Annotated in this window: 100 protein-coding genes and 1 tRNA gene (1 of these 101 only partly in view); 53 read left to right on the top strand and 48 right to left on the bottom strand. The window is 68.4% G+C overall.

Features of this window, described 5'->3' with window-relative positions; all coding sequences use genetic code 11:
• Positions 1–530 precede the first annotated feature (530 nt).
• Genes ACFQEV_RS05495 through pyrG form a run of 3 tightly spaced genes read right to left on the bottom strand, consistent with a single transcriptional unit; the run spans position 531 to position 3,429 of the window.
• Positions 531–854, bottom strand: a complete 324-nt coding sequence (locus ACFQEV_RS05495) for a DUF7126 family protein (RefSeq protein WP_379693404.1) — start codon at positions 852–854, stop codon at positions 531–533.
• A complete protein-coding gene (gene guaA / locus ACFQEV_RS05490) occupies positions 851–1,768 on the bottom strand; it encodes a glutamine-hydrolyzing GMP synthase (protein ID WP_379693402.1) in 918 nt (305 codons plus the stop codon). Before guaA ends, ACFQEV_RS05495 begins: the two co-directional genes overlap by 4 nt.
• The gene (pyrG, locus tag ACFQEV_RS05485; protein WP_379693396.1) at positions 1,768–3,429 is read right to left on the bottom strand and encodes a glutamine hydrolyzing CTP synthase; all 1,662 of its coding nucleotides are present in this window, start codon (positions 3,427–3,429) and stop codon (positions 1,768–1,770) included. Before pyrG ends, guaA begins: the two co-directional genes overlap by 1 nt.
• A gap of 150 nt (positions 3,430–3,579) precedes the next feature.
• Here pyrG and ACFQEV_RS05480 point away from each other — a divergent pair, with 150 nt between their 5' ends.
• A complete protein-coding gene (locus tag ACFQEV_RS05480) occupies positions 3,580–4,350 on the top strand; it encodes a PHP domain-containing protein (RefSeq protein ID WP_379693393.1) in 771 nt (256 codons plus the stop codon).
• A gap of 88 nt (positions 4,351–4,438) precedes the next feature.
• On the opposite strand, the gene ACFQEV_RS05475 is transcribed toward ACFQEV_RS05480, so the two are convergent.
• The gene (locus ACFQEV_RS05475; protein ID WP_379693390.1) at positions 4,439–5,566 is read right to left on the bottom strand and encodes a saccharopine dehydrogenase family protein; all 1,128 of its coding nucleotides are present in this window, start codon (positions 5,564–5,566) and stop codon (positions 4,439–4,441) included.
• Between the two features lie 121 nt (positions 5,567–5,687).
• Here ACFQEV_RS05475 and ACFQEV_RS05470 point away from each other — a divergent pair, with 121 nt between their 5' ends.
• Positions 5,688–6,488 (top strand): aldo/keto reductase, encoded by an 801-nt coding sequence (locus ACFQEV_RS05470; RefSeq protein ID WP_379693387.1) that lies wholly within the window; start codon positions 5,688–5,690, stop codon positions 6,486–6,488.
• A gap of 333 nt (positions 6,489–6,821) precedes the next feature.
• Here the strand turns inward: ACFQEV_RS05470 and ppc are convergent, their stop codons facing one another.
• The gene (gene ppc, locus ACFQEV_RS05465; RefSeq protein WP_379693386.1) at positions 6,822–9,518 is read right to left on the bottom strand and encodes a phosphoenolpyruvate carboxylase; all 2,697 of its coding nucleotides are present in this window, start codon (positions 9,516–9,518) and stop codon (positions 6,822–6,824) included.
• 251 nt (positions 9,519–9,769) lie between these two features.
• Between ppc and ACFQEV_RS05460 the strand changes: the two genes are divergently transcribed.
• Both ACFQEV_RS05460 and ACFQEV_RS05455 read left to right on the top strand, forming a co-directional pair.
• Entirely contained in the window at positions 9,770–10,612 is an 843-nt protein-coding gene (locus ACFQEV_RS05460) for a ubiquinol-cytochrome c reductase iron-sulfur subunit (protein ID WP_379693384.1), read from the top strand.
• A 117-nt stretch (positions 10,613–10,729) separates the two neighbouring features.
• A complete protein-coding gene (locus ACFQEV_RS05455) occupies positions 10,730–12,301 on the top strand; it encodes a succinic semialdehyde dehydrogenase (protein WP_379693381.1) in 1,572 nt (523 codons plus the stop codon).
• Here the strand turns inward: ACFQEV_RS05455 and ACFQEV_RS05450 are convergent.
• From ACFQEV_RS05450 to ACFQEV_RS05440, 3 genes are all read right to left on the bottom strand, one after another.
• The gene (locus ACFQEV_RS05450; RefSeq protein ID WP_379694545.1) at positions 12,288–12,551 is read right to left on the bottom strand and encodes a ubiquitin-like small modifier protein 1; all 264 of its coding nucleotides are present in this window, start codon (positions 12,549–12,551) and stop codon (positions 12,288–12,290) included. The genes ACFQEV_RS05455 and ACFQEV_RS05450 overlap by 14 nt on opposite strands.
• A gap of 93 nt (positions 12,552–12,644) precedes the next feature.
• Positions 12,645–13,865 carry a DUF8167 domain-containing protein gene (locus ACFQEV_RS05445; protein WP_379693379.1) on the bottom strand — a complete coding sequence of 407 codons (1,221 nt, stop codon included), beginning with the start codon at positions 13,863–13,865 and terminating at the stop codon, positions 12,645–12,647.
• Positions 13,862–15,211, bottom strand: a complete 1,350-nt coding sequence (locus ACFQEV_RS05440) for a potassium channel family protein (protein ID WP_379693377.1) — start codon at positions 15,209–15,211, stop codon at positions 13,862–13,864. The genes ACFQEV_RS05445 and ACFQEV_RS05440 overlap by 4 nt, the downstream gene beginning before the upstream one ends.
• Positions 15,212–15,313: 102 nt before the next feature.
• On the opposite strand from ACFQEV_RS05440, the gene ACFQEV_RS05435 reads away from it, so the two are divergent.
• Positions 15,314–16,525, top strand: coding sequence for an NAD-binding protein (locus tag ACFQEV_RS05435; RefSeq protein WP_379693374.1), 1,212 nt, complete (start codon positions 15,314–15,316; stop codon positions 16,523–16,525).
• A 25-nt stretch (positions 16,526–16,550) separates the two neighbouring features.
• On the opposite strand, the gene ACFQEV_RS05430 is transcribed toward ACFQEV_RS05435, so the two are convergent.
• The 5 genes from ACFQEV_RS05430 to ACFQEV_RS05410 form a co-directional block, all read right to left on the bottom strand.
• Positions 16,551–18,011, bottom strand: a complete 1,461-nt coding sequence (locus ACFQEV_RS05430) for a universal stress protein (RefSeq protein ID WP_379693372.1) — start codon at positions 18,009–18,011, stop codon at positions 16,551–16,553.
• A gap of 1 nt (position 18,012) precedes the next feature.
• Positions 18,013–18,741 carry a nucleoside phosphorylase gene (locus ACFQEV_RS05425; RefSeq protein WP_379693369.1) on the bottom strand — a complete coding sequence of 243 codons (729 nt, stop codon included), beginning with the start codon at positions 18,739–18,741 and terminating at the stop codon, positions 18,013–18,015.
• Between the two features lie 606 nt (positions 18,742–19,347).
• Entirely contained in the window at positions 19,348–19,860 is a 513-nt protein-coding gene (locus ACFQEV_RS05420; RefSeq protein ID WP_379693366.1) for a hypothetical protein, read from the bottom strand.
• Between the two features lie 61 nt (positions 19,861–19,921).
• A complete protein-coding gene (locus tag ACFQEV_RS05415; RefSeq protein ID WP_379693364.1) occupies positions 19,922–20,785 on the bottom strand; it encodes an ATP-dependent ribose-1-phosphate kinase in 864 nt (287 codons plus the stop codon).
• Between the two features lie 113 nt (positions 20,786–20,898).
• A complete protein-coding gene (locus ACFQEV_RS05410; protein ID WP_379693361.1) occupies positions 20,899–21,732 on the bottom strand; it encodes a DUF63 family protein in 834 nt (277 codons plus the stop codon).
• Between the two features lie 138 nt (positions 21,733–21,870).
• Here ACFQEV_RS05410 and ACFQEV_RS05405 point away from each other — a divergent pair, with 138 nt between their 5' ends.
• Together ACFQEV_RS05405 and deoC are read left to right on the top strand one after the other, a co-directional pair.
• On the top strand, positions 21,871–22,023 hold the full coding sequence (locus ACFQEV_RS05405) for a hypothetical protein (protein WP_379693358.1): 153 nt from the start codon (positions 21,871–21,873) through the stop codon (positions 22,021–22,023).
• 57 nt (positions 22,024–22,080) lie between these two features.
• Complete coding sequence (gene deoC, locus ACFQEV_RS05400; RefSeq protein WP_379693355.1) at positions 22,081–22,719, top strand: deoxyribose-phosphate aldolase; 639 nt, start codon at positions 22,081–22,083, stop codon at positions 22,717–22,719.
• A 16-nt stretch (positions 22,720–22,735) separates the two neighbouring features.
• On the opposite strand, the gene ACFQEV_RS19885 is transcribed toward deoC, so the two are convergent.
• Entirely contained in the window at positions 22,736–23,053 is a 318-nt protein-coding gene (locus ACFQEV_RS19885; RefSeq protein WP_464391800.1) for a hypothetical protein, read from the bottom strand.
• A 114-nt stretch (positions 23,054–23,167) separates the two neighbouring features.
• Here ACFQEV_RS19885 and ACFQEV_RS05390 point away from each other — a divergent pair, with 114 nt between their 5' ends.
• Entirely contained in the window at positions 23,168–24,421 is a 1,254-nt protein-coding gene (locus ACFQEV_RS05390) for a tRNA (N(6)-L-threonylcarbamoyladenosine(37)-C(2))-methylthiotransferase (RefSeq protein WP_379693350.1), read from the top strand.
• An 18-nt stretch (positions 24,422–24,439) separates the two neighbouring features.
• On the opposite strand, the gene ACFQEV_RS05385 is transcribed toward ACFQEV_RS05390, so the two are convergent.
• The 4 genes from ACFQEV_RS05385 to ACFQEV_RS05370 form a co-directional block, all read right to left on the bottom strand.
• Positions 24,440–25,204, bottom strand: coding sequence for a ZIP family metal transporter (locus ACFQEV_RS05385; protein WP_379693347.1), 765 nt, complete (start codon positions 25,202–25,204; stop codon positions 24,440–24,442).
• Between the two features lie 105 nt (positions 25,205–25,309).
• On the bottom strand, positions 25,310–26,257 hold the full coding sequence (locus tag ACFQEV_RS05380) for a zinc-binding dehydrogenase (protein WP_379693344.1): 948 nt from the start codon (positions 26,255–26,257) through the stop codon (positions 25,310–25,312).
• A gap of 81 nt (positions 26,258–26,338) precedes the next feature.
• Positions 26,339–26,476, bottom strand: coding sequence for a hypothetical protein (locus ACFQEV_RS05375; RefSeq protein ID WP_379693341.1), 138 nt, complete (start codon positions 26,474–26,476; stop codon positions 26,339–26,341).
• Between the two features lie 2 nt (positions 26,477–26,478).
• Complete coding sequence (locus ACFQEV_RS05370) at positions 26,479–26,886, bottom strand: GNAT family N-acetyltransferase (RefSeq protein ID WP_379694542.1); 408 nt, start codon at positions 26,884–26,886, stop codon at positions 26,479–26,481.
• A 96-nt stretch (positions 26,887–26,982) separates the two neighbouring features.
• Between ACFQEV_RS05370 and ACFQEV_RS05365 the strand changes: the two genes are divergently transcribed.
• Positions 26,983–27,585: a S26 family signal peptidase gene (locus ACFQEV_RS05365; protein ID WP_379693339.1), complete on the top strand. Its 603-nt coding sequence runs from the start codon at positions 26,983–26,985 to the stop codon at positions 27,583–27,585.
• A 31-nt stretch (positions 27,586–27,616) separates the two neighbouring features.
• Here the strand turns inward: ACFQEV_RS05365 and ACFQEV_RS05360 are convergent, their stop codons facing one another.
• From ACFQEV_RS05360 to ACFQEV_RS05350, 3 genes are all read right to left on the bottom strand, one after another.
• Entirely contained in the window at positions 27,617–28,522 is a 906-nt protein-coding gene (locus ACFQEV_RS05360) for a hypothetical protein (protein WP_379693336.1), read from the bottom strand.
• 64 nt (positions 28,523–28,586) lie between these two features.
• Entirely contained in the window at positions 28,587–29,567 is a 981-nt protein-coding gene (locus ACFQEV_RS05355) for a cation diffusion facilitator family transporter (RefSeq protein ID WP_379693333.1), read from the bottom strand.
• Positions 29,568–29,632: 65 nt separating this feature from the next.
• Positions 29,633–30,235 (bottom strand): HIT family protein, encoded by a 603-nt coding sequence (locus ACFQEV_RS05350; protein ID WP_379693330.1) that lies wholly within the window; start codon positions 30,233–30,235, stop codon positions 29,633–29,635.
• 104 nt (positions 30,236–30,339) lie between these two features.
• On the opposite strand from ACFQEV_RS05350, the gene ACFQEV_RS05345 reads away from it, so the two are divergent.
• On the top strand, positions 30,340–30,537 hold the full coding sequence (locus ACFQEV_RS05345) for a DUF7835 family putative zinc beta-ribbon protein (RefSeq protein WP_379693327.1): 198 nt from the start codon (positions 30,340–30,342) through the stop codon (positions 30,535–30,537).
• Positions 30,538–30,612: 75 nt separating this feature from the next.
• Positions 30,613–30,774, top strand: coding sequence for a hypothetical protein (locus ACFQEV_RS05340; RefSeq protein WP_379693324.1), 162 nt, complete (start codon positions 30,613–30,615; stop codon positions 30,772–30,774).
• 38 nt (positions 30,775–30,812) lie between these two features.
• On the opposite strand, the gene map is transcribed toward ACFQEV_RS05340, so the two are convergent.
• On the bottom strand, positions 30,813–31,703 hold the full coding sequence (gene map / locus ACFQEV_RS05335) for a type II methionyl aminopeptidase (RefSeq protein ID WP_379693321.1): 891 nt from the start codon (positions 31,701–31,703) through the stop codon (positions 30,813–30,815).
• Between the two features lie 188 nt (positions 31,704–31,891).
• Between map and ACFQEV_RS05330 the strand changes: the two genes are divergently transcribed.
• The 4 genes from ACFQEV_RS05330 to ACFQEV_RS05315 all read left to right on the top strand — a co-directional run bounded on the left by ACFQEV_RS05330 (position 31,892) and on the right by ACFQEV_RS05315 (position 36,228).
• Entirely contained in the window at positions 31,892–32,590 is a 699-nt protein-coding gene (locus tag ACFQEV_RS05330) for a metallophosphoesterase family protein (RefSeq protein WP_379693318.1), read from the top strand.
• A 61-nt stretch (positions 32,591–32,651) separates the two neighbouring features.
• On the top strand, positions 32,652–33,803 hold the full coding sequence (gene trpB, locus ACFQEV_RS05325; RefSeq protein WP_379693315.1) for a tryptophan synthase subunit beta: 1,152 nt from the start codon (positions 32,652–32,654) through the stop codon (positions 33,801–33,803).
• 76 nt (positions 33,804–33,879) lie between these two features.
• Positions 33,880–35,016: a glycosyltransferase family 4 protein gene (locus ACFQEV_RS05320; RefSeq protein WP_379693312.1), complete on the top strand. Its 1,137-nt coding sequence runs from the start codon at positions 33,880–33,882 to the stop codon at positions 35,014–35,016.
• A gap of 129 nt (positions 35,017–35,145) precedes the next feature.
• Positions 35,146–36,228: a Gfo/Idh/MocA family protein gene (locus ACFQEV_RS05315; protein ID WP_379693309.1), complete on the top strand. Its 1,083-nt coding sequence runs from the start codon at positions 35,146–35,148 to the stop codon at positions 36,226–36,228.
• A gap of 84 nt (positions 36,229–36,312) precedes the next feature.
• Here ACFQEV_RS05315 and ACFQEV_RS05310 read toward each other — a convergent pair whose 3' ends face one another.
• The 10 genes from ACFQEV_RS05310 to ACFQEV_RS05265 form a co-directional block, all read right to left on the bottom strand.
• The gene (locus ACFQEV_RS05310) at positions 36,313–37,527 is read right to left on the bottom strand and encodes a glycosyltransferase family 4 protein (protein ID WP_379693306.1); all 1,215 of its coding nucleotides are present in this window, start codon (positions 37,525–37,527) and stop codon (positions 36,313–36,315) included.
• Entirely contained in the window at positions 37,524–38,870 is a 1,347-nt protein-coding gene (locus tag ACFQEV_RS05305; protein WP_379693303.1) for a glycosyltransferase family 4 protein, read from the bottom strand. The genes ACFQEV_RS05310 and ACFQEV_RS05305 overlap by 4 nt, the downstream gene beginning before the upstream one ends.
• Positions 38,871–38,873: 3 nt before the next feature.
• Complete coding sequence (locus tag ACFQEV_RS05300; protein ID WP_379693300.1) at positions 38,874–40,115, bottom strand: inositol-3-phosphate synthase; 1,242 nt, start codon at positions 40,113–40,115, stop codon at positions 38,874–38,876.
• 398 nt (positions 40,116–40,513) lie between these two features.
• Positions 40,514–41,800 carry a glycosyltransferase family 4 protein gene (locus tag ACFQEV_RS05295; RefSeq protein WP_379693297.1) on the bottom strand — a complete coding sequence of 429 codons (1,287 nt, stop codon included), beginning with the start codon at positions 41,798–41,800 and terminating at the stop codon, positions 40,514–40,516.
• The gene (locus tag ACFQEV_RS05290) at positions 41,797–43,308 is read right to left on the bottom strand and encodes a sulfatase (RefSeq protein WP_379693294.1); all 1,512 of its coding nucleotides are present in this window, start codon (positions 43,306–43,308) and stop codon (positions 41,797–41,799) included. Before ACFQEV_RS05290 ends, ACFQEV_RS05295 begins: the two co-directional genes overlap by 4 nt.
• Before the next feature lie 76 nt (positions 43,309–43,384).
• Positions 43,385–44,047 (bottom strand): metallophosphoesterase family protein, encoded by a 663-nt coding sequence (locus tag ACFQEV_RS05285; RefSeq protein ID WP_379693291.1) that lies wholly within the window; start codon positions 44,045–44,047, stop codon positions 43,385–43,387.
• 65 nt (positions 44,048–44,112) lie between these two features.
• Positions 44,113–44,928 (bottom strand): hypothetical protein, encoded by an 816-nt coding sequence (locus tag ACFQEV_RS05280; protein WP_379693288.1) that lies wholly within the window; start codon positions 44,926–44,928, stop codon positions 44,113–44,115.
• Between the two features lie 76 nt (positions 44,929–45,004).
• A complete protein-coding gene (locus ACFQEV_RS05275; RefSeq protein WP_379693285.1) occupies positions 45,005–46,468 on the bottom strand; it encodes a sulfatase-like hydrolase/transferase in 1,464 nt (487 codons plus the stop codon).
• A 76-nt stretch (positions 46,469–46,544) separates the two neighbouring features.
• Positions 46,545–47,471: a glycosyltransferase family 2 protein gene (locus ACFQEV_RS05270; RefSeq protein ID WP_379693282.1), complete on the bottom strand. Its 927-nt coding sequence runs from the start codon at positions 47,469–47,471 to the stop codon at positions 46,545–46,547.
• Positions 47,472–47,529: 58 nt separating this feature from the next.
• Positions 47,530–48,441 carry a glycosyltransferase family 2 protein gene (locus ACFQEV_RS05265; protein WP_379693279.1) on the bottom strand — a complete coding sequence of 304 codons (912 nt, stop codon included), beginning with the start codon at positions 48,439–48,441 and terminating at the stop codon, positions 47,530–47,532.
• Between ACFQEV_RS05265 and ACFQEV_RS05260 the strand changes: the two genes are divergently transcribed.
• Positions 48,440–48,748: a hypothetical protein gene (locus tag ACFQEV_RS05260; RefSeq protein ID WP_379693277.1), complete on the top strand. Its 309-nt coding sequence runs from the start codon at positions 48,440–48,442 to the stop codon at positions 48,746–48,748. The genes ACFQEV_RS05265 and ACFQEV_RS05260 overlap by 2 nt on opposite strands.
• Before the next feature lie 366 nt (positions 48,749–49,114).
• Here ACFQEV_RS05260 and ACFQEV_RS05255 read toward each other — a convergent pair whose 3' ends face one another.
• The 3 genes from ACFQEV_RS05255 to ACFQEV_RS05245 form a co-directional block, all read right to left on the bottom strand.
• Positions 49,115–50,125 carry a lysylphosphatidylglycerol synthase transmembrane domain-containing protein gene (locus ACFQEV_RS05255; RefSeq protein ID WP_379693274.1) on the bottom strand — a complete coding sequence of 337 codons (1,011 nt, stop codon included), beginning with the start codon at positions 50,123–50,125 and terminating at the stop codon, positions 49,115–49,117.
• 97 nt (positions 50,126–50,222) lie between these two features.
• The gene (locus tag ACFQEV_RS05250) at positions 50,223–50,891 is read right to left on the bottom strand and encodes an alpha/beta hydrolase (protein WP_379693271.1); all 669 of its coding nucleotides are present in this window, start codon (positions 50,889–50,891) and stop codon (positions 50,223–50,225) included.
• Complete coding sequence (locus tag ACFQEV_RS05245) at positions 50,891–51,829, bottom strand: ring-cleaving dioxygenase (protein WP_379693268.1); 939 nt, start codon at positions 51,827–51,829, stop codon at positions 50,891–50,893. Before ACFQEV_RS05245 ends, ACFQEV_RS05250 begins: the two co-directional genes overlap by 1 nt.
• A gap of 102 nt (positions 51,830–51,931) precedes the next feature.
• Here ACFQEV_RS05245 and ACFQEV_RS05240 point away from each other — a divergent pair, with 102 nt between their 5' ends.
• A complete protein-coding gene (locus tag ACFQEV_RS05240) occupies positions 51,932–52,342 on the top strand; it encodes a winged helix-turn-helix transcriptional regulator (protein WP_379694539.1) in 411 nt (136 codons plus the stop codon).
• 7 nt (positions 52,343–52,349) lie between these two features.
• Here the strand turns inward: ACFQEV_RS05240 and ACFQEV_RS05235 are convergent, their stop codons facing one another.
• The 3 genes from ACFQEV_RS05235 to ACFQEV_RS05225 all read right to left on the bottom strand — a co-directional run bounded on the left by ACFQEV_RS05235 (position 52,350) and on the right by ACFQEV_RS05225 (position 54,986).
• Complete coding sequence (locus tag ACFQEV_RS05235; protein WP_379693265.1) at positions 52,350–52,982, bottom strand: DsbA family oxidoreductase; 633 nt, start codon at positions 52,980–52,982, stop codon at positions 52,350–52,352.
• 136 nt (positions 52,983–53,118) lie between these two features.
• On the bottom strand, positions 53,119–54,054 hold the full coding sequence (locus tag ACFQEV_RS05230) for an oxidoreductase (protein ID WP_379693262.1): 936 nt from the start codon (positions 54,052–54,054) through the stop codon (positions 53,119–53,121).
• A 44-nt stretch (positions 54,055–54,098) separates the two neighbouring features.
• Positions 54,099–54,986 (bottom strand): isoaspartyl peptidase/L-asparaginase, encoded by an 888-nt coding sequence (locus ACFQEV_RS05225; protein ID WP_379693259.1) that lies wholly within the window; start codon positions 54,984–54,986, stop codon positions 54,099–54,101.
• A gap of 135 nt (positions 54,987–55,121) precedes the next feature.
• On the opposite strand from ACFQEV_RS05225, the gene ACFQEV_RS05220 reads away from it, so the two are divergent.
• Positions 55,122–55,829: an MBL fold metallo-hydrolase gene (locus ACFQEV_RS05220; RefSeq protein ID WP_379693256.1), complete on the top strand. Its 708-nt coding sequence runs from the start codon at positions 55,122–55,124 to the stop codon at positions 55,827–55,829.
• Positions 55,830–55,979: 150 nt separating this feature from the next.
• Here ACFQEV_RS05220 and ACFQEV_RS05215 read toward each other — a convergent pair whose 3' ends face one another.
• Positions 55,980–56,657, bottom strand: coding sequence for a hypothetical protein (locus ACFQEV_RS05215; protein ID WP_379693254.1), 678 nt, complete (start codon positions 56,655–56,657; stop codon positions 55,980–55,982).
• Positions 56,658–57,240: 583 nt separating this feature from the next.
• On the opposite strand from ACFQEV_RS05215, the gene icd reads away from it, so the two are divergent.
• Positions 57,241–58,503 carry an isocitrate dehydrogenase (NADP(+)) gene (gene icd / locus ACFQEV_RS05210; protein ID WP_379693251.1) on the top strand — a complete coding sequence of 421 codons (1,263 nt, stop codon included), beginning with the start codon at positions 57,241–57,243 and terminating at the stop codon, positions 58,501–58,503.
• A 131-nt stretch (positions 58,504–58,634) separates the two neighbouring features.
• On the opposite strand, the gene ACFQEV_RS05205 is transcribed toward icd, so the two are convergent.
• Positions 58,635–58,997 carry a cupin domain-containing protein gene (locus tag ACFQEV_RS05205; protein ID WP_379693248.1) on the bottom strand — a complete coding sequence of 121 codons (363 nt, stop codon included), beginning with the start codon at positions 58,995–58,997 and terminating at the stop codon, positions 58,635–58,637.
• Between the two features lie 94 nt (positions 58,998–59,091).
• Between ACFQEV_RS05205 and ACFQEV_RS05200 the strand changes: the two genes are divergently transcribed.
• Complete coding sequence (locus ACFQEV_RS05200; RefSeq protein ID WP_379693246.1) at positions 59,092–59,625, top strand: DUF5817 domain-containing protein; 534 nt, start codon at positions 59,092–59,094, stop codon at positions 59,623–59,625.
• Between the two features lie 12 nt (positions 59,626–59,637).
• On the opposite strand, the gene ACFQEV_RS05195 is transcribed toward ACFQEV_RS05200, so the two are convergent.
• Positions 59,638–59,823 (bottom strand): hypothetical protein, encoded by a 186-nt coding sequence (locus tag ACFQEV_RS05195; RefSeq protein WP_379693243.1) that lies wholly within the window; start codon positions 59,821–59,823, stop codon positions 59,638–59,640.
• Between the two features lie 157 nt (positions 59,824–59,980).
• Between ACFQEV_RS05195 and ACFQEV_RS05190 the strand changes: the two genes are divergently transcribed.
• On the top strand, positions 59,981–60,340 hold the full coding sequence (locus ACFQEV_RS05190; protein ID WP_379693240.1) for a hypothetical protein: 360 nt from the start codon (positions 59,981–59,983) through the stop codon (positions 60,338–60,340).
• A gap of 54 nt (positions 60,341–60,394) precedes the next feature.
• Here the strand turns inward: ACFQEV_RS05190 and hmgA are convergent, their stop codons facing one another.
• Positions 60,395–61,636, bottom strand: a complete 1,242-nt coding sequence (hmgA, locus tag ACFQEV_RS05185) for a hydroxymethylglutaryl-CoA reductase (NADPH) (RefSeq protein ID WP_379693237.1) — start codon at positions 61,634–61,636, stop codon at positions 60,395–60,397.
• 189 nt (positions 61,637–61,825) lie between these two features.
• Here hmgA and ACFQEV_RS05180 point away from each other — a divergent pair, with 189 nt between their 5' ends.
• From ACFQEV_RS05180 to pyrF, 3 genes are read left to right on the top strand one after another with little or no spacing between them, the layout of a single operon-like run.
• Positions 61,826–62,227: a hypothetical protein gene (locus tag ACFQEV_RS05180; RefSeq protein WP_379693235.1), complete on the top strand. Its 402-nt coding sequence runs from the start codon at positions 61,826–61,828 to the stop codon at positions 62,225–62,227.
• 51 nt (positions 62,228–62,278) lie between these two features.
• Positions 62,279–63,841 carry an amidohydrolase gene (locus ACFQEV_RS05175; RefSeq protein ID WP_379693233.1) on the top strand — a complete coding sequence of 521 codons (1,563 nt, stop codon included), beginning with the start codon at positions 62,279–62,281 and terminating at the stop codon, positions 63,839–63,841.
• A gap of 32 nt (positions 63,842–63,873) precedes the next feature.
• Positions 63,874–64,689, top strand: a complete 816-nt coding sequence (gene pyrF / locus ACFQEV_RS05170; protein ID WP_379693230.1) for an orotidine-5'-phosphate decarboxylase — start codon at positions 63,874–63,876, stop codon at positions 64,687–64,689.
• Positions 64,690–64,759: 70 nt separating this feature from the next.
• Here the strand turns inward: pyrF and ACFQEV_RS05165 are convergent, their stop codons facing one another.
• Complete coding sequence (locus tag ACFQEV_RS05165) at positions 64,760–64,960, bottom strand: hypothetical protein (RefSeq protein ID WP_379693227.1); 201 nt, start codon at positions 64,958–64,960, stop codon at positions 64,760–64,762.
• 81 nt (positions 64,961–65,041) lie between these two features.
• Between ACFQEV_RS05165 and ACFQEV_RS05160 the strand changes: the two genes are divergently transcribed.
• Positions 65,042–65,587, top strand: coding sequence for a J domain-containing protein (locus tag ACFQEV_RS05160; protein ID WP_379693225.1), 546 nt, complete (start codon positions 65,042–65,044; stop codon positions 65,585–65,587).
• 9 nt (positions 65,588–65,596) lie between these two features.
• Here the strand turns inward: ACFQEV_RS05160 and ACFQEV_RS05155 are convergent, their stop codons facing one another.
• Complete coding sequence (locus ACFQEV_RS05155; RefSeq protein WP_379693223.1) at positions 65,597–66,280, bottom strand: HAD family hydrolase; 684 nt, start codon at positions 66,278–66,280, stop codon at positions 65,597–65,599.
• Between the two features lie 267 nt (positions 66,281–66,547).
• Here ACFQEV_RS05155 and ACFQEV_RS05150 point away from each other — a divergent pair, with 267 nt between their 5' ends.
• The 3 genes from ACFQEV_RS05150 (at position 66,548) to ACFQEV_RS05140 (ending at position 70,634) form a co-directional block, all read left to right on the top strand.
• A complete protein-coding gene (locus ACFQEV_RS05150) occupies positions 66,548–68,161 on the top strand; it encodes a GTPBP1 family GTP-binding protein (protein ID WP_379693221.1) in 1,614 nt (537 codons plus the stop codon).
• An 80-nt stretch (positions 68,162–68,241) separates the two neighbouring features.
• Positions 68,242–69,234 carry a DUF7662 domain-containing protein gene (locus ACFQEV_RS05145; protein ID WP_379693219.1) on the top strand — a complete coding sequence of 331 codons (993 nt, stop codon included), beginning with the start codon at positions 68,242–68,244 and terminating at the stop codon, positions 69,232–69,234.
• Positions 69,235–69,338: 104 nt separating this feature from the next.
• Positions 69,339–70,634 (top strand): M48 family metallopeptidase, encoded by a 1,296-nt coding sequence (locus tag ACFQEV_RS05140; protein WP_379693217.1) that lies wholly within the window; start codon positions 69,339–69,341, stop codon positions 70,632–70,634.
• Between the two features lie 26 nt (positions 70,635–70,660).
• Here ACFQEV_RS05140 and ACFQEV_RS05135 read toward each other — a convergent pair whose 3' ends face one another.
• The 3 genes from ACFQEV_RS05135 to ACFQEV_RS05125 form a co-directional block, all read right to left on the bottom strand.
• On the bottom strand, positions 70,661–71,149 hold the full coding sequence (locus tag ACFQEV_RS05135) for a hypothetical protein (protein WP_379693214.1): 489 nt from the start codon (positions 71,147–71,149) through the stop codon (positions 70,661–70,663).
• A complete protein-coding gene (gene mch, locus ACFQEV_RS05130; protein ID WP_379693212.1) occupies positions 71,146–72,093 on the bottom strand; it encodes a methenyltetrahydromethanopterin cyclohydrolase in 948 nt (315 codons plus the stop codon). The genes ACFQEV_RS05135 and mch overlap by 4 nt, the downstream gene beginning before the upstream one ends.
• Before the next feature lie 69 nt (positions 72,094–72,162).
• A complete protein-coding gene (locus ACFQEV_RS05125) occupies positions 72,163–72,480 on the bottom strand; it encodes an MTH1187 family thiamine-binding protein (protein WP_379693210.1) in 318 nt (105 codons plus the stop codon).
• A 122-nt stretch (positions 72,481–72,602) separates the two neighbouring features.
• Here ACFQEV_RS05125 and ACFQEV_RS05120 point away from each other — a divergent pair, with 122 nt between their 5' ends.
• The 5 genes from ACFQEV_RS05120 to ACFQEV_RS05100 all read left to right on the top strand — a co-directional run bounded on the left by ACFQEV_RS05120 (position 72,603) and on the right by ACFQEV_RS05100 (position 77,047).
• Positions 72,603–73,694, top strand: a complete 1,092-nt coding sequence (locus ACFQEV_RS05120; protein ID WP_379693208.1) for a YhjD/YihY/BrkB family envelope integrity protein — start codon at positions 72,603–72,605, stop codon at positions 73,692–73,694.
• A gap of 101 nt (positions 73,695–73,795) precedes the next feature.
• Positions 73,796–74,107 (top strand): hypothetical protein, encoded by a 312-nt coding sequence (locus ACFQEV_RS05115; protein ID WP_379693206.1) that lies wholly within the window; start codon positions 73,796–73,798, stop codon positions 74,105–74,107.
• 50 nt (positions 74,108–74,157) lie between these two features.
• Positions 74,158–74,433, top strand: a complete 276-nt coding sequence (locus ACFQEV_RS05110; protein WP_379693204.1) for a hypothetical protein — start codon at positions 74,158–74,160, stop codon at positions 74,431–74,433.
• Positions 74,434–74,677: 244 nt separating this feature from the next.
• Positions 74,678–75,703 (top strand): sensor histidine kinase, encoded by a 1,026-nt coding sequence (locus tag ACFQEV_RS05105; RefSeq protein ID WP_379693202.1) that lies wholly within the window; start codon positions 74,678–74,680, stop codon positions 75,701–75,703.
• Positions 75,704–75,760: 57 nt separating this feature from the next.
• Complete coding sequence (locus ACFQEV_RS05100; protein ID WP_379693200.1) at positions 75,761–77,047, top strand: L-lactate MFS transporter; 1,287 nt, start codon at positions 75,761–75,763, stop codon at positions 77,045–77,047.
• Between the two features lie 304 nt (positions 77,048–77,351).
• Here the strand turns inward: ACFQEV_RS05100 and ACFQEV_RS05095 are convergent.
• Positions 77,352–77,422 (bottom strand) — tRNA-Gly (locus ACFQEV_RS05095).
• 221 nt (positions 77,423–77,643) lie between these two features.
• On the opposite strand from ACFQEV_RS05095, the gene ACFQEV_RS05090 reads away from it, so the two are divergent.
• The 20 genes in view from ACFQEV_RS05090 to ACFQEV_RS04995 are tightly spaced (at most 7 nt apart) and all read left to right on the top strand, a layout consistent with a single transcriptional unit that may run on beyond the window.
• Positions 77,644–78,480, top strand: a complete 837-nt coding sequence (locus tag ACFQEV_RS05090) for a putative RNA uridine N3 methyltransferase (RefSeq protein ID WP_379693198.1) — start codon at positions 77,644–77,646, stop codon at positions 78,478–78,480.
• A gap of 4 nt (positions 78,481–78,484) precedes the next feature.
• On the top strand, positions 78,485–79,501 hold the full coding sequence (locus ACFQEV_RS05085; RefSeq protein ID WP_379693196.1) for a 50S ribosomal protein L3: 1,017 nt from the start codon (positions 78,485–78,487) through the stop codon (positions 79,499–79,501).
• A 3-nt stretch (positions 79,502–79,504) separates the two neighbouring features.
• Entirely contained in the window at positions 79,505–80,251 is a 747-nt protein-coding gene (gene rpl4p / locus ACFQEV_RS05080) for a 50S ribosomal protein L4 (RefSeq protein WP_379693194.1), read from the top strand.
• A complete protein-coding gene (locus ACFQEV_RS05075) occupies positions 80,248–80,499 on the top strand; it encodes a 50S ribosomal protein L23 (protein ID WP_379693191.1) in 252 nt (83 codons plus the stop codon). Before rpl4p ends, ACFQEV_RS05075 begins: the two co-directional genes overlap by 4 nt.
• A 2-nt stretch (positions 80,500–80,501) precedes the next feature.
• A complete protein-coding gene (locus ACFQEV_RS05070; RefSeq protein WP_379693189.1) occupies positions 80,502–81,230 on the top strand; it encodes a 50S ribosomal protein L2 in 729 nt (242 codons plus the stop codon).
• A 3-nt stretch (positions 81,231–81,233) separates the two neighbouring features.
• On the top strand, positions 81,234–81,659 hold the full coding sequence (locus ACFQEV_RS05065) for a 30S ribosomal protein S19 (protein ID WP_379693187.1): 426 nt from the start codon (positions 81,234–81,236) through the stop codon (positions 81,657–81,659).
• 3 nt (positions 81,660–81,662) lie between these two features.
• A complete protein-coding gene (locus ACFQEV_RS05060) occupies positions 81,663–82,124 on the top strand; it encodes a 50S ribosomal protein L22 (protein ID WP_092532673.1) in 462 nt (153 codons plus the stop codon).
• A complete protein-coding gene (locus ACFQEV_RS05055) occupies positions 82,124–83,077 on the top strand; it encodes a 30S ribosomal protein S3 (RefSeq protein WP_379693183.1) in 954 nt (317 codons plus the stop codon). The genes ACFQEV_RS05060 and ACFQEV_RS05055 overlap by 1 nt, the downstream gene beginning before the upstream one ends.
• Before the next feature lie 3 nt (positions 83,078–83,080).
• On the top strand, positions 83,081–83,299 hold the full coding sequence (rpmC, locus tag ACFQEV_RS05050) for a 50S ribosomal protein L29 (RefSeq protein WP_379693180.1): 219 nt from the start codon (positions 83,081–83,083) through the stop codon (positions 83,297–83,299).
• 7 nt (positions 83,300–83,306) lie between these two features.
• Entirely contained in the window at positions 83,307–83,726 is a 420-nt protein-coding gene (locus ACFQEV_RS05045) for a ribonuclease P protein component 1 (protein WP_379693178.1), read from the top strand.
• The gene (locus ACFQEV_RS05040; RefSeq protein ID WP_379693176.1) at positions 83,717–84,043 is read left to right on the top strand and encodes a 30S ribosomal protein S17; all 327 of its coding nucleotides are present in this window, start codon (positions 83,717–83,719) and stop codon (positions 84,041–84,043) included. Before ACFQEV_RS05045 ends, ACFQEV_RS05040 begins: the two co-directional genes overlap by 10 nt.
• Entirely contained in the window at positions 84,043–84,441 is a 399-nt protein-coding gene (locus tag ACFQEV_RS05035; protein WP_092532658.1) for a 50S ribosomal protein L14, read from the top strand. The genes ACFQEV_RS05040 and ACFQEV_RS05035 overlap by 1 nt, the downstream gene beginning before the upstream one ends.
• A gap of 3 nt (positions 84,442–84,444) precedes the next feature.
• Complete coding sequence (rplX, locus tag ACFQEV_RS05030) at positions 84,445–84,804, top strand: 50S ribosomal protein L24 (RefSeq protein ID WP_379693174.1); 360 nt, start codon at positions 84,445–84,447, stop codon at positions 84,802–84,804.
• Positions 84,801–85,517, top strand: coding sequence for a 30S ribosomal protein S4e (locus tag ACFQEV_RS05025; RefSeq protein WP_379693172.1), 717 nt, complete (start codon positions 84,801–84,803; stop codon positions 85,515–85,517). Before rplX ends, ACFQEV_RS05025 begins: the two co-directional genes overlap by 4 nt.
• Entirely contained in the window at positions 85,514–86,035 is a 522-nt protein-coding gene (locus tag ACFQEV_RS05020; RefSeq protein WP_379693169.1) for a 50S ribosomal protein L5, read from the top strand. The genes ACFQEV_RS05025 and ACFQEV_RS05020 overlap by 4 nt, the downstream gene beginning before the upstream one ends.
• Positions 86,032–86,208, top strand: a complete 177-nt coding sequence (locus ACFQEV_RS05015) for a 30S ribosomal protein S14 (protein WP_092532646.1) — start codon at positions 86,032–86,034, stop codon at positions 86,206–86,208. The genes ACFQEV_RS05020 and ACFQEV_RS05015 overlap by 4 nt, the downstream gene beginning before the upstream one ends.
• A 3-nt stretch (positions 86,209–86,211) precedes the next feature.
• Entirely contained in the window at positions 86,212–86,604 is a 393-nt protein-coding gene (locus ACFQEV_RS05010) for a 30S ribosomal protein S8 (RefSeq protein ID WP_092532643.1), read from the top strand.
• Between the two features lie 4 nt (positions 86,605–86,608).
• Entirely contained in the window at positions 86,609–87,145 is a 537-nt protein-coding gene (locus tag ACFQEV_RS05005) for a 50S ribosomal protein L6 (protein WP_379693167.1), read from the top strand.
• Entirely contained in the window at positions 87,146–87,853 is a 708-nt protein-coding gene (locus tag ACFQEV_RS05000) for a 50S ribosomal protein L32e (RefSeq protein ID WP_379693165.1), read from the top strand. It abuts the gene before it with no gap.
• A protein-coding gene (locus ACFQEV_RS04995) for a 50S ribosomal protein L19e (RefSeq protein WP_379693163.1) crosses the window boundary here: on the top strand, positions 87,850–87,980 show its beginning. The gene runs 322 nt beyond the window's last position; 131 of the gene's 453 nt are visible here — the first part of the coding sequence; the start codon lies at positions 87,850–87,852; the stop codon falls past the right edge of the window. Before ACFQEV_RS05000 ends, ACFQEV_RS04995 begins: the two co-directional genes overlap by 4 nt.

Below are 87,980 nucleotides of genomic sequence, written 5' to 3'. Positions count from 1 at the left end.
CGCCGCGACCGAGCCGGAACCCGGACGGGAGTTGGGGGTGGGGGTGGGTGAGCCCGGGTTCCGTCGTCGCGGCGCGGCGTCGGTGCACGACGGACGCGTCGTCGCGTCCGCCGCGGGTGATGGGGCTAGTGGGTCTGACGCGGGGCGTCGGTGGAACGCCCCGACGGCACGGGTAGACGCCACGGCCTGCGATGAGCGTCTGACACCTCATCGCGTTCTCGCCTACGGGAGGACACCACTTCAACCGTGACGACCGTGAAGTCGGTTTCAGCCGTTTCAGGGGCGCAACAGCGGCTAAATTCGGATTAATTCGGCTAAACTGTCGGTCGAACCCGGAGAACGGAGGGGGAGAGCGCACCCCGCGGGTCGGCTCTCGGTCGTCGGCCTCAACCGTCACTTACTGGTCGTCGGCGTCGGCCGTCGGTCACCGGCCGTCGGTGCCAACCGTCGCTCACCGGTCGCTAGTCGGTCGAGGGTCGGGTCGGTCGAGAAAAGTCGGTCGGGTCGGTGCGTCGGAACCGGTCGGTCGCTTACGCGCCGACCAACTCCTCGGCGACGATTTCGGCCGAGAGGAGGTCGGGGTCGATGGCGAGGTCGGTCTGTCCGCGGACGAACTCCGGGAGGGAGTCCCGGGAGTACGTGACGACCCGGACGTTCGGGTTCTCCTCTTTCGCGACCGGAATCGCGGAGGCGTCGTCCATGTCCGTGAGGACGAGGACGTCCGCCGTGTCGATTCCCGCCGCGACGAGCGATTCTCGGGTCGCCACCCCGTCGATACGAGTGAGGTCGGCACCGAGGTCCACGAGGGCGTCGCCGAGTCTGTCTGCGTCTTCACCTGCGATGAGCACGGTCATTCGTACTCGATGGTGGCCGGAGGCTTGTGCGTTACGTCGTAGACGACGCGCGCGACGTTCTCGTTCTCGCCCGTGATGCGCGATTGGATGCGCTGGAGCGTCTCCCACGGGAGTTCCTGCGCGCGCGCGGTCATGCCGTCGCGCGATTCGACGGAGCGAACCGACACGATCCAGCCGTGGACGCGGTTGTCGCCCTTCACGCCGGTACCCTTCCCGATGACGGCGGCGAACGCCTGCCACGGGTCGTGTTCTTCGACCTCCTCCTCGACGACGTGGCACGCCGCCCGCGCCACCTCGACTTTCTCCTTGGTCACCTCGCCGATGACGCGGACGGCGAGTCCGGGGCCGGGGAACGGCATCCGCTCGGAGATTATCTCTTCGAGGCCGAGTTCGCGGGCCACCTCGCGCACCTCGTCTTTGTACAGGTCGCGGACGGGTTCGACGATGCCCTCGAAGTCCACCACGTCCGGCAGGCCGCCGACGTTGTGGTGGGACTTGATGTTCCCCTCGCTCTCGATTCGGTCGGGGTAGATGGTCCCCTGCACGAGGTACTCCGCGTCGGACTCCTTGGCCTCGCGTTCGAACTCGCGGATGAACTGCTCGCCGATGACCTTCCGCTTCTCCTCGGGGTCGGTGACGCCTTCGAGCGCGCCGAGGAACCGGTCTTCGGCCGCCACCACTCGGAGGCTGTCCATGTAGCTGAAGGTGTCGCGAATCTGCTCCGTCTCGCCCTCGCGCATCAGGCCGGTGTCGACGTAGACGGGGGTGAGCTGGTCGCCGATGGCCTCGTATGCGAGTGCCGCGGCGACGGAGGAGTCCACGCCGCCCGAGAGGGCGATGACGGCGTGCTCCTCGCCGACGGCCTCGCGAATCTCCTCGACGGCGTCGTCGATGAAGGATTCGGCGTCGACCATTACGCTTCCACCTCCTCGTCGCGGGCGACGTCACGCGCGTCCAACTGCCCCAGAACGGCGTCGAGGAAGCCGACGAACGGCGGACTGGCGCGGTCGGGGCGCGACCGGAACTCGGGGTGGAACTGCGTCCCGAGGAAGTACGGGTGGTCGTCGCGTTCGAGGATCTCCATGCGGTTGGCCGCGCGCCCGGAGAACGAGAGCGCCCCGGATTCGAGTCGGTCGATGTACTCGGGGTTGACCTCGTAGCGGTGGCGGTGCCGTTCGGTGCAGGAGGTGTCGCCGTAGACGCGTTCGGCCAGGGAGCCGGGTTCGATGTCCGTCTCGTGCGCGCCGAGGCGCATCGTCCCGCCCATCTCGTCGAGTTCGTACTGTTCGGGCAGGAGGTCGATGACGGGGTGGTCCGTGTCGGGGTCCAGTTCCGCCGAGTGCGCGCCTTCGAGGCCGAGGACGTTGCGGGCGTGTTCGATGACGGCCATCTGGAAGCCGAGACAGAGGCCGAGGAACGGCACGTCGTTCTCGCGGCAGTAGCGGATGGCCTCTATCTTGCCCGCGGTGCCGCGGGTGCCGAACCCGCCGGGGACGACGACGCCGTCGGCCCCCTTCAGGCGGTCGGCGTGCTTGTCGAGCATCTCGTCGGAGTCGACCCACAGCACGTTCACGTCGGTGCGGCGTTCGATGCCGGCGTGCTTGAGCGCCTCGTGGACCGACATGTAGGCGTCTTCGAGGTCGTACTTCCCGACGAGTGCGATGTCGACGGACTCGGTGCGTTCCCGCGTGACGAGTTCGCGCCACCGGTTGTCGCGTTCGCCCTTCGGGAGGGCCTCCTCGGCGAGGTTCAGACGCTCCATGACGTACTCGTCTAAGCCCTCCTCTTCGACCATCAGGGGGACGTGGTAGATGTCCTTGACGTCCGGATTCGAGAACACCGCGTCCGTCGGCACGTCGCAGAACAGCGCTATCTTCTCCTTCGTGCCGGGGTCAAGTTTGTCCGACGACCGACCGACGAGGATGTCGGGTTGCAGGCCGGTGCTGCGGAGCTCCTTCACGGAGTGCTGCGTCGGTTTCGTCTTCTGCTCGCCGTTCTTCGAGTAGGGGACGAGGGTGACGTGCGTAAAGAGGATGTCCCCCTCGTCTTCCTCGTGGGCGAACTGGCGGAGGGCCTCCAGGTAGGGCATGCCCTCGATGTCGCCGACGGTGCCGCCGACTTCGACGATGCAGACGTCCGTCCCCTCGGCCGCCTCGCGGATGCGGCGCTTGATATCGTCGGTGATGTGCGGGATGATCTGGACCGTCTTGCCCAGATAGTCCCCGGAGCGCTCCTTCTGGATGACGTGCTGGTACGTCTTCCCCGTGGTGACGTTGTGGTCGGAGGTCATGTCCGTCCCGAGGAACCGTTCGTAGTTCCCCAGGTCCAAGTCCACCTCGCCGCCGTCTTTCAGCACGTACACTTCGCCGTGCTGGTAGGGGTTCATCGTCCCCGCGTCCACGTTCAGGTACGGGTCCACCTTGACGGCGGTCACGTCGAACCCCGCGTTCGAGAGCAACCGGCCCGTACTCGCGGCGGTGATACCCTTTCCGAGTCCGGACATCACACCTCCCGTTACGAAAATGAACTTCCGACCCAGCGACGGGTCGTACCCGGTTTCGGGTTCCTTCGGCATACCGAGTGTGTGCCAGCGCGACTCAAAACCGTTTCGGACGGACGACTGCGTGCCACTGAGGTGCACGTCCGTCCGGACCGAACGTGCCGCGCGAAACGTTCGCACGGCGGCGGACGCTACTATCCGGACGGCCCCCTACGTCGAGGTAACGTGTACGACTACCACGTCCACTCGAACTACTCCGACGGCGACTTTCTCCCGTCGATGCTCCGGGCCGCGGAGGCGGCCGGACTGGCGGGCGTCGGCATCGCGGACCACTGCACCGTCGTCCCGGACGAGGAGATGCGACGGTTCCGGGACGTGTACGGGTTCACCCTCGACCAGACGTACCCCCGGCGGCGACGCGCCATCGAGACCCTGCGCGACCGGTACGAGATCGAGGTGTACGACGCCGCCGAGATGGACTACGAACCGAGCGCGGAGGGCGAGATTCGGGCGTTCCTCGACGAGGCCGAGTTCGACTACACGGTCGGCAGCGTCCACGCCCTCGACGGGACGAACGTCCACCACGAGGAGCACTTCGCCGAGATGCCGGAGGCGGACCGCCGCGACGCCGTCGAGCGATACTTCGAGAAGGTGGTCGCCCTCGCGGAGTCGGAACTGTTCGAGGTGGCCGCCCACGTCGATCTGGTGGAACGGAACGCCGCGCTTCGCGGCCTCGCCACGGAGGAACAGTACGAACGCGTCGCGCGGGCGTTCGCCGGCTCTCGGACGGTGCCCGAGATAAACGCCGGGCGCGTCCTCGACGACTACGGCGAGTTCCACCCGACGCCCGCCCTCTTCTCCGCCCTCCGGCGGGAGGGCGTCGAGTTCGTCGTCGGAACCGACGCGCACGCGCCCGACGAACTGGTCGCCCGTGCCGACGTACTCCGGGAGTTCGTCGCGTCCGAGGGCGTCTCGCCCGTCGAACTCGACCTGTAGTCGGCGCTATCAGAGTCGGTGTCGCCCGAGTCGGCGTCGCTTTCGTCGCCGTCACCTCAGTCGCCGCCTCGCAGTCCAGCCTCCGTCGCTACGTCGTCCGCGCCTCCGCCGCCTCGCCGTCCGCGTCGGGTCCGCTAACGCGTTCGACCACCTCGTCGCCGTCGAGGTCGACGCGTTCCGTGCCCGGGATCTCCAGGATCAGGTCCGGGCCGAACGCCGACGAGGGAGTCTGATACCCCGTCGGGGCCTCGCCCGCGAGGACCTTCTCCGTGCAGAGCAGCGACGCCTCGACGGTCAGGCGGTACGTCTCCGGCGTTCGGAGGCGGGAGACGAGGCGGTTCCCCGGCGACCGAGCCTCGCCCCAGACGAGCGCGTACCCCTCCTCACGGGTCCGTTCGTCCGGTCCCTCGACGTACCGGTCCACGAGGCGGCGGAGGAGGTACTGGACCGGCGCGGCGTCGAGGACGCCGCCGAGGTACTTCGTCGCGGCGAGGAGGCGGCGGCCCTCCGAGGGCACCGCGGCGTACACCTCCACGTTCGGGATGCCGGTGGAGGCGTGGGCCGTCGAAACGTCGCCCCACGGGATGGTGACCGCGCGCTTGAGGCCCTCGCCGAAGTCGATGGCGCGGGTCTTGTGCCCGACCGGCACCCAGCGCAGGACGCCGTCCTCGCGGACCGCGCCGCCGTCGCCGATGCCGGAGAGGACCGTCTTCATCGTTCCGCGCGAGACGGTGCCCGAGGGATCGAGGCCGAGTGCGAGGTGCGTCGCCTCCGGGAGTCGCCGCTTCAGGTGGGCGGCAAGACAGTCCGTCGGCACCACGTCGAACCCGACGCCCGGCAGGAGGGTGACGCCCGCCGCCTCGGCCTCGTCGCTCCGTCGCTTGATTCGCTCGAAGACGGAGAGTTCGCCGGTGATATCGAGGTAGTGCGTCCCCTCGTCGATGCAGGCGTCCACCATCGGGTCCGCCGTCTTCTCGAACGGCCCCGCGCAGTTGAGAACGGCGTCCACGTCGTCTACGAACGCCGACGCCTCGCGCACGTCGAACGTTCGGTGCGGGAGGCCGAACTCCGACGCTACCGACTCGACTCGCTCCGGGTCGCGCCCGGCGAGAATCGGTTCGAAGCCGCGTTCGACCGCCGCCTCGGCGACGAGACGACCGGTGTAGCCGTATGCGCCGTACAGAAGAAAGGAAGCGTCCGTCTCGGGGTCTGACATCGTCCCCCCGTTGGCCCGTGACGCGATTAGTTGTGTCGGTCCCGTAACAGGTGTGTCGCCGGTTCCCCCACCGCTCTGCCGGGACCGCAGTAGTTGAACTGCTGGTGTCCGACGTGCCGCCATGGAGATTCCAGACCTCGGTCTCGGAACGTACAAGATGAAGGAAACCGACGAGTGCGCGACCGCCGTGGAGACGGCGATAGACGTCGGCTACCGCCACATCGACACCGCGCAGATGTACGGGAACGAGGCGGCCGTCGGCGACGGCATCATGCGCGCGGACGTGGACCGAGGGGACCTGTTCGTCGCCTCGAAGATAGAACCGGAAGCGCTCGGATACGACGACGTCCTCGAATCGACGCGCGCGAGCGCGCAGAAACTCGGTGCGGACAGCATCGACCTGATGTACATCCACTGGCCGACCGACGCATACGACCCCGAGGAGACGCTTCCGGCCCTCGACGAACTCGTAGACGAGGGCCTCGTCGAACGCATCGGCCTGAGCAACTTCCGGCCCGACCAACTGGAGGACGCCATCGACCGACTCGACGCGCCCGTCTACGCCCACCAAGTGGAGATGCACCCGATGCTCCCGCAGGAGGAGCTCCACGAGCTCGCCGTCGAACACGACCACCGGCTCGTGGCGTACTGCCCCATCGCCCGGAATCAGGTGACCGAGGTGGAGGAGATTCGACGGGTCGCGGAGAAACACGACGCCAGCCCCGCGCAGGTGTCGCTGGCGTGGTTGACCCGGAAGGAGAACGTCACCGCCATCCCGAAGGCCGCCTCGGAGGACCACATCCGAGACAACTACGCCGCGCTCGACGTCGAACTCGACGAGGAGGACGTGGCGGCGATAGACGGAATCGACGAACGCCGCCGCATCGTCGACTTCGAGGAGGCTCCGTGGAACCACAACTGAACCGGGTCTGAGCTCAGCGAAGACGACATTTTCCGCCGGAAGTTCCCGGAAACCGGTAGGACGGGCTGACGTTCCGGCCTCCTTTTAAAAAGATATAGTATCCGTCACGTTCGAACAACGGGTATGGCAGTGGCGGCAGTGGCATGCCCGCACTGCGGACAGGTGATTCAAGCGGAGTTCCCCCCCGAAGGTGACGTCGGGGGCGTCCGTCGAAGGCTGAAGTCGAGATTTCGTCTAACCCGGAACACCTGCCCGAAGTGCGAGCGCCAGTACGACATCAGACAGCGTTGAATCGACTCCGACCCAACGCCCGGGAACCGGGCGACTCTCTTTTCACCCGGTGTTCTTCATTCCGGCGGCGATACCTTTGACCGTCAGTCGGAGGGTCTGTTCCTCCACCTCGGTGCGGTGCGCCTGCGCCATCAGGTGCGTCTGCAGCAGGTTCAGCGGGTCGACGTAGGGGTTCCGCCGGCTGAGGCTCTCCTCTAACCACTGGCGCTTCAGGAGCGAGTCGCGCCCACTCACGTCGAGGACGATGTCGCGCGCGCGGTCGTACTCGCTCTCGAGGCGCGGGAAGAACGACTCGCGAAGCGACGGTTCCGCGAGGTCGGCGTACTCGCGGGCGATGTCGAAGTCGGTCCGCGCGAGCGCTTGGGAGGCGTTGTCGAGCGTCGTCCGGAAGAACGGCCACTCGTCGTACATCTCCCGGAGCGTCGCCACGTCGCCGCCCTCGTCGAGGTACGCCTGCATGCCCGTCCCGAGGGCGTACCATCCGGGGAGGATGCACCGCGACTGCGTCCACGAGAACACCCACGGGATGGCGCGGAGGTCCTCGACGGTGCGTTCGGCGTCGGAGCGAGAGGCGGGACGGGAGCCGAGGTTCAACTCCTCGATGACCGTGATCGGCGTCGCCTGCTCGAAGTAGGAGACGAAGCCGTCGGATTCGAGCAGGTCGTAGTACTCCCGTCTCGCCGCCGCGGCCATCGTGTCCATCGCGTCTATCCACTCGTCGGGCACGTCCTCCTCGGGTTCGCGGATGGCCTCGAACCGCGAGCGAACCTGCGCGTTCAGCATCTGTTCGAGGTTTCGCTCGGCGATGCGGGGGTTGGCGTACTTCTCGGCGATGGCCTCGCCCTGTTCGGTGAACTTGATCTGCCCCGTTACCGTCTCGTTCGGGAGGGCGAGCATCGCCTCGTTCATCGGGCCGCCGCCGCGGGAGATAGAGCCGCCGCGGCCGTGGAACAGGCGCATCTTCACGTCGAAGTCCTCGCAGATGTCGGCGAGGCGACGCTGGTTCTTGTAGAGGTCCCAGTTGGCCGCGAGGAAGCCGTTCTCCTTATTCGAGTCGGAGTAGCCCAGCATTATCTCCTGGACGTTGTTCCGCGCGGCGAGAACCTGCTCGTAGGCGGGGTTCTCGAACAGGGTGCCCATGATGCGGCGCGCGCCGTTCAGCGCCGACTCGGTTTCGAGGAGGGGGACGATGTCGAGTCCGCAGTGGTCGGGGAGCGAGATGACGCCCGCCTGGTCCGCGAGGAACAGCACTTCGAGGACGTGGCTCGGCTCCTCGGTCATCGAGATGGCGTAGGTGTCTATCGCGCCGACGCCGAACTCTCGCTGCCACTCGCCGAGTTTCTGAAAGCGCCTGAGGACGCGACGTGCGGTGTCGGAGACGTCGCCGGGTTCGTCCAAGTCGATGGTGTTCTCCGACTGGAGGATGGCGTCCGTGAGGATCTCGACGCGCCCCTCCTCGTCGCGGCCGCGGTAGTCGAGTCCCTCGCTCGCGAGGGCCTCGTGGACCGCCTCCGTGTGGTTCTCTTGGTGGTCGCGCAGGTCCAGACTCGCCAGCGTGAAGCCGAACGTGTCCACCTGCCGCATGAGCGGTCGGAGGTACTCGTCGGCGACTACCTCCGCGCCGTTGTTACGGAGGCTCTGGTCGATGACCTCCAGGTCTTCGAGGAGTTCGTGGTGGTCGGCGTAGCCGTTCGGGCGAACGTCCTCGATGCGGCGGAGGCGTTCGCGCATGAGCTTCAGCTTCTGGCGGTACGGCTCGTCGGGGTAGCGCTCCTCCGTCTCGACGGCGACGCCGGGCAGACGCTCCCGGTCGGCGGCCAGCGACCGCTGGAACTCGACGCCGGTGTCGATTCGGTCGCCGTCCTGACTGAGGACGCCCGAGAGGCGCTTCAGCGCGGTCTGGTACTTCTCCAAGACGACGGCGCGTTGGCGTTCGAGCGTGTCCGTCGTCACCTCGGGCGTCACGAACGGGTTGCCGTCGCGGTCCGACCCCGCCCACGAGCGGAACTCGAACAGCTTCGGCACCTCAACGTCGGGGTACTCGTCGGCGATGACGTCCTCGAACTCGGCGTACACCTCGCCCACCACGTCGAAGAGGATGTTCTCGAGGTACCACTGGACGTTCCGGGCCTCGTCCTGCGGTTCCGGCCGGCGCTGACGGACCTGCGACGTCTGCCAGAGGCTCGTCACCTCGGCGTCGACGCGCCGCCACTCCTGTTCGCGTTCCTGATCGGTGAGGCGGCGTTCGTCAAGCTCTTCGAGGTCGTGCGCGATAGAGCGGAGCTTCGCCTTCACCGTCTTCCGACGCGCCTCCGTCGGGTGCGCGGTGAACGTCGGTTCGATGAGAACGTCGTTGAGGACGCGTTGCACCGTCTCGGAGTCGGCGTCGCCCTCGGCGAGGGCTTCGACGGTGGCGAGGAGTCCGTCGTTGAGCGACCCCTCCTGCGAGCTCTCGCGAATCGCGCGGACGCGTTCGCGTTCCTCCGCGAGGTTGATGAGCTCGAAGTAGGTGGTGAACGCCCGGGCGACGACGCTCTCGCCCTCCGGGTCGAGGGTCTCGAGCGTGCGCTGTAGCGACTCCCGCGAGTCCAGTTCGCCCTTTCGGTAGTCGATAGCCGCCGTTCGAAGGTCCTCTACGGTCTCGAACGACGCCGTCGAAGTCTGCTCCTCCAAGACGTCCCCGAGGAGGGCCCCCAACTCTCGGACGTCCTGCCGAACGTCTCTGGTGTGCAGTTCCATGACTCTGTGTATTAATGCCGCATGGTAAAAGCCCCCGAATCGTGTCGAAAATTTGCCCGCTCGTCCGGAAAATAATGAAGGATGGGACGTTTTGAACTGTTTTTCGGGAAAGACGGGGGCGGAAACCGACGACCGGTCGTTCGAGCGAGAGGCCCGGGTCTTCGGACGCTGGTACGCCCCTCGAACGACGTCGCTGTCGCCTCGAACGGGGGTTTCGTCACCCTTTTTACCGGCGGCACGAAGTGTCCGATATGAGCGAGAGCGACAAGTATCCCGAGGAATCGGGACGCCGTCGGTTCGTGAAAGGGGTCGTCGGAGGGGCGGCCCTCGCGGGCGTCGGCGCGACAGGGGCTACCGCCATCAACACCGCGACGTCCTCCACCGGTGCCGGTGGTGGGACCACGGAGGCGATGGCCATCGAGAACATCGCGGGTCCCGCCCCGCGCGGGATGCCGCAGATACCCATCGAAATCGACGACGAGGGGTACATCAAGGGCGTCTGGCCGGAGGTCAAGACCGTCGAGGAGGGCGGCGTCTCCGTCCAAATCGCCGAGACGGAGAACTACAAGGGGACCGACGTCACCTACTCCTCGGAGTGGTTCCAGTACTGCGGCGTCGAGTCCTACGCGGGCCTCAGCCCCGACTACGACAGCGACAACTACTTCGTCGTCGGTTCGAACCCCGGCTACGAGTGGATGTCGGACCTCTCGCAGGGCGACCGCCTCAACATCAGCATGTTCGAGGACTACCAGTCGTGGGGCAACGGCATCGGCCAGTCCGGCCTCGGGAAACCCGCGACGGGAACGTGGCGCTCTCAGGACGCCGAGGACACCATCCCGATTCAGGTCATCCGCTCGGAGAAGATAAAGCAGATGGCGCAGAACAACCCGTGGCTCGAAGCGTCCACCCAAGAGGGGTTCATCGCGTGGCTGAACAAGTGCACGCACTTCTGCTGCGTCCCCGGCTACAAGCAGAGCGAAGACGCCGCCAAGTTCGACGCCGCGGACGACGTGTACTGTCAGTGCCACCAGTCGGTTTACGACCCCTACAGCATCGTTCAGACGCTGTTCGTCGCCCGTCCGCGTCCGGAGTAAGCGCCTCGCCCGCGCCGAACCGGACCGGGCTTCGCACGACGTAGACAGCCCGCGGTCTCTCGTTCTCGCTTCGTTCGTTCCACGTTCGTTATATGACGCGCCGGCGAACGTCGGCCCATGGCTCCGTCCGTTCCCCCGTCGGCCCGTCGTTCGCGCCTCGACGCACTCGCTTCGCGCGTCGAGACGACCGGCGACCGACCGACGCTCGCGGTCGAGTCGCCGTACGACGCGCGGACGCTCGGGTCCGTTCCCGCCTGCGCGCCCGACGACGTCGAGTCGGCGTTCGCCCGCGCCCGCGAGGCCAAAGCGGAGTGGGCAGACCGACCCCTCGGCGACCGAATCGCGGTGTTCGACCGGTTCCACGACCGCCTCCTCGACGAGAAGGCCGACGTGTTGGACCTCGCGCAGGCCGAGACGGGGAAGTCCCGACTCGACGCCCACGAGGAACTCGTGGACGTCGCCGACACGGCCCGGTACTACGCGAACCACGCCGCCGAGTACCTCGCCAGTCGGCGGCGGAGCGGCGCGGTACTCCTCCTCACGCGGACCGTCGAACACCGCCACCCCGTCGGCGTCGTCGGCGTGATATCGCCGTGGAACTACCCCATCACGCTCGCCGTCTCCGACGCGATCCCCGCCCTGTTGGCGGGGAACGCCGCAGTGCTGAAACCCGACGAGGCGACGCCCTTCACCGCCCTCCGCCTCGCGGAACTCCTCGTCGAGTCCGGACTGCCCGCCGACCTCCTCCCCGTCGTGACGGGCCGCGGCCCCGAACTCGGCGAGACGGTGGTCGCTGAGTCCGACCACGTCTGCTTCACCGGCAGCACCGAGGTGGGTCGCACCGTCGCCGAGAACGCCGGGCGGCACCTCACGGGCTGTTCGCTCGAACTCGGCGGGAAGAACCCCCTCTTGGTCCTCGCCGACGCCGACGTGGACGCCGCCGCCCGCGGTGCCGCCCGCGGGTGCTTCGCGAACGCGGGGCAGCTCTGCATCTCCGCCGAACGGGTGTACGTCGATTCCTCGGTCCGCGAGGCGTTCCTCGACGCGTTCGTCCGCGAGGCGCGGCGGTTGTCGCTCGGCGCGAGTTACGACTACGACGCGGATATTGGCTCTCTCGCCTCCGAGGCGCAACTGGAGAAGGTGCAGTCGCACGTCGAGGACGCCAGAGAGAAGGGCGCGACGGTCCTGACGGGCGGTCGCCGCCGCCCCGACGTGGGACCGTACGCCTACGAGCCGACCGTGCTGACCGGCGTGACGCCGGAGATGACGCTCTCCGGCGAGGAGACGTTCGGCCCCGTCGCCGCCGTCTACGAGGCGTCGGGCATCGCCGACGCCGTCGAACGCGCGAACGAGGGACCGTACGGCCTGACGGCGAGCGTCTGGTCGGCGGACACGGCGCGGGCCGAACAGGCCGCCGCCCGAATCGAGGCGGGGTCGGTGAGCATCAACGACGCCTACGCGGCGGCGTGGGCGTCGCTCGACGCGCCGATGGGCGGGACGGGCGACTCCGGCCTCGGCCGCAGGCACGGCGAGGAAGGGATGGTTCGGTTCACCGAGGCCCAGACCGTCGCCACCCAGCGCGGGGGGCCCATCGTCCGCCCCGAGGGCGTGCCGAGACGCCTCTGGGCCGGGCTGATGGAGGCGAACGCCCGCGTCTTGAAGTGGCTCACCTCGCTCACCCGCCGCTGACCGGCGGGAACAGCGCCAACTCGTCGCCGTCGGCGACGGGGTCGGAGAACTCCGCGGCGCTCCCGTTCCGCAGGAGGTTCACGTGCTCTTTCAGCTGCCCGTCCTCGTCGAGAACTCGGTCGCCGAGGCCGTCCCGGTCGTCGAGGAGTGCGTCGAGCGCGTCGCGCACCGTGGCGTCCGAGGAGACGCGAACGTCCGTCGTTCGGTCGCCCGCCGCCTCCGCGAGGTCCGCGAACATCTTCCAGCGCACCGTAGTCATGGTAGTACCTCTCCCGGGCGGGAAAATGAGGGTTGCGCCCGCGGCCGAACGGTCGGGGGTCCGCCGGCGCGGGAGCGGAGTCGGTCAGTCGTCCGCCGCGGGGGCGTCCGCCGCCGACCCCGCCGTTGCCGCGGCCCGGCGGGAGACGCGTCGAATCGCCTCCGGTCTGGCGACGACGTAGAGCACGTCCCCCGGGCCGAGCGACCGGGAGCGCGACGGAATCGCCTCGACCGTCCCCTCTGCGGGCTTGACGGCGACGACGGTGGCGTCGGTGTCCCTGAGCGTCAGTCCGTCGAGTTCGCTCCCCGCCTCGACGGCGACGGACTCCATCGTCTCGTCGGCGGCGCGGAGGAGCGACCCGAACTCGCGTTCCGCGCCGGGTTCGTTCGGGAGCGTGAGGATGCGGTATGACTCCTCGGGGTCCAACTCGGCGGCGTCCCGTTCGTCTAAGACGACGGTGGCCACGTCGCCCGCGGCGGCGCGGAGTTCCGCCGTCGCCGCCCGTTCGGGCGTCCCGTCGTCCCCGACGCGCCACAGTTGGACGGCGTCGCCCGCACTCGCCCCGGCACCGGGGTCCGCGCGGACCGCAACCGCCGCCGTCCCCGGTGCCAGCGTCGGCCCGATGCCCGCGGCGCGGCGGCCGACGGCGAGGTAGGCGACGGTGCCGCCCTTCGCCAGTTCCACGTCCACGTGCCCGACGCCGTAGTCCGTCTTCAGACGCTCCGTGAACCGTTCGATCAGTTCGCCGTCGCGGAGGCGGCGGGGGAAGAGCAGCGTCTTGCCCGTCAGCGCCTCCTTGCGGTCCTCGGTGACGGGTTCGTACCCGTCGATATCGCCGATGTCGGCGGCCGACTCGGGGAGTTGGATGCCGCGGACGCGGCCGACCGTGCGGACGAGTCGGCTCACCTCCGCGTCGATTTCGCGCGCGCCGGCGACGGCGAATACGTCGGTGGCGATGCGGTCGCCTATCGCGAGTCCCGTCGGCGCGACGAGGACGGCCAGCCCGAGTGCGGCCACGTTCATCGCCATCGTCGTCGGTTCGAACACCGCGGCCGCGGAGGCGGCCGGGTCCGTCGCGGCCCTGAACAGGCCGACCGCCTGCCGCGGGACGGCGACGGCGGACCCCGCGAACATCGCGGTTATCCACGCGGGGATGCGCTCTTTGGTGTACCAGCGATAGACCACCGCTATCGCGGCGGAGACGACCATGGCGAGCAGACCGAGGCCGAGTATCTCGCCGACGAGGAGCCCCAGTTCCGCGTCGATGCCGAAGTCTTCGAGGCCGAGTTGCGGGAGGGCGCTCACGCGACCACCTCGGCGAACGCGTTGAGGTCGGTGGCGCTTCCGACCGCGATCAGGTCGTCGCCCGCCTCGACCCGTTGCTCGCCGCGGGGGGCCAGCGACCACTTCCCGTCGCTCCGGACGGCCAGCACCGCCACGGAGAACTGGTCGCGGACGGTCGCCTCCCCGAGCGTCGAACCGTCCAGCGCGCCGCCCTCGCGCACGGTGAGTCGGCGGAAGCGCTTGCCCGCGCGGCGGAGCAGGTTGACGAGTTCGAACTCCCTGCGGACGCCGCGGGAGCGAACGACGAACCGGTCCACGTCGGCGGAGACGAGGCGGGTCGCGGCCTGCCGGTCGACGGCCAGCGTCGCGCGGCACTCCCCGCCCGCGGCGGTCGAAACCGTCTCCAGGGCGGGAACGCCGGCGTCGGCGTCGGCTCCGCCGTCGGAACGCAGTCCCGACGAGGTCTGCTCACGGGCGCTTTGCGCCCGTTCGCACGGTCCGCGGGACCCTTGGTCCCGCGCTACTCGCGACCCGCCGGGTCGCTCACCGCCGTCGGTGACGGCCGCGTCGTCGCTCGGTTTCGGGTCGGATTCCCTCGCCTCGTCGTCCGCGACGCCGAGCACCGTCGCGTCGAACTCGTCGCCGTCCGCGACCACCGTCACCTCGTCGCCGCGGGCGACCCCCGTCGGGACGAGTGCGGTCACCGACACCGCCCGCTTCCCGGTGGCGAGTCGCTTCGAGAGTCCGCTCATCGGCGGCGCGGCGGCGACCGTCGCCCGCGCCCGTTCGTCGAGCGTCACCGACACGTCCGCGAGGTCGAACTCCGTCCGGAGGCGGTCCGCGAACCGCGTCTCCAGTTCGTCGAGGGGGAGGTCGGCGGGGAACGGCCACTCGCCGGTCGAAATATCCTCCCGGAGGTCCGAAGAGAGCGGGGGGTACCCCTCCACGTCGGACACCTCGCCGACGACGGTGACGCGGACCTGCCCGTGGTTCCCGACCAACTCCACGACGTCGGCCGAGAGCGTTCGCGCGCTGAACCGGCCGAAGGAGAGTCGGCGCGGAATGTTCGCTCCCATCTTGTCCCCCTGCGCGTGCGCGTACAGCGTCGCCATCAACACGACGAGGAGGGCGACGGTGAGTCGCGCCTGGTTCTCGGACGCGGTGAGGGAGGGGTCCGCGAGGGCCAACAGGCCGCCGTTGAGGCCGGCGATGGCGACGCCGAGGCCCACGACCGCAAGACCGGGGATGGTGATGCCCGTGAAGTACCTGAAACCGAACCCCAGCGCCCACGCGATGAGGGCCGGAACGAACCCCGTGAGCGCCCCGAGATAGAGTCCGTAGAGCAGTTCGATGGGGAGTGACGCCATACGACGTACGAATTCCCCGGACTGATTACTGTTTCCGTATGCCCGGCGCGCCCGACGCGGCGGTTCGACGGCCTTTATAGCGGGGGACCGTCACGAAGGGACATGGCTCCCGAATGGGCGGGCAAGTACGCGCGGTGGGTGGGCACCCGCGCGTCGTTCGTCTCGACGCTGCTCGTCGGGATTCTGGCCGTCATCACCGGCCTCGCCAACATCGGCGCGGGATTCGGCGGCAGCGTCGTCGTCTTCGGCATCACCGTCCCCGGCGTCGTCCGCCAGATAACGGCGTTCACCGGGACCATCTCCGGGTTTCTGCTCCTCCTGAGCGCGTTCGGCCTCCGCCGCGGACTGCAGGCGGCGCTGTACGCCGTCCTCGCGCTCCTCCCGATTACGGTGGCGCAGTCGGTGCTGCAGTCCACCAACCGCTCGATTCCGCTGTTGACGCTCTCTGTCGTCACGTTCGTCCTCGTACTCCTCAACCGGAGGTCGTTCGACCGCGATCTGGACGTGACGACGACGCAAGTCGCGGCGCTGAGCGCCCTCGCCGGGTCGCAGGCGTACGGCACCATCGGGACGTTCACCCTCCGCGAAGAGCACTTCGACGGCGTCAACACCCTGCTGGACGCGTTCTACTTCTCGCTCGTCACGGGCAGCACCGTCGGCTACGGCGATATCACGCCGCGCACCGCCGTCGGCGAACTGTTCACGCTGTCGATGCTCGTGCTCACCGTCTCGTCGTTCGCGGCGGTGGCCGGCGTCGTCCTCTCTCCGCTCATCGAAACGCGACTCTCGAAGGCACTCGGACGCATGACCCAACAACAACTCGAACTCCTGGAGAACCACGTCCTCGTCCTCGGCTACGGGGACCTGACGGAACCGATACTCGAAGAGCTCTCCGGCCAGCGCACCGTCGTCGTCGTGACGCCGAACGAGGAACGCGCGCGCCGCCTCACCGAACGGGGGTACACCGCCCACACGGGCGACCCGAGCGACGAGCAGACCCAACGGACCGCGCGGATAGAGACGGCGGCGGCCGTCGTCACCGCGACGAACAACGACGCCGAGGACGCCCTCGCCATCCTGACGGCGCGGGAACTCAACCCCGACGTGACCATCGTCGCGGCGGTGACCCAACGCGAGAACGCGGACAAACTGAAGCGGGCCGGCGCGGACACCGTCATCAGCCCCATCTCGCTCGGGGCGCACTTCCTCGCGGAGTCCGCACTCGGCGGCGAGAACGTCGAGGAACTCGAACGCCGCCTGTTGGGCGACGCCTCGGCTGACACGGACGGCGGGTCGAACGCGCCGTCGGAGTGAACGGCCCGACGGGAGGGGTGTTCGGTTACGGGTTCCCGCGGTTGAACACCGCCACGTCGCAGTCGGCTTCGTGGATGCGCCGGAACGTGGGCGGCGAGACGAACCGCGACGCCGCCGACCGTTCGTGGCTTGACCCGATGACCAACAGGTCGTAGCCCGCGGCGTTGGCGCGGACGAACGACGACACGTCCGACCGCGACACCCGCGTCTCTATGGGTCCGTCCACCGTCTCGACGACGTTCGCGAGGCGACTCTCCGCGGCGCGACGCTCCATCTCGTTGGAGATGCACGTCGTGACGCTGACGATGCCGCCCCGGCGCGCGAGCCTCGTCGCGAAGTCTATCATCGCGTGGGCCGTGTCGCCCGGCCGCGCGATGAGGACGAGGATGCGCCGCCACCGCCGCGTCTCGGTCGTAGAGCGGAACGCGACGGCGTCCAACGGACCGCCGAATACGCCGCGGACGTAGTTCGAGAGCACCCCGCGGTCCTCCTCGTACGGCGTCACCACGAGGTCGCAGTTGGCGTTCTCGGCGGTTTCGAGCGTCGTCGGAACCGCCTCCCCGGCCGCGACCACGACTTCGCAGGGGACGCCGACGCGCGTCCGTATCTCGGAGGCGCACGACTCCAGTCGCTCTATCGCCTCGTCGGCCTCCCGCGACCGGAGGTCCTCCTCTTTCGTCGGTCCGGCGGCGTCCAACTCGTCGCCCTCGCCGCCGTCCGTCTCCGCCGAGTCGTCCCCCTCCGCGACCCGTTCCGGCGGTACGATGTCGAGGAGGACGACCTTTCCGGCCTCGTGGGCGGCGGCGAGGCGCGCGCCGAACATCGCCGCCGCTCTGGCCGTCTCGCCCCGCATCGGCACCAGCACGTGGTCGTCGCCGTGGACCGTCTCGTAGAGGTACCGCGCGCGCTTCTCGTAGAACCGCGACCGCCAGACGAGGAAGACGAGGGCGACGATGGACGACGACAGGAAGATGCTCACCACGTACGACGCGGGGTCCACCTCCCGCGAGACGAGGGTGAGAAGCGCCGTCGAGAACGCCGACGGCACCTCCACGTCGGCGACCCACGTCACGACGCCGGTGAGCAAGACGGCGAGGGCGGCGCTCTCGGGGTGGACGAGCGTGCCGTTCGTCGGCCCGTACAGCAGTCGCCCCGCCTCGAAGGCCGCCAGACCGCAGAGCGCCCCCGCCGTGAGGCCGGCGACGAACTTCTTCGGGTCCGCGTACCGGCCCTCGGGGTCGGAGAACAGGGTGTACGTCCCCGACGCGAGGGGCGGAAACAGGAGGAAGTAGAACTGGGGGACGACGTTCGAGAGGTAGGTGACGAACGCGATGAGGAGGGGGACGAGGACGACGACGATGAGGTGAAGCAGGTTGTTCGTGTTCTGCACCCACCGGCGGAACTCCGACGCCTCTCGTCGCTCGAACCGCCGCAGTCGGCCGACGAGGACCGAGAGCCGCGAGAGGAGGTGCCGGAGGCGACTCATCCTACGCGAGCGTCGTCACCGCGTCGAGCGTGAGCGAGATGGCGCGTTCGACGTTGTTCTTCGCCTTCTCGGGGAGTTCCTCGTCGGAGTCCGCGCCCTTCTGGGTCCCCTCGACGAGGTTCCCGTCCACCGTGCAGATGGCCCCGGCGCGCATCCCCTTGCGGCGCGCGAGGGCGAACACCGTCGCCGCCTCCATCTCAATGGCCAGCAGGTTCGCGTCCTCCCAGTCCTCGACGAACTCGTCGGACTCGTTGTAGAACGCGTCGTCGGAGACGATGGGGCCGACGTGGACGTCCTCGTCGTTGGCCTCGGCGGAATCGACGAGGGCCGTCAGCACCTCGTAGTCCGGCACGGCCGGGTAGACGGCGGACTCGTAGCGCTTCGAGGTGCCCTCCTCCTTGGCTGCGCCGGTGGCCACTATCATGTCGCCGATTTCGATGCCTCGCTGAAGCGCGCCGATGGTGCCGACGCGGATCACGGTGTCGACGCCGACGCGCGACAGTTCCTCGATGGCGATGGCGGCGGACGGACAGCCGATACCCGTCGAACAGATGGTGAGCGGGACGCCCTCGTACGTCGCGTTCACTATCTTGTACTCGCGGTTCGCCGAGACTTCCTCGACGTCCTCGCACTGGGCGGCGATTCGGTCCACGCGCCCCGGGTCGCCCGGGACGAGTGCGATGTCGTTGACGTCTCCCTCCGACACGAGCAGATGGGGCTGTTTTGCCATACTGCCGTCGTCTCGTGTCTGGGTCAAAAGCGCCGCGGTCCGGGACTCCGCGAGGCGCGGTTTCGGGGGACGGAGGGACGTTCCTCCGCCGCGGGGTCACGCTCGAACGGCGATAGTGGTCCGTTAGGGTGAGTTTAATCGAATCTAACGTGTGGTCGGGTTCGATTACCGGTTCGTATCTTGTAGGTAACTAACTGGGTTCCCCCCAGAGGTGTACGTGGCCGTCGGGCACCATCCGCGGCCGTCGGACGATGGAGTCGGCGGTGGAACGCCCCCCTCGTTTCACCCCCTCGCCGCTCCGCAGAACGGTGCGGCGGTTTCCGTCGGTGCGGCGAGTGCGACTCGGACTGCGGTCGGCAACGGGTCACCCTCGACCCGTCCCCCACCCTCACGTCCCTTCCCGCCTCCGTGGTCCGGGCCGCGTCCCGCGGATGGGCGCGACGGCACACCCGTTCCCCCTCTCGAACATGGACGCTCCGTGTCGCGGCATCGGTCGCGTCTCGCGCGCCGCGACTCCCCCGAAATTCCCCCTTTTCCGTCCCCTCGTCCGCGACGCTCGGCGGTTCGAACCTCACAGTCTGAACCGTTCGGTTCGAACCGCGCGGCTCAGACCGCGGCCGTCAGGAACGGCGCGACGAGGACGAACCCCGCGCCGAAGACGAGCGACGACCGGAGCCACTGGCCGCAGACGGCCGTCGAGCGCTCCTCGTAGATCGACCGCCCGGCGCGCGGGAGGACGAGGTGGGCGAAGAACGAGTAGATGAACAGGACGACGCCGACGACGGCGACGACGTGCGGGACGACGCCGACGCGGCCCACGACCGGTCCCACGGGGAGGAGAAGCGCCAACACCAGATAGAGCAACGCGTACAGCGTCCCCGCGAGGACCCCCACCGCGTGGTGGACGACGTTCGCGCCGAGGAATCCCACGTCCTCGGGCGAGATGCGCAGGAGGACGGCGGCGGCGACGTAGGCGGGGGTGAACCCCTCCTCCTGTCGGACCATCGCAACGTCCATGGCGAACGACGCCACGAGACCCGCGAGCGCACACAGAGCGACGAAGAGCGGTGCCTCGCCGGGGTCGAACAGGCCGACGACGGCGAGGGCGACGGGGTGCATTCGTCCGAACGAGGCGACGGCGGCAGATAAGGGCACGGTTCCGTTCCGGCCGCTCTCGCCCTCAGTCGCCGAGGAACGAGCGAACCCGCTCGCGGGAGAGGCTCCCCTGCGAACCGGGGGAACAGGAGACTATCGCGCCGCACGCGTTCGCCACCGCGAGGGCGCGTTCGAAGTCCGCGCCGTCGGTCAACGCGGAGAGGAACCCCGCGGCGAAGGCGTCGCCCGCGCCGGTGGTGTCCACCGCGTCGATGGGGTAGCCCGGGTGTGCGGTTCTGCCGTCGTCGTGTCGCACCTCCGCGCCGTCGGGGCCGTGTTTGATGACGAGGGTCTGCTCGTCCAACTCGAAGGCGTCCAGCGCCAACCCGGCCTCGCGGTCGTTGAGAAACAGGTAATCGACGGTCGAGATGGCCGTCGAGTAGGCTCGCTCGCCGATGCGCCGTCCGGGGTCGAAACTGACGGGGACGCCGGCGTCCCGCGCCCGTCGCGCGAGTTCCGTCGCCGTCTCGGGTCGCTGACTCGTGAGGTGGAGGTGGTCGGCGCGTTCCAGTTCGGCCGCCGGCAGGTCGTCGGCGTCGAACGCCTCGTTCGCGCCGGCACAGCCCAGAACGATCACCTCGCCGCTGGGTTCGACGACGATGTGCTTCGTCGCCGTCTCGCCGCCGGGGACGGTGACGACGTTCTCGCAGTTCACGCCCGCGGCGGCGAGGTCCTCGCGGGCCGTCCGGCCGTGGTCGTCGTCGCCGACGCTCCCGAGGAGCGACGCCTCCTCGTCGAGTTCGGCGAGTCCGCGGGCGACGTTGGAGGCGCTTCCGCCGCCCGACGCGCCCCGGGACTCGACGGACGCCTCGCCGTCGGGTTCGGGGAGGGCGTCGACGCGAAACAGCACGTCCCAGTTCACGTGACCGGCGCAGACGATGCGGGACATCTGCCGATGGGTCGCCCGCCGCGCGTAAAAACGCTCGCGTCGGTGGGAGCGACGCGGAACGACCGTCACCTCGCGCACCCGCGCCCGCGTCGGGACTCGGGGGCCGCCGGGCCTCAGGCGACGGTGAAGAGAAGCAGGTTGTGCGCGCCGGGGCCGAGGCCCACGGCCGCGACGAACCCGAGGAGGAGGAACCCCTCGGTGGGGTCCTCGCGCACGTAGTCGGCGAACAGGGAGACGACGCCGCAGACGACGGCGAGTTTCACGAGGACGAACAGCCACCCCCCGCCGAGGTACGGGTCCGTCGGGAGTCCGTGGGCGAACTCGATGATGAACCGCGAGAGCGGCGTTCGCTCGCCGAAGCCGAGGAGGTCCACCCCGACGGCGGTGGAGACGGCGTCGAGGCTGTGACCGAAGACGGCGAGGCCGCCCACCGCGCCCGTCGCCGCCGCGGGCGGGTACGCGCGGACGAGAACCTCCCACGCGGCGGCGGCGACGACGACGGAGGCGGCCAGTCCGATTACGGGGACGGACGGCGAGAGCGTCCCGCGCGACGCGCCGGCGAGGAGGACCGCCGCCGACGCCGCGAGGGCGAGACCCCCGCCGACGCCGCCGAGGACGCGGGCCGCGGAGTCGTCACCGTCCGCCTCGTCCTCACCGCCGAAGCGCGCGTCCGCGGCCACCCACGTCGCCACGCCGAGGATTGCCACCGTGACGTAGACGGCGGGTGTGCCCGCGAGGGGGCGGACGACGCCGGGGAGCGAATCGAGGACGTAGAGGACGTGCAGCGCCGACCCCAGAACCATCCACGGCGCGAACGCGAGGATGCGGCGGGGCGTCACCGCCGGGCGTCGCCGGTACGCCTCGCGTCCGACCTCCGCCGCCGCCACGAAGAGGAGAGCGAGGTACGTCGGCGGCGGGAGCGAGAACCCTTCCGGAAGTATCGCCATGGCGGGAGGGCGCGGGGGCGGCGTGAAAGCCTTACGGAAGGTCGCCGAAAGCGTCGTATGGTCTCCGACGGCGACGACTCCCCGACCGAAGTCGAATCCAGCCTCCCCGAGTTCAGTCCCGGGTAGGCGGTGCTCTTCATGCTCCTCGGAAGCCTGGCGACGCTCGTCGTCCTCGTCGCCCTCGGCGCGCTATCGGCCGAGTTCGTGCAGTCCGCGGTGGTTCCCCTCGGCGCGTTCGCGATCGGGGTCGCCGTCGTCTGGTGGGTGCTAGAAACCCTCGGCGGGCGGTGAGCGGCCCCGCTCCGGCGAGTCGGCGCGCTTTTGACCCGCCGAGTCGTCGCCTCGCGCATGGACCGAACGGAGTTCGCCGCCCGCATCGACCACACCGTCCTCGGCCCGGAGACGACGCCCGACGACGTGAAACGGGTGTTAGACGAGGCCGACGAGTACGGGATGAACGCCTGCATCCCGCCGTGTTACGTCGCCGAGGCCGACGCGTACGCGCCGGACGTGACGCTTGCGACCGTTATCGGCTTCCCCCACGGCCAGCACTCGACGGCCGCGAAGCGCGAAGAGGCGGTGGACGCGTGGCGAAAGGGGGCCGACGAACTCGACGTGGTCGTCAACGTCGGCCGACTGAAGGCCGGCGAGGACGACGCCGTGAGAGAGGACATCGCCGAAGTCGTCGCCGCCGTGCCGATTCCGGTGAAGGTCATCATCGAGACGGCCCTCCTGACCGACGGGGAGAAGCGCCGCGCCTGCGAGGCGGCCGTCGAAGCCGACGCCGACTTCGTGAAGACCTCCACGGGGTTCGCCGACGGCGGAGCCACCGCGGAGGACGTGGAACTGATGGCCGAGTACCTCCCCGTGAAGGCGAGCGGCGGCGTCGGATCCTACGAGGAGGCGACGGCGATGTTCGAGGCGGGCGCGGAGCGAATCGGCGCGTCGTCGGGCGTCGAAATCGTCTCGGGACACCCCGACTTCTGACGCTCCGTCCGGTTACTCATTCGAGCGCGTAGATGCGCGACTCTGCGCCTTCCGCCGAACCCGAGCGTCGGCGACCCGTAGACGCCGCCGTCGAGTTCGCGTTCCCACGCGACGTCGCCCGACGCGGCGTCGAACGCGCGAACTCGGTGGGCGCGGTACCGTCGGGCGCGTAGTTGGCGTTCGCGGCGTCGTGACCGAACGACCGCCACGAGGGGTCGTCGCCGGCCTCCGACGCCGCTTCGTCGCCGCCGGCCGAGAGACAGCCGGAAACCGCACACAGAGACGGCGCTCCGCCCGCGCGGAGCACGTCTCGTCTGGAAACCGTGGAGGGCATCTGACTCGTATCACCACGGCCGAAGTAGATCTCTTCTGTAACGTCTCCCCTTCTCGGCCGTCGGGCCGTACCGTCGCGCTTTTGGCCGCCGAGGCGATATCTCACGACGACCGAATGGCCCGATACCACATCGAGACGTACGGCTGCACCTCGAACCGCGGCGAGAGCCGCGCCATCGAGAGCGCGCTCCGCGACGCGGGCCACTACCGCGTGGACGGACCCGAGGAGGCCGACGTCGCCATCATGAACACCTGTACGGTCGTGGAGAAGACGGAGCGGAACATGCTCCGCCGGGCCAAAGAGTTGGAGAAGGAGACGGCCGACCTCATCATCACCGGCTGTATGGCGCTCGCGCAGGGCGAGGAGTTCCGCGAGGAGGACGTGGACGCCCAGATTCTCCACTGGGACGACGTGCCGACGGCCGTCACGAACGGCGAGTGTCCGACGCCCGGCCCCGGCGTCGAACCCGTCTTGGACGGCGTCGTCGGCATCCTCCCCATCGCCCGGGGCTGCATGTCGAACTGCTCGTACTGCATCACGAAGTTCGCCACCGGTCGCGTCGACTCGCCGTCCGTCGAGGAGAACGTCGAGAAGGCCCGCGCCCTCGTTCACGCCGGCGCGAAGGAGATCCGCATCACCGGCCAGGACACCGGCGTCTACGGCTGGGATGAGGGCGACCGGAAGCTGCCCGAACTGCTGGACCGCATCTGCTCGGAGATAGACGGCGACTTCCGCGTCCGCCTCGGCATGGCGAACCCCGGCGGCGTCCACGGCATCCACGAGGAACTCGTCGAGGTGTTCGCCGAACACGAGACGTTGTACAACTTCATCCACCTGCCCGTCCAGTCGGGTTCGGACACGGTGCTGGAGGACATGCGCCGCCAGCACCGCGTGGACAAGTTCGTCGAGATAGTCGAGACGTTCGACCGGAAGTTGGAGTACTGGACGCTCTCGACGGACTTCATCGTCGGCTTCCCCACCGAGACGGACGCCGACCACGCCCAGAGCATGGCGCTGTTCAAGGAAGTCCGCCCGGAGAAGGTGAACATCACGCGCTTCTCGAAGCGTCCCGGCACGGACGCCGCCGAGATGAAGGGCCTCGGCGGCACCGTCAAGAAGGAGCGCTCGAAGGAGATGTCCGAGTTGAAGATGGACGTCGTCGCCGAGGCGTACGAGGCGATGGTCGGCGAGACGCACGAGGTGATGGTCGTCGAGGAGGGCACCGGGGACTCCGTGAAGTGCCGCGACGAGGCGTACCGACAGATCATCGTCCAGAACGCCTCGGAGCGCGGCGTCGAACCCGGCGACTTCCTCGACGTCGAGGTGACGAGCCACCAGACGGTGTACGCGTTCGGGGAACCCGTCTGAGCGGTTCGGCGTTCCGGCTCAGAGGAGGAACGTCCCGAGGAAGCCGACGGCCGTCGCCAGCGTGACGGACGGCCCCGCCTGTCGGTAGGCGTCGGGGTAGATTTCGCCCGCGAGCGACGCCAGAATCGCGCCGCCGGCGAACGCTCGGACGCCCCCGAGCCAGAACTTCGGCAGGGGCGGGATGTACCAGTAGCCGAGTAGCACCGACCCGCCGACGACGAGTGCCGTGACGGCCCACGCGGCGAACGTCTTTCCCTCGCCGCGGTGTTCGGACATGTTCTTCCCGGACATCATCGACTGAGAGCCGTTGGTGACGACCAACGCGAACAGGAACGCCATCGCGCCCGAGACGTTGCCGACAAGGAGCGACCCCATCGCCGCGTTCTCGGGGACGCCGTCCGTCGTGACGCTGGCCCACAGCCCCCACCCCTGCTCTTCGGACTCGTCGTCCGACATCCGGTCGATGAGGATGTCGAGGCCGCCGAACGTGCCGACGCCGAGGAGGAAAAAGCCCGACGCGGTCCACTTGCCGATGTTCTCCACCGCCGGGTCGTACAGTTCGAACGCCAACGAGACGACGAGCGACCCGCCGCCGACGGCGAGGAGTATCGCCTGCCACCGCTCGTTCGGTTCGGCCCAGACGCCGACGGACGACCCGACGACGAGCGAGACGGCCGAGAAGACGGCGTAGAACCACGGATTGGAGAGCAACCCCCCGAGGAGGTTCCCCGAGTTCGATGCCTGAGCGGCGACTGCCCCGGAGAGTGTGCGGGTCACTGCCACGGATTAATGTAGTCGGAGCGAACCTTTGTCCGTTTCTGCCGACGAGGTGACCGCTCGCTCGTCCGCCACGTCGCCAAACGCGGGCTGGCGGGCGGGCGAGACGCGTTACGATCCGTTCACGTCGAGGACCACTTTCCCGGTGAGGCCGCCCTCCTCGACCATCTCGTGGGCCTCGGCCACGTCTTCCAGCGGTAGCACCGAGTCGATGACCGGTTCGAGTTGGCCGCGTTCGGCGAGGCGGCGCAGGCCGTCGAGGTAGTGGCGGGCGCGTTCCAGGAAGAGGAGGTGGACGGTGAAGTTCTTCTGGTAGGCCGCGCCCCACTCGCCCTCGGGTTCGAGGATGGTTATCATCCGGCCGTGCGGCCGCGTGACCGCTGCGCTCTCGGCCAACGTGTCGCCGCCGACGGTGGTGAACACCGCGTCCGCGGGTTCGTCGAACTCCGAGTCCATCACCTCGGCGAAGTCCTCGGACTCGTAATCGACGGCGCGCGCCGCGCCGAGTTCCTCCGTCTGTTCGACCGTCTTCGGACTCGCCGTGGCGACGACCTGCGCGCCCGCGGCGTCGGCGATTTGGACCGCGTGCGCGCCGACGCCGCCCGCGCCGTGAATCAGCACCGTCTCGCCCGCGCCCACGTCGCCGCGGGTGACCATCGCCTCCCACGCGGTGCCGCCCGCGAGGGGGAGGGCCGCCGCCTCGGTGTGCGAGAGGTTCTCCGGCTTCCGGGCGACGATGGACTCGTCGGCGGTGTGGTACTCCGCGTAACTGCCCCGTTCGCCGAATATCTCCGGCGTGTAGAACACCTCGTCGCCGGGTTCGAAGTCGGTCACCGACTCGCCCACCTCCTCGACGACGCCCGAGACGTCGTAGCCGATGACCGTCGGCGGCGAGATGCCGGCCCACGACCCGGCCTGCCGAATCTTCGTGTCCACCGGGTTGACCGACGAGGCGTGCACCGCCACGAGAACCTCGGTCGGTTCGGGCGACGGTTTCTCCACGTCGCGCCGTTCGAAGACGTCGGTGCCGCCGAAGTCCGTGATGACCATCGCGTCCATGCGCGAAGGGACGGCCGGGACTCGGGTAAGCGGTTGGGCCGAAACCGGTCGAGACGGGTCGAACGTCCGCTTCGTTGAGGGTTAGCGCCGTCGGGCGCGCCGCCCGCACTCGACGCATCGGTACTCCGCGCGCCACCCGCCGCCGGTGACGAAGCGCCTCTCGTAGGCGTCTCGCGCGCCGCACTCGGGGCAGACGTCGGGGAGGTCGGAGTCGTCCACGCTCACTCCGTCCGGCGGAACATCCCGCGGGAAGCGGGGGCGGTCGGTTCGAAGCCCCACCGCTCGTAGAAGCCGTCCACGTCGGCGAAGAGGTTCACGTAGGCGTTCGGCGGCGCTTCGCGGTCGAGGTAGGCGACGAGTTCGTCCATCATCGCGGTGCCGAGTCCCCGGCCTTGGTGGGCGGGGTGAACGGCCATGTCCGCGATTTGGTAGACGGTCCCGCCGTCCCCGACGATGCGTGCCATCCCCACCGTCTCGCCGTCGTAGCGGACGCTGACGCCGAAAATCGTGTTGGGCAGGCCCGCCCGCGCGCCCTCGACGCTCCGGGGGGCCATCCCCGCCGCCTCGCGGAGTGCGCAGAACGTCTCGGGGTCGGGGACTTCGCGGACCAGTCCGTAGGCGTCGTCCATGTCCCCGCGGACGCTGGCGGGCGAGAAGTGAATTGTCATCCGCCGTGACCGCCGAAACCGCCAACGCTTTTCCGTTCGACCGCAGACTCCAGTCCGATGGACGACACGCCCGGTCCAGACGTTCCCGTCTACGTCCGCGATTTCCTCCAGACGGTCGCCGCGGTGCTTCTCGTCGGTCTCCTCCTGTTCGGGGCGACCGGCGTGTGGCCCCCGATGGTCGCAGTCGAGAGCCCGAGCATGGAACCGCACATGACGAAGGGCGACCTCGTCGTCGTGACGGAGGCCGACCGCTTCGCCGCCCCCGCCGCCGACGAACACGGCGTCGTCACGGTCGAGTCCTCGCGGGGGTACGCTCGGTTCGCGGAACCGGGCGACGTGATCGTCTACGACGCGCCGCAAATCCCGGGGTCGCCGATAATCCACCGGGCGCGCTTCCACGTATCGGCCGGCGAGAACTGGTACGACAGGGCGAACCCCGACTACCTCCCGGCGGGCGCGGACGACTGCGAGGAACTGGTGAACTGCCCGGCCCCCCACGGCGGGTACATCACGAAGGGTGACAACAACGAGATGTACGACCAAGTGACCGGCATCGCGGACGAGGCCGGCCCCGTCCGCGCGGAGTGGGTCGTCGCCAAGGCGCAGGTCCGCGTGCCGTACCTCGGCTACGTCCGCCTCCTCCTCTCGGGGAAGGCCTGAATCGCGCGTCCGCGCGGTCCGGCGGAAATCCTCACGTTCGGTATCCGTCCAACGCCCAGTCGTACCGCTCCGCGAACTCCGCCGGGTCGGCGCGGAATGCCTCCCGCACGGCGGCGACTCCCTCGCTCCGTTCGAGTTCGTCGAGGAGGGCGCAGCCGACCCGGTAGGGTAGTCTCGACCCGCCGAACAGGTGAGACGCCAACTCGTCGGTCGGGACCGACTCCTGGCGGAGTCGTTCGCGGAACGAGTCGTACTCCCCGACGAGGGTTCGGAGCCGTTCGGGGTCGGAGAGCGCGGCGTAGTCGTCGCAGATGGCGTGCTCCTCGACGCCGACGGCACCGTCCGACCGACGGAGTTCGAGCGGCGCGTACGTCGCGAACGCCTCGGTGTGGAAGACGGTGTTCCAGACGGCCCGCTGGTTCTCGGACTCCAACGGCCGGGGTCCGAGCCCGTCGAGCGAGGCGTGCTCTCGTTCGTAGAGGACGTGAGAACTCTCGTGGACGCCCGCGTAGAGCAGTTGGCGCGGTCGTCGGTGGAACAGCGGTTCGTTCAGGTCGACGTAAGCCCCGCTTCGGACGCCGATTCCGGTTTCGTAGCCGACGCCGAGATGGAGCGTCACGTCGGAGATGTCCGCGTTCGGGGCGACGCGCCGGAGCTGTCGTTCGATCTGCGCGGTCCACTCGCGTTCCCGGGAGCGGACCCGGTCGATAAGCCGTACGATCTCCGTTCTGTTCTCCGAGAGGTTTCCGAGACCCGAGAAGGCCGTCCGTTCGCCGTCGACCGCATCGGAGAGGTCGTCGCGGGTCAACTCCCGCCCGAGGACGGTCGCGTGTTCTCTGGCGACCCCGTATCCGGGGTGATTCCAGACTCGGTCGAGCGACGCCTCCCCGTCGACGTACGAGAGGAACCGCTCGGCGGCGGACCAATCGATCTGCACGTCCTCCACCTCACGACCGGCGGTCTAATCGGTTCGGGTCGGGGGTTCGCCCGCCCGCGGCGGGTCACTTCTCCGTCGCCGACGACCTCGGTCGCCGGGCGTTCGTCTGCGCCTCCTCCGTCGCGGTTCTGAACCGCGCGAGTCTGTCGGCCTCCTCGTCCTCCTTCCACTCGCCGAGTTCCTTCGGGTCCACGTGGACGAACACGTCGTCGACGTCGGGCATCTCGCGGATGGACGAGACCACCTCCGACTCGATGTCGTGGGCCTCGAAGAGGGTCATGTCGCCCTCGACTTCGATGTGGAGGCTCACGTCTATCTCCGGGCCGACGTAGTGCGCCACCACGTCGTGCGCGCCGCGGACTTCGGAGTGCGAGAGCGCGCGTCCGAGAATCTCGGCGCGCAGTTCCTCCGGCGGCGCCGCGCCGACGAGGTAGTTCAGGTTGTCGCGGACGATCTCGTACCCGGTGTAGAGGATGCCCAGGGAGACGACGCCGGCGGCGACGGGGTCGAGGACGGGCAGGCCGACGCCCGCGCCGACGACGCCCGCGAGAGCCGCCACGGCGGTGAGGATGTCGTTTCGGTTGTCCTTCGCCGTGGCGACGATGGCCGGCGACCGGCGGTCCTCGCCGACGGAGAGGCAGTAGCGGTAGAGGGCGTACTTCACGGCGGCGGTGACGAGGAGCACCGCGATGCCGGCGAGACCGGCGCTCCGCCCGTACGTCCCGTTCAGAACGGTCGTGGTGGCGTTCCAGAGGACGCCCGCGCCCGCCGCGAAGACGCCGAGGGCGACGAAGAGGGCGACGAACGGTTCGATTCGCTCGTGACCGTGGGGGTGTTCGAAGTCGGGCGGTTGGGTGGTGAGGTACAACCCGGCGACGACGATGACGCTGTAGGCGGCGTCGGCGAGACTGTTGACCGCCTCGGACCCGACGGCGAGACTCCCCGTCGCCCACCAGACGGCCCCCTTCGCGAGTACGAGAGCGAGGTTGACCGCCAACACGACGAGTCCCACCCGCCGAATCACGTCCTTCCGGGTCCCCTCCATCGGTGGGGACTACTCGTCGGAGGGCAAAATCGCTTCGGACGGACCGCCGTACCGGACTCCGCCGGTCACTCCGTCGCCGTCTCGAACGAGAGGCGGACCGCGGCGTCGGCGTCACCGGTCGGGCCGTCGCCGTCGTCCCCGTCGTCTCCGTCGCCCCCACCTCCGTCCGCCGCGTCGAGGCCGGAGAACGCCTCGTGGAGGCGGTCGTACGTGTCGTCGAGGGCCTCGACCAGCACCTTGGTGTCCCCGACGACGGGCATGAAGTTGGTGTCGCCGTTCCACCGCGGGACGACGTGGGTGTGGAGGTGGTCGTCGATGGACCCGCCCGACGCGCCGCCGCCGAGGTTCTCGCCGACGTTGGCGGCGTCGGGACCCATCGCGGCGTCGAACGCCGAAAGCGTCGCGGCCTTCAGTTTCGCGTGGTCCAACAGTTCCGCGTCGGTCAGGTCGCCCCACTCGCCCGTGTGGCGGTACGGGATGACCATCGCGTGGCCGGGGTTGTACGGGTAGTTGTTCAGGAGGACGAACGTGTGGTCGCTTCGCGCGACGACGCGACTCTCCCTGTCGTCGTCGCGTTCGGGGAGGACGCAGAACGGACATCCTTCGGACTCCTCGTCGTCGTCCCGTTCGACCCACTCGATGCGCCACGGCGCGAACAACTGGTCCATGAACGACCCGTGGAAACGCGTCCGCTTAGTGTCGGCGGAAACGCGACTGTGACGCTCGTTGACTCGTGGCTAGGTTCATGCCGCGTCCCGCCGTACGTCCCGCGATGGCAGTCAGTCCCGACCCGTCCGAACGAACCGAACCGTGCGACCACTGCGGCCGGGAGACCCCTCACCGGGTTCGGGTGGAACTGCGCGCGGAGAACAGAGACCCCGAACGCGCCGCGTACTCCCGCGAACCGTACCGAATCTCCGTCTGCGCGACGTGCGGCGCGGAGGAAGTGACCCGGATGAACAACGCGTGACTGCCGCGAACGTCTCACCACCGCGGCGCACTCGAATACTCTCCTCGTCAACGGAACGGTAGAATCGAAGACCAAGTGACCGCCAGCGCGGACGCGTTGGCGTCGAACTCCAGCGAACTGCTGGACGTCCTCGACCGGTTCGTGGTGGACGACTCCGACGCGTACGACGTGGAGACGACCGCGGCGGCCGACGCCTACGGGGACGCGACGGGCGGCCCCCTCCCCGGCGACGACTGAACGCCGACTCGTTTTTCGAGAAAGAGCGACCGAGACGACTACTCGGTGAGGATCTCGCAGCCGTCTTCCGTGACGATAACGGTGTGCTCCGCCTGACTCACGAGCGTTCCGTCGTCCTCCTTCAGGACGGGGTAGCCGTGGAGGACGCCCTGCTGTTCGAGGCGGCGGATGGCCATCTCCGCGCGGGGGGAGTCTATCCACCGCGAGGCGAACGGGAGCGTCTTGTACTCCTCGGTCACCTGTTCGAGGACCTGCCGCGCCGCGCGATTCCGAACCGACCGGTCGCGTTCGAGGCTGTAAATCTCCTCTTTGGACCCCTCGCTCACCTTGCCGCGGCCGTCGGTGGCGAACGGTTCGATGGCCACCACGTCACCGACTTCGAGTTCGACACCGCGTTCCGTGCCGCGGTTGGGGATGTTCGGCCCGGTGTGGGCGTCCCACTGGGCGACGCCGTGCCCCGAGAGGTTGAGCACGGGCGTGTAGCCGTACCCGCGGATGACGTCCTCTATCTCCGCGCCGACTTCGCCCGTCTCCGCGCCGGGTTCGACGGCCTCTAGCGCCGCGTCGAGGGCTTCCTCGGCCGCCTCGACCAGTTCGTCGTTGCCCGAGAGGTCCACCGTCACCGCGGCGTCGGCGATGTAGCCGTCCACGTGGACGCCGCAGTCAAGACACACCATGTCCTCGCCGAACTCGGTGTCGTCGTCGCGGCCCGGACTCGCGTGCGACGCCTCCTCGTTCACGCTGATGTTGACGGGGAAGGCGCACCCGTCGGCGAGTTCGTAGATTCGTTCCTCCGCGAACTCGGCGACTTCGAGGTGTTTCGCGCCGGGTTCGACCTTCTCGGCCGCCTCGTCTAACACCTGTCGCAGAACGCGCCCCGCCTCGCGGTACTTCTCGACCGTCTCGTCGTCGAGGGGTCCGATACTCATGCCCGCGCCTTCGCGTGACCGTCTGAAAGAGGTTGCGGACGCCGCGCCGTCGGGTGTTCGGGGTGGTATCGAGGGGCAGTGCGGGCCCGTCCGCCGGCACTCCGCCGCCGACGCGGATGTCTATATACGCCACCCTCAGTCTCCTAGTAACCGTTTATACGCGTCCGGGCGTGGTCTGAGAGAGTCAGATGGCCGAACCTACCTTCGACGACTCCGTGCCGCACCGCCGCGTCGATATCGACCGGTGGGAGGGGGTGTACGTCGTCGGCGACGTACACGGGTGTCGGGCGGAACTCGAACGCCTCCTCGATACGCTCGGCGTGACCGACGACGACCTCGTGGTGTTCGTCGGCGACTTAGTTCGAAAAGGGCCGGACAGCGCGGGCGTCGTCTCCCTCGTCCGCGGGTCGGAGAACATGCTGACGGTCCGCGGGAACAACGAGGAGAAACTCGTTCGGGGGGACAAGCGCCTGCCCGAACTGAGCGACGAGCAGATGGCGTGGATTCGGGACCTCCCGGTCGCTCTCTCGTGGGAGGGGACGCTCGTCGTCCACGGCGGCGTGGACCCGCGGACGACCCTCGCGGACCACACCGTAGACGAGTTAGAGACCAACCGGTCGCTGTCAGACGGGAGCTACGAACGGCCGTTCTGGTGGGAGGAGTACGCCGGCCCCGAACGGGTGTTCTTCGGCCACACGGTGCTGGCGGAACCGGTCGTCCGCGAGTACGCCGTCGGCCTCGACACCGGGTGCGTCTACGGCGGCGAACTCACCGCCTACGACTGGCGGAACGACGAGTTCGTCGCCGTCGAGTCCGAGGAGACGGTCGAAGAGCGGAGCGACTCGAAGATAGTGTCGCCGCGGCCCGCCGCCTCGCACTCCGACTGACCCGGCGGACGCGGAGCGCTCACGGACGGATTTTATCACCCGGCGGAGCGAGGGTGGGGACATGACCGACGGCGACTTCGAGGGCTACGGCGGACGGCACGTCCCCGACGCGCTGAAAGACGCGCTCGAACGACTCGCGGCGGCGTACGACGAGGTTTCGGACACCGACGAGTTCCGCTCGGACCTCCGCGGGTTGCTGGAGACGTTCGCGGGGCGGCCGACGCCGCTGTATCACGCGCGCAACCTCAGCGACCGCTACGGCGCGGACATCTACCTCAAGCGGGAGGACCTGCTCCACGGCGGCGCGCACAAGATAAACAACACGCTCGGACAGGCGCTACTGGCGAAGAAAGCGGGCAGAGAGCGCCTCATCGCCGAAACCGGCGCGGGGCAACACGGCACGGCGACGGCGATGGTCGGCGCGCTTCTGAACCTCGACACGGAGATATACATGGGGAAGAAGGACGCCGAGCGCCAGCGGATGAACGTCTTCCGGATGCGGTTGATGGGCGCGGAGGTGAACGAGGTGACTCGCGGTGGCGCGGGGTTGGCCGACGCCGTCGACGCAGCGTTGGAGGACTTCGCGCGGAACATCGACGACACCCACTACCTCGTCGGGAGCGTCGTCGGCCCGGACCCGTTCCCCCGGATGGTCCGGGACTTCCAGAGCGTCATCGGCAGGGAGGCGCGCGAACAGTTCCTCGACCGGACCGGCGAACTCCCGGACGCCGCGGTGGCCTGCGTCGGCGGCGGGTCGAACGCCATCGGCCTGTTCCACGCGTTCCGCGACGACCCGGTCGACTTCTACGGCGCGGAGGGCGGCGGCGAGGGGGCGGACTCGAAGCGCCACGCCGCCCCCCTCGCGAAGGGGCGAGACGACGTCATCCACGGGATGCGAACCCGCGTCATCGACGACGACGTGGAGGTGCACTCCGTCTCCGCCGGACTCGACTACCCCGGCGTCGGCCCGGAACACGCGATGTTCCGAGCGATCGGTCGCGCCGAGTACACGGGCGTCACCGACGACGAGGCCCTCGCGGCGTTCCGCGAACTCGCGGAGACGGAGGGCATCATCCCCGCCCTCGAATCGAGTCACGCGGTGGCCCGGGCCATCGAACTCGCCGAGTTGGGCGACCACGAGACGATTCTCGTCAACCTCTCGGGCCGCGGCGACAAGGACATGGAAACCGCCGCGGAGCGGTTCGACCTGTAGGCGCGCCCTCGCGGGGCCGGTCCGAACGCGCGCGACGGCCGTTGTACCTAACCCGCACCCCAGTGTCTTCCCGAGCGTGTCCCGAATCGCCGTCGCGCACACGGACCTCACGGCGAAAGGGGGCGGAGAAGGCGTCTGCATGAACGTCCTGGCGGCCCTCGAAGGCCGTCACGACGTGACACTCCTCACCCTCACGTCGCCCGACATCGACGCGTTGAACCGCTACTTCGACACCGACGTGGGCGACGTGACGGTCCGCCGTCCGCCGGTCGTCGAGTCGTTGCTCGAACGCACCGACCTCCCCCTCTACAACCTGGAGAACGCCTTCCTCTCGCGGTTCGTCGACTCGCGGGCCGACGAGTTCGACCTCGTGATATCGACGGACAACGAGATTTCGCCATCGATTCCGGCGATTCAGTACGTCCACACGCCGCGGTTCGGTCGCCTCGTCACCAGCAAGCGGGTGGGCGAGGACAGCTTCGTGGACCACCTCTACGACCGCCTCGCGTACCGCGTCGGCGGGTTCGACGCCGAGGAGATTCGGAACAGCCGTCTGCTGACGAACTCGCGGTGGATGGCCAACATCGTCCAGGACGTCTACGGCGTCCGCCCCGAGGTGGTGTACCCGCCGGTCGACACGTCGGGGTTCGACCCCGCGCCGTGGGAGGAACGCGAGGACGGGTTCGTCACCGTCGGCCGCATCACCTCCTACAAGAACGTGAAAGACGCCGTCCGCATCGTGGACGGCGTGCGCGAACGCGGCCACGACGTCCACCACCACGTCGTCGGCCCGCCGACCGAGGAGGCGTACGCCGCCGAGGTGAAGGAGATGGCCGACGACCGGGAGTACGTCACCGTCGAGGGCGAGATGCCCCGCGAGGAGTTGGAGGCGATGCTCTCGACGCACAAGTGGGGCCTGCACGCCAAGCGCCACGAGCACTTCGGCATGGCCGTCGCGGAACTCGTCGCGGCCGGTACGGTGGCGTTCGTCCCGGACAACGGCGGCCAACAGGACATCGTGGAGGGGCGCGACGAACTCATGTACCGGACCACCGAGGAGGCGGTGGAGAAGGTACACCGCATCCTCTCTGACGACGACCTGAGAGAGGAGGTCCGACAGACGCCCGACACCATCGAGGAGCGATTCGGCCGCGACCGGTTCCGCGAGGAGGTTCGGGCGTTGGCGGCCGAGGAACTCGACGGGCGCGCGTAGGGGGCCGCGAGGAGTCGACGGCGAGTCGACCGGATCGACTCTCTCCGACGGCGGAACTTCGGCGCGAGAAGCCGTATCGCCGCCGACGGTGCCAGAATCACTTTCTCCGTCGGCGGCGTCTGTCGGTCCATGGCAGTTCGGACGGCCGTCATCGGGAGCGGAATCGTCTCGACGAACAACCACCTCCCGGCCCTCGCTCGGAACCCGCGGACCGACCTTCTCGCCGTCGCCGACGTGGACGAAGAGAGCGTCCGCGAGGCGGCCGCCGAGTACGGGTGCCGGGCGTACACCGACGCCGAGACGATGCTCGAACGCGAGGACGCCGAGTGGGTCCACGTCGCCACGCCCGTCCAGACGCACGCCGACCTCGCGCGCGCGGCCATCGACGCGGGTGCGAACGTGACGGTGCAGAAACCGGCGGCGACCAACCCCGAGGAGTTAGGAGAGATGCGCTCCGCGGCCGACGAGGCGGGCGTGTCGCTCTCGGTGGTGCACAACTGGCTCTACTACCCCGTCGTCCGCGAACTCCGCCGCCGAATCGCGTCCGGCGAAATCGGCGAGGTTCGAGCGGTCAGAACCGCGTTCACGGGCGAGGGCCGCCCGGACGAGACGTACCGCGGCGACTGGGTGCTCGAACTCGAAGGCGGCGACTTAGAGGAGGGGATGTCGCACCCGTTCTATCTCACCCTTGCCCTCGGCGGCGTCCCGCGGAGCGAAGACGACGTGACCGCCCTCACCCGCGCGACGGAGGAGTTCGACCACGGCGTGACGTACGACGGCGCGCAGGTGCAGTACGTCGCCGAGAACGACGCCCTCTGTTCTATCACCTACCTCTCCTCGTCGGCGCGCGACTCCAAACTCGCGGTCCACGGCACCGAGGGGTCGATTCACGTCGATATCCCCACGGCCACGCTCGACGTCCACGACGCCGAGTCGGGGCCGTACCACTTCCCGAACGAGCGGTTCTCGCGGAACGCCGAACGGACGAGACAGACCGCCGAGGGGGCGGTGCGAAACGCGAAGCGGTACGTCGCGGGGCGAATCGAGGACGAACTCGACAGGCACGACGAGGACAGTCCCGACGGCCACTACTTCCTGTTCGACGAGGCGGCGAAAGCGCTCGAACGCGGCGAGAAACCGCCGGTGACGCCCGAACTCTCGCGGTGGGTGCTCGAACTCACAGAGCAGGTTCGCGAGTCGGCGCGGGAATGAGGCCCGCGGCGTACCTTTTTACGCGATAGCGCGGCAGTCGGGCGTGTGCGGTCGACCGATACTGCGCTCTGTGAGAACCGCCGCCTACGACCCGTCGATTCCGAGGTTCGACTCCAACTCGGCGGCCACGTCGTCCGGGGCGTACGCCGTCTCGATTCGCTCGCGGGCGTTCGCGGCCAGTCGCTTCCGTTCCTCAGGGTCCGACAGCAGGCGGTTCGTCCCCGCGACGAACTCGTCCCAGTCGTCGGCGACGAGGACGTCCTCGCCGGGTTCGGCGTCCACGCCCTCGAACCCCCGGCGGGTCGTGACGATAGGCGTCTCCCACGCCATCGACTCCAGTATCTTGATGCGGACGCCGCCGCCGATACGGAGGGGCGTGACCATCACGGCGGCGTCGCGGACGGCCGCCCCGATGTCCTCGACTTCGCCCGCGAACGTGATTCCCGGACGCTCTCCCAGCGACCGAACCGCGTCGTTCGCGTCGCGGCCCGCGACGACGAACTCGGCGTCGGGGTGCACCTCCCGAATCTCCGGCCACGGCCCCTCGGCGAACGCCAGCACGCCGTCCTCGTTGGGGAACCACTCGTAGGACCCGAAGAAGAGGAGTCGCTTCCCCTCGACCGGTCGGTCCGCCGTCTCGTACTCCGCGGCGTCGATGGCGACTCGCTGGCGCTTCACGGGCGTCGTGACGCGCTCTTCGAGCCGTCTCCGGTCCCTCTCGCCGAGGACCAACACCCGGTCCGACGCCTGATACGTGGCGAGTTCCTCGCGGCGGAGGCGGGGAATCTCAAGCGACAGTTCCGCCCGCGTCTTCACGTCCGACGCGGTGGCGCGGTGGAGGCGGTGGGCCGCGAACTCCACGACGTGCGCGCTCGTGACGAGGCGGGCGTCCGCCCACGCGGCGGCCGCCCGAACGTCCTCGTCGCGGAAGGCGCGGGCCAGATACGGGTGCTGTCCCACCACCACGTCCGGCGAGAGCGTCGTGATTCGCCTCGCCGCGGCCTCGCGCATCGAGTCGGCGTCGAACATCTCCATCACGTCCGACCGACCGAGGGCCGCCCGGGCGACTTTCCGGGCCGTCGGCGGTAGGGGGGACTCCGTGCCCTCGACGCGTACTATCGACTCGCAGACGTCGCGGACGCCCGGCACCGTCTCGGCGTCGTCGTCGCGGGCGTACGCGAGGAGGTGCACGTCGTGGCCGCGGTTCGCCAACGCGCGGACGAAACCGTACGTCACGATACTGTCCCCGGAGTTCGGCGGGAACGGGACTCCGCGCGCGAGGAAGAGAATCCGGCTCACGAGTCGAACACCCCGACCGGGTGGCCGTCGCCCGCCTCGGCGGTCGATTCCGCCGCCCCCGAGAGGCCGGCGTACAAATCGAGGAGTTCGCCGGCGTGCGCCGAGAGGCGCTTCGGCGGTTCGACGCCCTCGCGCAACCGCGCGACGAGACGCGGGTTCGACGCGAGCGTTCGGAGGCGCGCGCGGAGCGATTCGACGCTCTCGGGGTCGAACGTGAAGCCGTCCACGCCGTGCGTGACGAGTTCGGCCATCCCGCCCCGGTCGGCCGTCACCACGGGCGTCCCCGCCGCGAACGCCTCCTGAATGACGAGCGGACTGTTCTCGTACCACGTCGAGGGGAGGACGAACACGTCGGACTCGGCGAACGGCGTCGCCGGATCGTCGTAGTAGCCGTGGAACCGAACCCGGTCGTCCGCCGCGGCGTCCGCGAGTCGGGCGTGGTAGTCGTTCCCCTCGGGGTCGAACCGCCCGTACACGTCGAGTCGGGCGTCGCCCTCGACGCCCGCGAACGCCGCAAGCAGGCGGTGGACGCCCTTCTCCTCGACCAACCGCCCGGCGTACCCGAACGCGAGCGTCGAGTCGGGGTCGTACCCGCCGTCGCGGAACGCGTCCACCCAGATGCCGTTCCGGGCCTGCACGATGTCGCCGGGCGGGACGCCGAACTCGACGAACCGGTCGCGGAGGAACGCCGATGGCGACACCAACAGGTCCGCGGCGTCGAGGGCGTCGTCGAGGCGGGCGGTTCGACGGGCCACGGGTTCGGCGAACGCGGGAAACGTCGCGTCGCCCTCGCCCGCCTCCGGCGGGGAGTCGTCGTCGCCCTCGCCGCCGTCCGCGGCGTCCGCCACCGCCTCGCCGACGGCGTTCGCGTAGCAGTTCGCGCACTTGCCGACGCACGTCGGCCCGGAGCAGAGCGACCCGTCGGGGTGGGTGAGTTGCTCGCGGTGACACGCCGTCCAGAAGTCGTGGAGAGTGAGGACCGAGGGGACGCCCTCGGACGCGCAGATTCGGGGCAGTCGCGAGGAGAGACCCTTGAGGTGCTGAAAGTGGGCCACGTCGGGATCGAACGTCGAGAGGAGGTCCGCGAACGCGGCGTCCACGGACGATTGGGCGACCCCCGCCGACGGGTCGAGGGCGACGCCGTCCTCGGGTTGGGTCGTCGGCGTCGGGAGGCCGACAACCGACGCGCCCGGAACGTCCGCCGCCGCCGCGCCGCGGTCGGAGGGGGCGGCGACGGTCACCTCATGGTCCGCCGCGAACGCCTCCGCGAGGCGTTCGGTGTACAGTTCCGTCCCGCCGTAGGTGTCCGGCGGGAGGGCGTGGGCGACGAGGAGTATCCGCATGCGTCAGTCGTCCGTCGGCGTCTCGGCGGTCACGCCGTCGGGCGTCTCCTCGCCGGCGTTCCGGTCCACGTAGTCGTAGAGCCACGTGAACTGCCGCGCGAGGTCGTGTTCGTCCACGTCGAGGGGCGCTTTGAAGAACGACGCGAGGTGGGTCTGGAGGCCCGACTCGCCGCGTTCGTCGGCGTTCGAGAGGAGGCGAACGAGGTCCAACGCGAGGGGGGCCGCCAGCGCGGAGTCGGACCCCTCCCACGTGAACTGCATCTTCATCTCCGTGTCGAGGAAGCCCTCGAAGTGGATGTAGTCCCACGCCGTCTTCCAGTCGTCGAGGGAGGGCGTGTAGTCGATGCGGACCCGGTTGTGGAAGTCGTCGTCGAGGATTCCGTCGAGGATGTCGCCCTTGCTCTCTATCTTGCCCGCCTTGTTGCGTTCGTCTTCGAGAACCTGCCCGTCGGTGTTGCCGAGGATGTTGTGGCCCTCCCACGACATGACGCGGAGGTTGCGCCCGGCGAACATGGGTCCGAGCGCGGCTTTGACGAGCGATTCGCCCGTCTTGCCGTCGTTGCCCATGTGGGGGACGCCCTCCTCGCGGGCCAGTTGGCGCAGGCCGCCGAGGGAACTCCCGGCGGAGGGGGTGAAGTTCGCGTACGGGTGGCCCTCGCTGAGGGCGACGTAGGCGTACAGCGAACTCGCCGGCAGGTCCCGGTCGTCGCCTTCGACGGCCGACTCGAACGCCTCGCGGGTGGCGTAGTCGTCGGGGTTCTCCACGGGCGGTTCCGAGGAGGCGACGTTCACCATCACCACCCGGTCGAGACCCTCCGCCCGGCGGAACGAGTCGACGTCGTCGCGGATTCGCTCGACTATCTCGGCGACGGTCCGGTCCTCCTCCAGTAGTTCAGCGTTGGAGAGGGCTTCGACGCTCTCGCCGCAGTTCAGCGCCGTCCCGACGTGAACGTGGTCGTCCACGTCGGCTAAGTCGTCCGCGACGGCTTCGACCGTCGAGGGGTGGGGCATGCCGTTCTCCTCCGCGAGGCGGCGCGCGTCCTCCGGGACGCTTCCGGTTCGGATGTCGTGCCCGCCGAACGCGAGGTCCGACACGTCCGGCATGTCGAGGCGCGAGACGGGGCGGCGCGCCGACACCATCCCGGTGGTGTCCGTCTCGCCGCGCGCGATGGCCTTCGCGCCGACCATCGCCGTGGTGGCGATGTTGCCGCGCGCGCCGACCAACCAGACGCCGACGTCGCTCACGGGGCCACCTCCGCGCCACCGTCGGTCCGCACGTCGGCGTTCGTCCTCACCGTACCGTCGCGTTTCGTGGAAGCGGCCTCGTGTCTCATGGTCGTGTGAAATCGGACCGGTAACTCCCGGTCGCGCGCCGCCCGGCCCGGGCGACGACCGCGCGACCCTCGACGGCCCGTCTCGCGTCTCCCCGAGCGAGATGCCGCCGAAATGTATGTTATCAAATACGTCTGTGATTCGTCTCGAACCGACCTATACTACCGTCAGAGGCGACTAATATCTCTCGGCCGCAATAACGAATAAAAATATTGTCGTTAATCTAGCAGACCGGCGACGGAGGCGAACTACCGTCTGTTCGCGGCGGTCCGTCCGATTCGCCAGCGGAGTCCGGAACTTCTCGTCCGCCGTCAGTCTCGGGGACTCGGGCCCGCTTCGAGCGTCTCGAACAGGTCGAGGTACGCCTCCACCTGCCCCTCGACGGTGAACCGGTCGCGGACGAGTCGCCGTCCGCGGCGGCCCGCCTCGTCGGCCCTCTCGGGGTCCCCGAGGAACGATTCGAGGGCGTCCGCGAGTTCGCCGACGTCCCGGGGGTCCACGACCCGTCCGGTCGCGCCGTCGTCCACCAGTTCGGACGCGCCGCCGAACCGCGTCGTCACGACGGGCGTCCCCGCCGCGAGGGCTTCGAGGTTCACCGTCGGGAACGGGTCGAGGTGGACGGAGGGCGTGGCGACGACCGCGGCGGCGCGGAACGCCCGCCGGAGGTCCGCCCGCGGAATCCACCCCGTCGTGACCACCTTCTCGCCGTGGGGGGCCGCGAGCGCTCGCATCCTCGCCGCGAACTCGTCGTCGCCGGTCACGAGGAGGCGAACGTCGTCGTCCGTCCGGTCGGCGACGCGCCCGAACGCGGCGGCAAGGTGCGCCCCGCCCTTGGTGTAGCCGGTTCGACCGCCGAACAGGACGATTCGGGCGTCGTCGAGGCCGTACGCGTCGCGGAACGCCTCGTCTTCGCTCGCCGCCGCGCCGAGAACGGCGCGGAACGCCGCCGCGTCCACGCCGTTGTGAACCGTCCGGTGACACGGCATCCCGTTGGCCGTCAACGCCCGACGGAGGGCGTCGCTGACGGCGACGCCCACGTCCACGTGGCGTCGGAGCGTCCGGCGGTTGTGCCGGTTCCGGAGGGGGAAGTACCGGAGGCCCTGTTCCCGCGCCTGCCGAACCGGGTCCGCGCGGTAGGCGGACCCGGCCACGGGGAGGTTCCGCGGCGCGTCCGCGACGTGGGCGGTGTACTCGCCGTAGGCGAACGTCCCGGCGTCGTGGTACGTCTTCACGACTGGCGCGTCGCACTCGCCCGCGGCGGCGACTGCGGCGTTCGACAGGTAGTGCGCGTTGTGGACGTGAATCGCGTCGGGGTCGAACCCGTCGAGGAAGTCGGCGACGCCGCGCGCGGCGAGGGGGTTCGAGACAGTCAGGTACGGGAGGGCGCGCCGCCACCGCGGCGTCCACAGGCGGCGGACGCCGACGCCGGCGTCCGAGACGACGGACTCGCCCGTCTCGCTTCGGTCCGGCACCGTCGTGACGACGGCCACCTCGCGGCCGCGTCGGGCGTACCCCTCGGCGAGTTGGGCGGCTATCTTCTGCGCGCCGCCGCGTTCCCACGGCGGATAGCCGTCCGAGAGCAGGCAGATTCGGGTCACAGGTAGCCCAAATCGCCCAAGTTCTCGGCCACGTCGTCGGGGATGTCCCGCGACGCGCCGCCCTCCGTCCCTTCGGTCTCCGAGAGCGTCGAGATCAGTCGCTCTCGCGCGTCCGGCGGCACGTCGCCCTCGTCCACCGCGTCCGCCTCGGCGGCGTCCCAGTCGAGTTCGACCCACCGGCGGGCGTCGCCCACCGCGTCGAGTTTCCACCGACCCGTCACGGCCGTTCGCCGCGGCGCGTAGACGAACTCAGCCTCGACGGACTCCGGCGGGTGCGACGGCACGACGCCCGCGTACTCCGCGAGGGCCGCGTCGCGCGTCTCCGATCTGTCCGCCGCCAGAAGCGACCGCGACTCGTCGTACTCCAGACCGGCGGCGGCGCGAATCGTCTCCGCGACGCCGGTCGTCTGCACGAGGTCCGTCCGCCTGTCGGAGTCGAACGCGGCGGGGTACCGGACGACGAGGGGGACGCGAAGCAGGGGGAACCGAATCGACGTCTGGTGGTCCAGCAGGGTGCGTTCGGTCGTCGGGTCCGCTGGGTCGCCGCGCACCCGTTCGCCGAGGTGTTCGCCGTGGTCGCCCGTCACCACAACCAGCGTCTCGTCCAGCACTCCGCGTTCGCGCAGGGCGTCCACGATACGTCCGATCGCGGCGTCGGCGTACGCGAGTTCGTCGCGGTACCGCGCCCGGAGGTACGCCACCTCCGACGCGTCGAGGGTCCGTTCGCCGGTCCGAATCGCCCAGATGTCGTCCATCAGGTCGCTCATCCACTCCGTCTCCTCCTCGTCGGTGTCGCACCCCGGCGGGCGGACGTCCGACCGGAACTCCGGCGGGAGGTAGAAGGGGAGGTGGGGGTTCATCAGGTGGGCGTAACAGAAGAACGGCCGGTCGTCGGCCGCGAGTTCGGCGAAGCGTTCCTCGGCGATTCGGGCGGCGCGTTCGCTCGCGCGCACGTTGTCCAACCACGCGTCGCCCGTCGCCTCCTGCAGTTGGAACGCGGCGACGTTTCCGAGACTCTTCAGGGGCGCGTCCGACGCGAGGGCCCGCCGAACGACCGTCGCGTACCACTCGGGGCCGCGCGTGACGCCCTTCGAGAGCGTTCGAACGTCCTCGCCCCCGTCGAAGTAGCGGTGTTCGGGGCCGGTGAACTCCTCGACGCGGTCGAACCCCCGGCCTTGGGGGAGCCAATCGCCGATCCACGTCTTCGGCGAGAGGTGGAGGGTCCGGTACCCCGCCGCGGCGAGGTCACGCGTCACCGTCCGCCCGGCGTCGAGTTCGAACCCCCGCGACGTCGCGCCGTGTTCGTGCGGGTACCGCCCGGTGAGGACGCTCGTCATCGCGGGGAGCGTCCACGGCGCGGGCGAGAGGGCGCGTTCGAACACCGTCCCCTCGTCGGCCAGTCGGTCGATGGCGGGCGCGTCGGCCGATCCGCCGTACGGCGGGAGGTAGTCCGCCCGGCACGCGTCGACCGCGAGGAGGAGAACGTTCGGCTTCGACGCTTCGTCCATGAGAGAGCGTCCGCCCGCCGGTCACCTTACTATGGCGGCCCCACCGACATCCGCGGACCGAAGTCGGGGTTCGGACTCACCGGTCGGCGTCGCCCGCCTCGTCGGAGTGCGGGTGGCGTTCGAGTTCGAGCGTCTCGGGGTCGAGCGTGTAGTAGGCCTCCCAGACGGGGTCGAGGCTGACGACGCGCGTGCCTTCGACCGTCGCCTCGGCGTGGCGGTGGTGGTGGCCGACGAGAAAGAGGTCAGGTTCGACCGACCGCAGTATCTCGTCCACCGCGGCGCACCCGGGGTCGCGCCCCCCGCCGACGCGGAGGAGTCCGTGCGGCGCCTCGTGGGCGAGGAACACGTCCACGTCCGACAGCGACTTCGCGCGTTCGACCTCGGACCGGACGAAGTGTCGCCGCCGCCCGCCGGTCAGTTCCTCCCGGGAGTCGTCGTACCTCGTCGGCGCGTAGTTGCCCGAGAGGCCCGCCACGCGGAGTCCGGCGACGTCCGCGGCGGTGCTGGCGAGGAGGATCGGTCGCTCCACGTCCGTCAGGGTCGCGTCGCCCCGTCGGAGGGCGTCCACCACGTCGAAGTCCTCGTTGTTCCCCGCGACGAACCACGTCGGCGCGGGCAGGTCGTAGTACAGGAGGTCGCCGACCTGCAGGGCGGCGTCGGCGTCCGTCGCGCGGTAGGCCGAGAGGAGCGACTCCCTCCGTTCCGGGTCGTCGGCGTGAGCGTCACCGAGGACGAGCATCGCGTCGTCGTAGCGCCGCCGCCCCCTTAGGGGTGGGTGGCGAGTCGCCGCCTCTCACCCCCGCCTCAGAGGATGACTTCCCCGTCGAGGAGCAGTTCCCGTTCCGTCCGCCGCGCCTCCTCGCCCTCCTCGACCAGGGTCGGCACCTCGACCGGTTCCGAGAATCGGTCGGGGTCCGGCTCGACGCGCTTCAGCATCGACGTGAACACCGTTCCCTTCCGACCCCCGGCGGAGACGATGCCGCCGTACTTTCGCTCCTCGAACGACGTCTCGTCGGGAGAGGGGAACTCCTCGCGGGTTATCTTCGCCGTCTCGCGGAGGTACTCGGCCGCCTGTCGTTGCGAGAAGTTGCTCTCCTCGTGGTACGTCTGGGCGTACTGGTCTTCGAGTCGCTCCGAGAGGTGTTCCGGCGACTCGTAGTGGACCGACTCCGTCGTGGTGTATCCGCTGGCGAACCGGATATTCACCGTGAAACTGTCCGGGTATCGCAGGATGATCGGGAAGAAGAGCGCGTCCGTGACGGTCGCTCGCTGTTGCATCCGCCAGAGCGCCTCGAAGTAGTACGACGCCAACGCGCCGATTTGGTCGTCGCGTTCGCCCCGGTTGTACGCCATCGCAACCTCTCGGTAGTCGCCGCCCGCGGTCCGTCGGAGGCGACGTTTGAAACTCTGGGCCAGTCGGTCGAGTTCCTCCTCGTAGGCGGTCAACAGCGGAACGTCGGGGTCAGCGAGCATCTCGGCCTTCCGCTCTTGGGCGTCTGCGACCCGCATCATGTTCTCATGAAACAGTCGTTCCGCGTCCTCGTCGGGGAGGGGCGTCCTGATCGCCCGGCGGTGGAGCACCCGCGCGTCGCCGTTGAATCTCTCCCCCTGCGCCTTCATAGGACATACATGGGACGCCGGGGAATATTAACTGATAGGTCGGGCGTTGCTGAATGTCCTCCCTCCGTTCACCGTCTCAGCGGTACCCGAGTCGTTCGAGTTGGCGCGCTACGTCGCCGGACACCTCGCGCCGGGTGTCCGTCGCGGCGTCGTCGGACTCCGTCCGACTGCCTACCGAGACCCCTTCGGCGGCGTCGCCCGCCCCGGGCCACGGCGGCAGGGCGTCCGACAGGCGCGAGGACTCCTCCGATGGGAGCGTCGTCTCCGCCTCCTCGGGCAGGGAGAACGCGACGGACACGTCGTCGCCGCGGGAGACGACGAGTTTCGACCCGTCGGCGTACGCCGCCTTCTTCTCGTACCCGTAGCGCGCCCCCTCGACGAGGCGAATCCTGTCGTCCGGAACCGACGCGCCGAGGGGGACGCCCGCGGCGTTCGGGTCCGCGTCTCCTCGCGGGGCGTCACCCGCGACGGCCGCGCGAACCGTCGGCGCGATGTCGACAAGCGACGTGGGGCGGTCCGCCCCCGCGAGGTCGAATCCGGCGACTCGCACCGGCACGCGGGTGATGGCCTCGTAGGGCGCGCCGCCGTGACCGACGCAGTACGCCGGTCGGGGGTCGGCGAAGTGGTCGGCGTGGAACCGCGCGCGTTCCCAGAAGCCCTCGCCGTGGTCGCCGGTGACGACGAACGCCACGTCGCCCGCGAGGTCCGTGATTCGGCGGTAGTGGGCGGCGAGGCGGTTGTCGGCGTACTCGACCGCCGCGTCGTACAGACGCCGCCGGTGCCGGCGGTATCGTTCGACCGTGGGCGTCGCGTCCACCACGTCCTCGTGGTCCCACCCCTCGATGTCGGGGATGGACAGGTCAACGTCGTGTTCGTCCGCGTAGGCCCGCGGCGGTTCGACGGGTTCGTGCAGGTCCGAGAGGTGGAGGTAGGAGAACGTCCGCCCGTCGCGGCGGTCGGCTAGCCACGCCGCGTGGTCCGAGAGCAGTCGGTGCGCGTCTGCGTCGTCGTACAGTCGGTGGCGGGCGAACCGCCCCCGAAGCGCCAGAAACGGCACGACGAACCCGAACGCGCCGTAGGTGTCGTAGCCCGCGGCGTCGAGGTGGTCCGCGACGAGAGGCGCGTCCGACTGCGGCGGCAGGCCGGTGATGTCCGCCACCGAGTTCTCGAACGCGTCGGAGCGCCGAATCGCGCGGTGGTCGTGGGGGTACCGCCCCGAGAGCAGGGAGGTCACCGAGGGGTACGTCCACGTCGCGGGCGCGACGGCGTCCGTCCCCGAGAGCGACGAGAGAAACGGCGTCAGGTCAGAATCGAGGGCGTCCGCGCGGAGGGCGTCCACCACGACGACGACGACGTGGTCGGGCGCGTCCGCCGAGAGCGAGGACGTCACCCCGGCGTCGCGTTCTCCGAACGCCCGGTCGGCGCGACGCTCCCGGATTTGACGCCGCGCGTCGGCGTACGCTCCTTCGACGGGGGCGGCGACGCCCTCCGGGACGGCGCGCCCGGCGCGCCGGACGCCCCGTTCGACTCGTTCGAGCATCGTGACTACTCGCGGAGACGCCGCGGAGGTGAAAAGACGTAGTGGCCGCCGCGAGCACACCCCCGACCGGGGCGCGTCAGGGCGCGATGCCCGCCCTGTCGGCCAGTTCCACGCCGGGTCGGCCGAACACCGACGCGAGGGCCGTCGCCGCGAACCGCGGGGTGTCCTCCGGCGTCTCCGCGGCGGCGCGCGCGAGTGAGAGCGTCGCCCGGGGGTCCCACGGCGACTCCTCCAGTCGCTTCCGCCCCGCGCGGTAGTCGGTCTGACGAACCGCGGTCCGGCGGACGTGCGGCGGGAACGCGCCGTACTCGTCGTCGTAGTAGTTCACGAGCAAGCGCCGCCCGCGGATGTGGTCCCACGAGTCCGAGACGGACTCGCCCGGCGGTTTCCCGCGGACGACGAGTGGAGCGTCCACGAAGTCGAAGCGGGTCCGCCGGGCGAGCTCTATCTTCATCCCAGAGTCGTCCGCGCCGTGGCGGTGTCTCAGCGGCAGTATCTCCTCCAGAACCCGGCGGTCGACGAGCATCGTCGAGGGGATGGCCGGGAACGTCCGAATCTTCAGGGCGTGTTCGAGAACGTCGCCGCGGACGTCCGACTGCGGTTCGACGACGCCCCACTCCTCGTCGCGCAGACCCGAGTAGACGACGCCCACGTCCTCGGAGAAGCGGGGAAGCTGCCGCGCGAACTTCTCCGGGCGGAGCCTGTCGTCGTCGTCGAGAAACTGGACGTACTCCCCCGACGCGCGTTCGGCCCCGACGCTTCTGGCCGCGTGCGGTCCCTCGTCTCTCTCCTGCGGGACGTACGTCACGGGCAGGTCCGAGTCGGCGTCGAACGATTCGACCACGGACCGGGCGTGCCCCTCCTCGGACCCGTCCACGACGATGCACTCCACCGGGCGGTGCGTCTGATCGCGCACGCTCGAAAGCGCCTCCCGGAGTCGGTCGTTCCGGTAGTAGGTCGTCACCACCACCGAGACGAGAGGGTCGTGGGCGGTGTCGGTCATCGAGGGAGAGGAGGGCTTCGACGTCGAAAAGCGCCGCGGCCGGTCGAGACTGGTCCGACTACTCCCCGACCGCCTCCGCGCGCCGTTCGACGGCGTAGACGGCCTCCATCGCGGCGTCGAACGCGCGGGGCGACCCCGGAGCCGAGAAGAGGAGGGCCGCCGCCGCGTGGTACCGGGTCGGGTCGAGACGAAGCGCCTGCCGCAGGTAGGGCCGGCCGGCGTCGAGGCGGCCCGACTCGCAGTACGTCCGGCCCACGTCCGCGAGGAGTTGCGCCCACGTCGCCGCCGGGAGTTCGTACTCCTCGGCCAGCACCGACACCGCCTCCGCGAGGTTGTCGCCGTCGGCGGAGATGTTGTCGCCCGACTCGCCCTTCACGACGAGTGCGTCGTCCACGGCGACAAAGCGGTACTCCCGCGAGAGGCGGAGGCAGAGTTCCCAGTCCTCGAAGCAGGGGAGTCGCTCGTCGAACCCGCCGACCGACTCGAAGGCGTCCCGGCGGACGAGGAGCGTCGAGGTGTACGTCGGCACGTCCATCCGGCGGACTGCCTCGCGCACGTCGCCGGACTCGCCGTCGCGCGTCAGGGGTTCGCCGTGCGCTTTCTCCATGCCGCAGTACGCGACGGCGGCGTCTTTCCCCTCCTCGCCCTCGGCCTCTCGCAGGGCGGCGAGCTGCCATTCGAGTTTCTCGGGGTGCCACCGGTCGTCGGAGTCCACGAACGCGACGAACTCGCCGTCCGACGCCGCGACGCCGCGGTTCCGCGCCGCGCTCACCCCCGAGGAGTCGTCCTGCCGGCGGTAGCGGACCCTCGGGTCGTCGTACCCCGCCACGAGTTCGGGCGTTCGGTCGTCCGATCCGCCGTCCACGACGACGAGTTCCCAGTCCTCGTGCGTCTGCGCGAGGACGCTCTCTATCGCTCCGTCCAACACCTCGGCGCGTTCGCACGTCGGGAGGACGACGCTGACGGTCATGGGCGGCGTAGACGCGGGGACGCGCCTTTACTGCGAGGGCCGAACGCGGTTCGACCGACGTTCGGCGGGAGTGACGGTCAGGATAAACTTGATGACGATATACGAAATCGGTGTTCGCTACCCTCACCGTGAACTCGGGGAGGGGACTCGGAAGGGGAGTCTCCTCTTCGTCGGACATCTCGAATTCGGCTTTCAGCCTCTCTGCCGTCTCGTGCTTGTCTATCCGTTCGTAGACGCTGACGAGGTGATCGAGCGGGAGCAGTGGTGCCTCTCGCGGATTGTCCCTCTCGAATTCGATGTCTTCTAGATCGGCGAGTGGTCTCTGGTGACGCTTCGTGCTATCGCTGAAGATCACTTCGAGTTCCTCACCGTTCGCTCCGTAGGCGTCGATCTGAGAATGGCCAACTTCGCGCGTTTCGGTGAAGCCGTCGGAGAACGCGTCTCGGAACCGTTTGGCTGTCGATCCTACGGTGAGAATATCGATGTCAGACGGATCGTCGTCGAGACCCCTGAGGACAGAATCGGTGCTGCCGATCACACACCACGTCGCAGAGTCGGGAGTCTTCGAGATAATCTCGTCTAAGAGCGCCGCGTGAGGAGCAGATAGTGGCAGACGGGTGTACCGTCACCGCGACGGGTAATCTCTACTGGAACGTACGACCAGTCTCCGCGGTCAACTGCGGTACGCGATCCACAGCGTCGCGCCCCCGCCGACGGGGAGGACGAACCAGAAACTCGCGACGCGGTACAGGAGCGCGATGGCGGCGGCGGTGGCCGTCGGAACGCCCGCGAGCGCGACCAACAGACCCGTCACCGCGGCTTCGACGCCGCCGAGGCCGCCGGGCGTCGGGAGGAGGCTCGCCATCGCGCTCGCGGGGACGATGAACGCGACCAACTGAATTGGCAGGGAGACGCCGACGGCCCGGGCGGCCAACCACAACGGGAGCGCGAAGAACGCCCACCCGACGTAGGCGAAAAGCAGCGTCTCGGCCACCCACGCCCGCCGAGCGCCGAGGTGGCCGAGCAGGGAGAAGAACCGCGCCGTGCGTTCCTCGATTTCCGCCGCCTCGACGAACCCGACGCGGGCGGCGACCGGTTCCAAAACTCGGGGTATCAACAGGATGGCTCGGTCGCGAACGCGCCAGACGAGGTACGCGAACACGGGGACGAAGACGGCTATCGCGCCGAGTCCGTACACCAACGGGCGGACGTTCCGCGGGACGCTCCCGGTGAGGCCGAGTGCGACGACGCCGACGCCCGCGAAGGAGAAGAACGGGAGGAGGTTGAGAGCGTCGGTGGTGACGACGCTGGCCAGCGACTCCTCGTAGGTCGCGTCGCGGTCCGTCGAGAGGACCGCCGCGACGAACGGGCCGCCGCCGGCCTTCCCGAACGGCGTGACGTAGTCGGCGAACGTCGCGGCGAGGTACGTCGGAACGAGCCGTCGGTACGGAATCTCCACCGAGAGCGACGAGAGCACCACGTCCCACCCCTTCGTCCAGATGGAGAGCGCCACGAGCGAACACCCGCAGGCGACGACGACGGGGACGGGGTCCGCGCTCGACAGCGCCGAGATGATGGACTGCCAGCCGAGTACGTAGCCGAAGGTGTACAGTAGTGCCGCCGCGACGGCGAAGCCGACGAGCGACTTCACCGCCGTGCGCCGGTCGAACGCGGACTCGCCCATCGGACGCTCGTTCTCGGGGCGAACCCATAAGCGGGGTGGCGGGCGAGCGACGAGAACGGGGAGACAGGAGGCGAACTGCGTCGGCCGAGAGCGCCGCTTACCCGTCGAGGACGCCCGCGACGAGTTCGCGGACGTGCTCTACCTCATCGGGGAAGATGCCGTGGCCGAGTCCTTCGTACACCTCGAACGTCACGTCGGCGTCCATGCGTTCGAGGGTTTCGACCGTCTCCTCGGCGCGTTCGAGGGGGATGTGCGGGTCGTCGTCGCTCACGCCGAGGAAGACGGGCGTGCCGTCGAGACTCCCGTCGTAGTCGCGGGGCGTCCCCTCGGGGCCGATGAGGCCGCCGGCGAGGACGCCGAGTCCGCCGTAGCGACGCGCGTTGCGGGCGACGTACTCAGAGGAGAGACACGCCCCCTGCGAGAAGCCGACGATCAGCGTCTTCTCGGCGGGGATGCCGGCGTCCTCCACCGTCTCGACGGCACTATCGACGTGTCCGAGCGCGGATGCGAGGTGCGGTTCGTTCGCGTCTATCGGCGCGAGGAACCGATTGGGGTACCACGTCCCTCGCTGCGCTTGCGGGGCGACGTAGGCGAGTCCCTCGCGGTGGAACTCCTCGGCGAACTGGAGCATCCCCCGCGCCGTCGCGCCGCGCCCGTGGACGAGAACGACGGCGGCGTCGGCGGATTCGAGCGATTCGCCCGCCGTCCGAATCGGTTGGTCGCCGTGGGGGTCCGCGGCGGACCCGCCCGCGTTGCCGTCGGCCATCAGTTGCTCACCTCCTCCGCCTCGGGTTCGAGAGCGGGCAGGTGCGCTTCGAGTCGGTCCCGGTCGTCTTCGAGCCACGGCGGCAGTTTCAGCGACGACCCGAGTTCCGCGACGGACTCGTCGCGGGTGAACCCGGGGCCGTCGGTGGCTATCTCGAAGAGGACGCCGCCGGGTTCGCGGAAGTAGACGGATCGGAAGTACTGGCGGTCCTTCTGCGGCGTGACGTTCTGCCCCGCGTTCGACAGTTCCTCGCGCCAGTTCAGTTGCTGTTCCTCGCCTTCCGCGCGGAACGCGACGTGGTGGACGGTGCCGACGCCGGGTCGCCCGCGCGGACTCTCCCGTTCGAGGAGGTCCACGACGTTCGCTCGGTCGCCCGCCGCGCGGTACCGGACGCGTTCGCCCTCCTCCGCCTCCCTCTCGAAGCCGAGGAGTTCGAGGACGCGGCCCGTGGACTCCGGCGCGGCCGACTGGAGCGTCACGCCGTGGAAGCCGCGGACGGCGCGTTCGGCCGGCACGGGGCCGTCCTCCCAGGGTTCGATGTCCGTCTCGCCCTCGACCAGTTCGAGGGGTTGCCCGTCTCCGTCCTCGAAGGGTAAGACGCCCGAACCGAAGCGTTCCGTCGGCTCTTCCGACGACACGTCGTGTTCGGCGAGGCGGTCGGCCCAGTAATCGAGGCTCCCCTCCGGGACGACGAAGGCCGTGGCGACGGCCTGCCCGCGTCCGGGGCGTCCCGGCCGTCCCTCCCCGAACGGGAAGAACGTCATCGCGGTGCCCGGCGACCCCGTCTCGTCGCCGTAGTAGAGGTGATACGTCGAGATGTCGTCGAAGTTGACCGTCCGCTTCACGAGGCGGAGTCCGAGGATGTCCCTGTAAAAGTGGACGTTCTCCTTCGGGTCGCCCGAAACGGCGGTCACGTGGTGGATTCCGTCTGTTTGCATGGTGGGCGTAACGGACCGGCGGTGCCGGTTTCCTTACGTTACCAGGTAAGGAACCGAAACCATATAGACGTTCCCGGACGAAGCCGACACCAGGTGACACTAGTGTCCCCGGAAATCCAGCAGTCAAACGAGGAGGCGTGCGTGGTCGTCGAATCGCTCGAACAGATCGGTTCTCAGTGGCGACTCATCGTCTTGCACGACCTCCAGGACGGGGAGAAGCGGTTCAACGAACTGAAGCGCTCGACGGACGCGAGTTCGCGGACCCTCTCGCGCGTCCTCGACGACCTGCAGGAACTCGGCTTCGTGAACCGTCGGTTGGAGGAGGACGCGCCCGTGGCGACGTTCTACTCGCTCACGCCGAAGGGTCGGTCGCTCTGTCCGGTGTTCGACGAGATAGAGTCGTGGGCGGACGAGTGGTTGCACTCCCCGCCTGCGGACGCGCCCGACGCCGAGACGGACGACGAGGACGCGGAGAGCGAGTCCGCGCCGAAGGCGAAGGCGGAAGCCGAGTAATCGGGGATTACGTCCCTTCGACGAGTCGGCGCAGTTGCTCCGGCGGTACCGCACCGCGCGCGCCGTAACCGTCGTACGCGAACGTCGGCACGCCCGTCACGCCCTGCTGTTGCGCCTCGGTGAACTTCTGCCGGACTTCCGCTCGGAGGTTCTCGTCGTCGAGGGCGGAGCGGACCTCTTCGGCGTCGACACCGGCGTCCTCGGCGAGTTCGACCAGCACGTCCTCGTCGCCGATGTCCCGGCCGTCCTGCCAGAGCGCCTCGTAAATCGACGTGTCGAAGTCGAGCCACGTCTCGTAGGGGTAGTGCTCTTTGACGTAGTAGGAGACCACCTGCGCGGACAGGGAGTCGATGTCGCGGGCGATTTCGACCGTCATCTCGGCGTCGTACTTCTCCGCGAGTTGGCGGACGTTCTGTTTGGCCTGCTCGAAGTACTCCTCGTCTTTGCCGTCGTCGGCGTCGTGGTCGATGGTGCCGTCGGGGTTGCGCTTCTGACTCCGCAGGTCGAACGGGTGCCACTCTATCTCCAACTCCTCCTCGCGGGAGTCTTGGTACTGCTCCAGCGACTGCCGCCCGAGGTAGCAGAACGGACAGACGTAATCGGCGTAGACGGTGATTCGGTCGGACTGCTGTTGACTCATGTTGTACTCTTAGACGAAACGACGCAAGACACTTCTTCGGATGTGTGGGCACTCCGGGAAACCGGTCGAGACGGGTATCGGTCGCGGCGGAACGGTCGAGCGACCCCTGACGAGGACCGAACGACGCCGACTCGACTCAGATATCGAACGAGACGCCCGTTCGCTCCTCGGAGAGTTCCCAGAGGCGGCGGGCGTCGTCCTCGTCGCGGGACCGGTCGCTGGACTCCTGTTTCCCCGGGTAGCCGCGCATGTTCTTCAAGCCCGTCGGGCCGACGTAGTCGCCGCCCGCCACGTCCTCGGCGGTGGCGGCGTACAGCATCGGAAGCGCGCCCGTCTCCGCGCTCTGGGCGACGACGGCGTTCGCGACGCGCATCGCCGCGAGTCGGAGTCTGGATCCCGCCATCTCCGGCCCGCGACGCTGGAGGTTCGTCGCGGCGTAGCCGGGGTGACAGCCGATGCTCGTCACGTCTTCGACGCCTGCGGAGTCGAGTCGTCGCTGTAACTCGTAGGCGAAGAGGAGGTTCGCCAGTTTGCTCTGGGCGTAGGCGTCCCACTCGTCGTACTCGTCTTCGCCGTCGATATCGTCGAAGTCCATCTCGCCGTTCTCGTGGAGGCCGCTCGACTGCGTGACGACGCGCGACTCGCCCGGCGACGCCCGGAGGGCGTCCAAGAGGAGGCCGGTGAGCGCGAAGTGGCCGAGGTGGTTGACGCCGAACTGCATCTCGTACCCCTGTTCTGTCTCGCGGCGGGGGATGGCCATCACGCCCGCGTTGTTGCAGAGGATATCGAGCGACCCGAACTCCTCGTCGAACGTCTCGGCGAACGCGCGCACCGAGTCGAGGTCCGCGAGGTCCAGTTTTCCGAGTGTGAGCGACGCCCCGGGAACCGCCTCCCGAACGTCCACCATCGCCTCGCGCCCGCGTTCGCGACTCCGACAGGCCATCACGACGTGCGCGCCCTTCCGGGCGAACGCCGTCGTCGCCTCGAAGCCGAGTCCGCTGTTCGCGCCCGTGACGACGACTCGTTCGCCCGAGAGGTCCGGCATCCGCTCCGCTGTCCACTCGTCTGACATGTCTCCGCGTACGGCCCGGAGGCGCTAAAGGCCCGCGGAGGGGGCTACTCCGCCGCGAAACTCGTCTGCATGCCCTCGGAGTTGAACGCCCGCCCGACGCCCTCGTCGTCTACGACGATGATACCCGCCTCGGAGCCGGTGAGTTCGCCGAACTCCTCGATGGCCGTCTCGGCGGCCGTCTGCGCGTCGAGGCCGCGTTCGAGGTGTCGAACCGCGCGCCGGGAGAGCGTCGTCTTGGCGATGTCCTCGCCCGCGCCTGTCGCGGACGCCCCGCCCGCGGCGGAGGCGTAGAACCCCGACCCGATCTGTGGCACGTCGCCGACGCGCCCCGCGAGGGCGAACCACCGGCCGCCGGTGGAGGTGGCGGCGGCGAACGCCTCGCCGTCCGAGGCGACGGCCCCGACGGTGTCGTGGTCCGAGAGGTCCGCCTCGTCCGTCGGATCGGCCGTCGTCTCGCCGAACCGATCGTCCAACCACGCGAGGTGGTCCCGCGGCGAACCCGCCGGCGGGTCGGCGTCGGCCCACCGCTGTCGCGTCTCCTCGGTGAACAGGTCGGCGTCCGTCTCGACGCCGAAGTCGGCCGCGAGGTCGACCGCCGGGTCGCCCGCGACGAGGACGTGCGGCGTCTCCTCCATCACCGCGCGGGCGACGGAGACGGCGTGTTCGACGCCCGCCATCCCCGCGGCGGCCCCCGCCTCCCGGTCGCTGGTCATCAGGCCCGCGTCGGTTCTGACGACGCCGTCCGACTGGACCGCGCCGCCGACGCCCGCGTTGAACGCCGGGTCCGTCTCCAGCACTCTGACGGCCGCCTCGACGGCGTCGACCGGCGTCTCGGCCGACGCGCCCGTCGCCGCCGCCTCGTCGAGCGTCTCCTGTCGCGGTTCGGGGTCGTCCGGAACGCCGCCCGCGCCGCCGTGGACGATTACTCGCATACGCGACGCTCCGACCGCCGCCAGAAAAGTCGTGCCGATATCGCCCGCCGTCGCGGAGTCGAGAGCCGGGGACCCGTCGGAGACACGTGACAGCGATCCGAAAGAAACACCAGCCCAGACGGCGAGCGTCCGCGCATGACGGTGTACGACCGGTCGTCGTCCGCGGGCCTCGAACGGATAGACGAGTGGGACGGCGGCGTCGGATGGCTTTCCCACCCCGAGGAAGCGGGGCGGCGGGCCTCCCACGCCGTTCGGGGGTCGGACGGGGGCGTCTGGCTGTTGGACCCCATCGACGCGCCCGGCGCGGACGAACTCGCGAGCGAACTCGGGGAGGTGGTCGGCGTCGCCGTCTGTTCGAACTGGCACGCCCGCGACGCCGGCGCGTTCGCCCGACGGCACGACGTCCCCGTCTACCTCCCGCGGTGGATGGACAGAATCGAGGACCGCGTGGACGCCGAAATCCGGCGGTACGACCGCGAGTTGGGCGACTCCGGGTTCCGCGTCTCGCGCCTCGACCCGCTTCCGGGGTGGCGCGAGGCCGTCGCCTACCGCGAGTCGGACGGCACCCTCTACGTGCCAGACGTGATGAGTTCGGTCGAGGGAACGCCCGTCGGCGAGGAGCGAATCGGCCTCTTTCTCACCGCCCGTCTCTCTCCGCCGCGGGAGACGTTCGCCGCGTTCGACCCCGAGCGAATCGTGTTCGGGCACGGAACCGGCTGTTTCGAGGACGCCGCGGCCGCGCTCGACACCGCCCTCGACGGCGCGCGGCGGCGGTTCCCGCGGGCGCTTCTCCGAAGCGGCCCCGAGCAACTGCGCGGACTCGTCGATGCGCTTCGGGACTGAGAGCCGAACCGGCGTGAATCAGAAAGCGAAGAGTCGGCCTCCTCTCGTCGCTAGCCGGGCGGCGACCGGTTCACCCGGTCACAACGGTCGGGAGGCCGGTTTTCGGCGGGCGGTGAGGTGATAACCGCTGCTAGTTATCGTTCGAGACGATCAGTTTCCGCTCGTCGTGGTGTTCGACGAATTACCCGTCGCGCCGTCGCCACCACCGCCGACGGGTCCGGTCACCGCGGCATCGAACGGTCCGGTGTTTATCTCGTCTTGGAAGCGGTTGTAGACCGCTTCCTCGTTTTCTTCGGGGATCGGACTGAACTCGACGGTGACGATTTCGTCGGAGTCGCCGAAGAGGGTGGACTCTTGACGCAGCGCGAATATCGTCGGTCGGAGTTTACGCAGTTCCTCCTCGTCGACGCCGTTGGCCTCTATCGGTTCGTCACCGACGACTATCTCCTCTTCGTCGTCGTCGTCCTGGTAGTCTCCGAAGTCGTCGTTCTCGACGAAGTCGTCGTCGACGACCGCACCGAATCGCTCGTCGTACGGGCCGATTTGGGCCTCGTTAGCCGGGTAGAGGGGAACGTTCGCGTTTAGGGGGTTGACGTAGCGGATCGTCCGCGTGTTGTAGTTGCTGTAGACGTTGTCCGTAATCTCCTCTGCCTCCGGCTGGAAGTCGATGACGGGCGAGGCGATGGTGAATAGCCCGGACGGGACGAAGTGCTGGCGGTACATGAGCCCCTTCATCGCCTCTTGCTCGTTGAAGAGGTTGCCGACGTCTTCGTCCGAGTCGTCACCGAAGATGACGTCGTCGCCTTCCTGCGCGGCCGCGCTCCCCATTCCGGACGAGAGAATCCCAGCACCGGCAGTAATGGCTGCGCCTTTCTTTAGGAACTCTCGCCGAGAGTCCCTGATCCTGTTCACGAAGCTTCGTTGGGTATCGTCAGTCATCGTGGTTCGCTCCACCTAATGTATGCCAGTTAACAGCATACGCACACTGCCTGCGTGAGTAAGCCCATCCGCGGGTATAATTTTTGGCCCTCGATACACTTCAGACACCCCGTAAGTCCGGAATACGCGATCCCCGTGCACCACTGTTTCCGAAGTCGTCGGCGTCGCAGTCTGTTCGACGGGAAGTATCTCGATGCTCGTCGGGCGACTCGTCCCGGTCCCGCTATCGACCGCCAAGGTGACGGACGACGCCACCCCGTCCGCGCGTCGAATCCGCGCTGGAGGCGGCGGCGCGGTCCGACCCCGACGAGGACGTTCGGAGCACCGCGGAGACGACGCTGTTCACGGTTCGACTCGACGGCGCGGTCGAGTGACGGCCAACCCGTCGCGTTCCGCCGTCCGGTACCGTCTCCCGCCGTTCGCGCCGATAACGGTAGCACTTTAGGCCCGGTCGGAAAATAGGGCATTGTTCATGAGCTACGACAAAATCGAGGCCCCCGAAGCGGGGGAGAAGATCACGCTCGCCGACGAGGAGACCGGCGAGCTGGAGGTTCCGGACAACCCCATCATCCCCATCATCCACGGCGACGGCATCGGCACGGACGTCGGCCCCGCCGCTCAGAAGGTGCTCGAGGCGGCCGCCGAGGCGACCGGTCGCTCCGTCGAGTGGCTCCGCGTATACGCCGGCGAGTCCGCTCGGGAGAGGTACGACGAGAACCTCCCCGACGACACCGTACAGGCCATCAAGGACCACCGAATCGCCATCAAGGGTCCGCTCACGACGCCCGTCGGCGCCGGCTTCCGCTCGCTCAACGTCGCACTCCGCCAGAAGCTCGACCTCTACGCGAACGTCCGCCCGACGTACCACATCGACGGCGTCCCCTCGCCCGTCACGGACCCCGCCGCGATGGACATGGTGTTCTTCCGGGAGAACACCGAGGACGTCTACGCCGGCATCGAGTGGGAGGCCGGCACCGACGAAGTCCAGCGGGTCAAGGAGTTCCTCTCCGAGGAGATGGACGCCGGCGACAAGCTGCACGACGGCCCCATCGGCATCGGCGTCAAGCCCATCACGGAGTTCGGCACGAAGCGTCTCGTCCGTCAGTCCATCGAGTACGCCCTCGAGAACGACCGCGATTCGGTCACCCTCGTCCACAAGGGTAACATCATGAAGTTCACCGAGGGCGCGTTCCGCGACTGGGGCTACGAGCTCGCCGAAGAGGAGTTCGGCGACGTCACCATCACCGAGGACGAGCTCTGGGAGGAGCACGACGGCGAGCAGCCCGAGGACAAGCTCGTCATCAAGGACCGCATCGCGGACAACATGCTCCAGCAGCTCCTCACCCGCACGGACCAGTACGACGTCATCGCCACGATGAACCTCAACGGCGACTACATGTCCGACGCCGCGGGCGCGCAGATCGGCGGTCTCGGCATCGCGCCGGGCGCGAACTTCGGCGACGGCCTCTGTCTCGCCGAACCCGTCCACGGGTCCGCGCCGAAGTACGCGGGCGAGGACAAGGTGAACCCGACGGCGATGATCCTCTCCGGTCGCCTCATGTTCGAGTACATGGGCTGGAAGGACGCCGGACAGCTCATCCGCGACGCCGTCGAGGAGACCATCTCCTCGGGCGACGTGACGTACGACCTCGAACGCCAGATCGAGGGCGGCAACAAGCTCGCCACGAGCGAGTTCGCCGACAAGGTCGTCGAGAACATCGAAAACCTCTCGTAGAGGGGTTTTCGAGCGCTCGGAAATCTGCGATTTCCGAGAACATCAACGAACTCGCCCGAGCGAGTCTACTCGATTCCGTTCTCCTCTCTTTTACCGGACGCGGCGGGACAGACGCCGGAGCGACGTGGCCGCTACTCGTCGCCGGAGTCGCCCCAGTCGGCCGCGGTTCGCGGCGGACTGAATATATCCACCCCTTCGACCGGCGCGTCGCCGCGGTTCTCCGCGGCGTGAGGTTCCTCGGACTCGAAGGCGAACGAGTCGCCCTCGCCGACGACCACCTCCTCCGGGTCGTCCTCGTCGCCGACGAGGAAGACGAGTTCGCCGGCGGTGACGTACCCCACCTGCTCCTGTTCGTGGCTGTGCCTCGGCACCGTCGCCCCCGGCCCGATGCGGAACCGCTGGACGTTCAGGCGCGACGCTCCCGCGAGCAGCGTGAGTTCGACGTCCGGCACGGCTTCGACCGACTCGGCGTCGTCTGCGGAGACGCGTTCCATGCGAGAGGACCGCACCCGCGGACCATAAACGTCCGGCCGGGCGACTCCGCGGGCGCGAAGCAACATTCAAACCCGAAGACGAGGTAGCGGGGGTATGTACGCCGTGGTCGGGTGCAACGAGTGCGGGAACATGTGGCTCCTGTCGGATCCTCGCGCCCAGAAGTCCGCGAACTGCCCTCGGTGCGGGAAGACCCACCAGACGAAGAAGCTCCGGCGGTTCGCCGAAGAGGAAGACAGGCAGGCGGCCCGACAGGCGCGGGCGGCCCTGTTGGCGAAGAAGCGTGGCGACAGCGAGGCGTTCGCGGAGACGGCGCACGTCGCCGAGTTGGAGCGACTCGTCGAGGAGTCCGGAATCGACGACAGGGAGTACCTCGAGGGGTCGGGCCTCGACGCCGACGCCGTGGACGAGGCGGCCGAACGCGCGTCGAAGGGGTCGCAGACGGGGTCGTCGAACCGACTCGACGTGGTGCGAGACGCCCTTCGAGAGGGCGACCAGCCGACGGAGGAGGAGGTGGCCGCCTACGCCGAAGAGCGCGGTATCGACGGCGAGACGGCGCGGAACGTCCTCGAACGCCTCGTCCGGCGCGGCGACGCCTCCGAGTCGCGCGGGCGGTACCGACTGCTCTGAGTCGGCCGACTCTTAGAGGAGGCCGAGGAGTTTCAGCGCGGTCAGGAACGACACCACGGCGCCGAGCGCCACCTTCAACAGGCGCAACAGGCGCGTGGCCGTTCGGATGCCCGATTCGTCGGCGTCGTCCGCATCGGGCGGGGAGTCGGAACCGGCGGCGTCCGTGACGGCCGCCGGTGCGGAGGTTCGTTCGGACATGGGTGGGGGTGGGGGTTCGCACCCGCCGGGGGGAAGCGAGCGGATGCGCCTCGAACGACGGCCCGACATCGGGTAAAAGCGAGCCAACGGTGCGCGGCGGAAGTGAAAGTGAAACGAGAGCGAAACGCTTTGCTCCCCCCACCGCCGAACCACCGGTATGAGCGACGCTCGCGCCGCCGCCCGCGCCGGACGAACCGTCCGCGGAGCGGTGCTCTCGCTGTTTCTCGTCGGCGCGATCGCCGCCGTCGCGGGCGGACGACTCGTCGTCGCCGGCGGCGCGTTCCTCGCGGGCTACACCGTCCTCGCCGCCGCGGCCGTCGTCCACGGCCAGCGTCGGCGGGGACTCGGCCTCTCCCTCTCCGGCGTCGGGTGGTTTCTTGCCGCCCTCGGCGCGTCCGTCGGACTCGCGTCGCCGGCGGGGACGCGGACGTTCGCCGTCGGCGTCGGCTTGCTGTTCGTCGGCACCGTCGCCGTGGTGCGGCCGTTGGAGCGACTCGGAATCGGCGCGTCGGCGTGAGTTGAATCTGCGATCAGAAGCGACGAGAACCGAGTAGTCGGCGATTCGACGGCCTCAGCGTCCGAGGTCGGCGTGCGCGCTGGAGAGGTGCCGCGACGCGAGGGCCGAGAGGAGCGAGAGTTCGCCGGCTAAGCACCCGACGGCGATGCACTCCGCGAGGGCGTCGGCGTTCGACCCCGGCGGGTCGCCGCCGCCGCGGAGTCCGAGCACGTCCAGTCCCTCCGCCTGCGTCGGCAGTTTCGTCCCGCCGCCGACGGTGCCGACTTCGAGGCTGGCGAGGGAGACGGAGACGTACAGGTTGCCGTCCCGCACCTCGGCGGTGGTGATGGCGTTCGCGCCCTCAACCACCTGCGCCTCGTCCTGTCCCGTCGCGAGGAACATCGCGGCGACGACGTTCGCGACGTGAGCGTTGAAGCCGAGGCTGGCGGCCTTCGCGGACCCGACAAGGTTCTTCCGCGTGTTCAGTTCGGCGACGGCCTCCGGCGTCGTGTGGAGACGGCTCTCGACCACCTCGCGGGGGATTTTCACGTCCGCGGTGACGGTTCGGCCGCGCCCCTCGATGGCGTTGATGGCGGCGGGTTTCTTGTCGGAACAGAGGTTGCCCGAGAGGGCGACCAGTTCCGCGTCCGTCTCTTCTTCGACGACGGCGCAAGCCTCCTCGGTGGCGATGGTGGCCATGTTCATCCCCATCGCGTCCTTGGTGTCGTAGCGGAACCGGAGGTAGACGGAGTTGCCGACGACGTACGGCGTCACGTCCGCCAGTTCGCCGTGACTCGTCGTCGATTCGGCCGCCTCCGCGAGGGCGTCGCGGTTGTCGCGCACCCACTCGACGAGGGCCTCCGCCTCCACGACGTCCTCGACGCGGAAGACGGGCGCGCGGGTCATCCCCGACTTGAGGACGCGCGCCGCCGCGCCCCCCGCGGCGTCGATGACGGAGCATCCGCGGTTGACGCTCGCCAGGAGTGCGCCTTCCGTCGTCGCGAGGGGGAGGTATCGCTCGCCCGTGAGGGCCCCGCCGTTCACGCGGACGGGGCCGGCGACGCCGAGGGGCACCTGCACCGCGCCGACCATGTTCTCGATGTTCGCGTCCGCCGCCTCGGCGGGGAAGCCGTAGTTCCCGACGGCATCGAGGGACGCCCCCGTGTCCTCCTCGACGAAGATGCGTCGGGCCGCCGCCGCCGTGTCCGCGTCGGCGTGGTCCTCTAACTCGTGCAGTCGCAGTTCGCCGTCGCGGACGCGTTCCGCCAGCGTCGCCGCGTCCGCGTCCCCGGCCCCGGAATCCGTCTCGTCGGTCATGTCCCCTCGTTTCCCGGCGGCCGCCCTAACAGTTACCCATTCGGTGTCGTCGAGGGAACATCGGCGAGCAGTCGGACATCGTCCGACGGCGTCTCGCGCCCGCGGCGTTGTCGTCTGCCGAACGGCCACCCCGCGGGGGCCAAACGTCATTTCCCTCGCGCGAACGAAACGTGTCACCGAGAGGCAACCATGGACGACACAGACTCCACGGGAATCGAACTGACGAAGAGCGAAGCGCGGAAAGTGATCAACGCACTCTCGGAGTACGAGACGAGAGCGTCCGGGCAGCGCGAGGAGGAACGCGTGCTCAACGTCGAGAGCCTCCTCCAACGGGAGTTCGGGTTCGAGGAGGGACAGGCCCGCGACGACCGGAACATCGCCGACGTGTTCTCGAACATCTTCAACGACGACGACGGAACCCACGAGGTTCAGCTCTCTCGGACGGAGGCGACCGAGGTAGTTCGCGCGCTGGACGACTTCGACGGGCAGGAGCGTTCGGGAGAGACGGGGACGGTTCGGAACATCCGCGACCGGTTCGTGCAGACGTTCGACGTCGACGATGCGGGCGACGGCCGCACGGCCGGGCGGTAACGGCCGCCGACCATCCCAACCGTTTTGCCCGCGGCCGTCGCCACGTCGCACATGACAGACGCCGCGGACCTGGTCCTCCTCGACGGGGAGGTCCACACCCTTTCCGACTCCGACGAGACGCACGAGGCGGTGGCCGTCCGCGACGGGCGAATCGTCCGCCTCGGGAGTTCCTACGACGTATCGTTCCTCGTCGGCGCGGAGACGGAGACGGTCGAACTCGACGGGCGTGTCGTCCTCCCGGGGTTCGTCGACGCCCACACGCACCTCCCGATGGTGGGGCGTTCGCTCGTCCACGCCGACCTCTCGGGCGCGTCGGGGCCCGAGGAGTGCGTCGAACGATTGAACGAACGGGCCGCGGAGACGGACGACGAGTGGATTCTGGGCTTCGGCTACGACGAAAGTTCGTGGGACGACGCCCGCTACCTCGCCCGCGACGACTTGGACGCCGTCTCCGAGGACCGGCCGGTCGCCGCCTTCCGCGAGGACATGCACGTCGCGTCTGTCAACGGCGTCGTCCTCGACCGGCACGCCGACGCCATGCCCGACGGCGACGTGCGACGCGAGGGCGGCGACCCGACGGGCGTCCTCGTCGAGGAGGCGGCGGACGTGCTGTACGAGGAGATAGAACCCGACGAGGCGGAGATGGAACGACTCGTCCGGGCCGCGCAGGCGCACGCGAACGAACGCGGCGTGACCGGCGTCCACGACATGGTTCGGAAGTCCAACGCGCCCGCGGTGTACCGCGGGTTGGACCGCGAGGACGAGTTGACGCTCCGGGTGCGCCTCAACTACTGGTCTGACCACCTCGACTCCCTCATCGATCTCGGCCTGAAGACGAACGACGGGAACGGGATGGTCCGCGTCGGCGCGGTCAAAACGTTCACCGACGGGAGTTTCGGCGGGCGGACGGCGAAACTCACCGAACCGTACGACGACGCGCCCGGGGAGACGGGCCAGTGGGTCGTCGCCCCCGAGGAACTGGAAGCCATCGTCGAACGCGCCGACGAGGCGGGGTTGCAGATGTCCGCCCACGCCATCGGCGACGCCGCCGTGAACGCCGTCCTCGACGCCTACGGGGCGTGCAACGACCCCGAGGGAGCGAGACACCGCGTCGAACACGCCGAACTGACGGACGACGAGACGGTCGAACGCTTCGCCGAACTCGGCGTCGTCGCCTCCGTCCAGCCGAACTTCCTGAAGTGGGCGCGGGAGGGCGGCCTCTACGAGTCCCGACTCGGCGAGAGGCGGACGGAGACGAACCGCTACGCGGCGTTGCGCGACGCGGACGTCCCCCTCGCGTTCGGGAGCGACTGCATGCCGCTCGACCCCCTCCTCGGCGTCCACCACGCGGTGAACGCGCCCGACGAGGACCAACGACTCGGCGTGACGGAGGCCCTCCGGGCGTACACCTCGGGCGCGGCCTACGCCGGGTTCGACGAGGACCGCCTCGGCACCGTCGAACGCGGGGCGGCGGCGGACCTCGTCGTCTTGGAGGAGTCACCGTGGGACCGCCCGGACGCCGTCCGCGATATCGACGTGGCGGCCACCGTCGTCGGCGGCAGCGTCGTCTACGACGGCCTCCGAGACCCGACCGGGGACGCGAGCGAAGAGTAAACCCCTTGTCGGCGCGGCGCACAGCAACGTCGATGCCGCAGTCGTTCTTCGACCGCCTCCGCGACCGTATCGACCGGGTGGACAGCGTCGTCTCCGTCGGGTTGGACCCCGACCTCTCCCGAATCCCCGACCACCTCAGGGAGAAGGACCTCCCGCGGTGGGCGTTCAACCGACGCATCATCGACGAGACGCACGAACACGCAGCCTGCTACAAGCCGAACGCGGCGTTCTACGAGGACGCCGAGGGGTGGCGGTCGCTCCGGGAGACCATCGCCTACGCCCACGGGAAGGACGTACCCGTCTTGCTGGACGCGAAACGCGCCGACATCGGTAACACGACGCGGAAGTACGCGGCGTTGCTGGACGAGGCGGACGCCATCACCGTCAACCCGTACATGGGGCGGGACTCGCTGCAACCGTTCCTCGACAGGTCGGAGAAGGGCGTCTTTATCCTCTGTCGCACGTCGAACCCCGGCGGGTCTGACTTACAGGACCTCGAACTGTCGAGCGGTGAGGCCGTCTACGAACGCGTCGCCGCCCTCGCGGACCTCTGGAACGAACACGGCAACGTGGGACTCGTCGTCGGCGCGACGGCCCCCGAGGAACTGGAATCGCTGCGAGAACAGGTGCCGGACCTGCCGTTCCTCGTCCCCGGCATCGGCGCGCAGGGCGGCGACGCGGAGGCCGCGGTCGAGTACGGACTCGCCGACGGCGTCGGCCTCGTGAACTCCTCGCGGGGTATCATCTTCGCGGGCGAGGACGCCGGGGAGTCGTTCGCGAAGGTGTCCGGACAGGCGGCGCGGAAACTGAAGACGCGGCTGAACCGCCACCGCGAGGCGACGGAGTGACGGCCGACCCGGCGGAATGACGTCCGACGCGGCGGAGTGACGGCGCGCCGGGGCGACGCTCGGACCCGTCTCAGTCGCTGACGCCGGGGCCGCCGGGCCCCTCGTCGTACCCGGGGCTGACGTCGTCCTCGCCTTTGACCGAGGAGAGACAGGACTCGCACATCCGTCGCTCGGAGTCGAAGTCTTGGTCACACACCTGCGCGCCGCATCGCGGGCAGACGTTGGTGGCCGGGCGCGACTCGCATATCTCGCACAGGCTGGAACGGCTCATACCGGTGGGAAGAACTCACACAACTTCAGTCCGGGGGCCGGTCGGCGAGACGCTTACGGTCCTGCGCTTCGAACGAGAGGCGTGGACAGAGACCGGCTTCTCATCGGGCTCGCCGCGGTGTTCGCAGGTCTCACTACGCTCTTCGTCGTCCTCGCACTCGCGTACCAACCGTTTCTCTTCGCCGTCGCGGTGCCGTTCGGCGTCGTCACATACCTCCTGTGGTACCACGCCAGCGGTCGCCTCGAAGCGCGGACGCGGACGCGAACCCGTCGGCGGGCGAACGGCGACCACCGGGCGAACGACGCCTCCCGAGGCCCCGGCGGCTTCGAGGGGTTCGGACCGGGACGGCGGGCGGCGGGCGCGGGCGGAACCGCAGACGCCGGGCGGCGGACGGCCGGCGGGCGACGGGCGGCGGGCGGCCGGCAGAGGACCGCCGGCCCGCGCCCCTCGAACGAACCGTCGAAGGCGGAGGCGTACCGGACGCTCGGACTCGACGCCGACGCCACGGACGACGAGGTGAAGCGGGCCTACCGGTCCCGGGTGAAGGAGGTCCACCCGGACACCGACTCCGGCGACGAGGAGACGTTCAAGCGCGTCAACCGCGCGTACGAACGACTCTCCGACTGACGCGGCAGGTCACTTCCGATACGCCCGACCGTCACCGTTCGCTATCTTCGCGACGCCGTGGAGGGAATCCGTTTCGTAGGTGGGTGTGACTGAGAGGTCGGTATCCCGACAGTGCGGCCGAGAAACGAACACCGAGTCTACCCCCGCGCGGTGGGCGGCGATCACGTCACTTTCGCTATCGCCGATGTAGAGCGCAGATTCGCCCCCGAGTTCTGTGAGCGCTCGATCGAGATAGTGCGTGTTCGGCTTCTTCAGATCGAGGCTCTCGACCGTCTTCTCGCGACCGTAGTAGGTCTCGAATGCCGATTCAAGGTCGAAGAAGTCCAACACGAATTCGATCGTGCTCCGGTGATTGTTGCTCACGACGCCACAGCGCTGAGACAACCCGGAGATGGCGGTGACATCGTCGTAGCAACTCCGGGAACCGGCTTCGAACTTCTCAAACTGGGACTGTTCGTCGTGGCGTTCGCGGGCTTCCCAAAACAGGTCCGTGTCCAAGTCGTAGGCGGCGCAGATTTCGTGAAGCCCCTCGACCGTCGTACCGTTGACTATTGCATCGACGTGCCGTTTCTCGGCCCGCGTGACGCCCACCTCCTCGAAGGCAGACTGTACCGCCTCGACTTTTGTCTCGTACGATGGCGGGTCAACCAACACTCCGTCACTATCGAATAGAACGGTGTCGTAGGAGGTCACGTCTCAGAGAGGCTCTGACATCTGGTTAGCCGTATTCAATGGAACATGTCTTGCCGACGACCCGGAATATCGTGCGTCTACCGACGGATTCGACGACGGATGATGTTGTGACGCTTTCCGGTAGATGTCTGGCCGACCTGTCCGTGACAGATAGTATCTTCCCCGCCGAAATTCCGCGGTGCAGGTGTCTGAGGGCCAATATTCTATTGTGACATGGGTAACCAAGTCACGGAAAGGGTTTTAGCGGATGGTTACCTACCCGCGGGCATGAGCGCGGACCGGGCCGTACTCGAAAAGGCCCTAGAGCGCGGAGAAGAGGAGGGCGGAAGCATCGAGTTCAAGGAACGGCTCTCCCGGGACGTCCACCTCTCGGACGGGCGGATGGAGAGCCTGGCCGCCCAACTCCGACACCGCGTCCTGTCCGGCGACGGCACAGCGACGTACGTGGTCGGCGTCACCGACGACGGCGGCATCGCGGGGATCAGTCCCGCCGCGTTCTCCGAATCGATGGACGTCCTCTCCTTGCTGGCCGAGGAGGCCGGCGCACACATCGAAGACGTCGAGACGTGGGGCGTCGGCGAGAGCGCCGACCGGGGCCTCGTCGGCGTCGCCACCGTCTGCGAGGGGGCCGTCCTCGACGTGGACGACGACCACATCGTCGTCGGCACCGCGGGACACGTCGACCACGGGAAGTCGACGCTCGTGGGCTCTCTCGTCACCGGACAGGCGGACGACGGACAGGGGAGCACCCGCGGCTTCCTCGACGTGCAACCGCACGAGGTCGAACGCGGCCTGTCGGCGGACCTCTCGTACGCCGTCTACGGGTTCAGCGAGGACGGCCCCGTCCACATGGACAACCCCCACCGGAAGTCCGACCGCGCGAGAATCGTCCAGGAGGCCGACCGCCTCGTCTCGTTCGTCGACACCGTCGGCCACGAACCGTGGCTCCGGACGACGATTCGGGGCCTCGTCGGCCAGCGACTCGACTACGGCCTGCTTGTCGTCGCCGCCGACGACGGGCCGACGAAGACGACGCGCGAACACCTCGGCATCCTCTTGGCGATGGAGTTGCCGACGCTCGTCGCCATCACGAAGGCCGACGCCGTCTCGGAGGAACGCGCCCTCGAGGTCGAACGCGAGGTCGAACGCCTCCTGCGCGACGTGGGCCGGACGCCGCTTCTCGTCGAGCGATACGGCGTCGAGAGCGCCATCGAGGAGATCAGCGACTCCGTCGTCCCCATCGTCCGCACGAGTGCGGTGACGATGGAGGGCATCGACACGCTGGACGACCTGTTCGAGGGCCTGCCGAAGACCATCTCGGAGGCCCGCGAGGACTTCCGGATGTACATCGACCGCTCGTACTCCGTGACGGGCGTCGGCGCCGTCGCGTCGGGGACGGTCAACTCCGGCAGCGTCGAGGCGGGCGACGAACTCCTCGTCGGCCCGATGCCGGACGGGTCGTTCCGCGAGGTGGAGGTGCGCTCCATCGAGATGCACTACCACCGGGTGGACCGCGCGAAGGCCGGACGAATCGTCGGCATCGCCCTCAAGGGCATCAAGGAATCGGAGTTAGAGCGCGGGATGGTGCTCCTCCCGGCGGACGCCGACCCCAGTCCCGTTCGGTCGTTCGAGGCGGAGGTGATGGTGCTGAACCACCCGACGCGCATCCGCGACGGCTACGAACCGGTCGTCCACTTGGAGACGCTGAGCGAGGCGGTCGTCTTCCACCCCGAGGGCGGGCAACTGCTCCCCGGCGACACCGGAACTGCCACGGTGGAGTTCAAGTTCCGCCCGTATCTGGTCGAGGAGGGCCAACGCTTCGTCTTCCGCGAGGGGCGGTCGAAGGGCGTCGGCACCGTCACGGACGTCCACCGCGAGTGACCGCGGCGGGTCGCGGACCCCCGTCCGAACACATTCACTCTCGACTGAACGTTTTTGTAGGTGCCGCAGAGAGGCGACGCATGGAAGTCTGCGGGTACGAGTTCGAGACGGTCGGCCGCCTCGACCCCGACCGAACCGACGCGGGCGTCGTCGCAGTGGAGACGCCGCAACCGGAGTACGAGGCGTCCGACGAACGCGCGGTCCACCGAGCGGGGTGGGGACCGTTCTGCCGATTCGAGGTGACCGACCCCCGAGCGTCGCGTCCCGGCGTCTACCTCGTCACGGTGGACGACGAGGCGGTGTACGTCGGCGAGGCGGCCGACGTGGGCGACCGCTTCTCGGAGGCGTACGGCGACGTCTCGCCGGCGGACTGCTTCGAGGGCGGAGCGGAACGGGTCTGCCGGGTGAACACGAACGTGTTCCACGCCGCCCGCGCGGGCGGGGACGTGCACGTCCACCTCCACTCGACGGCCGACTTCGAGGGGTCAAACGAGGAGAACGAGGCCCTCCGCCGCATCATCCGCGGCGACCTCCTCTCCGCGTTCGACGCGGCGTGGAACCGCGACGACGGCGAGTCGGCGGCGAACGCGGCAGTCGCCGTCGACGGACAACGTCCGTCGGGCCGCCGAGGTTCCCTCGGCGACGACGCGGCCGAAGCGACGGCGAACGCGGCGACCGAAGCGATAGACGCCGCATCGAATCGAGGAGCGGCGGGCGACCCGACGGCGAACGACGCCGCGGCCGAGTCGAACCGCGAGGGGGCGGTTCGCCGGGGGTCGCCGCCGAGCGGAAAGTACGGACCGCTGTACGACTACCTCGCGGGCCACGAGTTCGACCGGGTGCGGCTCTCCTTCGCGGAACTGGAAGTCGTCCTCGGCGCGCCCGTCCCCGCCTCCGCGCGGAACTGGCGGCAGTGGTGGACGAACAGCGAGGAGTCGCACCCCCACGCCCGAAGTTGGCTCCGCGCGGGGTACGAGGTGGCGTCGCTGTCGCTTCCGGACGAACTCGTCGTCTTCGAGCGACGGCCCCGCGGGCGCGGGTTCGGAGCGACCGAGACGGTCGGCGACGACTGAGTGAGGATCCGACCGAACGGATCGTCGCCCGCCGCGTCGTCTCCGCGACGCTGGTCGCGTCTCCGCGGCGCTTACGTCCCTTCGGAACCCACTACCGGAGTGAGATGGTATCGCAACTCGCGCTGGTACTGGCGGCCCTCCTCGTCGGCACGGAACTGCTGTTCACGGCGCTCGACTACCTGAATCTGAAGTACGGCGCTCGCGCGGTGCGAACCGCAGAAGAGTGGGTTCGGGACGAACTCGGCGTCTCCGACCCGGACCGACTCCTCGCGTACCAACGGGCGAAGACGGTTCTCTCCCGCGCGCAGTCATGGGTGAGCCTCCTCGCTCTCCTCGCCGTCCTCCTCTCGGGGGCGTTCGCCGACGCGGTGCGGACGCTCACGGAAACCGGGCTTCCACCCGTCGCGCAGGGCGTGCTTCTCGTCGTCGCCGCCGCCGTCGGCGGGCGGGTCCTCTCCGCGCCGTTCGACGCGTGGCAGACGTTCCGCATCGAGGAGCGCTTCGGCTTCAACAACCAGACGGTTGGTCTGTGGCTTCGGGACTTCGCCCTCGGCGTCGCCCTCGCGGCGGCGTTCGCCGCCGTCGTCGCCGGTATCGTCCTCGGGGCCGTCGAACTGCTTCCGACCCTGTGGCCCGTCGCCGGGTGGGCCGCCGTCGTCGGCCTCTCCCTAGCGATGCTCGTGATCTATCCGCGGTTTATCGCGCCGCTCTTCAACGACTTCGACCCCGTGGAGGCCGGACCGCTCCGGGACGCCGTCGAAGACGTGTTCGACCGCGCCGGGTTCGACTGCGAACAGGTGTACGAGATGGACGCCAGTCGCCGGTCGTCGCACTCGAACGCCTACTTCGTCGGGTTCGGGCGGACCAAGCGCGTCGTCCTGTTCGACACGCTCGTCGAACAGATGGACCGGCGGGCGATGCAGGCGGTGTTAGCGCACGAACTCGCCCACTGGAAGCGCGCGCATATCTGGAAGCAACTCGGTCTCTCGGCCGTCCGGATGGCGGTCGTCTTCGCGTTCCTCGGGTGGGTCACGTCCTCGGAGTGGGCGTACGCGGCGTTCTCGCTCCCCGAGGTGACGTACGCGGGGGTGGTCGTCGTCGTCCTCTTCGCCGGGCCGATTCTCTCGCTCACGTCGCCGCTGACGAACCGCATGTCCCTCGCGCACGAACGCGAGGCCGACGACTTCGCCGCCGACGTGATGGGCGACCCGGACCCCCTCTCGGACGCGTTGGCGACGCTGGCCGGCGAGAACCTCAGCAACCCGTTCCCGCACCCGGCGTACGCCGCGTTCCACATGTCGCACCCCCCGATTCCGGAGCGCATCCGGCGACTCCGGGAGCGTCACGGCGAGGGGTCGGCCGACGACGGCGACGTTCCGCAAGCGCCGACCGGCGCGTAAAAACGGCCGCCCTCCTTACCCTGCGGTTACTCCGCTAAAACGTAGCCGTCGTCCGTTCGCTCGGCCACCCCGAGGAGGACGAACCACTCCAGTATCGTCTCAACCCTATCGCGCCAGATGGTTCGCCACTCGGTGGGGTTCTTGTGGTGCTCCCAAACGGGCACTCGCTCTTCGAACGCCGCGAACGCCTCGTCCGCCGTCGTCGGGTCGGCGGAGAGCATCGAGCGCACGTCCTCGGCCCCGAAGATTCGCTCGCGGAAGGCCCGTCGGAGGTGGTCCGGCGTCGGGTCGGTTCGGCGGCGGACGAACCCCCCGTCGTCGGTCCTCTCGGCGAGTTCGAGGGCGCGCAGGAAGGTGAGCCACGTCCGCGCCACGTCGCGACTCGGGAAGTCGAGGCGGCGCATCAGGCGCGCGCAGCAGTCGTCCTCCGACCCCGGGACGAGGGGGACGGCGCGTTGCGCGTCGGCGACTCGGTCCGGAGACGCCGGGGGTTCGGGGACGAGTTTGAACCTCACGACTGCCGCAGGTCGAACGACTCCGCGAGGAGTTCCTCGTCCGTCTCGCCGAACGCGTACGTCGGCCCGTTCACCACGTCTATCGTGACCTTCGCAGGCGCGAACACCTCGGCCGGAACCTCGTAGAAGTCCCAGTCGGCGTCGTCGAATATCCGCTCGAACGGCTTGCCGTACTCGTCGCGGGCGGTGGAGGGAACTTGGTCGAAGTCCTCGAACCCCTCGGCGACGGTGAGGTGGACTTCGCCGCCGTACGCGAGGGCGTCGTTCGTCCGGCCCATCGCCACGCCCTCGTCGTAGCTGACGGGCGCGAGCGGTGCCGACCCGAACGCCGAGAGGACGTTCGTCGGGTCGTAGCCGAGTTCGAAGAGGCGGAAGACGGCCATCTCGGCCGCGCGGGCGGCGGTGGTGACGCTCCCGACGGTGGACCCGGAGGCAAACGTGGGTAAGAAGACGCCGCTGGGTTCGACGCCGGCCGTCTCCGCGACGTGTTCCGCGACTTGGTCGCCCGGCAGGTCGATGGCCTCGACTGCCAACACCGTCAGGTCGAACTCGTCGAAGTAGCCGACCGCCCGGAACTCGTCCTCCTCGCCGACGAGGGCACGGGCGGGGCCGGAACCGAGTCCGTCGAACTCGGGGTCTTCGAAGGTGAGTTCCCACCCGGCCTTCTGCGAGCAGAGCACCGCGACGTCGGGGTGGTCCGTCTGGAGTTCGACGTACGGCATCGGCGTCCCGGCCACCTCGTCCATCCGCGTCTGGACCGTCGCCAGCCCCGCCGTCTGTATCTCCGCGAGGAGGAGTCCCGCCTCGACGCCGCCCTCGGCGTCCACCCCGAAGTCGAGCACCGTCGCCCCCGAATCGAGTTCGTAGGGGACGACGCGGAGTTCGTCGGCGAAGTCGATGGCCTCGTCGATCAACTCGACGGCCATGCGATTGATGGAGTCCATGGGCGGTCGTTCGTCGTCACGTCCTAAAGGAGTTGGTAGTTCGCCTCGGAGGGAGGCCGACGGCGACGATTACTCGCCTCTGTCCCTCCTCGCGGGGCGGCCGAGGTGTTCCTCGACGGCCGCGACCTTGTCCGCGGCGCTCTGGTCCGACGCGCGCTTGTCGTCTATCTTGAGGAACGTGCTGACCCTGTCGCCGTCAACGGCCTTGTGGGCCGCGCCGACGGCGTCCAACAGGGTGTCCACGTCGTCGGCCTCTATCACCGTCCCCATCGGGTTCGTCTCGTAGGAGACGTCGAACTCGTCCAGGGCGGCGACGGCCGCCGCCACCTGGTCGGACATGCTCCCTTCGACGACCGGTGCCACGCTCAGCAGTGCGATGACGGTCATATGCGTACTTACGCGTGCGTGGGCCTTGAGACTATGTCCGATTCGGCCCGGTCGGGTCGGAGTCCGGACGGAGGCGGACGAACCGCCGTCGGCTTTTGGTACCGCACGCGGGACACACGAGTATGGTGAGGGAGTCCGACCGCGGTCGGCGCGCCTCGCGCGTCGTCGCCGTCGCGCGCGCAATCGTCCATGAGGCGCGGGCGGAGAAGTTACCGTTCGTGGCCGGGAGCATCGCGTACCACGCGTTCGTCTCGCTGCTTCCGCTCTTTCTGCTGTTGCTCGTCGTCGTCTCCGCCGTCGGCGACCAGAGCCTCTACGAGAGCGTCGTCGCCGCCGCGGGGGCCGTCCTCACCGAGGGCGCGCGCGACGAGTTCGTCTCCGAACTGACCGACGCCGCGCGCTCGACCAGCGTGTCGCTGTTCGGCGGCGTCGTCCTCCTGTGGGGGACACTCCGCATCTTCCGCGGCCTCGACACGGCCTTCTCCGGCATCTACGAGTCCGAGTCGGAGAACTCGTTTCTCGACCAACTCGCCGACGGACTCCTCGTCCTCTTCTCCTTCGCGGCGGCCGTCGTCGTCGGCAGTACCGTCGACGGCGTCGTCTCGGGCGTCGTGGCGGGTGCCGGACCGTTCGAGTGGATTCTCGCGCGCCTCGTCGGCATCCTCGGACTCGCGCTCGCGTTCTACCCGATGTACTACGTGTTCCCGGACGCGGACGTGGGCGTCCTCGAAGTGCTGCCCGGAACGCTCGTCGCCGCCGTCGGCCTCGCGGCGTTCCAGTCGCTGTTTCAGGTCTACCTCTCCCTCTCAAGCACCGCGCCGAACAGTAGCGCCATCACGGGCATCCTCGTCTTCCTGACGTGGCTCTACTTCAGCGGCCTCGTCATCCTCCTCGGCGCAGTCGTCAACGCCGTCCTCTCGAACCGGAGCCGCGACGCCAACCTCGAACCCGCGTTCGGGGGCGTCCCCCCCGCCGGGGGCGACGGCGTCCGCGCCACGCGGCGCGAACTCGTCGTCGCCGTCCAGCGACTCGACGGACTCCTCGACGACGCCGACACCGTCGTCGTCACCGCGGACGGCGAGTCCGTCGAGTTGCCGCCCCCCGACGGCGTCGCCGTCGATACGGAGGCGTCGTACGTCCTCCCCGGCGGCCCGGTGAGCGTCGAACTCCGGTGGTACCCCGCCGACGAAGGCGGGGACGGAGACGAGGGGTGACGGACGCGACGCGGGAGAGAACGGCGTGCGACGGAGACACTCACGTTCCGCATACATAGGTGATACTCTGACTTTATAGTCTAAGGATGCATACGAGTAGTATGAGTTCCCGAACCTCCCCGCGACAACGCCCGTCGCACCGCCGCCCGCGCGTCCGAATCGACCCCCGACCCAGCATCGACACGGGGCCCGCGACGGCCGCGAACGCCCGCGCCCGCACCCGCCACCGCCCGCGAACTGTCCGTCCGGTTCCGGACGTCGCGCCCCGTCCCGCCGCGGAAGAAGACCGCGGGGAGTTCCTCGTCTGGTACTGCACGGACTGCGAGGGCGTCGGGTCGGCGGACGCGTTCCCGCCGTCCTGCCCCGACTGCTCCGCGGGGCGGCGGTCGCTCTCCTGTTGGCCCGAGGACTGATTCGACGCAGGCGCTCCGCTTTTTTTACGGTCGCGTCCGTCGATTCGGACATGTACCGTTCACACCCCGTCCGGCGGATGTGCGACGACCCGATGCCCGGCGAGACGGCGTCGCTGGTCGTCGAACCCGACGAGGACTCCGACGTCGACCGGTCCGCGATAGCGGCCGCCGTGGCGGACGTCGGCGGGTCGGTGGCGGACGAACTCCGCTTCGGGTCGTTTCTGGTGACCCTCCCCGAGGAGGGCGTCGAAGCGCTCTGCTCGATGGACGGACTCGCCCGCGTCGAGACGGCGAACACGCTGGGCCTCGGTATCGGCGAGGAGTGAGTCTCGCGAATCGCCCCGCCGTTCGGCCGGCCCGAGTGACACTGACGCGGCGACGACGAACGCGGCGGCGATACTGTCGTTACTATTATACCATTCCGTTTCCTTACCAAAATCGATAATGATTCGTGGCCGGGTTCCGCAGGTCGTAACGGGGCTCGGTGTCCTTTTGGGCGTTGTTCTCGGTATCGAGATCTACCTCTCTTTCGTCTATGGATATACCGCCTCCCTCCCGTTCATAGTCGGAGTGGTGACGTGTATCCCGGTCGTCGTCGGACTGATAGCGGGCGGGTACAAACTCGCCCAGTCGCCGTTCTCTCAGAGGCGATACCGCCGCATCCTGAAGTGGTGTCTCGGTGGAACGACCGTCTTCGTCCTCATCAACGTCGGTCTGATGGTGGCGATGCCGCCGGGCGGCGTGATTCAGTTCCTCGGGTGGGCGCGGTGGGCCGTCAGCTTCGGCGCGGGCATCGGCTTTCTCATCGGGTACTACGAGGCGAAGGCGATACACCGCGAGGCCATCGCTCAACGCTCCTCCGTCAGGGCCGAGGAGCTCGAACGGCGGCGCGAACTCCTCGATTACCTCAACGCGTTGCTCCGCCACGAGGTGCTGAACACGGCCAACGTCGTCGAGGGGTACGCGGAACTCCTCGACGACGTGGCGGGCGACGAGACGACGACTCGGCGGTACGCGGGCGTCATCGGTCGGCAGGCCACCGACCTCACGAGGGTCACGAAGGACGTTCGGCTACTGCTTCTGACCATCGAGGAGGAACCCACCCTGCGCCGGGTGAACCTCAGCGAGGTTCTGGACGACGAGCTCCTCAAGGTGCGGGACCGCTACGAGGACGTCGAGACCGAGGCGGCGGTCCCGGACGACGTGTACGTGATGGCGGACGACCTTCTCCGGCGCATCTTCTCGAATCTGCTCGCGAACGCGGTCGAACACAACGACGTCCGGCCGCCGCGCGTCACCGTGACCGTGGAGGCGACCGCCGAGACGGTGACCGTGCGGGTGGCCGACAACGGCCCCGGCGTGCCCGAAGTCGAACGCGACGCCCTCTTCGAGAGCACGACGGGGAGAACCGACCACGGCATCGGCCTCACCATCATCGGTCGGTTGGCCGACCGCTACCAGGCGAACGTCGAACTCACCGAAACCGGGCCGGAGGGGAGCGTGTTCAGCGTCGAGTTCCCGCGCCCCGACGCCGAGACGACCGAGTCTCGGACCGCCTCCGCGGACAAGTCGCCCGCGCCTTCGGCGAGTCGATGACTCGCGCGACCTCCGGGGGCCATGATATTTATGATAATTCGTAATGCATGACTGGGTATGTCACGCACCGATCCCGGCAAGAATCGTTGGTTGATCGCCTTGTCGGCCGTTGCGATTCACCTGTCGATCGGTAGCATCTACGCGTACAGCATCTATCAGATTCCGCTGCGGGACGCGGAGGGGTGGGCGACCTCCCAAGTCACGCTCGCGTTCTCGATAGCCATCTTCGTTCTCGGGGTCACCGCCGCCTTCCTCGGCAAGTACGTCGAGAAGTACGGCCCGCGGAAGTCTGGCCTCGCCGCGGCCGTCCTGTACGGTCTGGGGATGATCGGATCGGGAGTGAGCGTCATGATCGGAAGCCTCCCGCTGTTCCTCTTCACGTTCGGCGTCGTCGGCGGGATGGGGCTCGGCCTCGGGTACATCTCGCCCATCGGGACGCTCGTCGAGTGGTTCCCCGACCGGCGCGGCATGGCGACCGGTCTCGCGGTCATGGGCTTCGGTGCAGGCGCGCTGCTCACCGGGCCGCTGGGTAACTTCCTCATCCAGAACTACGGAGTCGCGACGGCCTTCTTCGCGCTCGGTGCCCTCTACTTCGCCCTGATGACGCTCGGCGCGAGTTACCTCGCGAAGCCCCCCGAGGGATGGCTCCCCGAGGACATGCAGGACGTGGAGGGCGCACACGAGAAAGCCACCGGGGCGCTTTCCGGCCTCGACGTCCTCACCGCGGCGCAAGCGCGCACCACGCCGCGCTTCTGGTTGCTCTGGCTCGTCATCTTCATCAACGTCACCGCGGGCATCATGCTCCTCGCGTTCGCGTCGCCGATGCTCCAGCAGATCGGCGGGGCGACCGCCACGACCGCCGCGTTCATCACCGGGTACATCGGCATCTTCAACGGCGGCGGCCGGATCTTCTGGTCCACCCTGTCGGACTACATCGGCCGGACCACCACGTACGCGGCGTTCATGGTCATCCAGATCGCCGCCTTCTTCGTGATGCCGCAGGTCGCCGGCGTCTGGCTCCTCGCGGGGCTCATGTTCCTCGTCATCACCTGCTACGGCGGCGGATTCGCGTGCCTCCCGGCGTACCTCAGCGACCTCTTCGGCACCGACGAGGTCAGCGCGATTCACGGCTACGCGCTCACGGCGTGGAGCGCAGCCGGCGTCGCCGGCCCGCAGATCGCCTCGATAGTCCTCGAAGCGACGGGTAACTACACGACGGCCCTCTACATCATCAACGCCCTCGTCGTCGTCGGTCTGATCACCGTCGGCGTCCTCTACTGGCGTATCAGGAGCGTCAGAGAGGCGAGTCGCCCCGGCGAGGGCACCGTCTCCACGACCGACTGACGACCGAGACGACAGACAGGGGCGAGTGACACGGAGGTCGCTCGTCGTGTGGTTTTTCAGATAAGTGCGCTGGCGGGGAGTTCACCGAGCGAAGCGCGGTGAACGTCGGCGAGACGTAGTTTCGCCGGCATTTGAACTCACTCGCTCACTCCGGAAGAACTCCGTTCTTCCGTGCTCTCGTTCGCCTCCGGCTCACGAGAACTCCGTTCGCTCGCTGATTCAAATCTCAGCGTCTCCGCATTCGCCCAACTCGGTGTCGCGCCGAGACGAGACTCGGCGCTCGTCGAGTCGAGTTCGAGAGAAGTGCGCTGGCTGGGATTTGAACCCAGGTTGTGACCATGGCAAGGTCACGTGATACCACTACACTACCAGCGCGTGTCGTGGTCTGCGTCTGCATTAATCGGTAATGCCGGGTTGATAAATAAGACTTGCGAATCGGCAGATGGCGTGGGTGCTTCACCCATGGTTTCATCACGCACGAAAGTCCCGCCGACGAGGGTGTGAAGCGCTCACAGCCCGGAGTACGATTCGCTAGGCTTTTAATCACGCTTCAGGTAGTGGGAGTACAGTCTAGACGTGACGATGAAGGGCTCGGTATGACACTCAGCGTACTCGTGCCGTCCTCCCTCGTCCGGGAAGCCGAGGACAAACGCGAGGCGACTCGCAAACTCGGTTACGTCGCCCGCGCGGCGACGGTGTTCCGGGCGGACAGGCTCGTCGTCTTCCCCGATACGGAGGGCGAACGACGCTGGGGGGGCGGGTTCGTCGAAACCGTGCTGCGGTACGCCGCCACGCCGCCGTACCTCCGAAAGGAGGTATGGGGGCGGCGCGACGAACTGGAGTACGTCGGTGTCTTACCACCCCTGCGCGTCGCGTCTACGACCGGCTCCGAATCAGACGATTCGGGGTCGTTACAACAGGGAATCGTGACCGAGGTCGGACCTGACGGTCGCGTTCGGGTCAATTGCGGAATGCAACACCCGGTCTCCCTCTACACCCCATCGGATATGGAGGTGCGAGAGGGGGAGCGCGTCGCCATCAGGATCTCTTCGCGAGAACCGGTCCGTGCGCGGATCGTCGACGAACCCCTCCCGGGTTTCGACGTGTCCCGCATGGACCTCGAAGAAGCGCTCGACCGCCCCGACGCGGGCGTCGCTATCGCGACGTCTCGCTTCGGGGAACCGCTAACGATCGGAAGACTGGCGGACCTCTCCGCCCGCATCGAGCGGGACGGAGCGACCGTCGTCTTCGGGTCGCCCGGTCGAGGGCTTCCGGAAATCCTCGGCGTCGACGCCGAGGAGGTGTCAGTCGAACCCTCCGACGGTCCGGGGTTCGACCTCTGGCTCAATACGATTCCGCGACAGGGCAGCCACGTGGTGCGAACCGAAGAAGCGATGTTCGCGTCGCTGGCTCCCCTGACTCTCACGGAGTGAAAACATGCCACAACCAAGCAGACCACGAAAGGGTTCGATGGGCTACAGCCCGCGCAAGCGTGTGGATTCCGAAATCCCGCGCATCCGCTCGTGGCCCGACGACGACGGGTCGCCGGGTCTCCAGGGCTTCGCCGGCTACAAAGCCGGTATGACCCAAGTGATGATGGTCAACGACGAGTCCAACTCCCCCCGCGAAGGGATGGAGGAGGCCGTTCCGGTGACCGTCGTCGAGACCCCACCCATGCGCGCGGTGGCCCTTCGAGCCTACGAACAGACGGCGTACGGAATGCAACCGGTGACCGAAGTGTGGGCGTCCGAGTTCGACGACGAACTCGACCGCGTCCTCGACCTCCCGAGCGAGGACTCCTTCGACGAAGACGCGGAGGAACTTCGCTCGGCCGTCGAGGACGGCGAAATCGACGACCTGCGTCTCATCGTCCACACGGTCCCCGGCCCGATGAAGAACGTCCCCAAGAAGAAGCCCGACGTCATGGAGAACCGCATCGGCGGTGGCTCCGTGCAGGAACGGCTGGACTTCGGTCTCGACCTCCTCGAAGAGGGAGGCGAGCACGCGATGTCCGACGTGTTCCGCGCGGGGGAGTACCTCGACGTCGCCGGCGTCACGAAGGGGAAGGGCACCCAGGGCCCCGTCAAGCGCTGGGGCGTCCAGAAGCGGAAGGGCAAGCACGCCCGTCAGGGGTGGCGGCGCCGCATCGGTAACCTCGGCCCGTGGAACCCCTCCCGCGTCCGCTCGACGGTCCCCCAGCAGGGGCAGACCGGCTACCACCAGCGGACGGAACTCAACAAGCGCCTCATCGACATCGGTGAGGGCGCGGACGCGTCCGTGGACGGCGGCTTCGTCAACTACGGCGAAGTCGACGGCCCGTACGCGCTCGTGAAGGGTTCGCTGCCGGGCCCGAACAAGCGCCTCCTGCGCTTCCGCCCGGCCGTCCGACCGAACGACCAACCGCGCCTCGACCCCGAGGTGCGCTACGTCTCCACGGCATCGAACCAGGGATAACCAATGAAGGCAACAATTCGCGACCTGAACGGCGACGAGGCGGGCACGCTCGACCTCCCCGAGGTCTTCGAGACGAACTACCGTCCGGACCTCATCAAGCGTGCAGTCATCGCCGCGCAGGCAAACCGAAAGCAGGCGTACGGCTCCGACCCCTACGCCGGGATGCGGACTCCCGCCGAGTCCATGGGTAGCGGTCGCGGCATGTCCCACGACCCGCGCCAGAACGGCGTCGCCCGACGCGTCCCGCACGCGGTCTCCGGCCGCAAGGCGCACCCGCCGAAGGCCGAGAAGGACCAGGGGAAGGACATCAACAAGAAGGAGCGGAAACTCGCCGTCCGGTCGGCGCTGGCCGCCACGGCGGACCCCGAACTCGTCTCCGAGCGAGGACACCGGTTCGACGACGACGTCGAACTCCCCCTCGTCGTCTCCGACGAGTTCGAGGACCTCGTGAAGACGAAGGAGGTCGTCTCCTTCCTCGAATCGATCGGCGTCTACGCGGACGTCGAACGCTCCGAGGACAACAAGAAGATCAAGGCCGGACAGGGCAAGGCCCGCGGTCGCAAGTACACGCGACCGAAGTCCATCCTGTTCGTCACCAGCGAGGAGCCCTCGAAGGCGGCTCGGAACCTCGCCGGCGTCGACGTGGCGACGGCGTCCGACGTCAACGCCGAGGACCTCGCGCCCGGCACGCACGCCGGTCGCCTGACGGTCTTCACCGAGAGCGCGATCGAGGAGGTGGCCGACCGATGAGCGTCATCCGCCACCCCCTCGTCACTGAGAAGGCGATGAACGAGATGGACTTCGACAACAAGCTCCAGTTCATCGTCGACCTCGACGCGGCGAAGCCGGAGATCGTCGAGGAGATCGAATCGCGCTACGACGTGTCCATCGAGAAGATCAACACGCAGGTGACTCCGAAGGGCACGAAGAAGGCAACCGTTCGTCTGAGCGACGACGACGACGCGCAGGAAGTCGCCTCGCGAATCGGAGTGTTCTAACAATGGGACGACGAATTCAAGGCCAACGTCGCGGACGCGGCACGCCCACGTTCCGGGCTCCGTCGCACCGCTACAAGGCCGAACTATCGCACAAGAAGTCTGAAGAGGAGGACACCGTCTCCGGTACCATCGTCGATATCGAACACGACCCGGCCCGCAGCGCACCCGTCGCGGCCGTCGAGTTCGACGACGGCGACCAGCGACTCGTCCTCGCGCCCGAGGGCATCGCTGTCGGCGACCAGATCCAAGTCGGCGTGTCCGCCGAAATCAAGCCCGGCAACACGCTGCCGCTGGCCGAGATTCCGGAAGGGGTCCCGGTCTGCAACGTCGAGAGCCAGGTCGGCGACGGCGGCAAGTTCGCCCGCGCCTCGGGTACGAGCGCGCAGCTTCTCACCCACGACCGCCACGTGGCGGTCGTGAAGCTGCCCTCGGGCGAGGTCAAGCGGCTGAACCCCGAGTGCCGCGCCACCATCGGCGTCGTCGCCGGTGGCGGCCGCACGGAGAAGCCGTTCGTGAAGGCCGGAAAGAAACACCACAAGATGAAGGCGCGCGGCATCAAGTGGCCGCGGGTTCGCGGCGTCGCCATGAACGCGGTCGATCACCCGTTCGGTGGCGGCGGCCGCCAGCACCCCGGCCGCCCGAAGTCCGTCTCGCGCAACGCACCGCCGGGCCGGAAGGTCGGCGACATCGCCTCCAAGCGCACCGGTCGCGGCGGCAAAGGAGGCAACTAAACCATGAGTTCGGAATACCGTACCGGCCGTGAAGGTGAGGAGTTCACCTACCGCGGCTACACGCTCGACGAGCTGCAGGAGATGGAGCTCGAAGAGGTAGTGGAACTGCTTCCCGCACGTCAGCGGCGAACCATCAAGCGAGGACTCTCGCGCCAACACGAGAAACTCCTCGAGGACGTCCGCGAAGCGGACCCTCAGGAGACGGCCGACTCTCCCCTCCGGACGCACCTCCGCGACATGCCCATCCTCCCGTCGTTCGTCGACAAGACGTTCGCGGTGTACAACGGGCAGTCGTTCGAGCGCGTCCGCATCGAGCCCGAGATGATCGGGCACTACCTGGGCGAGTTCCAGCTGACTCGTAACTCGGTCGAGCACGGACAGGCCGGTATCGGCGCGACCCGGTCCTCGAAGTTCGTGCCGCTCAAATAACCCATGGGAATCAACTACAGCGTCAAGGCCGACCCGGACACCTCCGCCAAGGGGATGCTCCGCGACCGGCCGATAAGCCTCAAGCACAGCAAGGCCATCTCGCGTGCCATCAAGGGCATGACCGTCGAGGAGGCCGAGGAGTACCTCGAGGCCGTCATCGACGGCGAGCGCTCCGTCCCGTTCAAGCAGCACAACACCGGTGTCGGACACCGCTCCGACATCGACGGCTGGGACGCCGGGCGCTACCCCGAGAAGGCCTCGAAGGCGTTCCTCGAACTCCTGCAGAACGTCGCGTCGAACGCCGACGAACAGGGCTTCGACGGACGCGCGATGGAGATCATGCACGTCGCGGCACACAAGGTGGGCGAACAGCAGGGTCGCAAGCCCCGCGCCTTCGGCCGGGCGGACCCGTTCAACACCACGCTCTGTGACGTCGAACTCATCATCGAGGAGGTCGAGGAATAATGGCTGACGAACACCAGTTCATCGAAGACGGACTCCAGCGGTCCCAGATAGACGAGTTCTTCGCGGACGAACTCGGCCGCGCCGGCTACGGCGGCATGGAGGTCGCGAAGACCCCGATGGGGACCCAGATCGTCCTCAAGGCCGAGAAGCCCGGTATGGTCATCGGCAAGGGCGGGAAGAACATCCGTAAGGTGACCAAGGAACTCGAGAACCGCTTCAACCTCGACGACCCGCAGATCGACGTTCAGGAGGTCGACGAACCCGACCTCAACGCGCGGATCGTCGCGGACCGCCTCGCCAACGCGCTCGAACGCGGCTGGTACTTCCGGAAGGCGGGCCACACGACCATCGACCGCATCATGGACGCCGGCGCACTCGGCGCCGAAATCGTCCTGTCCGGGAAGGTCACCGGCGCGCGCTCGCGCGTGGAGAAGTTCAACCGCGGCTACATCAAGCACAACGGCGAACCCGCCCAGGAGATCGTAGACGAGGGACAGGGCGTCGCCGTGATGAAGCTCGGCACCATCGGCGTCACGGTCAAGATCATCCCGCCGGGAGCGGTCCTCCCCGACGACTTCGAGATCGACGACGAGGCGGAGGTCGAACCGGTCGAACAGACCGCGGAGACCGAAGGCGTCGAGGAACTCCTCGAAGACGAACCCGAGGAGGTCCCCGAGGTCGAACAGGAAGACGTCGACGTCCCCGACGAGGACCCCTCGGAGGTCATCGACGAGGAGATCGTCGAGGAAGTCGTCGAGCAGACCGAGGAGGCTCCCGCCGAAGAGGAGTCCGCCGAGGCCGACGACGAAGCGGACGAGGAAGAGCTCGACGAGCTCGACGAAGACGTCGAAGAGGAAGCGGCGGACCTCGTCGCCGAGATGGAAGAGACGGACGAGGAAGACGCCGAGGCGGAAGCCGAGGCCGACGCCGACGAAGAGGAAACGGAGGAGTAATCCATGGCGATACTCTACCCCGAAGAGATTCGAGACATGACTCCCGCCGAACGCGAGGCGGAAGTCGAGGAGCTCGAAACGGAACTGCTGAACACGAAGGCCGTGCAGGCGGCCGGCGGCGCGCCGGAGAACCCCGGCCGCGTCAGCGAACTGAAGTCGACCATCGCGCGCATCAAGACGATTCAGCGCGAAGAGGGCGACTTCGACGACGAAGAGGAGTAACGAACCGATGGCACTGACACCCGAGACCCTCACGCGACACGAACTCAACGGCCTCCGCGTGGAGGTCGTAGACGCCGCGAACCCCGACTTGGTCGGGATAGCGGGGCGTATCGTCGTCGAGACGATGCGCACGCTGCACGTCGACACGGGCTCTCGGGTCAGTCAGGTGCCGAAGCAGGGCGCGACCCTGCGGTTCGAGATTCCGTCCGCGACAGACCCCGACACGGGGTCCGTGCGCACAGATGAAGCCGCCGACGCCGAGAAGGCGTCGGGGACCGCGTCCAAACTTCCCTCGGAAACTGCCGGCGGATTAGCCGGTCAGTCTGACGGTTGCCAGGGCGCGGCCTACGTTACGGTGGATGGCGCACGTCTGCTCTCACGACCCGCCTTGCGAACAGAGAAGGCAGGTGACACAACATGGCGATAGGACTGAACGTAGAAGAACCGGAGGAGGCTTGCTCCGACGCGAACTGTCCGTTCCACGGAACGCTTTCCGTGCGAGGACAGACGCTCGAGGGTACAGTCGCCTCCACTGACATGGAGAAAACCGTCGTTGTGGAGCGCGAATACGACGTTCGCGTCCCCAAGTACGACCGCTACATGAAGCGGCGTAGTCGCATTCCGGCCCACGCACCCCCGTGCATGGACCTCGCGGAAGGCGACACGGTACGTATCGCAGAAACCCGACCGCTTTCGAAGACCAAGGCTCACGTCGTGGTCGAGATCGTCGGAGGTGACGACTGATGGAAGCACTGAAGGCGGACGTCACGAAGGGCGTCGGCCGCGGTTCGCTCATCAACTGCGCCGACAACACCGGCGCACGCGAACTGAAGGTCATCAGCGTGGCCGGCTACTCGGGTACGAAGAATCGACAGCCCAAAGCGGGCATCGGTAACAAGGTCACCGTCTCGGTGACCAAGGGTACGCCGGAGATGCGTCGCCAAGTGCTCGAAGCCGTCATCATCCGCCAGCGGAAGTCCATCCGCCGGCCCGACGGCACGCGCGTGAAGTTCGAGGACAACGCCGCCGTCATCATCGACGAGATGGAGGAGCCTCGCGGGACCGAGATCAAGGGTCCCATCGCGCGCGAAGTTGCCGAGCGCTTCGGAAGCATCGCGTCCACAGCGACGATGATCGTATAGACTATGACGAGACAACCAAGCAAACAGCGAAAGCAGACGCAGAACGCGCCTCTGCACGAACGTCAGAAGCAGGTCCGCGCGACGCTGTCCGACGACCTCCGCGAGGAGTACGGACGGCGGAGCGTCCGCGTCAACGTCGGCGACACGGTAGAAGTGCTCCGCGGCGACCACGCCGGGACGGAAGCCGAAGTCGTCGACGTCGACCTCAAGGACGCGGTCGTGCACGTAGAAGACGTGACCGTCGCGAAGGCGGACGGCGAGGAAGTCCCCCGTCCGCTCGACTCGAGCAACCTTCGCGTCGTCGAACTGGACCTCGAAGACGAGCGTCGCGAGGCGCGTCTCAACGGAGAGGATAACGAATGACGCGACACCAGAAGCGACTGTCGGCCCCGAACTCGTGGCCGATCGAGCGCAAAGAGAACACGTTCACGGTCAAGGCCGGCGCCGGGCCGCACGGTGAGGACGGGGTCCCCCTCCTCATCCTGCTGCGCGACGTCCTCGGCTACGTGGACTCGAAGAAGGAAGCGCGCTACGCTCTCAACGAGGGCAACGTGCTCATCAACGGCGACACGGTCAGCGACGAACAGCGTCCCGTCGGGATGTTCGACATCGTCGCGTTCACCCAGCGGGAGGAGTACTTCCGCGTCTTCCCCGAGCAGGGTGGCCGTCTCGCGCTCACGCCCATCGACGCCGAATCGGCGGACAGCCGCCTCGGCAAGATCGTTCGGAAGCAGAACGTCAAGGGCGGCGCGACGCAGATCACGCTCCACGACGGCGCGAACATCCGTCTCGAAGACGCCGACGAGGCCGCCGAGTACAGCACCGGCGACTCCCTCGTCGTCGACAACGAGACGAAGGACGTCGTCGCGCACTTCCCCTACGAGGAGGGCGCACTCGTGACGGCCGTCGACGGCACCCACTCCGGGGAAGTCGGCACCGTCTCCGAGATAATCGTCACGCCCGGAAGCGGCGACAACGCCGTCACCGTCGAGACGGAGGACGGCGAGTTCGAGACGGTCGAACAGTACGTCGTCGTCATCGACGAGAACTTCACCGACGGAGGTGACGACGAATGAGCGAGTCCGCCGAGTTCCACGAGATGCGCAAGCCGCAGATCGAGAAGGTCGTCGTCCACATGGGCGTCGGCGAAGGCGGGCGCGAACTCGCCAACGCGGAGGACATCTTAGAGGAGATCACGGGCCAAGAGTCCGTGCAGACGCTCGCTTCGAGCGACGCGACGCCGTTCGGCGCGCGGCGCGGTGACCCCATCGGAACGAAGGTCACCCTCCGCGGCGACGCGGCGGTCGAGTTCCTCGAGACGGCGCTTCCCCTCGCGAACGTCCGACGGAAGATGTTCGACGAGACGGGGAACTTCAGCTTCGGCGTCGAGGAGCACACCGAGTTCCCCTCCCAGGAGTACGACCCGCAGATCGGTATCTACGGGCTGGACGTGACGGTCAACCTCGTCCGCCCCGGATACCGCGTGAAGAAGCGTGACAAGGTCACGCGCTCGATTCCGAACGCGCACCGGATGAGCGTCGAGGACGCCGTCGCGTTCGTCGAATCCGAATTCGACGTGGAGGTCACAGAATGAGCGAAAGCGAAACAGAACAGACGGGCGAGCACGCCGCACGGCGTACCGGCCAAGAGAAGGAGTGCCGACGCTGCGGCCGCAAGCAGGGCCTCGTCGGCAAGTACGACATCTTCCTCTGTCGCCAGTGCTTCCGCGAGGTCGCTCGCAGCATGGGATTCAAGAAGTACCGATAGACTATGGCAGGAAATGACCCACTCGCGAACGCGCTCGCAGGCGTGAACAACGCCGAGAGCGTCGGGCATCTGTCCCACACGGTACAGCCCGCCTCCAACGTAATCGGCTCCGTGCTCGAGGTCTTCTACGACCGCGGGTACGTCGACGGCTTCGAGTTCGTCGACGACGGGAAAGCCGGTACGTTCGAGGTCGAACTGAAAGGCGCGATCAACGAATGTGGCGCCGTCAAGCCCCGCTACTCCGCGGGCGCAGACGAGTTCGAGAAGTGGGAGAAGCGGTTCCTCCCCGCCCGCGACTACGGGACGCTCATCGTCACGACGAGCCACGGCGTCATGAGCCACTACGAGGCCCGCGAACAGGGCATCGGTGGCCAAGTAATCGCCTACGTCTACTGAGCCAATGAACAGAATCGAAATCGACATTCCGGACGACGTCTCGGCCGAGGTCAAGAACCTCGACCTCACCGTGGAAGGACCGAACGGTAGCGTCACGAAGACGCTTTGGTACCCCGACATCAGCGTCGATGTCGGAGACGGTACGGTCGTCATCGAGTCGGAGAACACCGACGCGAAGACGAACGCCACGGTTGGAACGTTCGAGAGCCACGTGACCAACATGCTCCACGGCGTCACCGAGGGGTGGGAGTACAAGATGGAAGTCTTCTACGCCCACTTCCCGATGCAGGTGAACGTGGAAGGGAGCGAGGTTGTCATCGAGAACTTCCTCGGCGAGAAGTCGCCGCGCCGCGCGAAGATTCGCGGCGCGACCGAAGTACAGGTCGACGGCGAAGAGATCACGCTGTCCGGCCCCTCGAAGGAGGACGTCGGGCAGACCGCCGCAGACATCGAACAGCTCACGCGCGTGAAGGACAAGGACACGCGCGTGTTCCAGGACGGTGTCTACATCACCGAGAAACCCCAGGTGGGTGGTGCCTAAATGTCCGCCGACGAAATTCAGGAACTCGAAGACATAAGCGGCGTCGGACCCTCGAAGGCCGAGGCGCTCCGCGAAGCCGGTTACGAGACGATAGAAGACGTGAAGGCTGCGAGTCAGTCGGAACTCGCCGACGTCGAGGGCGTCGGTAACGCCCTCGCGGCCCGCATCAAGGCCGACGTCGGCGGACTCGAAGTCCAAGAAGAGACCGAAGCCGAAGTCGAAGACGAAGGCGAGGAGGAGGCCGAAGCCGAAGAGGACGTCGAGACGGAACTCCGTCCCCGCGGCCACGCCGACAAGACGCCCGAACTCGACGACGAGAAGGCGGCCGCGCTCGCACAGAAGCACCGCGAGGGCAAGCCCGCCTTCCGGCGGCAGGACTACCACAAGAAGAAGCGAACGCCCGAATCGTGGCGGCGTCCCCGCGGCGGCCTCTCGAAGCAGCGCCGCGGCGTCAAGGGCAAGGGTCCGAAGGTTCAGGCGGGATTCCGCTCGCCGAAGGCCGCACGCGACCTGCACCCCTCCGGTTTCGAGGAGGTCCGCGTGCACAACGCGGACGACCTCGAAGGCGTCGACCCGGCCACGGAGGCCGTCCGCATCGCCTCCGCCGTCGGCGCTCGCAAGCGCGAGCGCATCGAGGAGGAGGCCGAGGAACGCGAGATTCGCGTCCTCAACCCCACCTACGTCGAAGTCGAGGTGAGCGAGGAATGACCGATCTGAAGGCACAGCGCCGGATGGCTGCCGACGTCCTCGACGTCGGTAAGAGCCGCATCTGGTTCGACCCGGAGGAACAGGCAGAGATAGCGGAGGCCATCACGCGCGAGGACATCCGCGAGCT

The organism is Halopelagius fulvigenes, from assembly GCF_042662625.1.
In the GTDB taxonomy this organism is placed as follows: domain Archaea; phylum Halobacteriota; class Halobacteria; order Halobacteriales; family Haloferacaceae; genus Halopelagius; species Halopelagius fulvigenes.
This window is presented reverse-complemented; position numbering and strand designations above follow the sequence as displayed.

What these genes read in the sequence shown, in the direction of transcription:
- ACFQEV_RS05020 (WP_379693169.1), top strand. Translation starts at nt 85,514, where the DNA reads ATGAGCGAGTCCGCCGAGTTCCACGAGATGCGCAAGCCGCAGATCGAG.
- ACFQEV_RS05370 (WP_379694542.1), bottom strand. Translation starts at nt 26,886, where the DNA reads ATGGACGACGCCTACGGACTGGTCCGCGAAGTCCCCGACCCCGAGACG.
- ACFQEV_RS05245 (WP_379693268.1), bottom strand. Translation starts at nt 51,829, where the DNA reads ATGCAAACAGACGGAATCCACCACGTGACCGCCGTTTCGGGCGACCCG.
- ACFQEV_RS05015 (WP_092532646.1), top strand. Translation starts at nt 86,032, where the DNA reads ATGAGCGAAAGCGAAACAGAACAGACGGGCGAGCACGCCGCACGGCGT.
- ACFQEV_RS05230 (WP_379693262.1), bottom strand. Translation starts at nt 54,054, where the DNA reads ATGTCAGACGAGTGGACAGCGGAGCGGATGCCGGACCTCTCGGGCGAA.
- ACFQEV_RS05045 (WP_379693178.1), top strand. Translation starts at nt 83,307, where the DNA reads ATGGCACTGACACCCGAGACCCTCACGCGACACGAACTCAACGGCCTC.
- rplX (WP_379693174.1), top strand. Translation starts at nt 84,445, where the DNA reads ATGACGAGACAACCAAGCAAACAGCGAAAGCAGACGCAGAACGCGCCT.
- ACFQEV_RS05070 (WP_379693189.1), top strand. Translation starts at nt 80,502, where the DNA reads ATGGGACGACGAATTCAAGGCCAACGTCGCGGACGCGGCACGCCCACG.
- ACFQEV_RS19885 (WP_464391800.1), bottom strand. Translation starts at nt 23,053, where the DNA reads ATGCCCTCCACGGTTTCCAGACGAGACGTGCTCCGCGCGGGCGGAGCG.
- ACFQEV_RS05365 (WP_379693339.1), top strand. Translation starts at nt 26,983, where the DNA reads ATGGACGACACGCCCGGTCCAGACGTTCCCGTCTACGTCCGCGATTTC.
- ACFQEV_RS05065 (WP_379693187.1), top strand. Translation starts at nt 81,234, where the DNA reads ATGAGTTCGGAATACCGTACCGGCCGTGAAGGTGAGGAGTTCACCTAC.
- ACFQEV_RS05150 (WP_379693221.1), top strand. Translation starts at nt 66,548, where the DNA reads ATGAGCGCGGACCGGGCCGTACTCGAAAAGGCCCTAGAGCGCGGAGAA.
- ACFQEV_RS05285 (WP_379693291.1), bottom strand. Translation starts at nt 44,047, where the DNA reads ATGCTCGTCCTCGGTGACGCTCACGCCGACGACCCGGAACGGAGGGAG.
- ACFQEV_RS05415 (WP_379693364.1), bottom strand. Translation starts at nt 20,785, where the DNA reads ATGTCCCGCATCGTCTGCGCCGGTCACGTGAACTGGGACGTGCTGTTT.
- ACFQEV_RS05120 (WP_379693208.1), top strand. Translation starts at nt 72,603, where the DNA reads ATGGTGAGGGAGTCCGACCGCGGTCGGCGCGCCTCGCGCGTCGTCGCC.
- ACFQEV_RS05025 (WP_379693172.1), top strand. Translation starts at nt 84,801, where the DNA reads ATGACGCGACACCAGAAGCGACTGTCGGCCCCGAACTCGTGGCCGATC.
- ACFQEV_RS05085 (WP_379693196.1), top strand. Translation starts at nt 78,485, where the DNA reads ATGCCACAACCAAGCAGACCACGAAAGGGTTCGATGGGCTACAGCCCG.
- ACFQEV_RS05355 (WP_379693333.1), bottom strand. Translation starts at nt 29,567, where the DNA reads ATGGAGGGGACCCGGAAGGACGTGATTCGGCGGGTGGGACTCGTCGTG.
- ACFQEV_RS05055 (WP_379693183.1), top strand. Translation starts at nt 82,124, where the DNA reads ATGGCTGACGAACACCAGTTCATCGAAGACGGACTCCAGCGGTCCCAG.
- ACFQEV_RS05145 (WP_379693219.1), top strand. Translation starts at nt 68,242, where the DNA reads ATGGAAGTCTGCGGGTACGAGTTCGAGACGGTCGGCCGCCTCGACCCC.
- trpB (WP_379693315.1), top strand. Translation starts at nt 32,652, where the DNA reads ATGACCGACGGCGACTTCGAGGGCTACGGCGGACGGCACGTCCCCGAC.
- ACFQEV_RS05005 (WP_379693167.1), top strand. Translation starts at nt 86,609, where the DNA reads ATGAACAGAATCGAAATCGACATTCCGGACGACGTCTCGGCCGAGGTC.
- ACFQEV_RS05010 (WP_092532643.1), top strand. Translation starts at nt 86,212, where the DNA reads ATGGCAGGAAATGACCCACTCGCGAACGCGCTCGCAGGCGTGAACAAC.
- ACFQEV_RS05405 (WP_379693358.1), top strand. Translation starts at nt 21,871, where the DNA reads ATGCTCCTCGGAAGCCTGGCGACGCTCGTCGTCCTCGTCGCCCTCGGC.
- mch (WP_379693212.1), bottom strand. Translation starts at nt 72,093, where the DNA reads ATGGACTCCATCAATCGCATGGCCGTCGAGTTGATCGACGAGGCCATC.
- ACFQEV_RS05305 (WP_379693303.1), bottom strand. Translation starts at nt 38,870, where the DNA reads ATGCGGATACTCCTCGTCGCCCACGCCCTCCCGCCGGACACCTACGGC.
- ACFQEV_RS05425 (WP_379693369.1), bottom strand. Translation starts at nt 18,741, where the DNA reads ATGGCAAAACAGCCCCATCTGCTCGTGTCGGAGGGAGACGTCAACGAC.
- ACFQEV_RS05275 (WP_379693285.1), bottom strand. Translation starts at nt 46,468, where the DNA reads ATGCTCGAACGAGTCGAACGGGGCGTCCGGCGCGCCGGGCGCGCCGTC.
- ppc (WP_379693386.1), bottom strand. Translation starts at nt 9,518, where the DNA reads ATGGAACTGCACACCAGAGACGTTCGGCAGGACGTCCGAGAGTTGGGG.
- rpmC (WP_379693180.1), top strand. Translation starts at nt 83,081, where the DNA reads ATGGCGATACTCTACCCCGAAGAGATTCGAGACATGACTCCCGCCGAA.
- ACFQEV_RS05380 (WP_379693344.1), bottom strand. Translation starts at nt 26,257, where the DNA reads ATGGACGCGATGGTCATCACGGACTTCGGCGGCACCGACGTCTTCGAA.
- ACFQEV_RS05475 (WP_379693390.1), bottom strand. Translation starts at nt 5,566, where the DNA reads ATGTCAGACCCCGAGACGGACGCTTCCTTTCTTCTGTACGGCGCATAC.
- ACFQEV_RS05075 (WP_379693191.1), top strand. Translation starts at nt 80,248, where the DNA reads ATGAGCGTCATCCGCCACCCCCTCGTCACTGAGAAGGCGATGAACGAG.
- guaA (WP_379693402.1), bottom strand. Translation starts at nt 1,768, where the DNA reads ATGGTCGACGCCGAATCCTTCATCGACGACGCCGTCGAGGAGATTCGC.
- ACFQEV_RS05440 (WP_379693377.1), bottom strand. Translation starts at nt 15,211, where the DNA reads ATGGCGTCACTCCCCATCGAACTGCTCTACGGACTCTATCTCGGGGCG.
- ACFQEV_RS05205 (WP_379693248.1), bottom strand. Translation starts at nt 58,997, where the DNA reads ATGGAACGCGTCTCCGCAGACGACGCCGAGTCGGTCGAAGCCGTGCCG.
- ACFQEV_RS05250 (WP_379693271.1), bottom strand. Translation starts at nt 50,891, where the DNA reads ATGGCCGACGGCAACGCGGGCGGGTCCGCCGCGGACCCCCACGGCGAC.
- ACFQEV_RS05110 (WP_379693204.1), top strand. Translation starts at nt 74,158, where the DNA reads ATGTACCGTTCACACCCCGTCCGGCGGATGTGCGACGACCCGATGCCC.
- ACFQEV_RS05235 (WP_379693265.1), bottom strand. Translation starts at nt 52,982, where the DNA reads ATGAGTCAACAGCAGTCCGACCGAATCACCGTCTACGCCGATTACGTC.
- hmgA (WP_379693237.1), bottom strand. Translation starts at nt 61,636, where the DNA reads ATGACCGACGAGACGGATTCCGGGGCCGGGGACGCGGACGCGGCGACG.
- ACFQEV_RS05175 (WP_379693233.1), top strand. Translation starts at nt 62,279, where the DNA reads ATGACAGACGCCGCGGACCTGGTCCTCCTCGACGGGGAGGTCCACACC.
- ACFQEV_RS05280 (WP_379693288.1), bottom strand. Translation starts at nt 44,928, where the DNA reads ATGAAGGCGCAGGGGGAGAGATTCAACGGCGACGCGCGGGTGCTCCAC.
- ACFQEV_RS05255 (WP_379693274.1), bottom strand. Translation starts at nt 50,125, where the DNA reads ATGGGCGAGTCCGCGTTCGACCGGCGCACGGCGGTGAAGTCGCTCGTC.
- ACFQEV_RS05090 (WP_379693198.1), top strand. Translation starts at nt 77,644, where the DNA reads ATGACACTCAGCGTACTCGTGCCGTCCTCCCTCGTCCGGGAAGCCGAG.
- ACFQEV_RS05060 (WP_092532673.1), top strand. Translation starts at nt 81,663, where the DNA reads ATGGGAATCAACTACAGCGTCAAGGCCGACCCGGACACCTCCGCCAAG.
- ACFQEV_RS05190 (WP_379693240.1), top strand. Translation starts at nt 59,981, where the DNA reads ATGAGCGACGCTCGCGCCGCCGCCCGCGCCGGACGAACCGTCCGCGGA.
- ACFQEV_RS05165 (WP_379693227.1), bottom strand. Translation starts at nt 64,960, where the DNA reads ATGAGCCGTTCCAGCCTGTGCGAGATATGCGAGTCGCGCCCGGCCACC.
- ACFQEV_RS05470 (WP_379693387.1), top strand. Translation starts at nt 5,688, where the DNA reads ATGGAGATTCCAGACCTCGGTCTCGGAACGTACAAGATGAAGGAAACC.
- ACFQEV_RS05180 (WP_379693235.1), top strand. Translation starts at nt 61,826, where the DNA reads ATGGACGACACAGACTCCACGGGAATCGAACTGACGAAGAGCGAAGCG.
- icd (WP_379693251.1), top strand. Translation starts at nt 57,241, where the DNA reads ATGAGCTACGACAAAATCGAGGCCCCCGAAGCGGGGGAGAAGATCACG.
- ACFQEV_RS05035 (WP_092532658.1), top strand. Translation starts at nt 84,043, where the DNA reads ATGGAAGCACTGAAGGCGGACGTCACGAAGGGCGTCGGCCGCGGTTCG.
- rpl4p (WP_379693194.1), top strand. Translation starts at nt 79,505, where the DNA reads ATGAAGGCAACAATTCGCGACCTGAACGGCGACGAGGCGGGCACGCTC.
- map (WP_379693321.1), bottom strand. Translation starts at nt 31,703, where the DNA reads ATGAGTATCGGACCCCTCGACGACGAGACGGTCGAGAAGTACCGCGAG.
- ACFQEV_RS05115 (WP_379693206.1), top strand. Translation starts at nt 73,796, where the DNA reads ATGAGTTCCCGAACCTCCCCGCGACAACGCCCGTCGCACCGCCGCCCG.
- deoC (WP_379693355.1), top strand. Translation starts at nt 22,081, where the DNA reads ATGGACCGAACGGAGTTCGCCGCCCGCATCGACCACACCGTCCTCGGC.
- ACFQEV_RS05225 (WP_379693259.1), bottom strand. Translation starts at nt 54,986, where the DNA reads ATGCGAGTAATCGTCCACGGCGGCGCGGGCGGCGTTCCGGACGACCCC.
- ACFQEV_RS05040 (WP_379693176.1), top strand. Translation starts at nt 83,717, where the DNA reads ATGGCGATAGGACTGAACGTAGAAGAACCGGAGGAGGCTTGCTCCGAC.
- ACFQEV_RS05430 (WP_379693372.1), bottom strand. Translation starts at nt 18,011, where the DNA reads ATGAGTCGCCTCCGGCACCTCCTCTCGCGGCTCTCGGTCCTCGTCGGC.
- ACFQEV_RS05195 (WP_379693243.1), bottom strand. Translation starts at nt 59,823, where the DNA reads ATGTCCGAACGAACCTCCGCACCGGCGGCCGTCACGGACGCCGCCGGT.
- ACFQEV_RS05455 (WP_379693381.1), top strand. Translation starts at nt 10,730, where the DNA reads ATGGCTCCGTCCGTTCCCCCGTCGGCCCGTCGTTCGCGCCTCGACGCA.
- ACFQEV_RS05420 (WP_379693366.1), bottom strand. Translation starts at nt 19,860, where the DNA reads ATGCACCCCGTCGCCCTCGCCGTCGTCGGCCTGTTCGACCCCGGCGAG.
- pyrG (WP_379693396.1), bottom strand. Translation starts at nt 3,429, where the DNA reads ATGCCGAAGGAACCCGAAACCGGGTACGACCCGTCGCTGGGTCGGAAG.
- ACFQEV_RS05435 (WP_379693374.1), top strand. Translation starts at nt 15,314, where the DNA reads ATGGCTCCCGAATGGGCGGGCAAGTACGCGCGGTGGGTGGGCACCCGC.
- ACFQEV_RS05290 (WP_379693294.1), bottom strand. Translation starts at nt 43,308, where the DNA reads ATGGACGAAGCGTCGAAGCCGAACGTTCTCCTCCTCGCGGTCGACGCG.
- pyrF (WP_379693230.1), top strand. Translation starts at nt 63,874, where the DNA reads ATGCCGCAGTCGTTCTTCGACCGCCTCCGCGACCGTATCGACCGGGTG.
- ACFQEV_RS05315 (WP_379693309.1), top strand. Translation starts at nt 35,146, where the DNA reads ATGGCAGTTCGGACGGCCGTCATCGGGAGCGGAATCGTCTCGACGAAC.
- ACFQEV_RS05460 (WP_379693384.1), top strand. Translation starts at nt 9,770, where the DNA reads ATGAGCGAGAGCGACAAGTATCCCGAGGAATCGGGACGCCGTCGGTTC.
- ACFQEV_RS05330 (WP_379693318.1), top strand. Translation starts at nt 31,892, where the DNA reads ATGGCCGAACCTACCTTCGACGACTCCGTGCCGCACCGCCGCGTCGAT.
- ACFQEV_RS05220 (WP_379693256.1), top strand. Translation starts at nt 55,122, where the DNA reads ATGACGGTGTACGACCGGTCGTCGTCCGCGGGCCTCGAACGGATAGAC.
- ACFQEV_RS05215 (WP_379693254.1), bottom strand. Translation starts at nt 56,657, where the DNA reads ATGGGGAGCGCGGCCGCGCAGGAAGGCGACGACGTCATCTTCGGTGAC.
- ACFQEV_RS05000 (WP_379693165.1), top strand. Translation starts at nt 87,146, where the DNA reads ATGTCCGCCGACGAAATTCAGGAACTCGAAGACATAAGCGGCGTCGGA.
- ACFQEV_RS05265 (WP_379693279.1), bottom strand. Translation starts at nt 48,441, where the DNA reads ATGACCGTCAGCGTCGTCCTCCCGACGTGCGAACGCGCCGAGGTGTTG.
- ACFQEV_RS05350 (WP_379693330.1), bottom strand. Translation starts at nt 30,235, where the DNA reads ATGGACCAGTTGTTCGCGCCGTGGCGCATCGAGTGGGTCGAACGGGAC.
- ACFQEV_RS05390 (WP_379693350.1), top strand. Translation starts at nt 23,168, where the DNA reads ATGGCCCGATACCACATCGAGACGTACGGCTGCACCTCGAACCGCGGC.
- ACFQEV_RS05125 (WP_379693210.1), bottom strand. Translation starts at nt 72,480, where the DNA reads ATGACCGTCATCGCACTGCTGAGCGTGGCACCGGTCGTCGAAGGGAGC.
- ACFQEV_RS05495 (WP_379693404.1), bottom strand. Translation starts at nt 854, where the DNA reads ATGACCGTGCTCATCGCAGGTGAAGACGCAGACAGACTCGGCGACGCC.
- ACFQEV_RS05200 (WP_379693246.1), top strand. Translation starts at nt 59,092, where the DNA reads ATGTACGCCGTGGTCGGGTGCAACGAGTGCGGGAACATGTGGCTCCTG.
- ACFQEV_RS05100 (WP_379693200.1), top strand. Translation starts at nt 75,761, where the DNA reads ATGTCACGCACCGATCCCGGCAAGAATCGTTGGTTGATCGCCTTGTCG.
- ACFQEV_RS05270 (WP_379693282.1), bottom strand. Translation starts at nt 47,471, where the DNA reads ATGACCGACACCGCCCACGACCCTCTCGTCTCGGTGGTGGTGACGACC.
- ACFQEV_RS05345 (WP_379693327.1), top strand. Translation starts at nt 30,340, where the DNA reads ATGGCAGTCAGTCCCGACCCGTCCGAACGAACCGAACCGTGCGACCAC.
- ACFQEV_RS05140 (WP_379693217.1), top strand. Translation starts at nt 69,339, where the DNA reads ATGGTATCGCAACTCGCGCTGGTACTGGCGGCCCTCCTCGTCGGCACG.
- ACFQEV_RS05410 (WP_379693361.1), bottom strand. Translation starts at nt 21,732, where the DNA reads ATGGCGATACTTCCGGAAGGGTTCTCGCTCCCGCCGCCGACGTACCTC.
- ACFQEV_RS05260 (WP_379693277.1), top strand. Translation starts at nt 48,440, where the DNA reads ATGGGCGGCGTAGACGCGGGGACGCGCCTTTACTGCGAGGGCCGAACG.